The sequence below is a fragment of the Curtobacterium flaccumfaciens pv. betae genome (assembly GCF_026241855.1).
Classification (GTDB): domain Bacteria; phylum Actinomycetota; class Actinomycetes; order Actinomycetales; family Microbacteriaceae; genus Curtobacterium; species Curtobacterium flaccumfaciens.
Map to the genome: position 1 here is coordinate 1,421,466 of NZ_JAPJDC010000001.1, position 115,343 is coordinate 1,536,808.

The 115,343-nt window shown below is 71.3% G+C and carries 104 protein-coding genes, 1 pseudogene and 1 riboswitch (2 of these 106 cut by a window edge); of the genes and pseudogenes, 85 read left to right on the forward strand and 20 right to left on the reverse strand.

The window, feature by feature from the left end; all coding sequences use genetic code 11:
- A protein-coding gene (locus ORG17_RS06700) for an MFS transporter (protein WP_214526381.1) crosses the window boundary here: on the reverse strand, nucleotides 1–530 show its start. 793 nt of this gene lie to the left of the window's left edge; the window shows 530 of its 1,323 coding nt (coding positions 1–530); it begins with the start codon at nucleotides 528–530; the stop codon falls past the left edge of the window.
- Nucleotides 531–702: 172 nt separating this feature from the next.
- On the opposite strand from ORG17_RS06700, the gene ORG17_RS06705 reads away from it, so the two are divergent.
- Entirely contained in the window at nucleotides 703–1,560 is an 858-nt protein-coding gene (locus tag ORG17_RS06705; protein WP_214526380.1) for a LysR substrate-binding domain-containing protein, read from the forward strand.
- 143 nt (nucleotides 1,561–1,703) lie between these two features.
- Here ORG17_RS06705 and ORG17_RS06710 read toward each other — a convergent pair whose 3' ends face one another.
- Nucleotides 1,704–2,921: a hypothetical protein gene (locus tag ORG17_RS06710; RefSeq protein WP_214526379.1), complete on the reverse strand. Its 1,218-nt coding sequence runs from the start codon at nucleotides 2,919–2,921 to the stop codon at nucleotides 1,704–1,706.
- Nucleotides 2,922–3,018: 97 nt separating this feature from the next.
- Here ORG17_RS06710 and ORG17_RS06715 point away from each other — a divergent pair, with 97 nt between their 5' ends.
- Nucleotides 3,019–3,987 carry an aldo/keto reductase gene (locus ORG17_RS06715; RefSeq protein WP_214526378.1) on the forward strand — a complete coding sequence of 323 codons (969 nt, stop codon included), beginning with the start codon at nucleotides 3,019–3,021 and terminating at the stop codon, nucleotides 3,985–3,987.
- A gap of 135 nt (nucleotides 3,988–4,122) precedes the next feature.
- Here ORG17_RS06715 and ORG17_RS06720 read toward each other — a convergent pair whose 3' ends face one another.
- Nucleotides 4,123–4,758, reverse strand: coding sequence for an NADPH-dependent F420 reductase (locus ORG17_RS06720; protein ID WP_214526377.1), 636 nt, complete (start codon nucleotides 4,756–4,758; stop codon nucleotides 4,123–4,125).
- A gap of 77 nt (nucleotides 4,759–4,835) precedes the next feature.
- Here ORG17_RS06720 and ORG17_RS06725 point away from each other — a divergent pair, with 77 nt between their 5' ends.
- The 4 genes from ORG17_RS06725 (at nucleotide 4,836) to ORG17_RS06740 (ending at nucleotide 6,675) form a co-directional block, all read left to right on the forward strand.
- On the forward strand, nucleotides 4,836–5,132 hold the full coding sequence (locus ORG17_RS06725) for a GNAT family N-acetyltransferase (protein ID WP_214526376.1): 297 nt from the start codon (nucleotides 4,836–4,838) through the stop codon (nucleotides 5,130–5,132).
- Nucleotides 5,133–5,153: 21 nt separating this feature from the next.
- Entirely contained in the window at nucleotides 5,154–5,615 is a 462-nt protein-coding gene (locus tag ORG17_RS06730) for a VOC family protein (RefSeq protein ID WP_111233964.1), read from the forward strand.
- Nucleotides 5,616–5,698: 83 nt separating this feature from the next.
- Nucleotides 5,699–6,169 (forward strand): MarR family winged helix-turn-helix transcriptional regulator, encoded by a 471-nt coding sequence (locus ORG17_RS06735; protein ID WP_051596672.1) that lies wholly within the window; start codon nucleotides 5,699–5,701, stop codon nucleotides 6,167–6,169.
- A complete protein-coding gene (locus tag ORG17_RS06740) occupies nucleotides 6,166–6,675 on the forward strand; it encodes a metallophosphoesterase family protein (protein WP_214526375.1) in 510 nt (169 codons plus the stop codon). Before ORG17_RS06735 ends, ORG17_RS06740 begins: the two co-directional genes overlap by 4 nt.
- On the opposite strand, the gene thiD is transcribed toward ORG17_RS06740, so the two are convergent.
- The 3 genes from thiD to thiM all read right to left on the reverse strand — a co-directional run bounded on the left by thiD (nucleotide 6,620) and on the right by thiM (nucleotide 9,794).
- The gene (gene thiD, locus ORG17_RS06745; protein ID WP_214526374.1) at nucleotides 6,620–8,188 is read right to left on the reverse strand and encodes a bifunctional hydroxymethylpyrimidine kinase/phosphomethylpyrimidine kinase; all 1,569 of its coding nucleotides are present in this window, start codon (nucleotides 8,186–8,188) and stop codon (nucleotides 6,620–6,622) included. The genes ORG17_RS06740 and thiD overlap by 56 nt on opposite strands.
- Nucleotides 8,185–8,931, reverse strand: a complete 747-nt coding sequence (locus ORG17_RS06750) for a thiamine phosphate synthase (protein WP_301565248.1) — start codon at nucleotides 8,929–8,931, stop codon at nucleotides 8,185–8,187. The genes thiD and ORG17_RS06750 overlap by 4 nt, the downstream gene beginning before the upstream one ends.
- The gene (gene thiM / locus ORG17_RS06755) at nucleotides 8,928–9,794 is read right to left on the reverse strand and encodes a hydroxyethylthiazole kinase (protein WP_214526373.1); all 867 of its coding nucleotides are present in this window, start codon (nucleotides 9,792–9,794) and stop codon (nucleotides 8,928–8,930) included. The genes ORG17_RS06750 and thiM overlap by 4 nt, the downstream gene beginning before the upstream one ends.
- Nucleotides 9,783–9,878, reverse strand: a riboswitch (TPP riboswitch). (Overlaps the previous gene by 12 nt.)
- Nucleotides 9,879–9,946: 68 nt before the next feature.
- Between thiM and ORG17_RS06760 the strand changes: the two genes are divergently transcribed.
- From ORG17_RS06760 to ORG17_RS06775, 4 genes are all read left to right on the forward strand, one after another.
- Complete coding sequence (locus tag ORG17_RS06760) at nucleotides 9,947–10,843, forward strand: NUDIX domain-containing protein (RefSeq protein ID WP_214526372.1); 897 nt, start codon at nucleotides 9,947–9,949, stop codon at nucleotides 10,841–10,843.
- A gap of 106 nt (nucleotides 10,844–10,949) precedes the next feature.
- The gene (locus ORG17_RS06765) at nucleotides 10,950–11,696 is read left to right on the forward strand and encodes a phosphotransferase enzyme family protein (protein ID WP_027465222.1); all 747 of its coding nucleotides are present in this window, start codon (nucleotides 10,950–10,952) and stop codon (nucleotides 11,694–11,696) included.
- Nucleotides 11,693–12,769 (forward strand): winged helix DNA-binding domain-containing protein, encoded by a 1,077-nt coding sequence (locus ORG17_RS06770; RefSeq protein WP_214526371.1) that lies wholly within the window; start codon nucleotides 11,693–11,695, stop codon nucleotides 12,767–12,769. The genes ORG17_RS06765 and ORG17_RS06770 overlap by 4 nt, the downstream gene beginning before the upstream one ends.
- A gap of 173 nt (nucleotides 12,770–12,942) precedes the next feature.
- Nucleotides 12,943–13,878: a J domain-containing protein gene (locus ORG17_RS06775; RefSeq protein ID WP_214526370.1), complete on the forward strand. Its 936-nt coding sequence runs from the start codon at nucleotides 12,943–12,945 to the stop codon at nucleotides 13,876–13,878.
- A 9-nt stretch (nucleotides 13,879–13,887) separates the two neighbouring features.
- Here the strand turns inward: ORG17_RS06775 and ORG17_RS06780 are convergent, their stop codons facing one another.
- The gene (locus tag ORG17_RS06780) at nucleotides 13,888–14,250 is read right to left on the reverse strand and encodes an RNA-binding S4 domain-containing protein (protein WP_027465224.1); all 363 of its coding nucleotides are present in this window, start codon (nucleotides 14,248–14,250) and stop codon (nucleotides 13,888–13,890) included.
- 33 nt (nucleotides 14,251–14,283) lie between these two features.
- Here ORG17_RS06780 and ORG17_RS06785 point away from each other — a divergent pair, with 33 nt between their 5' ends.
- Both ORG17_RS06785 and ORG17_RS06790 read left to right on the forward strand, forming a co-directional pair.
- A complete protein-coding gene (locus ORG17_RS06785; protein WP_301565247.1) occupies nucleotides 14,284–14,541 on the forward strand; it encodes a hypothetical protein in 258 nt (85 codons plus the stop codon).
- A gap of 171 nt (nucleotides 14,542–14,712) precedes the next feature.
- Nucleotides 14,713–15,870, forward strand: coding sequence for a hypothetical protein (locus tag ORG17_RS06790; protein ID WP_214526369.1), 1,158 nt, complete (start codon nucleotides 14,713–14,715; stop codon nucleotides 15,868–15,870).
- Nucleotides 15,871–15,889: 19 nt separating this feature from the next.
- On the opposite strand, the gene ORG17_RS06795 is transcribed toward ORG17_RS06790, so the two are convergent.
- Nucleotides 15,890–17,374, reverse strand: coding sequence for a trypsin-like peptidase domain-containing protein (locus ORG17_RS06795; RefSeq protein ID WP_250892163.1), 1,485 nt, complete (start codon nucleotides 17,372–17,374; stop codon nucleotides 15,890–15,892).
- A gap of 159 nt (nucleotides 17,375–17,533) precedes the next feature.
- On the opposite strand from ORG17_RS06795, the gene ORG17_RS06800 reads away from it, so the two are divergent.
- From ORG17_RS06800 to ORG17_RS06820, 5 genes are all read left to right on the forward strand, one after another.
- Nucleotides 17,534–18,568, forward strand: a complete 1,035-nt coding sequence (locus ORG17_RS06800) for a FecCD family ABC transporter permease (protein WP_214526368.1) — start codon at nucleotides 17,534–17,536, stop codon at nucleotides 18,566–18,568.
- A complete protein-coding gene (locus ORG17_RS06805; RefSeq protein WP_214526367.1) occupies nucleotides 18,565–19,575 on the forward strand; it encodes a FecCD family ABC transporter permease in 1,011 nt (336 codons plus the stop codon). Before ORG17_RS06800 ends, ORG17_RS06805 begins: the two co-directional genes overlap by 4 nt.
- A 158-nt stretch (nucleotides 19,576–19,733) precedes the next feature.
- A complete protein-coding gene (locus ORG17_RS06810) occupies nucleotides 19,734–20,213 on the forward strand; it encodes an FHA domain-containing protein (protein ID WP_051596676.1) in 480 nt (159 codons plus the stop codon).
- Nucleotides 20,213–20,917: a transcriptional regulator FtsR gene (gene ftsR / locus ORG17_RS06815; protein ID WP_027465230.1), complete on the forward strand. Its 705-nt coding sequence runs from the start codon at nucleotides 20,213–20,215 to the stop codon at nucleotides 20,915–20,917. Before ORG17_RS06810 ends, ftsR begins: the two co-directional genes overlap by 1 nt.
- Nucleotides 20,918–21,101: 184 nt before the next feature.
- Complete coding sequence (locus tag ORG17_RS06820; RefSeq protein ID WP_027465231.1) at nucleotides 21,102–21,662, forward strand: MerR family transcriptional regulator; 561 nt, start codon at nucleotides 21,102–21,104, stop codon at nucleotides 21,660–21,662.
- Between the two features lie 762 nt (nucleotides 21,663–22,424).
- Here the strand turns inward: ORG17_RS06820 and ORG17_RS06825 are convergent.
- Entirely contained in the window at nucleotides 22,425–23,237 is an 813-nt protein-coding gene (locus ORG17_RS06825; protein WP_027465232.1) for a ParA family protein, read from the reverse strand.
- Nucleotides 23,238–23,297: 60 nt separating this feature from the next.
- Between ORG17_RS06825 and ORG17_RS06830 the strand changes: the two genes are divergently transcribed.
- From ORG17_RS06830 to ORG17_RS06840, 3 genes are all read left to right on the forward strand, one after another.
- The gene (locus tag ORG17_RS06830) at nucleotides 23,298–26,708 is read left to right on the forward strand and encodes a pyruvate carboxylase (protein WP_214526366.1); all 3,411 of its coding nucleotides are present in this window, start codon (nucleotides 23,298–23,300) and stop codon (nucleotides 26,706–26,708) included.
- 1 nt (nucleotide 26,709) lies between these two features.
- Nucleotides 26,710–27,213: a peptide deformylase gene (locus tag ORG17_RS06835; RefSeq protein WP_027465234.1), complete on the forward strand. Its 504-nt coding sequence runs from the start codon at nucleotides 26,710–26,712 to the stop codon at nucleotides 27,211–27,213.
- A 142-nt stretch (nucleotides 27,214–27,355) separates the two neighbouring features.
- Nucleotides 27,356–27,487 carry a hypothetical protein gene (locus ORG17_RS06840; protein ID WP_258366694.1) on the forward strand — a complete coding sequence of 44 codons (132 nt, stop codon included), beginning with the start codon at nucleotides 27,356–27,358 and terminating at the stop codon, nucleotides 27,485–27,487.
- Nucleotides 27,488–27,994: 507 nt separating this feature from the next.
- Here the strand turns inward: ORG17_RS06840 and ORG17_RS06845 are convergent.
- Nucleotides 27,995–29,836 carry an AMP-dependent synthetase/ligase gene (locus ORG17_RS06845; RefSeq protein WP_214526407.1) on the reverse strand — a complete coding sequence of 614 codons (1,842 nt, stop codon included), beginning with the start codon at nucleotides 29,834–29,836 and terminating at the stop codon, nucleotides 27,995–27,997.
- A gap of 328 nt (nucleotides 29,837–30,164) precedes the next feature.
- Between ORG17_RS06845 and ORG17_RS06850 the strand changes: the two genes are divergently transcribed.
- The 3 genes from ORG17_RS06850 to ORG17_RS06860 all read left to right on the forward strand — a co-directional run bounded on the left by ORG17_RS06850 (nucleotide 30,165) and on the right by ORG17_RS06860 (nucleotide 33,385).
- On the forward strand, nucleotides 30,165–31,118 hold the full coding sequence (locus tag ORG17_RS06850) for an ROK family glucokinase (RefSeq protein ID WP_017886608.1): 954 nt from the start codon (nucleotides 30,165–30,167) through the stop codon (nucleotides 31,116–31,118).
- A gap of 50 nt (nucleotides 31,119–31,168) precedes the next feature.
- Nucleotides 31,169–31,894, forward strand: a complete 726-nt coding sequence (locus tag ORG17_RS06855) for a lysophospholipid acyltransferase family protein (RefSeq protein ID WP_027465236.1) — start codon at nucleotides 31,169–31,171, stop codon at nucleotides 31,892–31,894.
- Between the two features lie 105 nt (nucleotides 31,895–31,999).
- Nucleotides 32,000–33,385 carry a class II 3-deoxy-7-phosphoheptulonate synthase gene (locus ORG17_RS06860; protein WP_051596677.1) on the forward strand — a complete coding sequence of 462 codons (1,386 nt, stop codon included), beginning with the start codon at nucleotides 32,000–32,002 and terminating at the stop codon, nucleotides 33,383–33,385.
- Nucleotides 33,386–33,616: 231 nt separating this feature from the next.
- On the opposite strand, the gene pknB is transcribed toward ORG17_RS06860, so the two are convergent.
- Together pknB and ORG17_RS06870 are read right to left on the reverse strand one after the other, a co-directional pair.
- The gene (gene pknB / locus ORG17_RS06865) at nucleotides 33,617–35,692 is read right to left on the reverse strand and encodes a Stk1 family PASTA domain-containing Ser/Thr kinase (protein ID WP_214526365.1); all 2,076 of its coding nucleotides are present in this window, start codon (nucleotides 35,690–35,692) and stop codon (nucleotides 33,617–33,619) included.
- Nucleotides 35,693–35,774: 82 nt separating this feature from the next.
- Complete coding sequence (locus ORG17_RS06870) at nucleotides 35,775–37,046, reverse strand: LysM peptidoglycan-binding domain-containing protein (RefSeq protein ID WP_301565244.1); 1,272 nt, start codon at nucleotides 37,044–37,046, stop codon at nucleotides 35,775–35,777.
- A 172-nt stretch (nucleotides 37,047–37,218) separates the two neighbouring features.
- Here ORG17_RS06870 and ORG17_RS06875 point away from each other — a divergent pair, with 172 nt between their 5' ends.
- Nucleotides 37,219–37,575 (forward strand): Rv2175c family DNA-binding protein, encoded by a 357-nt coding sequence (locus tag ORG17_RS06875; protein WP_173033316.1) that lies wholly within the window; start codon nucleotides 37,219–37,221, stop codon nucleotides 37,573–37,575.
- Between the two features lie 70 nt (nucleotides 37,576–37,645).
- On the opposite strand, the gene ORG17_RS06880 is transcribed toward ORG17_RS06875, so the two are convergent.
- Nucleotides 37,646–38,764 carry a polyprenyl synthetase family protein gene (locus ORG17_RS06880; protein WP_027465241.1) on the reverse strand — a complete coding sequence of 373 codons (1,119 nt, stop codon included), beginning with the start codon at nucleotides 38,762–38,764 and terminating at the stop codon, nucleotides 37,646–37,648.
- Nucleotides 38,765–38,860: 96 nt separating this feature from the next.
- On the opposite strand from ORG17_RS06880, the gene ORG17_RS06885 reads away from it, so the two are divergent.
- The 26 genes from ORG17_RS06885 to ORG17_RS07010 all read left to right on the forward strand — a co-directional run bounded on the left by ORG17_RS06885 (nucleotide 38,861) and on the right by ORG17_RS07010 (nucleotide 68,961).
- A complete protein-coding gene (locus tag ORG17_RS06885; RefSeq protein WP_214526364.1) occupies nucleotides 38,861–39,259 on the forward strand; it encodes a DUF3040 domain-containing protein in 399 nt (132 codons plus the stop codon).
- A gap of 752 nt (nucleotides 39,260–40,011) precedes the next feature.
- The gene (gene mraZ / locus ORG17_RS06890; protein WP_017886616.1) at nucleotides 40,012–40,443 is read left to right on the forward strand and encodes a division/cell wall cluster transcriptional repressor MraZ; all 432 of its coding nucleotides are present in this window, start codon (nucleotides 40,012–40,014) and stop codon (nucleotides 40,441–40,443) included.
- A gap of 106 nt (nucleotides 40,444–40,549) precedes the next feature.
- Complete coding sequence (gene rsmH / locus ORG17_RS06895) at nucleotides 40,550–41,515, forward strand: 16S rRNA (cytosine(1402)-N(4))-methyltransferase RsmH (protein ID WP_071405412.1); 966 nt, start codon at nucleotides 40,550–40,552, stop codon at nucleotides 41,513–41,515.
- A gap of 1 nt (nucleotide 41,516) precedes the next feature.
- Nucleotides 41,517–42,203, forward strand: a complete 687-nt coding sequence (locus tag ORG17_RS06900; protein ID WP_214526363.1) for a hypothetical protein — start codon at nucleotides 41,517–41,519, stop codon at nucleotides 42,201–42,203.
- 49 nt (nucleotides 42,204–42,252) lie between these two features.
- Nucleotides 42,253–44,022 (forward strand): peptidoglycan D,D-transpeptidase FtsI family protein, encoded by a 1,770-nt coding sequence (locus tag ORG17_RS06905; protein ID WP_214526362.1) that lies wholly within the window; start codon nucleotides 42,253–42,255, stop codon nucleotides 44,020–44,022.
- A 14-nt stretch (nucleotides 44,023–44,036) separates the two neighbouring features.
- Nucleotides 44,037–45,683, forward strand: a complete 1,647-nt coding sequence (locus tag ORG17_RS06910) for a Mur ligase family protein (RefSeq protein ID WP_214526361.1) — start codon at nucleotides 44,037–44,039, stop codon at nucleotides 45,681–45,683.
- A complete protein-coding gene (locus ORG17_RS06915) occupies nucleotides 45,680–47,155 on the forward strand; it encodes a UDP-N-acetylmuramoyl-tripeptide--D-alanyl-D-alanine ligase (protein ID WP_214526360.1) in 1,476 nt (491 codons plus the stop codon). Before ORG17_RS06910 ends, ORG17_RS06915 begins: the two co-directional genes overlap by 4 nt.
- On the forward strand, nucleotides 47,152–48,255 hold the full coding sequence (mraY, locus tag ORG17_RS06920) for a phospho-N-acetylmuramoyl-pentapeptide-transferase (RefSeq protein WP_027465246.1): 1,104 nt from the start codon (nucleotides 47,152–47,154) through the stop codon (nucleotides 48,253–48,255). The genes ORG17_RS06915 and mraY overlap by 4 nt, the downstream gene beginning before the upstream one ends.
- 4 nt (nucleotides 48,256–48,259) lie before the next feature.
- Nucleotides 48,260–49,795: a UDP-N-acetylmuramoyl-L-alanine--D-glutamate ligase gene (murD, locus tag ORG17_RS06925; protein WP_214526359.1), complete on the forward strand. Its 1,536-nt coding sequence runs from the start codon at nucleotides 48,260–48,262 to the stop codon at nucleotides 49,793–49,795.
- Entirely contained in the window at nucleotides 49,758–51,023 is a 1,266-nt protein-coding gene (gene ftsW / locus ORG17_RS06930) for a putative lipid II flippase FtsW (RefSeq protein ID WP_214526358.1), read from the forward strand. The genes murD and ftsW overlap by 38 nt, the downstream gene beginning before the upstream one ends.
- Nucleotides 51,020–52,117 (forward strand): UDP-N-acetylglucosamine--N-acetylmuramyl-(pentapeptide) pyrophosphoryl-undecaprenol N-acetylglucosamine transferase, encoded by a 1,098-nt coding sequence (locus ORG17_RS06935; RefSeq protein ID WP_214526357.1) that lies wholly within the window; start codon nucleotides 51,020–51,022, stop codon nucleotides 52,115–52,117. The genes ftsW and ORG17_RS06935 overlap by 4 nt, the downstream gene beginning before the upstream one ends.
- Nucleotides 52,114–53,535 (forward strand): UDP-N-acetylmuramate--L-alanine ligase, encoded by a 1,422-nt coding sequence (gene murC, locus ORG17_RS06940; protein ID WP_214521252.1) that lies wholly within the window; start codon nucleotides 52,114–52,116, stop codon nucleotides 53,533–53,535. Before ORG17_RS06935 ends, murC begins: the two co-directional genes overlap by 4 nt.
- A complete protein-coding gene (locus ORG17_RS18295) occupies nucleotides 53,532–54,806 on the forward strand; it encodes an FtsQ-type POTRA domain-containing protein (protein ID WP_214586007.1) in 1,275 nt (424 codons plus the stop codon). The genes murC and ORG17_RS18295 overlap by 4 nt, the downstream gene beginning before the upstream one ends.
- A 146-nt stretch (nucleotides 54,807–54,952) precedes the next feature.
- Nucleotides 54,953–56,113 carry a cell division protein FtsZ gene (gene ftsZ / locus ORG17_RS06950; RefSeq protein WP_027465251.1) on the forward strand — a complete coding sequence of 387 codons (1,161 nt, stop codon included), beginning with the start codon at nucleotides 54,953–54,955 and terminating at the stop codon, nucleotides 56,111–56,113.
- Nucleotides 56,114–56,120: 7 nt separating this feature from the next.
- Nucleotides 56,121–56,846 carry a YggS family pyridoxal phosphate-dependent enzyme gene (locus ORG17_RS06955; protein ID WP_214526355.1) on the forward strand — a complete coding sequence of 242 codons (726 nt, stop codon included), beginning with the start codon at nucleotides 56,121–56,123 and terminating at the stop codon, nucleotides 56,844–56,846.
- Between the two features lie 41 nt (nucleotides 56,847–56,887).
- The gene (locus ORG17_RS06960) at nucleotides 56,888–57,472 is read left to right on the forward strand and encodes a cell division protein SepF (RefSeq protein ID WP_027465253.1); all 585 of its coding nucleotides are present in this window, start codon (nucleotides 56,888–56,890) and stop codon (nucleotides 57,470–57,472) included.
- A 68-nt stretch (nucleotides 57,473–57,540) separates the two neighbouring features.
- Nucleotides 57,541–57,837, forward strand: coding sequence for a YggT family protein (locus ORG17_RS06965; RefSeq protein WP_017886631.1), 297 nt, complete (start codon nucleotides 57,541–57,543; stop codon nucleotides 57,835–57,837).
- Nucleotides 57,838–58,022: 185 nt separating this feature from the next.
- The gene (locus ORG17_RS06970) at nucleotides 58,023–58,700 is read left to right on the forward strand and encodes a DivIVA domain-containing protein (protein ID WP_214526354.1); all 678 of its coding nucleotides are present in this window, start codon (nucleotides 58,023–58,025) and stop codon (nucleotides 58,698–58,700) included.
- 2 nt (nucleotides 58,701–58,702) lie between these two features.
- Nucleotides 58,703–59,389, forward strand: coding sequence for a signal peptidase II (gene lspA / locus ORG17_RS06975; RefSeq protein ID WP_250892161.1), 687 nt, complete (start codon nucleotides 58,703–58,705; stop codon nucleotides 59,387–59,389).
- Nucleotides 59,386–60,315: an RluA family pseudouridine synthase gene (locus tag ORG17_RS06980; RefSeq protein WP_214526353.1), complete on the forward strand. Its 930-nt coding sequence runs from the start codon at nucleotides 59,386–59,388 to the stop codon at nucleotides 60,313–60,315. Before lspA ends, ORG17_RS06980 begins: the two co-directional genes overlap by 4 nt.
- A gap of 1,038 nt (nucleotides 60,316–61,353) precedes the next feature.
- Nucleotides 61,354–64,833 (forward strand): DNA polymerase III subunit alpha, encoded by a 3,480-nt coding sequence (gene dnaE / locus ORG17_RS06985; RefSeq protein WP_071245757.1) that lies wholly within the window; start codon nucleotides 61,354–61,356, stop codon nucleotides 64,831–64,833.
- Between the two features lie 11 nt (nucleotides 64,834–64,844).
- Nucleotides 64,845–65,195, forward strand: a complete 351-nt coding sequence (locus ORG17_RS06990) for a DUF2200 domain-containing protein (RefSeq protein WP_214526352.1) — start codon at nucleotides 64,845–64,847, stop codon at nucleotides 65,193–65,195.
- Entirely contained in the window at nucleotides 65,192–66,070 is an 879-nt protein-coding gene (locus ORG17_RS06995) for a hypothetical protein (protein ID WP_214526351.1), read from the forward strand. Before ORG17_RS06990 ends, ORG17_RS06995 begins: the two co-directional genes overlap by 4 nt.
- Nucleotides 66,067–67,374: a histidinol dehydrogenase gene (gene hisD, locus ORG17_RS07000; protein WP_214526350.1), complete on the forward strand. Its 1,308-nt coding sequence runs from the start codon at nucleotides 66,067–66,069 to the stop codon at nucleotides 67,372–67,374. Before ORG17_RS06995 ends, hisD begins: the two co-directional genes overlap by 4 nt.
- 13 nt (nucleotides 67,375–67,387) lie before the next feature.
- Nucleotides 67,388–67,888, forward strand: a complete 501-nt coding sequence (gene nrdR / locus ORG17_RS07005; RefSeq protein WP_027465260.1) for a transcriptional regulator NrdR — start codon at nucleotides 67,388–67,390, stop codon at nucleotides 67,886–67,888.
- On the forward strand, nucleotides 67,885–68,961 hold the full coding sequence (locus ORG17_RS07010) for a quinone-dependent dihydroorotate dehydrogenase (RefSeq protein ID WP_111057758.1): 1,077 nt from the start codon (nucleotides 67,885–67,887) through the stop codon (nucleotides 68,959–68,961). The genes nrdR and ORG17_RS07010 overlap by 4 nt, the downstream gene beginning before the upstream one ends.
- Nucleotides 68,962–69,122: 161 nt before the next feature.
- Here the strand turns inward: ORG17_RS07010 and ORG17_RS07015 are convergent, their stop codons facing one another.
- Nucleotides 69,123–69,698: a DUF3043 domain-containing protein gene (locus ORG17_RS07015; protein ID WP_173033354.1), complete on the reverse strand. Its 576-nt coding sequence runs from the start codon at nucleotides 69,696–69,698 to the stop codon at nucleotides 69,123–69,125.
- Nucleotides 69,699–69,750: 52 nt separating this feature from the next.
- Between ORG17_RS07015 and ORG17_RS07020 the strand changes: the two genes are divergently transcribed.
- From ORG17_RS07020 to ORG17_RS07045, 6 genes are all read left to right on the forward strand, one after another.
- Entirely contained in the window at nucleotides 69,751–71,202 is a 1,452-nt protein-coding gene (locus ORG17_RS07020) for a dipeptidase (protein ID WP_214526349.1), read from the forward strand.
- 58 nt (nucleotides 71,203–71,260) lie between these two features.
- Nucleotides 71,261–71,629, forward strand: coding sequence for a HesB/IscA family protein (locus ORG17_RS07025; protein ID WP_035808216.1), 369 nt, complete (start codon nucleotides 71,261–71,263; stop codon nucleotides 71,627–71,629).
- 293 nt (nucleotides 71,630–71,922) lie between these two features.
- Nucleotides 71,923–72,825 (forward strand): aa3-type cytochrome oxidase subunit II, encoded by a 903-nt coding sequence (gene ctaC, locus ORG17_RS07030; protein ID WP_027465265.1) that lies wholly within the window; start codon nucleotides 71,923–71,925, stop codon nucleotides 72,823–72,825.
- Between the two features lie 11 nt (nucleotides 72,826–72,836).
- Nucleotides 72,837–74,573, forward strand: coding sequence for an aa3-type cytochrome oxidase subunit I (gene ctaD / locus ORG17_RS07035; protein WP_027465266.1), 1,737 nt, complete (start codon nucleotides 72,837–72,839; stop codon nucleotides 74,571–74,573).
- Nucleotides 74,574–74,577: 4 nt separating this feature from the next.
- Nucleotides 74,578–74,994, forward strand: a complete 417-nt coding sequence (locus tag ORG17_RS07040) for a cytochrome c oxidase subunit 4 (RefSeq protein ID WP_071245740.1) — start codon at nucleotides 74,578–74,580, stop codon at nucleotides 74,992–74,994.
- Between the two features lie 158 nt (nucleotides 74,995–75,152).
- Nucleotides 75,153–76,526 carry a glucose-6-phosphate dehydrogenase gene (locus ORG17_RS07045; RefSeq protein WP_071245742.1) on the forward strand — a complete coding sequence of 458 codons (1,374 nt, stop codon included), beginning with the start codon at nucleotides 75,153–75,155 and terminating at the stop codon, nucleotides 76,524–76,526.
- Nucleotides 76,527–76,736: 210 nt separating this feature from the next.
- Here the strand turns inward: ORG17_RS07045 and ORG17_RS07050 are convergent, their stop codons facing one another.
- Nucleotides 76,737–78,695, reverse strand: a complete 1,959-nt coding sequence (locus tag ORG17_RS07050) for a glycoside hydrolase family 15 protein (RefSeq protein WP_250892160.1) — start codon at nucleotides 78,693–78,695, stop codon at nucleotides 76,737–76,739.
- Nucleotides 78,696–78,773: 78 nt separating this feature from the next.
- Nucleotides 78,774–79,838, reverse strand: coding sequence for an App1 family protein (locus tag ORG17_RS07055; protein ID WP_035808219.1), 1,065 nt, complete (start codon nucleotides 79,836–79,838; stop codon nucleotides 78,774–78,776).
- Nucleotides 79,839–79,976: 138 nt separating this feature from the next.
- On the opposite strand from ORG17_RS07055, the gene ORG17_RS07060 reads away from it, so the two are divergent.
- The 13 genes and pseudogenes from ORG17_RS07060 to holA all read left to right on the forward strand — a co-directional run bounded on the left by ORG17_RS07060 (nucleotide 79,977) and on the right by holA (nucleotide 97,198).
- Nucleotides 79,977–80,624 (forward strand): TetR/AcrR family transcriptional regulator, encoded by a 648-nt coding sequence (locus tag ORG17_RS07060; RefSeq protein ID WP_051596682.1) that lies wholly within the window; start codon nucleotides 79,977–79,979, stop codon nucleotides 80,622–80,624.
- A gap of 228 nt (nucleotides 80,625–80,852) precedes the next feature.
- A complete protein-coding gene (locus ORG17_RS07065) occupies nucleotides 80,853–81,779 on the forward strand; it encodes an ABC transporter ATP-binding protein (protein WP_071248155.1) in 927 nt (308 codons plus the stop codon).
- Nucleotides 81,776–82,492 carry an ABC transporter permease gene (locus tag ORG17_RS07070; protein WP_027465272.1) on the forward strand — a complete coding sequence of 239 codons (717 nt, stop codon included), beginning with the start codon at nucleotides 81,776–81,778 and terminating at the stop codon, nucleotides 82,490–82,492. Before ORG17_RS07065 ends, ORG17_RS07070 begins: the two co-directional genes overlap by 4 nt.
- Nucleotides 82,489–83,217, forward strand: a complete 729-nt coding sequence (locus tag ORG17_RS07075; protein WP_138803099.1) for an ABC transporter permease — start codon at nucleotides 82,489–82,491, stop codon at nucleotides 83,215–83,217. The genes ORG17_RS07070 and ORG17_RS07075 overlap by 4 nt, the downstream gene beginning before the upstream one ends.
- Nucleotides 83,214–84,137, forward strand: coding sequence for an ABC transporter substrate-binding protein (locus tag ORG17_RS07080; RefSeq protein WP_214526348.1), 924 nt, complete (start codon nucleotides 83,214–83,216; stop codon nucleotides 84,135–84,137). Before ORG17_RS07075 ends, ORG17_RS07080 begins: the two co-directional genes overlap by 4 nt.
- Nucleotides 84,138–84,412: 275 nt before the next feature.
- Nucleotides 84,413–85,825 (forward strand): cytochrome ubiquinol oxidase subunit I, encoded by a 1,413-nt coding sequence (locus ORG17_RS07085; RefSeq protein WP_027465275.1) that lies wholly within the window; start codon nucleotides 84,413–84,415, stop codon nucleotides 85,823–85,825.
- A gap of 16 nt (nucleotides 85,826–85,841) precedes the next feature.
- Nucleotides 85,842–86,846, forward strand: coding sequence for a cytochrome d ubiquinol oxidase subunit II (cydB, locus tag ORG17_RS07090; RefSeq protein ID WP_110864636.1), 1,005 nt, complete (start codon nucleotides 85,842–85,844; stop codon nucleotides 86,844–86,846).
- Between the two features lie 10 nt (nucleotides 86,847–86,856).
- Nucleotides 86,857–88,539, forward strand: coding sequence for a thiol reductant ABC exporter subunit CydD (cydD, locus tag ORG17_RS07095; RefSeq protein ID WP_214526347.1), 1,683 nt, complete (start codon nucleotides 86,857–86,859; stop codon nucleotides 88,537–88,539).
- The gene (gene cydC / locus ORG17_RS07100; RefSeq protein ID WP_214526346.1) at nucleotides 88,536–90,224 is read left to right on the forward strand and encodes a thiol reductant ABC exporter subunit CydC; all 1,689 of its coding nucleotides are present in this window, start codon (nucleotides 88,536–88,538) and stop codon (nucleotides 90,222–90,224) included. The genes cydD and cydC overlap by 4 nt, the downstream gene beginning before the upstream one ends.
- 50 nt (nucleotides 90,225–90,274) lie before the next feature.
- Nucleotides 90,275–92,836, forward strand: a complete 2,562-nt coding sequence (leuS, locus tag ORG17_RS07105) for a leucine--tRNA ligase (protein WP_173033368.1) — start codon at nucleotides 90,275–90,277, stop codon at nucleotides 92,834–92,836.
- Between the two features lie 152 nt (nucleotides 92,837–92,988).
- A complete protein-coding gene (locus ORG17_RS07110; RefSeq protein WP_250892159.1) occupies nucleotides 92,989–93,762 on the forward strand; it encodes a ComEA family DNA-binding protein in 774 nt (257 codons plus the stop codon).
- A gap of 720 nt (nucleotides 93,763–94,482) precedes the next feature.
- A pseudogene (locus ORG17_RS18495) lies at nucleotides 94,483–95,508 on the forward strand (ComEC/Rec2 family competence protein); the annotation flags it as partial.
- Nucleotides 95,509–96,178: 670 nt separating this feature from the next.
- On the forward strand, nucleotides 96,179–97,198 hold the full coding sequence (gene holA / locus ORG17_RS07120; protein WP_027465301.1) for a DNA polymerase III subunit delta: 1,020 nt from the start codon (nucleotides 96,179–96,181) through the stop codon (nucleotides 97,196–97,198).
- 207 nt (nucleotides 97,199–97,405) lie between these two features.
- Here the strand turns inward: holA and rpsT are convergent, their stop codons facing one another.
- Nucleotides 97,406–97,666: a 30S ribosomal protein S20 gene (gene rpsT / locus ORG17_RS07125; protein ID WP_017886662.1), complete on the reverse strand. Its 261-nt coding sequence runs from the start codon at nucleotides 97,664–97,666 to the stop codon at nucleotides 97,406–97,408.
- 222 nt (nucleotides 97,667–97,888) lie between these two features.
- Between rpsT and ORG17_RS07130 the strand changes: the two genes are divergently transcribed.
- Both ORG17_RS07130 and lepA read left to right on the forward strand, forming a co-directional pair.
- Complete coding sequence (locus ORG17_RS07130) at nucleotides 97,889–99,055, forward strand: pyridoxal phosphate-dependent aminotransferase (RefSeq protein WP_027465302.1); 1,167 nt, start codon at nucleotides 97,889–97,891, stop codon at nucleotides 99,053–99,055.
- A gap of 147 nt (nucleotides 99,056–99,202) precedes the next feature.
- Nucleotides 99,203–101,050, forward strand: a complete 1,848-nt coding sequence (gene lepA, locus ORG17_RS07135; RefSeq protein ID WP_017886664.1) for a translation elongation factor 4 — start codon at nucleotides 99,203–99,205, stop codon at nucleotides 101,048–101,050.
- Nucleotides 101,051–101,140: 90 nt separating this feature from the next.
- Here the strand turns inward: lepA and ORG17_RS07140 are convergent, their stop codons facing one another.
- Nucleotides 101,141–101,638: a hypothetical protein gene (locus tag ORG17_RS07140; RefSeq protein ID WP_214526344.1), complete on the reverse strand. Its 498-nt coding sequence runs from the start codon at nucleotides 101,636–101,638 to the stop codon at nucleotides 101,141–101,143.
- 131 nt (nucleotides 101,639–101,769) lie between these two features.
- Between ORG17_RS07140 and ORG17_RS07145 the strand changes: the two genes are divergently transcribed.
- Entirely contained in the window at nucleotides 101,770–102,417 is a 648-nt protein-coding gene (locus ORG17_RS07145) for a DUF1990 family protein (RefSeq protein ID WP_035808235.1), read from the forward strand.
- A gap of 81 nt (nucleotides 102,418–102,498) precedes the next feature.
- Here the strand turns inward: ORG17_RS07145 and ORG17_RS07150 are convergent, their stop codons facing one another.
- On the reverse strand, nucleotides 102,499–103,191 hold the full coding sequence (locus ORG17_RS07150; protein ID WP_214526343.1) for an HAD family hydrolase: 693 nt from the start codon (nucleotides 103,189–103,191) through the stop codon (nucleotides 102,499–102,501).
- Between the two features lie 28 nt (nucleotides 103,192–103,219).
- Between ORG17_RS07150 and hemW the strand changes: the two genes are divergently transcribed.
- Nucleotides 103,220–104,473 (forward strand): radical SAM family heme chaperone HemW, encoded by a 1,254-nt coding sequence (gene hemW, locus ORG17_RS07155; protein WP_214526342.1) that lies wholly within the window; start codon nucleotides 103,220–103,222, stop codon nucleotides 104,471–104,473.
- A gap of 37 nt (nucleotides 104,474–104,510) precedes the next feature.
- On the opposite strand, the gene ORG17_RS07160 is transcribed toward hemW, so the two are convergent.
- Nucleotides 104,511–104,942 (reverse strand): DUF4870 domain-containing protein, encoded by a 432-nt coding sequence (locus tag ORG17_RS07160; RefSeq protein ID WP_250892157.1) that lies wholly within the window; start codon nucleotides 104,940–104,942, stop codon nucleotides 104,511–104,513.
- A 110-nt stretch (nucleotides 104,943–105,052) separates the two neighbouring features.
- Between ORG17_RS07160 and hrcA the strand changes: the two genes are divergently transcribed.
- The 12 genes from hrcA to ORG17_RS18305 all read left to right on the forward strand — a co-directional run.
- Nucleotides 105,053–106,072 (forward strand): heat-inducible transcriptional repressor HrcA, encoded by a 1,020-nt coding sequence (hrcA, locus tag ORG17_RS07165; RefSeq protein WP_027465308.1) that lies wholly within the window; start codon nucleotides 105,053–105,055, stop codon nucleotides 106,070–106,072.
- Between the two features lie 33 nt (nucleotides 106,073–106,105).
- A complete protein-coding gene (gene dnaJ, locus ORG17_RS07170; protein WP_017886671.1) occupies nucleotides 106,106–107,218 on the forward strand; it encodes a molecular chaperone DnaJ in 1,113 nt (370 codons plus the stop codon).
- Nucleotides 107,218–107,955 (forward strand): 16S rRNA (uracil(1498)-N(3))-methyltransferase, encoded by a 738-nt coding sequence (locus tag ORG17_RS07175; RefSeq protein ID WP_111236433.1) that lies wholly within the window; start codon nucleotides 107,218–107,220, stop codon nucleotides 107,953–107,955. Before dnaJ ends, ORG17_RS07175 begins: the two co-directional genes overlap by 1 nt.
- A 38-nt stretch (nucleotides 107,956–107,993) precedes the next feature.
- A complete protein-coding gene (locus tag ORG17_RS07180) occupies nucleotides 107,994–108,347 on the forward strand; it encodes a histidine triad nucleotide-binding protein (RefSeq protein WP_027465310.1) in 354 nt (117 codons plus the stop codon).
- Nucleotides 108,337–109,479 carry a PhoH family protein gene (locus ORG17_RS07185; RefSeq protein WP_214526341.1) on the forward strand — a complete coding sequence of 381 codons (1,143 nt, stop codon included), beginning with the start codon at nucleotides 108,337–108,339 and terminating at the stop codon, nucleotides 109,477–109,479. Before ORG17_RS07180 ends, ORG17_RS07185 begins: the two co-directional genes overlap by 11 nt.
- Nucleotides 109,476–109,937 carry an rRNA maturation RNase YbeY gene (ybeY, locus tag ORG17_RS07190; RefSeq protein WP_017886675.1) on the forward strand — a complete coding sequence of 154 codons (462 nt, stop codon included), beginning with the start codon at nucleotides 109,476–109,478 and terminating at the stop codon, nucleotides 109,935–109,937. Before ORG17_RS07185 ends, ybeY begins: the two co-directional genes overlap by 4 nt.
- A 3-nt stretch (nucleotides 109,938–109,940) precedes the next feature.
- Nucleotides 109,941–111,263: a hemolysin family protein gene (locus tag ORG17_RS07195; RefSeq protein ID WP_138803112.1), complete on the forward strand. Its 1,323-nt coding sequence runs from the start codon at nucleotides 109,941–109,943 to the stop codon at nucleotides 111,261–111,263.
- Nucleotides 111,260–112,198 (forward strand): GTPase Era, encoded by a 939-nt coding sequence (gene era, locus ORG17_RS07200; RefSeq protein WP_027465313.1) that lies wholly within the window; start codon nucleotides 111,260–111,262, stop codon nucleotides 112,196–112,198. Before ORG17_RS07195 ends, era begins: the two co-directional genes overlap by 4 nt.
- 73 nt (nucleotides 112,199–112,271) lie before the next feature.
- Nucleotides 112,272–113,510 (forward strand): sensor histidine kinase, encoded by a 1,239-nt coding sequence (locus ORG17_RS18300; protein ID WP_214526340.1) that lies wholly within the window; start codon nucleotides 112,272–112,274, stop codon nucleotides 113,508–113,510.
- On the forward strand, nucleotides 113,507–114,196 hold the full coding sequence (locus ORG17_RS07210; RefSeq protein ID WP_035808237.1) for a response regulator: 690 nt from the start codon (nucleotides 113,507–113,509) through the stop codon (nucleotides 114,194–114,196). The genes ORG17_RS18300 and ORG17_RS07210 overlap by 4 nt, the downstream gene beginning before the upstream one ends.
- Nucleotides 114,197–114,308: 112 nt before the next feature.
- Nucleotides 114,309–115,061, forward strand: a complete 753-nt coding sequence (locus tag ORG17_RS07215) for an ABC transporter ATP-binding protein (protein ID WP_110860432.1) — start codon at nucleotides 114,309–114,311, stop codon at nucleotides 115,059–115,061.
- Nucleotides 115,058–115,343, forward strand: partial view of an ABC transporter permease gene (locus ORG17_RS18305; RefSeq protein ID WP_214521232.1) — the start only. 1,115 nt of this gene lie beyond the right edge of the window; 286 of the gene's 1,401 nt are visible here — the first part of the coding sequence; its start codon is at nucleotides 115,058–115,060; the stop codon falls past the right edge of the window. Before ORG17_RS07215 ends, ORG17_RS18305 begins: the two co-directional genes overlap by 4 nt.

Genomic DNA, 115,343 nt, shown 5'->3' on the forward strand with positions numbered 1-115,343 from the left:
ATGCCGCCCAGCTGGAACACCGACGAGTTCACGCTGATGGCGTTCCGCAGGTGCTTGTGCCCGACGATCTCGGTGACGAACACCTGCCGTGCCGGATTGTCGATCACGGTGACCATGCCGACCAGGAACGCGATCACCCAGATGTGCCACGCCTCGACGACGCCGGCCAGCGTCAGGACGGCGAGCAGCGCGGACAGCACCGCGAAGGCTCCCTGCGTGATCATCATGAGCGCGCGCTTCGAGAACCGGTCGACCAGGACGCCGCCGAGCAGCCCGAACAGCAGCATCGGTGCGAACTGACAGGCGACCGTGATGCCGACCTGCGCGACCGACCCGGTGAGCTGCAGCACGAGCCAGTCCTGGGCGATGCGCTGCATCCAGCCGGCGGTCATCGCCACCAGGTTCGTCGCCGTGAACAGCCGGAAGTTCGGCACGGACAGGGCGATGAGCGTGTGGCGCCACGGCGGTCGCGTGGCCTGGATCGGGAGCGGTTCGGTGGGCGGGGGGAGGGTCGTCGGTGACGCGCTCACGGTGCGGGGTTCTCCGGACGTCGGTGTGGATCTGGTACCCCAACGAAACTACGTGGCACCGGCCCATTCGATACCCCTATGGTGGCTATCACTCCATTGCGATGTCGAATGACCGCGCGAATGACCGCTCGAATGAGCGCTCGAACGGCCGCGCGAACGAACGAGGTGCCCCGTGCTCGATCCGGTCCTGTTGCAGACGTTCCTGGCCGTGGCGGAGACCGGCAGCTTCACGCAGGCCGGCACCCGGCTCGGCATCAGCCAGCCCACGGTGTCGCAGCACGTCCGGCGCCTGGAGACCGCGGTGGCGCGCACCCTGGTCGCCCGGGACACCCGCGGCGTCGCCCTGACCGACAACGGGGACGCGATGGCCGGGTTCGCGCGGACGATCCTCGCCGCGCACGCCACCGCCGACGCCTACTTCTCGGGCGCAGCCACCCGCGGACGGCTGCGGTTCGGGGCGGCGGACGACCTCGCCATCACGCAGCTGCCGCGGATCCTGCGGGACTTCCGACGACTGCACCCGCAGGTGAACCTCGAGCTCACGGTGAACCAGTCGTCACCGCTGCTCCGCCGGGTGCACGCCGGCCAGCTCGACCTGGTGTTCATCAAGCAGACGGCGGGGGAGTCCGCCGAGGGAACCCGGGTCGCCACCGACCAGATGGTGTGGATGGCGCAGGACGGCATCGCCCTGGAACCCGGCGAACCCGTCCCGCTCATCGCATACCAGGCGCCGAGCATCAGCCGGCAGATGGCGATCGACGCCCTCGAGGCCGCCGGCCGCACCTGGCGGATCACCTGCAACACCCGCGACGTCAACGGCATGCTCGCCGCGGTGCGCGCGGGCATCGGCGTTGCGGTGTTCCCGCACTCGCTGATCCCGGCCGACCTGGTGAAGGTGTCGCAGCGGCTCGGGTTGCCGGACCTGCCGGCGGTGGACTACGTCCTCATCGCCAACCCGACGGTGCAGCGGGAGCCGATCGACGCGCTGACGAACGCGATCCTGTCCCGCGGGGTCGTCCGCGCCGTCTGAGCGCGCGCATCGGCGCCGAGACGCCGTCGTGTTGTCCCGCCGCCGCCGAGCCGCCGAGACGCCTCGACTTTCGGGGGCGTCTCGACGTCGACGCGGCGTCCCTCCGAGACGCCGGCGTCTGAGCGCTCGCGGGCCGCGCGGCGCTATGGAGCGAGCGTCGGGGTCGTGCCGGTGCCGGTGACGTCCGGCAGCGTCACCCCCGCGAGCGGCAGCAGCGCCGCCGCGACGGCCCACAGCAGCACGACCGTGCCGACACCACCGAGCACGGCGCCGAGCAGCGCGACCGGCCGCTGCCACGTGGCCGTCCGGTCGCGCAGCGTCACGATCGAGAGCACCAGCGCGAGCAGTCCGAGCGCCACACCGACACCGTGCACGGTCGCGGGAGCGGTGAACCACCAGGCCGCCAGACCGATCGTCGCGATCCCGGCGACGGCACCGAGCACCGCACCGGCGGTCGCGCCGAGTGCACGGCGTGGCTCCGGCACGGCGGCCGCGGCCACGGGCTGGTCGAGCAGTTCGGTCGGGAGGCCCGCCCCGCCCCCGCCAGCACCCTGCGGCACCGGGGTGGGTGCGACCACGGCCGTGGTCGCGTCGACGTTCGGGGTCGCGACGGCGGGGCTGCCGGGAGCGGCGGCGGCCGGTGCCGCGTGCAGGACGGCGTCGAACGACCGTGCGGGTGCTGGTGCGGGTGCGGCCGACCGCGCGGCGGCCTGCTGGTGCGCGAAGCGTCGGGGCGTCCGGTAGCCGATCGGGCCGACGGGCTCGGGTTCGGTGCCCTCGACGACCACGTGTTCGAGGCCGGGCACCGAGAACCGGGGCTGTCCGGCGACGGGCACCGCGGGTGCGGCGGTCGGCGGTGCCGGGGCGGCCTCCGGCGACGGGGTGGTGAGCGGTGGGACGAGCGGTGCGGCGTCCGCCGAGGTGGGTGCGGCGGCGACCGGTGAGACCGGCACCACGAGCCCGGACGCGGGGACGACCGACGACGGCGGCACCGCGGGGGTCTCGAACGGCACGGTGTGCACGTTCGGCGACGTCGGGGCCGGGGGCAGCAGCTCTTGCTGCGGCGGGAAGTCCGGCACGGGGGCGTCGGCCTCGACCAGGGCGGCGATCGACGCGGGCTCGGCGGTCGGTGCGTGCGCGGCGGGCACGGTCCCGGCGGGGGCGACCGTGGTCGGTGGGACCGGCGCCGCGTGGGCGGCGCGTGACGAGGCGGGGGTGGGGCGGGCCTCCCGGCCGGAGGCGTTCACGTGACCGGCCGCGGCGACCCGCTCGGGCGCGACCTCGTCGACGGGCGGCGCGGTCACCCAGGCCGGGACGGGCCGACGGGGCCGGTCCGATTCGGGCATGCGATGCGCTGCCACTGCGGCGCTCCTTCCGTCGACTGATCCATGCTCAGTTGTAGCGGCAACCGCTGTGTGGATCGCAGCCCCAGTTCGGGGTCGCCGGTACGTTCGGGTGATGACCGGAATCGAACACCGTCCCCTGGGCCCCTCGGGGCTCGTCGTCTCCACCGTCGGCCTCGGCTGCAACAACTTCGGGCGGCGGGGAACCGCGTCCGAGACGCAGGAGGGCACCGACGCCGTCGTCGCTGCGGCCCTGGACGCCGGGGTGACGCTCTTCGACACCGCCGACATCTACGGCGGCGTGCCGGGCAAGTCCGAGGAGATGCTCGGACGCTCGATCCGCGGCCGCCGTGACGAGATCGTCCTCGCCACGAAGTTCGGCATGGACATGCAGGGCGCGAACGGGCCGGACTGGGGCGTCCGCGGGTCCCGCCGGTACGTGCGGCTCGCGGTCGAGTCGTCGTTGCGCCGCCTCGGCACGGACTGGATCGACCTCTACCAGATGCACCGGCCGGACGACGTGACGCCGATCGAGGAGACCCTGTCGGTCCTCGACGACCTGGTCCGCGAGGGCAAGATCCGCTACGTCGGCCACTCGAACTTCGCGGGGTGGCAGATCGCCGAGGCCGAGCTCACGGCGTCGATCGCGGGCACCACCGCGTTCGTGTCCGCGCAGAACGAGTACAGCCCGCTCGCCCGGGATGCCGAGGCCGAGGTCTTGCCGGCGGTGCGGGCGTACGCGCTCGGGTTCCTGCCGTTCTTCCCGCTGTACAACGGGCTGCTCACCGGCAAGTACACGAAGGCGGGCGGCCCGGCCGACGGGCGGCTGACGACCTCGAAGCCGCAGGTGCTCGAGGACGCCCCGTGGGACGTGCTCGACGACTACCAGCGGTTCTGCGACGACCGGGGCGTGACGATGCTGCAGGCGACGTTCGCGTGGCTCCTGGCGCAGCCGGGGCTGTCGAGCGTCATCGCGGGGGCGACGAAGCCGGAGCAGATCACCCAGAACGTCGAGGCCGGCACCACGTGGACGCCGACCGAGGACGACATCGCCAACATGACGACGATCTTCGACCGGGCCTGAGCGGGCTTTTCGCGCCGGCGTGTTTCGCGCCGGTTCGTTTCGCGCTGAGCGACAGGTCACGGGCTGCGGCGCCCGTGAGGTGTCGCTCAGCGCGAAACGGCGGCGAAACGGCGGCGGGCTGCGCGGAGCCGAGGACTAGCGCTTCGCGGCGGCCAGGGCGTCGCGCAGCTCGGCGGCGGTCATCCGCGGGCCGTAGCCGGGGGTGTCCCGCTGGATGCGCCAGCCCTCGGCGAGCGGCCCGGCGTCGACAACGTCGAAGCCGAACGCGTCGATGAACTCGGCGACGGTCTGCTTGGCGGAGTCGTCGTCGCCGGCGATGACGAGGGCACGACGGTCCGGGGTGCCGGCCGGCGTCGCGTGGCCGGTCAGGTCGTCGGCGCCGATGTGGTTGAACGCCTTCACGACACGGGCGCCGGGCAGGTGGTCCTGCAGCAGCTCGGCGGTGGTCGTGGACTGGTCGTCGAGGGCGGCGATGTGGCCGTCGCGCTCCCAGTAGTAGTTGTTCGTGTCGATGACGACCTTGCCGACGAGGGGCTCGACGGGGATCGTCTCGATCGCGGCGAGCGGCACCGTCACGACGACGATCTCACCCGCTGCGGCTGCCTCGTCACGGGTCGCTGCGCGTGCGCCGTCGCCGAGTTCCGTGACCAGGTCGGTCAGGGTCTCCGGGCCGCGGGAGTTCGCGATGACGACCTGGTGGCCGTTCCGTACCGCGAGTCGTGCGAGCTGGGATCCGATGTTGCCGGCGCCGATGATTCCGATGGTTGTCATGGTGTCCCTGCAACGCTGCCCGCCGTCGTGCATTCCCCGGGCGGCACGATCGCCCCGCCGGGAGCATGATGGCGGGCATGGACCACGAGTTCCGCGACGAGACCGACCAGGACCGCTACGCGATGTACGTCGACGGCGAGCTCGTGAGCGTGCTCGACTACCGGGTGAACGGTGACGCTGTCGCCTTCCCGCACACCTATACCATCCCGAAGCACCGCGGCCACGGCTACGCGGCGCAACTCGTCGAGTACGCCGTCGCCGACGTCGAGTCGTCGACCACGAAGCGCATCCTGCCGATGTGCTGGTTCGTCGGCAAGTGGTTCGACGAACACCCCGAGAAAGCCGACCTGCTCAGTCGCAGCGCCGCGGACTGAGCACCGAACAAAGGGGCTCCCGTGCCCACCATCACCCCGTTCCTCTGGTACGACGACCAGGCCGAACAGGCCGCCGAGTACTACGTCGGACTGTTCCCCGACAGCCGCGTCGACAGCGTCAGCCGGATGCCCGACGGCCGTGCCCTCGTCGTCGAGTTCACGTTGCTCGGCGCCCCGTACCGCGCGATGAACGGCGGCCCCGGGCACCCGCACACCGACGCGGTCTCGTTCCAGATCGACGTGGACACGCAGGACGAGCTCGACCGGCTGTGGGACGCCCTGCTCGCCGACGGCGGGAGCCCGACGGCGTGCGGGTGGTTGACCGACCGCTGGGGTCTGGCGTGGCAGGTGACCCCGTCGATGCTGGGGGAGCTGATGAGCGGATCGGGCGACCCGGAGGCCAACGCCCGCGTGTTCGAGGCCATGATGCAGATGGTCAAGTTGGACATCCCCGCACTGCAGGCTGCCGCGGCCGGTCGCTGACCCCACTCCACACGGACCCGCCGGTAGTGTGACCGGACCAGGAGACCGCCGGCAGGCGCCGGCACAGACAGGCTGGAGCCACCATGGACCACCCGAGTTCGAGGGTCCGGAACAGCGACATCAGCCGGGCGTACACCGAACTCGCCCGCATCACCCGTCGGGCGAGCATCCGAGCCCGCGGCTCGGACCAGGTGTTGAGCGTCGTCGACCAGTCCCTCGTCGACTTCGTCGTCCAGCACCCGGGCTGCATGGCCATCGACATCGCCCGCTACCTGCGGCTGAACCGTTCGACGATCTCGCGGCAACTGTCCGGGCTCCTCGCGACCGGGCTGGTGCGCACGACCGACGGCGGTAGCGGCAACGCGAAGCCGCTCGAGGCGACCGACGCCGGCCGTGCGGCGCTCGAGCGGTCGGTGCAGCTGCACCGGGACGCGCTCGACGAACGGCTCGCGGACTGGTCGGACGACGACATCGCGTTGCTCGCCGGGCTGCTGGAGCGCCTCGGCGCTTCGGACGAGGCCGGGCTCCCGATGCCGGCACCCACCGAGTCGTGACGACGTCGTTCGTCCTGCTGTCCGACACGCACCTGCCGAAGCGCGCGAGGGACCTGCCGCCCGGGCTGTGGGCCGACGTCGACGCGGCCGACCTCGTGGTGCACGCGGGGGACTGGGTCGACCTGGCGACCCTCGACGCCGTGCAGGCGCGGTCCCGCCGCTTCGAGGGCGTGCGGGGCAACAACGACGGTCCGGAGTTCGACGACCGGCTGCCGCTCGTCGCCCGGTTCGGCGTCGAGGACCTGCGCTTCGCCCTGGTGCACGAGACCGGGGCGTCGACCGGTCGGGAACGGCGGATGGACGCCGAGTACCCGGACACCGACGTGCTCGTCTTCGGTCACTCGCACATCCCGTGGGACACCGTGGCACCGTCGGGGATGCGCCTGCTGAACCCCGGTTCGCCGACCGACCGCCGTCGCCAGCCCGACCACACGTGGATGCGCGGCACGGTCACCGGCGCCGAGCTGTCCGTCGAACTGGTGCGGCTGCCGCCGGTCGCCCGCTAGCCCCGGTTGCCCGCTCGCCCCGGTCGCGTGCCTCCGTCGGCATCCGGAAGAACGCGAGCTCCCACTCCGTCGAACGCCGGAACGCCCGCGCCATCCGCCCTCGCTCGTCGGGAGTCGCGGCACGGGCCAGCTCCTCGACGAGCCGGGTCGCCTCGGCACTCGACGCCGCGAACCCCGGGTCCCCGTACGCCGTGATCCAGTCGGCGAAGGCGTGCCCGTCCGGAGCGACCCCGAGCTGCGACCCGACCCAGGCGTAGACCCGGAAGCAGGGCAGCACCGCGGCGGCGAGCACCGCCGCGGAGCCGGAGTCGGCAGCCTGCTGCAGGTGTGCGAGGTACCCGGCGCACGTGGGGTGCACGGGATCGTCGGCGTGTGAGCCGGCCAGCCGACGGTGGTGCAGGTCGCGGGCCTCGTCGGCACACCCCTGCGCAGCAGCCGCCCAGAACGCAGCAGCAGCGGCAGCACCCGCATCCGAACCGGCACCTGGTGCACCGACCCCGAGCGCCGCCAGGTGCCGCTCGTACGCCCGCAGGTAGTGGACGTCCTGCGCCAGGTAGCCCGCGAACACCTCCGGCTCGAGCGTCCCGTCCCGGAGCGCCACCAGGAACGCGCAGTCGATCGTCTCCTGCAGCATCGATGCCGCATCCGCCCACCACACGTCCGTGTACGACAGCGCCGGCAGGGCTGCCCGCGCCTGCGCCCCGTGGTCGACCGGGCCGTTGCCGCTCCCGACCGACAGCGCATCGGCCCCGCGGAGCGCCGCCGACAGCCACTCCTTCGCCGCCCCGACCGCGAGCTCCCAGTCGCCGTGCCGTGCGGCGAGCGTCGCGATCGCACTGGACAGCGAGCACCCGGTGCCGTGCGTGTTCGTCGTCGCGACCCTGGGGCCGGTGAACACCCGCACGGTGCCGTCCGGTGCCACGAGCACGTCGTCGGAGGTCGGACCCTCGTCGTGGCCGCCCTTCGCCAGCACCAGGACGTCCCACCGCGCCGCCACCGCACGCGCGGCATCCAGCGACGAAGCCGACGTCGATGCAGACGAACCGGAACCAGCCGCACCAGACTCCGCCAGCTCCGCCAGCACCACGAGCTCGGCCCGGTTCGGCGTCACCAGGTCGGCGAGCGCGAACAGCGCCCCCATGGCCGACGCCGCGTCCTCGTCGAGCAGCCGGTCCCCGCTCGTCGCCACCATCACCGGGTCGACGACGACCACCGCCGGCCGGTGCTCCCGCAGCCAGTCCGTCACGACCCGCACGACGTCGGCGGTGCCGAGCATCCCGATCTTCACCGCGTCGACCACGACGTCGTCCGACACCGCGACGAGCTGCTCCCGCAGGAACCCGACGTCCGGCACGTGCACCGACCGCACCCCGTGCGTGTTCTGCGCGACGAGCGCCGTCACGACCCCCATCCCGTACCCGTCGTGCGCGGCGATCGCCTTGAGGTCCGCCTGCATCCCGGCCCCGCCCGTCGGGTCGGTCCCGGCGATGCTCAGCACCCGTGGGACGCTCATGCGTCCGCCCCGTGGTGCGTGGAGGCCGGGAGGACCGGTGCACCTTCTGCGGGCCGCCCCGCCTCCGCCGCGTGGCCGGGTCCAGGGCCCCACGCGGCCACGTACGCCGCCGCGGCGGACCCGGGGTCGGCCGCGGCGCAGATGCCCGACACGATCGCGACGCCCGCGGCACCGGCTGCCCGGAGCGGCACGACGTCGTCGAGGGTCACCCCACCGATCGCCACGCACGGCAGGTCGGTGGCGGCGGCCAACCGGGCGAACCCGTCGTGGCCGAGGGCCGGCGGGTGGTCGGCCTTCGTCGCCGTGGGGTGCACGACCCCGACGCCGAGCAGGTCCACGGTGCCGCGGGGGAGTCGTTCGACGGCAGCCAGGTGCGCGAACGTGTTCGCCGTGAGGCCCACGTGGGCGTCCGCTCCGAGCAGGGCACGGGCGGCCGTGACGGGGACGTCGGACTGGCCGAGGTGCACGCCCGCGACCCGGTGTCCCGCGTGCCGTGCGGCGAGGACGACGTCGAGCCGGTCGTCGACCACCACCCTCGCGCGGTCCCCGACGGCGTCGGCGACCGCGGCGGTCAGGGCGAGCAGGTCACGCGCCGAGGCGTCCTTGTCCCGCACCTGCACGATCCGGACCCCGGCGTGCACGGCGGCGCGGACGACCCCGAGCACCCCGATGCCGTGCCGGTCGGCCAGGGCACCGTCGGTCACCAGGTAGACGCCGAACCCCGCAGACTGCAGCCCGCTCACGCCGACACCGCCCGGGCGTCGAGCGCAGGAGCGGCCTCGAGGGTGATCCGGGCCTCGCGGACGACGTCCTCCGGGGTCAGCGACGCCAGCCGGTCGAGGAACAGCGGCTGGAAGGTCCCCGGTCCGCCGGCCTCCCGTGCCGCGAGCTCGGCGGCGATCGTGTGCACCGCGGTGGCGGCGACGGCAGCGGCCCCCGCGTCCTCCGGCGCGACCGACGTGAAGGCGGCGACGACCGCGCCCAGCGCGCACCCGCCACCGGTGATCCGCGTCAGCAGGTCGGTCCCGTTCGCGACCCGGACCACACCGATGCCGGGCGCGACCAGCAGATCGACCGCACCCGACACGGCCACCGCAGCCACGAGCCTCCCGTCCGCAGCAGCGACGGACGCGACCCGGGCGTCCTCCGTGCCCATGGTGCTGTCGACCCCGCGGCCACCGGCCGAGTCGCCGAGCAGGGCGAGCACCTCGGACGCGTTGCCCCGCAGCACCGTCGGGCGCAGCGCGAGCAGGTCACGCGCCAGGGCGGTCCGCACCGGCAGCGAACCGACGGCCACCGGGTCCAGGACCCACGGGGTGCCCGCGTCACGGGCCGCGTGCACGGCCTCGAGCGCGGCGACCCGCGGTTCGGCGTGCGGGGTGCCGGTGTTCACCAGCAGGGCATCCGCGACGCGGGCGAACGGCCCCGCCTCGGTCGCCACGTCGACCATCGCGGGCGAGGCCCCGAGCGCGAGCAGCACGTTCGCCGTGACGTTCTGCACGACGGTGTTCGTGATGCACTGCACCAGCGGGGCCCGGGCACGCACGGCCTCGAGCAGTTCGGCGGTTCGGTGGGCCCAGGCAGGGGAGGGCGCAACGGTTTCCATGGACGATCCCTTCGCGAGTACGAGCTCGAGCAGGTTCGACGGGTGTGATCTCAGCCGCTGGATGCGGCACCCCGTGTCTCGAGCGACACCGTACACGACGCCCGGTGACCACTTCGAGGCCTGCTCCGGGCACCGTGTGCCAGGGTTGGACCGTGCCAGATGCAACGCCCCCCGGGCCCCCACCCGGCCCCCGCGACCCCGGCGACGCCTGGGCGGTCGGCCCCGACGGCACCAAGGCGTGGGGACGCTTCGGCGCCGCCGGCCTGCTCGTCGACGACGGCGCCGGCCGCGTGCTCCTGCAGCACCGCGTCGAGTGGAGCCACCACGGCGGCACCTGGGGCATCCCCGGCGGCGCACGGCACCAGGGCGAAGCAGCCGTGACCGCCGCCCTCCGCGAATCCGCCGAGGAAGCCGGTGTGCCCGACGACGCGATCGCCCTGCGCCACACGGCACTGCTCGACCTGGGGTTCTGGACCTACACGACCGTCGTGGGGCGCGCCTCCCGACCCTTCGAACCCGTCATCGCCGACCGCGAGAGCCTCGCCCTGTCGTGGATCCCGATCGACCAGGTCGACGACCTGCCCCTGCACCCCGGCTTCGGCAGGTCGTGGCCGGCGCTCCGCGCCACCGTCGCGACCACACCGCACGTCGTCGTCGACGCGGCGAACGTCGTCGGCAGCGTGCCCGACGGCTGGTGGAAGGACCGAGCCGGCGCCGCGTCACGCCTGCTCGCCCAGGTGTCGGCGCTCGCCGCGGGCGGGGTGTCCGCATCGTTGCTGGACCTGCCGTTCGCCCGGTGGTGGCCGCGGTGGACCGTGGTGCTCGAGGGGGAGGCCCGGGCCGCTGCGGACGTCGCCGCCACGGGCGCTGTCGACGTCGTCCGTGCTCCGGCCTCCGGCGACGACGCGATCGTCGAGTCCGCGCGGGCCGCGGTGCAGGCCGGCGACGGGCCGGTCGTCGTCGTGACGGCCGACCGCGAGCTCCGCGACCGCGTCGAGGCCCTCGGCGCGGTCGTCCACGGGCCGTCCTGGTTGCGCGACCAGCTGTAGCCGCCACTCGGACCGCCGTGTTCCGGATGGTCGCGGAGCGGCCGTCGGTCGCTGCCGGTACGCTGGCCCTCACGTCAACGGAGACGCAACACGCAGGAGGTTCCCCTTGGAGCGCATCACCAGGGCCGACGACCGAGTCCACCGCCCCGCCGGGCCGTGGACCCCCACGGTGCACCGGCTGCTCGCCCACCTGCACGAGCAGGGGTTCGTCGCAGCCCCCGAACCCATCGCCCTCGGTGACACCCTCGAGACGGTCTCGTTCGTCCCGGGCGTCGCGGGGGAGTACCCCTGGACCGAGGACATCGCCAGTGAGGCAGCCCTCGTCACCAGCGCCCGCCTGCTCCGCCAGTTCCACGACGCCGCCGCCAGCTTCCCGCGCAGCGCCACCGACGACCTCTGGTCGCAGGCCGACCGTGCTCCGGTCGAGACGATCGTGCACGGCGACTTCGCCCCGTACAACTGCGTCTACGACGGCATCGCCGCCGTCGGCCTGATCGACTTCGACACCGCGCACCCCGGGCCCCGAGTCTGGGACGTCGCGAGTGCCGTCTACCGGTTCGCGCCGTTCACCACCGGCGCCGTCGAGGGATCGACCGCCCCCGACCTCGACGAGCGGCTCGCACGGGCCGCCGAGTTCTGCCGCGCCTACGCCCTCGACGACCGCTCCCGGAGCGTCCTGGCCGAGACGATGATCGCGTCCCTCGTCGCGCTCGTCACGACGATCGAGCACGAGGCCGCCGCCGGCAACCCGAAGTTCGTCAGCGACCTGCAGCACGGCCACGCCGACCTGTACCGCGCCGACGTCGCCTACCTGGAGCAGCACGCCGACGCCGTCACCGCCGCCGTCGCGTGACCACCAGCCCCGCGCGGCTCCGGACGGCGCGGTTCGCGGCGCAGGGCATCGCGGCGCCCGGGCTGCGCCCCACCGAGGTCGTCGAGCGGATGCTGGCGGTGCAGGGGCAGGACCTCGGCCAGGTGCTCTGGGCCATCGGGGTCCGCGCTCCCGGATCGACGCGGGACGACGTCCGCGGTGCCTTCGACCGCGGGGAACTCGTCCGCTCGTGGCCGATGCGCGGCACCCTGCACGCCCTGCGCCCCGACGACCTGCGCCTGCTGCTCTCGCTCACCGCCGAGCGGACCCTCCGCACGATCGCCCGACGCGGCGCCGAGCTCGGCATCGACGACGCCCTGCTCGGTCGGGCCCGTGAGGCGACGATCGCGGCCCTCGAGGGCGGCCGTGCGCTGGTCCGGGACAACCTGTTCGCGGCGTACCGCGCTGCCGGCATCGACCCGGCCGGAGGTCGCGGCTACCACCTGGTCCTGCAGCTCGCGCAGGAACGCCTCGTCGCCTGGGGTCCCACCGCCCGCGTCGGGCAGGGGCTCGTGCTGCTCGACGAGTGGGCACCGGCCACCGCTGACCCGCCGGACCGCGACGAAGCCCTCCGCCGGGTCCTGCTCGGGTACCTGCGTGGCCGTGGCCCCGCGACCGAGGCCGACGCCGCGAGCTGGACGAAGCTGCCGCTCGGTGACCTCCGCCGGGCCCGGGCCGCGGCGGGGGACGCGGTCGAGGAGCTCGGCGACGGGCGCCTCGCCCTCGCCGACCGGCCGGCAGCCGGGCGCGTCCCCACCGGGCACCTGCTCCCCGGCTTCGACGAGTACCTGCTCGGGTACGCCGACCGGTCCGCGCAGCTCGACCCCGCCCACGCCGACCGGGTCGTCCCCGGGGCCAACGGCGTGTTCCTGCCGATGGCCGTCGTCCGGGGTCGCGTCGTCGGCACCTGGAAGCGCACCGAGCGCCGGGCCGAGCACCTCGTCACCGTCGCACCCTTCGGCACCCTCGACGCGTCGTCCGTCCGTGCACTCGATGCTGCGGCCGCGCGGTACGCGGCGTTCCTCGGAGCGCCGGTCGTGACCGCGGTGGTCTGACGCGACCACCTGCGGACCGTGTGCCGGCGGTCCGAGACTGCACCGGCCCTCTCCCCACCGGCACGGCCGCCCCGCCGCTGGCGCGTCGGTGCGGAACCGGCGGCGTGGGCCCAGACCGTACCCAGCAACGATGCGGCGGACTCCGACACTGCCTCCGGTAATGTCGCAGGGCCATGACGGACAGCCCGGCCGACGCCACCCCCTACGAAGTCCTCGGCGTCCCCGCGACGGCTGACGACGACGCGCTCCGCCGCGCCTACCGGCGGGCGGCCCGCGAGACGCACCCCGACCTCGGCGGCGACGCCCAGCGCTTCCGCCAGGTCCAGCTCGCATGGGAGCGCATCGGCACGCCGGAAGCCCGGCGTGCGTACGACATCGGGTCCCGGGCGTCGGCTTCGTTCGGTGCTGCCGGCTCGACCGGCCGGGGCGACACCGGTCGTGACGCCTACGCACCCCCGGCAGCGCGTCGCGACACCCGCCCACGGGCGCGGTCCCACGGACACCCCGGTGGTCGGTCGCGCGAGGTCTTCCTGCAGGCCGAGCGCGAGTGGGTCGGCCTCGGCGACCCCGTCGAGGACCCCTACGACCCCACGCTCATCCGCTCCGCACCCCGGCACATCCGACGGCTGCTCGCCGAGGCCCTGGCCGAAGAGGCGACCGCCCTGATCGTCTCCGACATGGGGATCGGCGTCACGGTGTGGCACGACCTCGACGCCGGGGCCGAGGGCAAGCTCGACCACGCCGTCCTGACCCCGAGCGGACTCTGGGCCGTCGAGTCCATCGACTGGGGCGCTCCGGTCCGCGTCGAGCACGGCGAGATCGTCGGCGAGACGCTCGCACCGGGGGAGCGACCCGTCAAGGAACTCGTCCGCGCCGCCCGCGCCGTGCAGAAGCAGACCCGGGTTCGGTTCTCCGGGCGGCTGCTCGTCGTGCCGGACGCCGCCGTCACCGAGGACGTGCAGCTCGTGGGCTCCCCGAAGAAGCCCACCGCGCTCGTCGTCCGTCGCAGTGCGCTCGCCCAGGTGCTGGGCGGCGTCTGGTCGCCGGCCGGTTCCGTCGACGTGTTCGAGATCCGCGACCGCCTGCAGCAGACCGTGCGCTTCGTCTGACCCGCTGACTCAGTAGCCGCGGAGCTTCTCGAGGTCGCGGCGCTCCCGCTTGCTCGGCCGTCCGGCCCCGCGGTCGCGCATCGGGACGAACCCGGCCTCTTCCTTCGACAGCCGCGGCGGGGTCTTGTCCTCGAAGTGCTTCGCGGCCTCGGGGGCGCTCGTCCGCTTCAGGATGATGCCGGTCACCACGACGATGCGGTCGAAGCCGTTCTGGCGCACCCGTACCTCGTCACCGGGGCCGATCGGCTGCGCCGGCTTCGCGCGCTCCCCGTTCACCCGGACGTGCCCGGCCTTGCACGCGGCAGTTGCGGCCGACCGGGTCTTGGTGATCCGGACGGCCCAGATCCAGCTGTCGACCCGGGCCTTCTCCATGCCGACACTCTAGGCGGCCCGTACCCTGGGGCGGTGCATGCGGACGAACAGGCGGCGATCGCCCGGGCCCGTGCGCTCGGGGTGCTGCACGACGCCGTGATCGGGGACCGCCTGGTGGTCCGGGCGCACCACGGGGAGGGTGCGCAGGACGCCCTCGGCGACCTGGTCGCCCGGACGCCCGCCGCCGTGACGATCGCGACCCGCCGCGGCCCGGTCGAGGTCCGGCTCGCCGACGTCGTCGCCGCGAAGCCCGTCCCGCCGCCCCCGCCCGCGCGGCCTGCGCGGCGCTGACGCGCTCGGCGCGTCTGGTGCGAGGTTCCGTCCTCCGTGCGACCACTCGTGGGTCGCACGGAGGACGGAACCCCGCACCACTCGCCCAGCACCTCGCACGGTGCGAGCCCGCCCGAGCCACCCCGGCGAGCCGCACGCCCCCGCGCCCCGCTCCCGACATACGCTCATCCCATGGCAGTCCCCGTCCCGCTCGGCACCGAGGACCGCACCGCCCGCCTCACCCTCCGCCGCCCGGACTCCTGGCGCCGCGAGGACACAGCCCAGGCGGACCTGCGCGTCACCGGCGACGACGTCGTCCTCACCGTCCGATCCCGACCCAGCGACCGCGCGATCGGCGACGAGAACACCGGCCTGCTCGCGCGGCTGCCCGGCTCGGTCGAGGGCCTGCTGCTCGTCGGCTGCGACCCGTGGACGACCGCCGGCGCCCCGGCCCGGCTGGTCGAGTACGTCCGGCCCGACGAACACGGCGACGTCGCCGGCACCCACCTGCTCTTCGTCACCGGCCGGCACCGCGTCGACCTGACGATCGAACGCCCGCTCGCCCGGCTGCTCGAGACCGACGACCTCGTGCTCGCCGTCCTCGAGAGCGTCCGCGCCACCGAGACGGTCCCGGTCCGCCCCGAGCGCGACCTCGAACCCCTGCCGGCCCCCGCCCCGACGACACCGCTCGAGGGTCCCCGGCTCAGCACGGACGCGATCGGCACCCTGCAGAGCCTCGCCGGACGCCGGTGGAACCCCACGCTCCTCCGCACCGCGGCGGGCCGCGAACTCATCGAGGCGGGCCTCGTCGGCCGGCTCGGCACGCTGCCGGAGTCGACCCAGACCCTGCTCGAACCCTGGCAGGGCGATGCCCAGCCGGTCACGCTGGAACAGCACCTGCCCGACGGTGGCGAGTCGCGCCTCCAGGCCTGGTCGCAGACCGTCGTCGACGGGACCGACGCGGCGGGCGCCGTGGTCGCGTCCGTCACGCCGGACCGGGCCGTCGCGCTGATGGCCGGGAGGCTCGGCATCGGTCCGACGTGGACCTTCCCGTTCCGCACGGGGTCGCTCCCAGGGCACCTGCTCGGCCGCAAGCTGGCCGGCGGTCCGGACGCACCGGACCTGCCGGAGGCCCTCGTCGAGGCGGACCCGCGCCTCGTGCGGTTCTGGGCTGCGCCGTGGACCGTCTCGTACCTGCGTCGACCGGGCAAGCCGAAGCCGATCACGATCGTGCGGGCCGAGGGACACGGTTTCGCGCGGGTGGGCACGACGAAGGCCGGGGAGACCGCCTTCCGGACGGACTCCCCGGCCAACGTCTACCGGTCGGTGGTGCGGGCGCTGCTGGGCTGAGCGCGCCTGGGTTCTCCCGCTACGCGGCGGGGCCGGCGGCCAGGGTGATCGTGACCGTCTTCGCGGCGCCGGTGCTGTCGGTGTAGCGGACACTCACCTTGTCGCCCACCGAGTGCGACTGGACGACCTTGGTCAGCTGGTCCGAGCTCGTCACGGCGGTGCCGTCGACGCTCGTGATCGTGTCCCCGGCGGTCAGGCCGGCGCTCGCGGCGCCGGAGCCCTCGACCGTGCCGGCGACGGTGACGCCGCCCGTGGTGCCGGTGGTGTTGCTGACCTGGACCCCGAGGAACGCGGGCAGCCCGATGGTGATCGTGCTCGACGACTCCCCGGCGAGGATCTTCTCGGCGATCGTCTTCGCGGTGGTGATCGGGATGGCGTAGCCGGTGACGTCGGCCGTGCCCGAGGACGCTGCCGTGGCCATGCCGACGACCTCGCCCTCGCTGTCCAGCACCGGTCCGCCGGAGTCACCGGAGACGATGTCCGCCGAGATCTCGATCAGCCCGGTCAGGGACTCGGTGCCGGTGCCGGACTCGCTCTGCACCTGGATGTCCTGGTCGGTCGCGGTGACGGTGCCCTCGGCGGCGACGAGGTTGCCGGTGCCCTCGGCGTTCCCGACGTCCTTGACGGTGTCGCCGGTGCTCGGCTCGCCGTCGTCGTCGAGCGTGACCGTGGACAGCCCGGAGGCGTTCTCGAGCTTCAGCACGGCGACGTCGTTGGTGGCGTCCGCCCCGACCACGTCGGCCTTGTACTCCTTGCCGGTGGTCTCGTCGGTGACGGTGATGCTCGTCGCACCCTGGATCACGTGGTTGTTCGTCAGGATCGTGCCGTCGGAGGTCAGGACCATGCCGGTGCCGGCCGCCTGCGACGACTCGTCGTAGTTCAGGACGGTGTTGATGGTCACGACGCCCTTCTTGTCGGCGGCCGTCGCCGCCGTGGCGGGGGACTGGGTCGTGCCGGTGCCGGTGTCGCTGCCGCTCCCGGTGCCGTCGCCGGGCACCGTGAAGCCGTTCGTGCCGTCGCTGCTGCCCGTGCCGCCGGTGCCGTCGGTGCCGGATCCGGTGCCGGGCAGCGTGGAGGTGCCCTGCGACTGGCTCGACGTCGTGGTCGTCCCCTGCGAGGACAGGCCGAGGGCGGTTCCACCGGCCGCACCGACGATGGCGAGCGCGGCGATGCCGGAGCCGATCACCAGCCCGAGCCGACGCGGTCGCTTCGTCGTACCGGGGTGGTTCGCGGTCGCCGCCGAGTACGCCCAGGCGTGGTTCGCGCCGGCGAGGGCCGGGCTGCCGATCAGGTAGGGGCCGCGGCCGTCCGGCGTGTAGGCGTAGGGGCCGGAGCCGTCGGGGCCGTAGAGGTAGGGACCGGAGCCGTCGAACGCGTACGCCGGGCGCAGGGAGGCCGGGTCGGCGTGCGGCGCCTCCCAGTGCATCCCGGGAGCCTGCTGCTGCGCGGCGGGGGTGCCGTTCTCGTCGTGGTCGGCGGCTGCGGGGTTCGGGGTCTCGTTCATCGGTGCTCTCCGGTCGTCCCTCGACGGCCCGGTCGGGCGTCGATGGAGACCAGTACAGAGCGCTTCCCCATGACGAGCCTATGAACGAACCCTGCGCATGCTCCGGGCTTGCTCGGGGGACGCCGAGTGGGGCTCCGGCGTTAGGGTGGCCTTACTTCCATGCCTCCGTCAACGTCCACGCCCCCGGCTCCCAGCTCCGTCCCCCGACTCGTCGGTGCGACCGTGCTGGCGGTCGTCGTCCTCGCCGTGGCGTGTGCGCTCTCGATCGCGTACGGCTCGCGGCCGATCCCGCTCGGCACCGTCCTCGACACGGTGATGCACCCCGGTCGGAGCGACGAGGTCGGGCTCATCGTGCTCGGCAACCGCGTGCCCCGCACCGTCGTCGGACTGCTCGCCGGGGCCGCGCTCGGGGTGGCCGGGGCGGTCATGCAGGGCGTGACGCGCAACCCGCTCGCCGACCCGAGCGTCCTCGGCATCAACTCCGGAGCGACCCTGGCCGTGGTGGCCGGGATCGCGCTCTTCGGCGTGAGCGGCACGGCGGCCTACCTGCCGTTCGCGTTCGTCGGGGCAGCCCTCGCCGCACTGCTCGTGTACGGGATCGCGACCGTCGCCCGTCGCGGCCTCTCACCCGTCGGACTCGCCCTCGCCGGAGCCGTGGTCGCCGCAGCGCTGTCGTCGGTCACCACCGCGGTGCTCGTGACCGACCAGAGCCTGCTCGACCAGCTGCGGTTCTGGCAGGTCGGTGCCCTCGCCGGCAAGGACCTCGGCACGGCGGGGATCATCACGGCGCCGGTGCTCGTCGGGCTGGCGATCGCGTTCGGCCTCGGTCGGTCGTTCAACACCCTCGCGCTCGGGGACGAACTCGCGGCGTCGCTCGGGCAGCGGGTCGTGCTCGTCCGCGCCGTCGGCGGTCTGGTCGCGGTGCTGCTGGCCGGGTCCGCGGTGGCCGCCGCCGGGCCGATCGCCTTCGTCGGGCTCGCCGTGCCGCACGCCGTCCGCCGGCTGAGCGGCCCCGACCACCGCTGGACCATCCTGCTGTCGGCGATCGTCGCCCCCGCACTGCTGCTCGTCGCCGACGTCATCGGTCGCGTCGTGGCGTACCCGGGGGAGCTGCAGGTCGGCATCGTCACGGCGCTCATCGGGGCGCCGGTGTTCATCGCGCTCGTGCGGTCGAGGGTGGTGCGGGGACTGTGAGGCGGCTGTTCGGTTCCGTCGGGCCGCGCTCGGGGCTTCGTCGTGAGGTCGCGGTGCTCGTCGCCGTGGTCGTGGTCGTCGTGGTGCTCGTCCTGGTCGGGCTCGGCGCCGGTTCGATCCCGCTCACCCCGGGCCAGGTGCTCGCCTCCCTGTTCGGCCAGGGGGACCGGATCTCGGACTTCGTCATCGGGCAGCTCCGCGGGCCGCGGGTGCTCGGTGCCGTCCTCGTCGGCGCCAGTCTCGGCATCGCGGGCGCGATCGTGCAGAGCGTCGTGCGGAACCCGATCGCGAGTCCCGACGTCATCGGGATCACCTCGGGGGCCAGTGCCGCCGGACTCACCGCCATCGTGCTGTTCGGTGCCAGCGGTGGAACGCTCTTCACGGTCGTGCTCGTCGGCGCGGTGGTGGTCTCGATCGTCATCGCCGGGCTCGCCTGGCGACGGGGGATCACCGGCAACCGGGTCGTCCTCGTCGGCATCGGTGTCGCGGCGATCTGCCTGAGCATCACCGGCTGGATGCTCACGAGCGGCACCGTCACCCAGGCCGGCACCGCGCTGCTCTGGCTCTCGGGCAGCCTGAACGCCGTCGACCGCGACCTGGTCGGGGTGCTCGCCATCGCGTTCGTCGTGCTCGGCGTGCCCGCACTGCTGCAGTCCGCACGCCTCCAGGTGCTGAGCCTCGGGGACGAGGTCGCCGCCGCGCTCGGACTCCGGCCGGACCGGGCGAAGGTGCTCCTGCTCCTCACCGCCGTGTGCCTGACCGCCGCAGCCGTCGCCACGGCCGGGCCGGTCTCGTTCGTGGCGCTGATGGCCGCGCCGATCGCCAGACGCCTGGTCGGCGGTGGACGGGTCGCACTCGCGCCGGCCGCAGCCGTCGGTGCCGCGGTCACGCTCGGCAGCGACCTGCTCGCCCAGTTCGTGATCCCCGGCAACGCGCTGCCGGTGGGGGTCGTGACGGGCGTCGTGGGGGCGCCGTACCTGCTCTGGTTGCTCGCGCGGGGCCGGTGACGACGGGTCGCACGAGTCGATGACTTCGGGTTCCACGGGTCGCTGACGCGGCTCGTGCGTTCGCGGATCGCGGAAGTCCCTCCACAGTCCCAGATCGGGGCTGCCGCTCGGGCCTTCGTTTCCGATACGCTGGTGGGCCAAGAGGAGGAGGTCCACCGATGCCAGATCCAGTGGTCCCGCAGCCGGGCGGTCAGAAGACCCCGGAGCAGCGGCTGGTCGACACCACGCTGACCTTCAGCATGGACATGGGCGCGGCGCTCACCGCCGAGTCCGGTGTCTCGACCGAAGAACGTGAAGCCGTCAACGCCCTGCCCTCCGGCTCGGCGTTGCTCGTGGTCCGTCGTGGCCCCAACGTGGGTGCGCGGTTCCTCCTCGACTCCGACGTCACGACGGCCGGTCGGCACCCCGACGCCGACATCTTCCTCGACGACGTCACCGTGTCGCGCAAGCACGCGCAGTTCCTGCGCCACGGCACGAGCTTCAGCGTCAAGGACAACGGTTCCCTGAACGGCACGTACTTCGACGGTGTCCGCATCGACGAAGCGCTGCTCACCGACGGGGCCGAGGTCCAGGTCGGCAAGTTCCGCCTGACGTTCTACGCATCTCGGGTCGACCTGGCGCGCCTGGCGAACGCGTAGTGGCCGCACGGTCCGCTGCGGCCCGGGCGGGGTCCGCGGCACCGGACCTGCTCACCATCGGGCAGGTCCTCGCTCGCCTCAAGCCCGAGTTCCCGGACCTGTCGAGCTCCAAGCTGCGGTTCCTCGAAGAGCGCGAGCTCGTCACCCCGATCCGCACGGCCAGTGGGTACCGCAAGTTCTCCGCTGCCGACCTCGAGCGGCTCCGGGTGATCCTCGGACTGCAGCGCGACCACTACCTGCCGCTCAAGGTCATCAAGGAGTACCTCGCCGACCTCGATGCCGGGCGCGAACCCGTGTTGCCCGGCGGAGGCGACGCGCCGAAGCCGTCGATCCTCGGACGTGAGCGTCGGTACACCCGCGACGAGACGGTCCGGGCAGCCGGAGCCTCCCCGATGCTCCTCGCCGACGCGGTCTCGGCTTCGCTGCTCCCAGCCACCGACACCTACGGCGACGACGGCGTCTCCGTGCTGAAGGCCCTGGTCGAACTGCAGCGCACGGGTATCGAACCGCGACACCTCCGCACGCTGCGCAGCACCGCCGAGCGCGAGGTCGGTCTCATCGAGTCCGCCCTCATGCCGGTCTCCCGCCGGGGCGACGCCACCTCGCGGGCCAAGGCCACCGAACTCGCGCGTGAGATCGCCGGGCACCTCGAGATCATCCGGTCGAACCTCATCCGCCAGGCCATCGGTCGTCTTGACGCATGACGCCGTCCGGTGCTCCGACAGGGCTTGTGTGTCAGTGGCCGAGGCGTATCCTCGACACGCCGGACGCGCCGGGTCGGATGTCCCGCGCGGGAGCGGTCGGAGTCGCTACCGTGGACCTCGGAACAACTCTCAACCCGTCGTTGAAGCTTCGGGTGGGAGCTCGATCGTCGTGGAAGGCAAGCTCATGAGTGGGAACGACACCCCTGGCACCGAGTCTGATGTGACCCGGTACGACCTCGGGCTGCTCTTCACCGATGGTCTGCCCGAGCACGACGAGCAGAACGGCTACCGCGGCACCGTCGCCGCACGGGCAGCCGGCATCTCGTACCGACAGCTCGACTACTGGGCCCGCACCGAACTCGTGCAGCCGACGATCCGCGGGGCCGCCGGCTCCGGGTCGCAGCGCCTGTACGGGTTCCGCGACATCCTCGTGCTCAAGCTCGTGAAGCGCCTCCTCGACACCGGCATCTCGCTGCAGCAGATCCGCACCGCGGTCAACCAGCTCCGTGAGTCCGGCGTCTCCGACCTGGCGCAGACCACGCTGATGTCCGACGGCGCCTCGGTGTACCTGTGCACCTCCGACGACGAGGTCATCGACCTCGTGTCCCGCGGCCAGGGTGTCTTCGGCATCGCGGTCGGCAAAGTCCTGCGCGAGGTCGAGAGCTCCCTGGTCGAGCTCGACGCCACCGCCGCGGCCGACCCCTCGGACGAGCTCGCCGCTCGTCGCGCTTCCCGCGCTTCCTGACCGTTCGCGTTCGGGCCCGGGTTCGGGCCCGGGTTCGGGCCCGGGTTCGGGTTCGGGTCCAACGGTCGCGAATCGCCGTGTGCGCGTCGCCGAGTGGTCACGAACCGTCGCTTGCGGCGCTCCCAACTGACAGTTGTTGACCGCTCGGGGGACAAGAGCGGTGTGTTGTGACCGCGCGGCGAGCCGGGGCCGGGCGTGTCTGCCGGAGCCGGGATGGGCCTCCCGGCGGTCTGCGCGTGGTCGCGCACCGTCGTGTGTGCCTCGCCGAGTGGTCACGAACTGTCGGCTGCGACGCTGCCGGGCGACAGTTGGTGACCGCTCGGCGGACGTAAGCGGTGTGTTGTGACCGCGCGGCGAGCCGAGGCCGGGCGTGTCTGCCGGAGCCGGGGTGGGCCTCCCGGAGTCTCCACGTTGTCACGAGCCGTCGTGTGTGCCGCGCCGAGTGGTCGCGAACCGTCGTGTGTGCCTCGCCGAGTGGTCACGAACTGTCGGCTGCGACGCTGCCGGGCGACAGTTGTTGACCGCTCGGCGGACGTGAGCGGTGTGTTGTGACCGCGCGGCGGGCCGGGGCCGGGCGTGTCTGCCGGAGTCGGGGCGGGCCTCCCGGCAGTCCGCGCGTGGTCACGAACCGTCGTGTGCGTGTCGTCGAGTGGTCACGAACCGTCGGCTGCGACGCTGTCGGCCGACAGGTGGTGACCGTTCGGCGGACGTGAGCGGCATGTCCCGCGACCGCGACCGCGACCGCAACCGCAGAGCACCGACCTACGCGGCGCCACCCTCGGCGTACGGACCGATCTTGCCGGTGCGCATGATGCGCTCGAGCAGCTGGTCGAAGTTCTTCGCCATCTCCTGCGCGGACTCGCCGGGCCAGACGTGCAGCGGCTTCGCGGCACCCTGCGCCTGCTGCAGCGACGTGCGCTCCGGCAGCTGCGGGGAGAGTACGAGCGGGCCGAACATGTCCCGGAGCTCCTTGATGCGGAACTGGTGCTCGAGCGACTGCACCCGGGCACGGTTCACGATGATGCCGAGCGGCTGCAGGCGCGGGGAGAGTCCGCGGCGGATCTCCTCGATGGCGCGCAGCGCACGGTCGGCGGCGGCGACGGAGAACAGGCCGGGCTCGGTGACGACGGTGACGCGGTCGGACGCGGCCCACGCGGTACGCGTGAGGGCGTTCAGTGACGGCGCGCAGTCGATGAGGACGAGTTCGTAGTCCTGCTCGACGTTGGCCAGGGCCTCTTCGAGCTTCCAGATGTCGCGGATCGACGGGTGCGGCCCGTCGAAGTTGATGGCCGAGGGCGATCCGACCATGACGTCGATCTTGCCCTGCGACCCCTTCGTCCAGCCCGAGGGGGCGATCGCCTGACGGACGATCTTCTCCTTCGGGTTCTCGAGGACGTCGGCGACGTTGAGGTGGCCGGCGAGGTTGATGTCGAGGCCCGTGGAGACGTCGGACTGCGGGTCCAGATCCACCACCAGCGTGCGCAGTCCCTTGGCGAACGCGGCCGAGGTCAGGCCGAGCGTCACCGTCGTCTTGCCGACACCACCCTTGAGGGAGCTCACGCTGAGTACATGCACGTTGAGCAACGTTACCGCCACTAGGGTTGTCTCACCTCAACCCGGGCTGAAAGGGACGTCGTGTTCACGAAGATCCTCGTTGCGAACCGTGGCGAGATCGCCATCCGCGCGTTCCGTGCCGCCTACGAGTTGGGGGCCCGTACGGTGGCCGTCTACCCGTACGAAGACCGGAACTCCCTGCACCGCCTCAAGGCCGACGAGGCCTACCTGATCGGGGAGCGGGGCCACCCCGTCCGGGCGTACCTGGACGTCTCCGAGATCATCCGCGTCGCCCGCGAGTCGGGGGCCGACGCGATCTACCCGGGGTACGGGTTCCTGTCCGAGAACCCCGAGCTCGCCGCGGCAGCAGCCGCGAACGGCATCACCTTCATCGGTCCGGGCGAGCACGTGCTCGAGATGGCCGGCAACAAGGTCACCGCGAAGGAGCACGCGATCGCGGCGGGGGTCCCGGTCCTCGCGAGCACCCCGGCGAGCCGCGACATCGACGAACTGATCGCCGGCGCCGACGCGATCGGGTTCCCGGTCTTCGCCAAGGCCGTCGCCGGTGGTGGTGGCCGTGGCATGCGCCGGGTGGAGACGAAGCCCGAGTTGCGCGACGCCCTCGAAGCAGCGATGCGCGAGGCCGACAGTGCCTTCGGCGACCCGACGATGTTCCTCGAGCAGGCCGTCATCCGTCCGCGCCACATCGAGGTGCAGATCCTCGCCGACGCGACCGGCACCGATGCGGGCACGATCCACCTGTTCGAGCGGGACTGCTCGGTGCAGCGGCGCAACCAGAAGGTCGTCGAGATCGCGCCGGCGCCGAACCTCGACCCCGCGATCGCGCAGGCGCTGCACCGCGACGCCGTGGCCTTCGCCCGGTCGATCGGGTACGTCAACGCCGGCACCGTGGAGTTCCTGCTCGACACCGAGGGCGAGCGCGAGGGGCAGCACGTCTTCATCGAGATGAACCCGCGCATCCAGGTCGAGCACACGGTCACCGAAGAGGTCACCGACGTCGACCTGGTGCAGTCGCAGATGCGCATCGCGGCGGGGGAGACCCTTGCCGACCTCGGCCTGTCCCAGGACACCGTCGCCGTGCACGGTGCCGCGCTGCAGACCCGCATCACGACCGAGGACCCGACGCAGGGCTTCCGTCCGGACACCGGCCGGATCAGCACCTACCGCAGCCCCGGCGGTGCCGGCGTCCGGCTCGACGGCGGCACGGTCGCCACCGGCGCACAGATCAGCCCGCACTTCGACTCGATGCTCGCGAAGATGACGTGCCGCGGCCGGGACTTCCCGGCGGCGGTGTCCCGGGCCAAGCGCGCCCTCGCCGAGTTCCGCATCCGCGGCGTCAGCACGAACATCCCGTTCCTGCAGGCCGTACTCGAGGACCCGGACTTCGCCCGCGGCGACGTCTCGACGAAGTTCATCGAGGAACGCCCGCAGCTCTTCGGCGGCCACGTCTCGAAGGACCGCGGCACGAAGGTGCTCACCTGGCTCGCCGACGTCACGGTGAACAAGCCGAACGGTGAGCGGTCGCCGCTCGTCACCGACCCGGCCGACAAGCTCCCGGCCACCGACCTGACGTCCCCGGTGCCCGAGGGGCAGCGCGACCGCCTGCTGGCGATGGGTCCGGCCGAGTGGTCGAAGGCACTGCGCGCCCAGACGGCCCTCGCCGTGACCGAGACGACGATGCGGGACGCCCACCAGTCGCTCCTCGCCACCCGGGTCCGCACGAAGGACCTCGTCGCCGTCGCACCGCACGTGGCGCGGCTCACCCCGCAGCTGCTCAGCGTCGAGGCCTGGGGTGGTGCCACGTACGACGTCGCACTCCGGTTCCTCGGTGAAGACCCCTGGGAGCGCCTGTCCTCGCTGCGCGAAGCGATGCCGAACATCCCGATCCAGATGCTGCTGCGCGGCCGCAACACCGTCGGGTACACGCCCTACCCGACCGAGGTGACCGACGCCTTCGTCGACGAGGCGGCTCGGTCCGGCGTCGACGTCTTCCGCGTGTTCGACGCGCTGAACGACGTCAGCCAGCTGCGTCCAGCCCTGGAGGCCGTGCTCGCGACCGGCACGGCCGTCGCCGAGGCGGCGCTCTGCTACACCGCCGACCTCCTCGACCCCGCCGAGGACCTCTACACGCTCGACTACTACCTCCGCCTCGCGGAGCAGATGGTCGAGGCCGGCGCGCACGTCATCGGCATCAAGGACATGGCGGGGCTCCTCCGTGCCGGTGCCGCCGAGAAGCTCGTCACCGCCCTGCGTGAGCGCTTCGACCAGCCCGTGCACGTGCACACCCACGACACCGCCGGCGGCCAGCTCGCGACCCTGCTCGCCGCCTCGCGCGCCGGGGCCGACGCCGTCGACGTGGCCGCAGCACCCATGGCCGGCACGACCAGCCAGCCGAGCATGTCCGCCCTGGTCGCCGCACTGGCCCACACCGAGCGCGACACCGGTCTGTCCCTCGACGCCGTCGGTGACCTCGAGCCGTACTGGGAGTCGGTCCGTCGCGTGTACGCCCCGTTCGAGTCCGGGCTCGCCGGTCCGACCGGGCGTGTCTACAAGCACGAGATCCCCGGCGGTCAGCTGTCGAACCTCCGGCAGCAGGCGATCGCCCTCGGGCTCGGCGACCGGTTCGAGCAGGTCGAGGACTGGTACGCCGAGGCGAACCGGATCCTCGGGCGCCCGACCAAGGTCACGCCGTCGTCGAAGGTCGTCGGCGACCTCGCCCTGCAGCTCGCCGCGGTCGGTGCCGACCCGGTCGACTTCGAGCAGAACCCCGACAAGTACGACATCCCGGACTCCGTGGTCGGGTTCATGGCCGGCGAGCTGGGCGACCTGCCCGGCGGCTGGCCCGAGCCGTTCCGCTCCAAGGTCCTGGCCGGTCGCGAGGTCCGACTCGAGATCACCCCCGTGCCCGCGGACGAGCGTGCGCACCTCGAGACCCCCGGACCCGCGCGCCAGCAGGCCCTCAACCGCCTGCTCTTCCCGCAGCCGACGCAGCAGTTCCAGCGCGTGCGGGAGCAGTACGGCGACCTGTCCGTCGTGCCGACCGTCGACTACCTGTACGGGTTGCGCCCCGGACAGGAGCACAGCGTCCCGCTCGGCAAGGGCGTCGACCTGTTCGTCGGGCTCGAGGCGATCGGCGAGGTGGACGCCAAGGGCATCCGCACGGTCATGGCGACGATGAACGGGCAGCTCCGCCCGGTCGCCGTCCGCGACCGTTCGGTCGAGGTCGAGACGAAGGCGGCCGAGAAGGCCGACGCGTCCGACCCCAAGCACGTGGCCGCGCCGTTCTCCGGCGTGGTGACGCTCAAGGTCGCCGTCGGTGACGTCGTCGAGGCCGGTACGCCGGTGGCGAGCATCGAGGCGATGAAGATGGAAGCGGCCATCACGGCGCCCGTGTCGGGCACCGTCGGCCGACTCGCGATCCCGGTGACCCAGCAGGTGGACGCCGGCGACCTCCTGGTGGTGCTGCAGTAAATTGACCGTTCGTCCCATCCGCCTGTTCGGCGACCCCGTCCTCCGCTCGCCGGCCGACCCGATCCGCCCCGAACTGCTCGGGAGCGCCGGGGTCCGTGACCTCGTGCAGGACCTCATCGACACCGTCAAGGAACCCGGACGTGCCGGAGTGGCCGCGCCCCAGATCGGCGTCGGACTCCGTGCGTTCTCGTACAACGTGGACGGCGAGGTCGGCTACGTCCTCAACCCCGAGATCGTCGAGGTGTCCGGGGAGCCTGAGCTCATGGAAGAAGGGTGCCTCTCCGTCCCGGGGCTCGGCTACCCGACGCGTCGCTCCCCGTACGCGAAGGTGCGGGGTGTCGACGTCGACGGCGACGAGGTCGTCCTCGAGGGCACGGGCCTGATGGCCGAGGCGCTCCAGCACGAGTGCGACCACCTTGACGGGACCGTCTACGTGATGACGCTCGACCCCGAGATCCGCCGTCAGGCGCTGCGCGACATCCGCGCGCAGGACTGGTTCCACTGAGTGCTCGCACAGGCCCGCGTTCGCCGGCTGTGAACAGTGGTGTGACACCCCCACGGGGGATTGTCGCTTTGTCCTGACGAGGGGGTACCGTGCTGCTGTCGGCCTCCCACCGACGACCATCCCATCCCCCCAGGACTCCCGCATGACCAGTCAGAACGACGAGCTCAGCTCGCACCGCACCCGCACCAACCGTCGACCAGCCGAGACCACCGTCACGACCGGTTCGACCGCCGTCCTCGACGCCCCCGCGACGGAGCAGTCGCAGGAGGCCTGAGCCCCGCAGGCGCCCCGGCGCCCGCTGTACGGCCTGGAGGCCCGGATCACGTCCGACGGACGTGATCCGGGCCTCCAGGCTGTTGCGTGCACACCCGCGCGTACCTGGCGGATTCGGGCGTACCTGGTCGAATGAACCGACCCGGTACGCCCGAATCGGCCCGGTACGCCCGAATCGACCCGGTACGCCCGGGACGACCCGGTACGCCCGAATGGACCCGGCACGCCCGCTGCTCGTCGGTCACGGGTCGGCTCCGCGTGTACCTGGCGATTCGGGCGTAGCTGGTCGGAAGAAACGACCCGGTACGCCCGAAACGACCCGGTACGCCCGAAAGCTGCCAGCCGACCGCGCGGTAACCGCCTGGAGGCCCGGCGCCAGTCCGGCGGACCGGCACCGGGCCTCCAGGCGGTCGCGTCTCCGACTTGCGCCCACCTAGCGGAATCGGGCGTTCCTGGTCGGAAGAAACGACCCGGTACGCCCGAAACGACCCGGTGCGCCCGACGGGCGCTACGCGCGGTTGCGCCGCCGACCCTCGATCACCGGGGTCGCCGTCGTCTGCACCTTCGACCCGGAGTAGATGTGGTCGATGTCGGCGGCGAAGTCCTTCAGGATGACCGACCGCTTGATCGTCAGCTTCGGCGTGAGGTGCCCGGAGGCCTCCGTCAGGTCCGTGTCGAGGATCGTGAACGACCGGACCGACTCGGCGCGGGAGACCCGGCCGTTGGCGGCGTCGATGGCCTCCTGGACGGCGGAGAGCACGCGCTCGTCGTACGCGGCCTCGTGCCCGCTCAGCGCCGGGGCGATCCCGCGGGACTCGCACCAGCCGGGCAGCATCTCGCGGTCGAGCGTCACGAGCGCGGCGACGAACGGCTTGCCCTCGCCGACGACCACGACCTGGCCGATGAGCGGGTGCTCGCGGATGCCGTCCTCGAGCGGTGCCGGGGCGACGTTCTTGCCGCTCGCGGTGACGATGAGCTCCTTGGCGCGTCCGGTGACCGTGAGGACCCCGTCGGCGTCGAGCCGGCCGAGGTCACCGGTCCGGAACCAGCCGTCGGCGAAGGCGTGCTCGGTCGCCTCGTCGTTCCGCCAGTACCGGTCGAAGACGTCGACGCCGCGGATCAGGATCTCGCCGTCGTCGGCGATCCGGACCTCGATGCCGGGCAGCGCGCGGCCGACGGTCCCGATGCGGAGTTCGAGGGCGCGGTTGACCGTGGCGGGTGCCGTGGTCTCGGTCAGGCCGTAGCCCTCGAGGATGAGCACCCCGATCGAGCGGAAGAAGTGCGAGAGCCGCGGGGAGAGGGGTGCCGACCCGCTGACGGCGTACCCGACCCGGCCGCCGAGGGCGTCGCGGAGCTTGGCGTACACGAGCCGGTCGAACAGCTTGAACTTCAGGCCGAGCAGGAACGGCACCCTGCCGGCTGCGAGGGCCTCGGAGTGGGCGACCGCGGTGTCGGCGGCCGCGCGGAAGATTCTGCCCTTGCCACCGAGGTCGGCCTTCTGCTCCGCTGAGTTGTAGATCTTCTCGAATACCCGGGGGACCGCGAGCAGGAACGTCGGCTTGAAGGTCGACACCGCGCGCATCAGGTCCTTGGTGTCCGGCTCGTGGCCGACGAGGACGCCGGCGGACACCGACATCGCGGCGATGAACCGGGCGAAGACGTGGGCGAGCGGGATGAACAGCAGGGTCGAGGCGCCGTCGGCGACGACCTCGGGCATCGCCTCGCTCGCGCCCTCGACCGTGGCGGTGAAGTTGTCGTGCCGCAGGACGCAGCCCTTCGGTCGGCCGGTGCTGCCCGAGGTGTAGATGATCGTGGCGTCGTCGTGGCCGTGCACGTTCGCGGTCCGGGCGTCGAGTTTGTCGTCGGTGACGTCCTCGCCGAGCCGGGTCAGGTCGTCGAGGCCGCCGCCGTCGATCGTCCAGTGCTGGCCCAGGGAGGGCAGGTCGGGTGCGATGGAGGCGACGCGGCGCGCGTGCTCCTCCTGCTCGACGACGATCGCGACCGACTCGGAGTCGGACAGGATCCAGCGCACCTGGTCGGGAGAGCTCGTCTCGTACACGGGCACGGACACGAGGCCGGCTGTCCACAGGGCGAAGTCGACCAGGGTCCACTCGAGCCGCGTCCGCGACAGGATCGCGACGTGCGCGCCCGGTTCGAGCCCAGCGGCGACGAAGCCCTTGGCGATGCCGCGCACCCGGGCGAGCGTCTCCGCCGCGGTGAAGGTCGTCCAGGTGTCACCGTGGCGCTGGGCCAGGATCGGACGGTCGGGCGTCAGGCGGACACGGTCGCCGAGCAGCCGTGCCGCCGAGCCGTGGTCCGGGGCGACGGGACCGCCGTGGGCCGCGGACACCGGGTGGTCCTGGGCCGGGGCGGTCGGTGCGGCCGGGGTGGCCGGTGCGGCCGGTGCGGCCGCGGTGGCCGGACCGGCGCCGGCACCGGCGCCGGCGCCGGGGGGTGTGGCGTGCCTGCCGGCCGACGGTGTGGTCCCGGTGGCGGCGCTGCCAGCGGTGGACGTGTCGGTGGAGGCGCTGCTGCGTGCAGGACGCTGATCGTTCACGGTGACTCCCTTGTCTGCCGGTTCGACTCGAGTGCGCCTCAACACCGAGGCGACACCGCCAGCATAGGACGCGTCGCCGGGCGTTCCGTGACTTCGCGGCGAACCGGTAGGCTCGTTGCTCGTGCACGCCATCGGAATCGACATCGGGGGCACCAAGATCGCGGGTGCGGTCGTGACGGAACTGGGCGAGATCGTCGCCGAGGACCGCGTGGCCACCAACGCTGCGGACCCGAACGCCATGCTCGACGACGTCGTCTCGATGGTCGAGCGACTCAGCTCGCTCCACCAGGTCGGCGCCGTGGGGGTCGCCGCCCCCGGGTTCATCGACGCCTCGCAGTCGATCGTCTACTACACGCCGAACATCCGGTGGCGGAACGAACCGCTCCGGCAGAAGCTGCAGCAGCGCCTCGGCGACCTGCACATCACGGTGGACAACGACGCGAACGCCGCCGGCTGGGCCGAGTTCCGGTTCGGCGCCGGTCGGCTCGTGTCCGACATGACGATGCTCACCATCGGCACGGGCGTCGGCGGCGCCATCGTGACCGAGGACCGTCTGTTCCGCGGGGGCTTCGGCACCGGCGGCGAGATCGGCCACCTGCGCATCGTCCCGAACGGGCTGCCCTGCGGCTGCGGTGCCCGCGGCTGCATCGAGCAGTACGGCTCGGGTCGTGCCCTGCAGCGCATGGCGAACGACGTCGCCGACGCCGGTGGCATCGGTTCGGCGCTGGCCGACGCCCGCGCCGACAACGGCGGCCAGCTCGACGGCAAGATCGTCGGCGACCTGATCCTGGCCGACGACCCGGGTGCCCTCGCGGCCCTCCGTCGGCTCGGTCGACACCTCGGCGAGGCGTGCGCGTCGCTGTCCGCGGTGCTCGACCCGCAGCTCTTCGTGTTCGGCGGCGGCGTCGCCAGCGCGGGGGACCGGCTGCTCGACCCGATCAAGCAGGCGTACCTCAACAACCTGCCGGCCCGCGGGTACCACCCGGAGCCGGACTTCGTGATCGCCGAACTCGTCAACGACGCCGGCGTCGTCGGTGCCGCCGACCTCGCCCGTATCCACGCCCGCACGGCGTAGGGTCGGGCCACCCACCCGGGCCACCACCTTCTCACCACCTGGAGTCGTCGATGACCTACTGGCTGCTGAAGAACTTCGTGCTCGGCCCGCTCATCCTCACCCTGTTCCGGCCGTGGGTGGTCGGGCGTGAGCACGTGCCCGCCAAGGGCCCGGTCATCTTCGCGTCGAACCACATCTCGTTCATCGACTCGGTGATCCTGCCGGCGGTGCTCGACCGCCGACTCTCGTTCCTGGCGAAGAGCGACTACTTCACCGGCCGCGGGTTGAAGGGCTGGGCGACGAAGACGTTCTTCAACGCCATCGGCCAGTTGCCGATCGACCGCTCCGGCGGCAAGGCGTCCGAGGCATCGCTGCGCACCGGCCTGCAGGTCCTGGCACGCGGTGAGCAGCTCGGCATCTACCCCGAGGGCACCCGCAGCCCCGACGGCAAGCTCTACCGCGGCCGCACCGGCATCGCCCGGATGATCCTCGAGGGGCGCGTGCTCGTCGTCCCCGTCGCCATGGTCGGCACGCGCGAGGTGCAGCAGATCGGTCAGCGCTTCCCGAAGATCAAGCGCGTCGGGGTCGTGTTCGGCAAGCCGCTCGACTTCTCGCGGTTCCAGGGGTTCGAGACCGACCGCTTCATCCTGCGCAGCGTCACGGACGAGGTCATGCACGAGCTCGCCGGCCTGAGCCGACAGGAGTACGTGGACGTCTACGCCACCAGCGTGAAGGAGCGAGCGAGCTCCGCGCGCGAGGCCGTCATGCGGGAACGGAAGTCGACGCCTGCACGTTAGGCTCTGATGGTCCCGGCACCCCGCCAGGACGCCCATCGACGACGCGCGGCCCGGTGCCGGTAGCGCGTCGTCGGGCCGCCCGCACAGAACACCGAGGTAACGCCCTTGTTCGAGTCGACCGACTTCGTCGCCCTGCAGGATCCGGACGTCATCGAGGGGCTCGACTATTGGCGGACGCTCCCGATCAAGCAGCAGCCGACCTGGCCGGACGCCGCCGCTGCCGAGGCCGCTTCGGCCGAGATCGCCACGCTCCCGCCGCTCGTGTTCGCGGGCGAGGTCGACAAGCTGCGCGAGCGGCTCGCCGCCGCCGCTCAGGGCAAGGCCTTCCTGCTGCAGGGCGGTGACTGCGCCGAGACCTTCGCCGGTGCCACCGCCGACTCCATCCGCGACCGGGTCAAGACGATCCTGCAGATGGCCGTCGTGCTGACCTACGGCGCCTCGATGCCCGTCATCAAGATGGGGCGCATGGCCGGGCAGTTCGCAAAGCCCCGCTCGAGCGACTTCGAGACCCGTGGCGACGTCACGCTGCCCGCCTACCGCGGCGACATCGTGAACGGCTACGACTTCACGCCGGAGAGCCGGACGGCCGACCCGCGCCGCCTGGTGCAGGGGTACCACACCGCTGCTTCGACGCTGAACCTCGTCCGTGCCTTCACGCAGGGGGGCTTCGCCGACCTGCGCCAGGTGCACTCGTGGAACAAGGGCTTCGCCTCGAACCCCGCGAACGCCCGCTACGAGCACCTCGCGAAGGAGATCGACCGCGCGATCCGCTTCATGGACGCCTGCGGCGCCGACTTCGAGGCGCTCAAGCACGTCGAGTTCTACGCCTCGCACGAGGGGCTGCTGATGGACTACGAGCGCCCGATGACCCGCATCGACTCGCGCTCCGGCCTGGCGTACGACACGTCCGGTCACTTCATCTGGATCGGTGAGCGCACGCGCGACCTCGACGGCGCCCACGTGGACTTCCTGTCGCGGGTGCGCAACCCGATCGGCGTGAAGCTCGGCCCGACGACGAGCGTCGACGACATGAAGGCGCTCGTCGACAAGCTCGACCCGAACCGTGAGCCGGGTCGCCTGACCTTCATCACGCGGATGGGTGCGGGCAAGATCCGCGACGAGCTGCCCAAGCTGCTCGAGGCGATCAAGGGCATGGACGCCAACCCGCTGTGGGTCACCGACCCGATGCACGGCAACGGCCTGACCACGCCGACGGGCTACAAGACCCGCCGGTTCGACGACGTCGTGGACGAGGTCCTCGGCTTCTTCGAGGCGCACCGCCAGGTCGGCACGTACCCGGGTGGCATGCACGTCGAGCTCACCGGTGACGACGTCACCGAGTGCCTCGGCGGCTCGGAGCACATCGACGAGGCCACCCTCGCCACGCGCTACGAGTCGCTGTGCGACCCGCGCCTGAACCACATGCAGTCCCTCGAGCTCGCCTTCCTGGTGGCCGAGGAACTCGGCGCGCACCAGCCCGACCGCTCGTAACGCAGGAACCGTCTCGCCAAAGCGACGGAACCCCGCGGCATGTTCGCGGGGTTCTGTCGCTTTCGTGTGTCGGACGGGAGGCCCGTGACGGCGCCGCCACGGGCCTCCCGTCCGTCCCGGGGTCGCGTCGACGGCCGAGGATGCGGAGCGTCAGCATCTGCTGCTCGCGAAAGCGACAGTGTGCTGCCGAACGGAGGCGGCACACTGTCGCTTTCGCGACGGTGTCTGCCCCTACTGGTCGTAGGACAGGGTGACCGTGTCGCCGCGGTAGACGGTGGCGCCGGCCCCCGGGTCGGTGCCGGTGACCGGCAGCTTCGACTTCCAGTCGTAGAAGCCGCAGAGGATGTTCGTGCAGTCGGGCACGGAGACCTTGAGGCCGAGGTCCTCGAGGGTCTTCGTCGCCTCGTTGATCGTCGCCCCGACGACGCCGTCCTCGGGCACGGTGATCGGCGTCGGACCCTTCGACACGACGACGTCCACGGCCGACCCGCGCACGGCGGGGGAACCCTGCACGGCGGCGGAGACGATCTGACCGGCTGGCACGGTCTCGCTGTACTCCTCGGTCCGGGCGCCGAGGAGCAGTCCGACGTCGTCGAGTGCGGCGGCGGCCTCGTCGACCGTCTTGCCGACCACATCGGGCACGGGGCCGAGCGAGACGGTCAGCGTGACCTGCCCGGTCTCGCCGTAGGCCTTCACCGTCGTGAGGTCGAGCGGCTTGCCGCCGGACGCGCGACCGGTCGCCGCGACCACGGTGTCCTTCGGGGCGTCGGCGGAGAACTCGTACCGGTCGTCCTGCAGCTCGAAGTCGTCGTCGAGTGCGGCCGTCACGGTGGAGAGCGGCTGCCCGACGATCGCCGGCAGCGGGATCATCCGGGGGCCGTTCGACACGACGATCTGCACCGCCGTGCCCTTCTGCACCTCGCGCTTCGGGGCCGGCTTCGTCGTGGAGACCTGCCCCTTCGCGACGACGGCGTCGAACCGTGTCCCGGTCTTCGACGCCGCCTGCAGGCCCTGTGCTTCGAGCAGCTGCCGGGCCTGCGAGACCGACTTGCCCGTGACTTCCGGGATCCGCACGTTGCCACCCGGCCCCGGGCCGAAGTACCAGCCGAAGCCGGCTCCGATCAGCGCGAGCACGACGACCACGGACAGCAGGATCCAGCCGCGCTTCCGACGCTTCGCCGACTGGTCGGCGAGGCGCTGTCCGGCGGGGGAGAGCACGCCCGGCTGGGCCCCGGTGCGACGGGGGCCCGGGGCGTTGCCGCGTGCACGGGCGGGTGCTCGACCGCGGTCGCCGGTGTCGCGGTCGCCGGAACGGTCGATGATGGCGGTCTCGTCCGCAGCTGCGGCTCCTGCGGCTCCTGCGGCCGCTGCGGCCGCTGCGGCGCCGAGCGTGCCGGCACCACCGGAGGGCAGGATCGCGGTGCCGTTCTCGGGCCGGAGCACGGCGGTGCGGTACTGGCCGGTCGCACGCTGCTGGTTGCCCGCCATGTGGTCGAGCATCTCGCGGGCGTCGCGTGGGCGGTCCTCGGGGTCGCGTGCGGTCGACCAGGCGACCAGCTCGTCGAGCTCCGGCGGCACCCCGGACACGGCGGCGCTCGGTGCCGGCACGGAGTCGTTGGCGTGCTGGTAAGCGATCTGCATCGGCTGCTCGCCCTTGTAGGGCTGCTCGCCGGTGAGCATCTCGTAGAGCATGATGCCGAGCGCGTAGATGTCGCTGCGCGAGTCGGCGGCGCCGCGGGTCACGAGCTCGGGGGACAGGTAGGCGATCGTGCCGAGCAGGGCCGCGCCGGTCGCCGTGTTCGCGGTCGTGGCCCGGGCCAGGCCGAAGTCGCCGAGCTTGATGCGGCCGTCGTCGGCGAGCAGGACGTTCTCGGGCTTCAGGTCGCGGTGCACGATCCCGGCGCGGTGGGCCGAGGCGAGGCCGGCCAGCACGGCGCGCAGGATGTCGGTCGCCTGCTCGGGCGTCAGGGCGTGGTGCTCCTGCAGCAGGTCCCGCAGCGTGATGCCGGGGATGTACTCCATGACGATGTAGGCGATCTCGCCCTCGGCGCCCTGGTCGTACACGCCCACCAGGTTCGGGTGCGACAGCCGGGCCGCCGATCGGGCCTCCTGGATGAAGCGCTCACGGAAGGCCTGGTCGTCGGCCAGGTGCCCGTGCATGGTCTTGATCGCGACGCGTCGCTCGAGGCGCACGTCGGTCGCGAGGTAGACGGTCGCCATGCCCCCGCGCGCGATGCGGGAGCGGACGCGGTACCGCTGATCGATCATGCGACCGATCATCGGATCCGTGGCGGCGTTGGTGGTCATCGGCGGCATTCTACGAATCGGAACCGCACTCGGACGCACCGGCGCACCGCCCGTGACCCAATCTCGATCTTCCGGATGAGGCTCAGAGCGTCGCCAGCCAGCCCTGGGCGGCGCTCGCCCAGGTGGCGTAGGCCTTCGGGTAGGCGGAGAGCTGCACGGCCTGGGCCGCGTCGGTGATGCTCATCGAGGACCAACCGGGCACGTCGAGCAGGCCGCGGGTCTTGCCGGCGTTCGGGTTGTGTCGCCCGCCGAAGAACAGCGCGGTGGCGTGCGCCGGGTCCTGCAGCTTCAGCGCGCTGCCCCAACCCTGGCTCGGACGCTGCTGGAACAGGCCGACCGAGTCGCGGTCGCCGTGCGGCAGGTTCCGGAGGCTCGACTCCTGCATCGCGGCGGCGAGGGCCACGACGATGCCCCGGTCCGGGACGCCCAGCGATCGACCGACGGCCACGATGGTCGCGGCGTTCTGGCGCTGCTCGGCGCTCAGGCCGACGGCACCGCTGACCGCCGCACTCGCGGAGACCGCGGGCGCGGCGGTGGCGTTCGACGACGGGATCACGAGCGTCTTGCCGGCGTAGATCGTGCTCGTGTACGACAACCCGTTCGCCGACAGGAGCGACTTGACGGAGACGTGGTGCGCGGCGGCGATCGAGGCCACGGTGTCTCCGGCGCTGATCTTCACGCTCGTCTTCGTCGACGGAGCCGAGGCGGTGGACGCCGACGGCGTCGATGACGTTCCGTGCGGCACCCGGAGCGTCTGCCCGGGGTAGATGACGCTGCGCTGCGACAGCTTGTTCGCGCTGAGGAGCGCAGTGGTCGACACGCCGACGCGGGACGCGATGCCGGAGACGGTGTCGCCCTGCTTCACGTGGTAGCTCGAGGTGTCCGAGCCGGAGCCGCCGGTCGACCCGGAGGTCCGCACCGATGCGGTGGTGACGGCGGGCGTCGATGCCAGGTGGAGCGTCTGCCCGGGGTGGATGATCGTGTTCCAGCCGAGGCCGTTGCGCACGAGGATCTCCTGCGCCGACAGGCCGAAGCGGGCGGCGATGCCCGAGACCGTGTCGCCGTGGTGGACGGTGTAGTTCGTGGGGGCCTTCGTGGTGGCGGCGACCGTCCGCACGACGGTCTGCGTCGGCCGGGCGACGGCGGTGCCGAACACGGGGCGGTCGGTCACGGCGCGGTCCTGGTCGACGTGGCGCTTGTGGTTCGCGTCGGCGTCGTCGTGCCGCGGCTCGGCGTGCGCGATCGGGCCGGTCAGGCCGGCGGTCACCGCGATCGTGCCCGCGAGGACGATGGGCATGGTGGCGAACCGGGCGGATCGTGCGCGCCGGGCGACTTCGTCTGCAGCGTGGTCCACGGGTTTCTCCTGATCTCGACTGAGCCGTGCGCACGCGTGCGCGCACTCACAGGTGCCACAACGCTGGCATGGCCTGATTCCCAAGTCAACCAGAGAGTCAGATGGGGTGGATGTGACGAATGTGACGAACGAGGCGGATTCACTCCGGCGGTCACTCTGGCACCATGGGCGTGTGAGTGCCGCACCCGCAGACGACCTGTCCCTCTCCGAACGCTGGCTGACCGTCCCCGAGCTGGTGGACATGTTCAGCACGAGCCCCGGACGGATCCACCGACTCTTCGAGCAGAAGACCCTGCTGGCAGCCCGCGTCGGCGGTGTGCTGCGCGTGCCGGTCGAGTTCCTCGAGGACGGGGAGCCGATGCCCGAGCTCCGCGGCACGCTGATCGTGCTCGGCGACAACGGCTTCACCGACGACGAGGCGGTGCGCTGGATGCTCACCGTCGACGACGCGATGGGCACCACGCCGATCGCGGCGCTCCGCGCCGGCCGCAAGGCCGAGGTGCGTCGCGTCGCCCAGTCGCTGCTCTAGACGCCATCCGGACGGACAGGAGGCCCGTGGCGGTGTCGCCACGGGCCTCCCTTCTGTCCTGGCCTCGCGCCTAGGACGACCGGCGGCTGACCGTGTCGGCCAGCGACGCGAGCTGCTCGCGCGCCGACGGCGTCAGCGGCGAGGCGTCGAGCGCCGCCTTGGCACGCTGGACGTGCCGCTCGATCGACCGCTCCACGGCGGCCACGGCGCCCGACTCGGTGAGGGTCGCGCGGAGCATCTGCACCTGCTCCTCGTCGAGGTCGGGGTCTCCGAGGAGCTCGTCCAGGAGCTGCCGCGGGCCGTTCGCCAGCGTCTTGCGCGCCGAGGCGATGAGGACGGTGCGCTTGCCCTCTCGTAGGTCGTCGCCGGCCGGCTTGCCGGTGACCTCGGGATCGCCGAAGACCCCGAGCATGTCGTCGCGGAGCTGGTACGCCACGCCGAGGGGGAGCCCGAAGGCGCGGAGGCCCTCGAGCTGGGAGTCGCTCGCGCCGGCCACGAGGGCACCGATGACCAGCGGGGCCTCGATCGAGTACTTCGCCGACTTGAAGACGATGACGCGCTGGGCGCGGAGCAGGTGCTCGGACTCGTCGATGACCGGCCAGGCGGTCTCCTCGTGCACGTCGAGGTACTGCCCCGCCGTGACGTCGAGGCGCATCGCGTGGAACTCCTGGCGGACGATGCGGGCCCGCACCGGGTCGAGGAGCGCGAGGCCCTCGTCGAAGACCGAGTCGCTCAGCGAGAGCAGCAGGTCGCCGAGGAGCAGCGCGGAGTTCGTGCCGTACTGCCCGCGGTCGCCGACGAAGCCGGACTCCTCGTGCAGGGACTCGAAGCGGCGGTGCGCGGCCGGACGCCCGCGGCGGGTGTCCGAGCGGTCCATGATGTCGTCGTGCACCAGGGCGGCGGCGTGGAAGACCTCGAGCGCGGCGGCGACCGTGACGACCGCCTCGGCCGTGGTCTGCCGGGACCCTTCGGCCAGCGGGTCGAACGAGCCCGAACGGCCCGCCACCGACTGCCATCCCCAGTAGCAGAACAGTGCCCGGAAGCGCTTGCCGCCGGACAACAGGTCTCGTGCGTACCGGTCGAACGGCGCGAGGTCGGGGCTGATCGCGAGGAGCCGTTCACGCTGCTCGTCGAGTGCCCGGTCGATACGCGCCGATACGAGGTCCACTAATCGCGTACTCTCAGCCACGATCCCTACCCTAGTGGAGTGGTCGAGGCATAGAATCGGTCCACTCAACCCGCGTTTTTCAACCCCGCGTCGATCCCAGGAACAGAGGGAACCAAGATGCCGCTCTCGGAACAGGAGCAGCGCCTTCTCGAAGAGATGGAGCGCAGCCTCTACCAGAACGATTCCGATTTCGTGGCTCGTGTCACACGTCGACAGGGTCGTCCGACGTACACAGCCATCACGCTCGGGGTCCTCGGCGCACTCGCCGGGGTCGCCATCGTCATCGTCGGCCTCGTCATCAAGGCGCCGCTGCTGGGCATCCTCGGCTTCGTCGTGATGCTCGCCGGTGTCCTGTTCGCGCTGCGCCCGGGCATGCGTGCCCCGAAGGCGAAGCCCGCTCGGCCGGGCAAGCCCGCGTCCGGTGGGTCTGCGCGTCCGTCCGGCGGTGGCGGTGGCGGTGGATCCTTCATGGACCGGATGAACGAGCGCTGGGACAAGCGCAACGACCAGAGCTAGTAAACGACCAGAGTCAGTAGCTGACAGGAGTCAGCAGGACTCCCTCCACACTCCTCCACGGGGTCGGCCTTCGGGTCGGCCCCGTTTCGTGTTTCCGGGGGTGGGATCGTGCCGCGCGAGTGGTCACGACACGCCGCGTGCGGGTTGCCGATGGCGCGGGAACTGTCGGCTGGGTCCCGCGCGAGCGACGGTTCGTGACCACTCGGTGTCGTGGCGGCGGCACGTCGTGACCGCGCGCTGACCGGAAGCCGGGCGTGGTGGGGCCGACCATGCGCCCGCGTGGGCAACGTGGCGAGGGTGGGGTGGGCCTCCAGGCCGGGGTGGACCGTCGCCGCGTGCGTGCGTGCGCGAGTGGTCACGACATGCCGCGTGCGGGTCGCCGAAGGTGCGGGAACTGTCGGCTGGGGCCAGCGCGGGCGACGGTTCGCGACCACTCGGTGTCGCGGCGGCGGCACGTCGTGACCGTGCGCTGACCGGAAGCCGGGCGTGGCGGAGCCGCCCCTGAACCCGCGGCGCGCCCCGGGGTGCTCCACCGGCTGCGAAAGTCCTCCACTTTCCTCCACGTCATCTCCGGTGCTGTCGAACCGCATGATTCCGGGCCTTGGAGGTCGTCGCTGCCTGGTCCATTCCGGTCTGCGTGCCCCCAGTAGGGGTGTCGAGGGCTGAAATGGGAGCGGAATCCTGGGCTTGGGGAGGGGAGTGGAGTAAAGTGGGGCTCGCAACGGTCCGGTGGAGCGGAGGGGAGGCCCGACGTGCTGCTCGGTACTCATGCCCCGAAGCTCGACGAGAAGGGTCGCGTGATCCTCCCCGCCAAGTTCCGGGACGAACTGTCCGGCGGGCTCGTGATGACCCGCGGCCAGGAACGCTGCGTCGTGGTCTTCAGTGCCCGGACGTTCGAGGAACTCCACGAGCGCATCCGGACCGCCCCGATGACGTCGAAGCGCACCAGGGACTACATGCGTCTGTTCCTCTCGGGGGCCAGCGCCGAACAGCCCGACAAGCAGAACCGCGTGACGATCCCGCAGAACCTCCGCGAGTACGCGGGGCTCGAGCGGGACCTCACGGTCATCGGCAGCGGTGACCGTGCCGAGATCTGGTCCACCCCCGCGTGGGAGGCCTACTACGCCGAAGCCGAAGAGGCATTCGCCGACAACGACGAGGAGGTGATCCCGGGGATCTTCTGATCCGCGGATCGGGACTCCCAGCCGTGAAGCCCTGACGCCACTTCCCCGGTGTCAGGTCGCATGGATGGGGATCCGGACCCACGGCCCAGGAGACGAGGGGCTGCACATGGCCGACAACGACAACGAGACGCCACGCTTCCCGCACACGCCGGTGATGCTCCAGCGCATCGTCGACCTGTTCACGCCGACGCTCGAGGGCCCGGGCAAGGTCGTCGTCGACGCCACGCTCGGCATGGGCGGCCACTCCGAGGGTCTGCTCGAGCGGTTCCCGGAGCTCACGCTCATCGGGCTCGACCGGGACACCGACGCACTCGGCATCGCGGGGGAGCGCCTGGCCCGCTTCGGTGACCGCGTCCGGCTCGTGCACACCGTGTACGACGGCATCGTCGACGCGATCGAGGGCGAGGGCTTCACGAAGGTCGACGGCGTGCTCTTCGACCTCGGCGTGAGCTCGCTGCAGCTCGACCGGGCCGAGCGCGGGTTCGCGTACAGCCAGGACGCCCCGCTCGACATGCGGATGGACCGGACCGAGGGGCAGACCGCCGCCGACGTCCTGGCCACCTACGACGAGGGCGAACTCCGCCGCATCTTCCAGCGCTACGGCGAGGAGAAGCTCGCCGGCCGCTACGCCCGAGCGATCGTCGAGCGGCGGGCGACGAAGCCGTTCGAGATGTCCGGCGACCTGGTCCAGGTGCTGCACGACGCGACCCCGGTCGCCATCCAGCGCCAGGGGCACCCGGCCAAGCGCGTCTTCCAGGCGCTCCGCATCGAGGTCAACGCCGAACTCAGCGTGCTCGAGCGGGCGATCCCGGCGGCGCTCGACGCCATCGCGGTCGGCGGTCGGATCGTCGTCGAGTCGTACCAGTCCCTCGAGGACCGCATCGTCAAGCGGGCACTGGTGGAGCGCACGAAGTCGAGCGCCCCCGCCGGCCTACCGGTGGAGCTGCCCGAGCACGCCCCCACCTTCTCCCTGATCGTCAAGGGCGCCGAGCTGGCCGACGAGGCCGAACGCGCCGCCAACCCCCGAGCAACCCCCGTGCGCCTGCGCGCGGCCGAGCGGATCCGGAACTGACATGAGCACGAACCTCGCACTCGTCGACCCTGCGGTCGTCCCGTCGCGGGCCCCGCGCCCCGACCGTCAGCGCCGCCCCGAGCTGGTCGAGGTCACCCCGACCGCGGCCCAGCGCCGGGCACGCCCCCGCATCGGGTACGCCGTGGTGGCCGTCGCCGCGCTCGGGATCCTGCTGCTGGCCCAGCTCGGCATCAGCATGGTGCTCAGCCAGGGCGCCTACACGCTCAACTCGCTGTCGACCGAGCAGACGAACCTGTCCCGCACGCAGCAGTCGCTGTCCGAGCAGCTCCGGGTCCTCGACTCGCCGCAGAACCTGGCCCGCAACGCCCAGTCGCTCGGCATGATCGCCAACTCGACGCCGGTGTACCTCGACCCGAAGACCGGTCGGGTGTACGGCACGCCGACCCCGGCGAAGCCCGACGAGGCCACGGCGTCCACCGAGAACCAGGTGCCGAACTCACTGCTGAGCGACGTGCCGCTGGCCACGAAGCCGGGGGACACCTCCACCAGCAAGGAGACCGGCACGACGGGCACGTCGAGCACGAAGGACACGGCGGGCGCCACAGGATCCGCGGACGGCACCGCCACGTCTGAGAAGACGAGCGGCGCCAGCGCGTCGGACCAGGGGACGGCGAAGTCGTCCGTAGAGTCCGACTCGAACCCGCTCCAGGCGCCCTCCACCCGGTGACCGGCGGGTCCGCCGCACCCTCAGCACCGCCCGGGAAGGACCGTACCGCGTGACGAAGACGATCCGCAACCGACGCCTGCGCTACAGCATCGTGATGCTCGCCGTGATCGCCCTCGTCGGGGCGTTCGTGGTGCGGCTCGTCGACATCCAGGTCGTCCAGGCGTCGGAGCTGAACAAGGCGTCGGCGCAGAAGCGCAGCATCCCCGTGACGATCTACGGCACGCGCGGGTCGATCGTGGACCGCAACGGCACCGAACTCGCCGACAGCGTCACCCGGTACAACATCACGACCTCGCCGCGCCTGGTGAAGGGCTTCAAGGGCAAGCTCGGCGGCACCCGCATCAAGGACGTCAGTGTCGGCACCGCCCTGAGTGCGCTGGCGAAGGCGTCCGGCGGTGACGTCGCGACCATGCGGAAGAACATCGCCGCGAACCCGAAGTCCGACTTCGCGTACCTGGTCAAGGGCCTGGACGTGCAGCACTACGAGGCCGTGCGCGCGCTCGGCATCCCCTGGCTGTACCCGGAGCCACAGGCGGCGCGGGTGTACCCGACGGGTGCGACGACGGGCAACCTCACCGGCTTCATGGGCACGGACGGCGCCCAGGCCGGCCTGGAGTACTCCTACAACCAGTGCCTGGCGGGCACGAACGGCTCCGAGACGTACGAGCGTGGCGAGGATGGCGTGCAGCTCCCGGGCAGCACCGTGACCACGAAGAAGGCCAAGGACGGCGGCACACTAGAAACGACCATCGACAGCGACCTGCAGTACATGGCGATGCAGACCATCGCGTCCGCCGCCAAGACCCTGCAGGCGGAGTCCGCGACGGCGACGGTCACGAGCGTCAAGACGGGTGAGCTGCTGGCGGTCGCCGACTACCCGACGGTGGACCCGAACGACGTCGACGCCACGACCGACAAGGGCGCCTTCGGTTCCCGCGCCCTGACCGCGTCGTACGAGCCGGGCTCCACGATCAAGGCCGCCATCGCCGCCGCGCTGCTCGACCAGGGCAAGTCGAGCCCCACCGACCAGGCCGTCGTGCCGTACTCGCGCACGTTCCCCTGGGGCGGCACGATCCACGACTCCGAGTTCCACGCCACCGAGAACCTCACGCTGACCGGCATCCTGCAGAACTCGTCGAACGTCGGCATCACCGAGCTCGGCGCACGGCTGACATCGCAGCAGCGCTTCGACTACATGAAGAAGTTCGGGCTGTTCGAGCCGGAGACGGCCATCGACTACCCGGGCCAGCCCTCGATGGACTACGGCACCACCCCGAACTGGGACCAGCAGACGAACATCAACTCGATGTTCGGCCAGGGCATCTCGACCACGGCGGTGCAGGTCGCGAGCGTGTTCCAGACCATCGCGAACGATGGTGTCCGGATCCCGCTGCACTTCGTCAAGGGCTGCACCACGGCGGACGGCAAGACGATCGACGCGCCCGACGTGCAGAAGCAGCGGGTCGTCTCCGCAGCCGCCGCCACGCAGGTCACCGGCATGCTGCAGAGCGTCGTCACGGGTGGCACGCTGGTGGGGATGAAGCCGATCTCCGGCTACAACATCGCCGCGAAGACGGGGACCGCCGAGGTGGCCGAGGGGTCGCAGGGCTACGGCGGTCAGCGCATCACGTCGGTGGCCGGAATGGCACCCGCCGAAGACCCCCAGTATGTTGTCACGGTGACGTTCACGAAGCCGCAGACCAACAAGTGGTCCAGCGGAGCGGCTCCGGCGTTCCGCACACTCATGTCCCAGGTGCTCGAGAAGTACCGAGTAGCCCCCTCCGCGTCCGAGGCGAAGCTCTACCCGTCCACGTGGTGAGGAAGAAGGAACACTTGTCCGCACGGATCCCCCCGGTCCTCCGACCCGAACACCCGACCCCGAGGGCCGTCTCCGAACTCGCCAACGCGTTCGGTCTGCGAGTCGTCGGCTCGGTCGACAGCATCGAGATCACCGGTGTCACCCTGAGCGCCACCGAGGTGCAGCCGGGTGACCTGTTCGTCGGCGTGCACGGTGCCAACCGGCACGGCGCACAGTTCGCGACGGAGGCCGCCGAGCGCGGCGCCGTCGCCGTCCTGACCGACCAGGACGGCGTCGCACTGGTCGAGCCGTCCGGGCTGCCGGTGCTCGTCGTCGACGACCCCCGCGCCGCCCTCGGCGACGTCGCGGCGTGGGTCTACCGCACCCACCCCGACGAGGCCACCGACCTGCCGCAGCTGTTCGCCGTCACCGGCACGAACGGCAAGACGAGCACGTCGTACATCCTCGAGGGCATCCTCAAGCAGCTCGGCCTGGTCACCGGCCTGAGCTCGACCGCGGAGCGCCACATCGGTTCGCTCAGCGTGACGAGCCGCCTGACCACGCCCGAGGCCAGCGAGATGCACGCGCTCCTCGCCCGCATGCGTGAGAGCGAGGTCCGTGCGGTCGCCGTCGAGGTCAGCGCGCAGGCCCTCAGCCGGCACCGCGTCGACGGCATCGTCTTCGACGTCGCAGCCTTCACGAACCTGTCGCACGACCACCTCGACGACTACGCCGACATGGAGGAGTACTACCAGGCGAAGCTCCCGCTGTTCCAGCCCGAGCACGCCCGTCGCGGCGTCGTCTCGCTGGACACCGACTGGGGCCACCGCGTGGTGCAGGACTCCCGCATCCCCGTGACCACGATCACGGTGCACCCCGACGTCGAGGCCGAGTGGCACGTCGACATCGTCGAGGCGCACGCCGCCTACACCGAGTTCCGCCTGACCGGCCCCGAGGGTCGCGAGCTGACGACCCGTGTGCCGCTGATCGGCTGGCACATGGCGGCGAACGCGGCACTCGCGATCGTGATGCTCGTCGAGGGCGGGTTCGAGCTCGGTGCCATCGCGCACGCGCTCGAGTCGGGCCACCGCCGCTACCCGGACGAGGACGACGCGAGCGAGCGCGACGGCGAGCCGCACCGCGTCTCCGCAATCGAGTGCTACCTGCCCGGCCGCACCGAGCGCGTCTCCGGCGAGCACGGCCCGAGCGTCTACGTCGACTTCGGCCACAGCGCCGACGCGTTCGAGAACACCCTCGCCGCGGTCCGGCAGTTCACCTCCGGCAAGGTCCTCATGCTGTTCGGCGCCGACGGCGACCGCGACACCACGAAGCGCGGCGACATGGCCCGCGTGGCCGCGGCCGGCAGCGACATCCTGGTCGTCACCGACCACCACCCGCGCTTCGAGGACGCCGCGTCGATCCGGAAGACCCTGGTCGACGCAGCACGTGCCGCCTACCCGGACCACGAGATCCACGAGGTCAGCCCGCCCGAGGCGGCGATCCGCACGGCGGTGAGCCTGGTCGGCGAGGGCGACTCGATCCTCTGGGCCGGCCCGGGTCACCAGGACTACCGCGACATCCAGGGCGTCCGCACCCCCTACTCCGCCCGTGACGAGGCCCGCGCGGCCCTGCGCGAGGCCGGCTGGGAACCGAACTCCGGTCCGGCGGAGGACGTCCGATGATCGCCATGACCCTCGCCGAGATCGCCACCGCGGTCGGCGGCGAGCTGATCGGCGGCGCGCAGGCGACCGACGTCGCCGAGCCCGGCGACCTGGTCGTCGAGGGCTCGGTCGAGACCGACTCGCGCCTGGTCCGCCCCGGCAGTGTCTTCTTCGCCCTGCCCGGTGAGGTCACCGACGGCCGACGCTTCGTGGCTTCGGCCGTCGACGCCGGTGCCGCCCTGGTGATCACGCCCGAGCGCGTGGACACGACCGCGCCGCAGATCGTCGTCACCGACGGGTACGAGGCCCTCGCCGCGCTCGCGCACGAGGTCGTCACGCGCGTCCGGATGAGCACCGCGGACCGCGTCGACGCCGACGGTCGTCCGGCACCCCTGCGGGTCGTCGGCATCACCGGCTCGAACGGCAAGACGAGCACGAAGAACATGCTCCGCACGATCCTCGAGCAGCACGGCGCGACCGTCGCGCCCGAGGGCTCGTTCAACAACCACGTCGGCGCACCGATCTCGATGCTCCGCATCACCTACGACACTCGGTACCTGGTGGTCGAGATGGGCGCGAGCGGCGTCGGCCACATCGCCAAGCTCGTGTCGATCGCCGAGCCCGACCTCGGCGTCGTCCTCAAGGTGGGCCTCGCGCACGCCGGCGAGTTCGGCGGCATCGAGGCGACGCAGCGCGCGAAGTCCGAGATGGTCACCGACCTGCCCGAGACCGCCACGGCCCTGCTCAACGTCGACGACGACCGCGTCGCGTCGATGCGCGACCTGACGGCCGCGCGCGTGGTCGGCTTCGGCACGTCGGCGGAGGCCGACTACCGCATCACCGGCATCGAGACGGACCGCAGCGGCACCCGCTTCACCCTCGACGCGCCTCCAGGACAGCCTGGAGGCCCGGATCACGTCGACGTGCGCCTCGCGATCCTGGGTGAGCACCACGCGATGAACGCGTCTGCCGCGCTCACGGTCGCCCACCTGTGGGGCGTCCCGCTCGCCGACGGCGCCGCGGCGCTCGCGTCGATGACGCGCGCCGAGCGCTGGCGCATGGAGCTGCTCCAGGGCGGCCCCGAGGGCGTCACCGTCATCAACGACGCGTACAACGCGTCGCCCGACTCCACCGCGGCAGCGCTGCGGACCCTGGCGCAGATCGTGCGCCCGGGGGAGCGGACCGTCGCCGTGCTCGGTGAGATGGCCGAGCTCGGTGAGTTCTCCGTCGAGGAGCACGACCGCATCGGTCGGCTCGTCGTCCGCCTCGGCATCGGACAGCTCGTGGTCGTCGGCCGCGGCGCGATGCCCATCCACCAGGCCGCCACCCTCGAGGGATCGTGGGACGGCGAGTCCGTGTACATCGAGGACGTCGACGACGCCGTCCGTGCCATGCAGGAGATGCTCCGCCCCGGCGACGTCGTCCTCGTCAAGTCCTCGAAGTCTGCCGAACTGCGATTCCTCGGCGACCGCCTCGGAGGTGTCACCGAATGATCGCGCTCCTCGTCGCCGGCGCCACGTCGCTGGTGTTCACGTTGCTGCTCACCCCGTTCTTCATCAAGCTCTTCCACCGTCTCGGGTGGGGGCAGTTCATCCGTGACGACGGTCCGCAGTCCCACCACACCAAGCGCGGGACCGCCACCATGGGCGGCATCGTCCTGATCATCGGTGCGGTGATCGGGTACTTCGTCGGCCACCTGATCGGGCGTGACTCGATCACGCTGTCCGGCCTGCTCGTGCTGTTCCTGATGGTCGGGCTCGGGTTCGTCGGCTTCATCGACGACTTCCTCAAGGTGCGGCGTCAGCGGAGCCTCGGGCTCGGCGGCTGGGCCAAGATCCTCGGTCAGGTCATCGTCGGCGTCATCTTCGCCACGATCGCCCTGGTCGTGCCGACGTCGAACGGCAAGCCGCCGGCATCGACGATGATCTCGGCGATCCGCGACGTGCCGTGGCTCGACTTCATGGCGCTCGGCACCGTCATCGGCACCGTGCTGTTCCTCGCCTGGATCGTCCTGCTGACGGTGTCGACGTCGAACGGCGTGAACGTGGCCGACGGGCTCGACGGCCTGGCCACCGGGTCGAGCATCCTGGCGATCGGCTCGTACGTCATCATCGGTTTCTGGCAGTCGAACCAGATCTGCGGCGGCGCCCGCCTCGACTCGAACACCGCACACGCCTGCTACACCGTGTCGAACCCGCTCGACCTCGCCGTGGTCGCGGCCGCGGTCTGCGGTGGGCTCATCGGGTTCCTCTGGTACAACACCTCGCCGGCGCAGATCTTCCTCGGTGACACCGGTTCGCTCGGCCTCGGCGGCGCCCTGGCCGGCCTCGCGATCCTCAGCCGCACCGAGCTGCTGCTCATCCTCATCGGTGGCCTGTTCTTCATCGTCACCGGCTCCGTCATCCTGCAGCGGGCCTACTTCAAGATCACCCACGGCAAGCGCATCTTCCTGATGAGTCCGCTGCACCACCACTTCGAACTGAAGGGGTGGGCCGAGGTGACCGTCGTCGTCCGCTTCTGGATCATCGCCGGGCTCTTCGTCGCGGCGGGGGTCGGACTCTTCTACCTCGAATGGATCGCACGCGTTGGTTGACCCGGTGTCCTCGCCGTCCCGCCTCCAGTCCCTCGACAGCTGGTACTCCGAGGGGTGGAAGGGGCTGAACGTCGCCGTCCTCGGCCTCGGAGCCACCGGGTTCTCGGTCGCCGACACACTCGTGGAGCTCGGCAGCGAGGTGACGGTCTACTCCTCCGACGCCCCCGCCGACAGCGTCGAGCTGCTCGACGTGATCGGTGCCCGGTTCCTGCAGACGCCGCTCGACACCGTGCCGGACGCGCTCGTGCAGCAGGCACCCGACGTCGTCATCGTGTCGCCGGGACTGCCCCCGCACAACGCCACCGTGCGGTGGTCGGTGACGAACAGCACCGTCTGGGGCGACATCGAGCTCGCCTGGCGCGTGCGCGACAAGGTCGTCCGCGGCCCGGTCGCCGCCCCCTGGATCACGATCACGGGCACGAACGGCAAGACCACGACGACACAGCTCACGACCGCGATGTACGAGGCCGGCGGCCTGCGTGCCGTCGCGTGCGGGAACATCGGCGTGCCGGTGCTCGACGTCGTCCGCGACCCGGCCGGCTACGACGTGCTCGTCGTCGAGCTCTCGAGCCACCAGCTGCACTACGCGGCGTCGTCCGGCGACGGTGCCGTGGTGCCGCTCGCGAGCGCCTGCCTGAACATCGCCGACGACCACCTGGAGTGGCACGGCTCCGCCGAGGCCTACCGCGCGGCGAAGGCCAAGGTCTACGAGCGCACCGTGATGGCGTGTGTCTACAACACCTCGGACGACGCCACCCGGCGGATGGTGCAGGAGGCCGACGTGGTGGAGGGCTGCCGTGCGGTCGGCTTCACCCCCGGCGTCCCCGCTCCCGGCGACGTCGGCATCGTCGAGGACGTCCTGTGCGACCGGGCCTTCAACGAGGACCGTCGCAACAGTGCGCTCGAGCTGTCGACCATCGCCGACCTCGAGGCCGCCGGGCTCGCCAGCCCGCACATGACCATGAACGTCCTGGCCGCCGCTGCACTGGCCCGTGCCGGCACCGTCCAGCCGAGCGCCATCCAGTCGGCCGTCCGGGCGTTCCGCGCCGACCACCACCGCACCGAGCTCGTGGCCCAGGCGGACGGCATCACCTGGGTCGACGACTCCAAGGCCACGAACCCGCACGCCGCCACCGCGTCGCTCGCGTCGTTCGACACCGTCGTGTGGATCGTCGGTGGCCTGTTCAAGGGCGTCGACGTCGACGGTCTGGTCGAGCGCTTCGGCCCCGGCGTCCGCGCCGTCGTGGTGATCGGCACCGACCGGACCCCGGTCCTCGAGGCATTCGCGCGACACGCGTCCACGGTCCCGGTGCTCCAGGTGGAGACGACGGACACTGATCAGGTCATGCGCGAGGCGGTCCGGCATGCCGCATCGGTCGCGAGGCCGGGCGACACCGTCCTCCTCGCCCCGGCGGCGGCGTCGTTCGACCAGTTCGGCTCCTACGCCGACCGGGGGCAGCGTTTCGCGGCCGCGGTCAACGAGCACCTGGGAGGAGAAGTCGATGGCGACGACACCGACGGATCTTCCGAACAGCCGTAACGGCCGGACCGCGTCGACCCCACGACGGACCAACGGCGCGATCGTCGCCGTCAAGAACGTCTTCGTCGCGGAGTCCAGCACCTTCTACACGATCCTCGGCGTCACGCTGTTCCTCGTCGTCTTCGGCGTCGTGATGGTGCTGTCCTCGTCGAGCGTCGAGGAGTACGCGGCGACCCACGACTTCTTCGGGGCGGCGTCCCGCCAGGGCCTGTACGCCGTGCTCGGCGTGCCGCTCATGCTCATCGCCAGCCGGGTCCCGACCCGGATCTGGCGGAAGTGGGCGATGCGGCTGCTCGGTGCGGCGCTCGTGCTGCAGCTGCTCGTGTTCACCCCGCTCGGCATCGACATCCAGGGCAACCGGAACTGGATCGAGCTCGGGTCGTTCACCGCGCAGCCGTCCGAGGTCGTGAAGCTCGGCCTGGTGCTCGGCATCGGCGCCATCATCTACGTCAAGCGGGACAAGCTCGACGACTGGAAAGAGGTGTTCATCCCGATCGGGATCGCCTCGATGCTCTCGCTCGGGCTCGTCGTCCTCGGCGGTGACCAGGGCACCGCGATGGTCATGCTCATCCTGGTGTTCGGCGCGCTGTACATCGGCGGCGTCCGCGCCCGGCACCTGCTCGTCGGCCTCGGTGCGTTCGCCGTGATGCTGCCCTTCGTGACGATGGCCTCGGCCTCGCGCTCGACCCGCATCAGCGCCTGGCTGTCCGGGTGCACCGACACCAGCCAGTACCAGGACATCTGCTGGCAGCCCGTGCACGGGATGTGGGCGCTCGCGTCCGGCGGCGTGTTCGGCGTCGGCCTCGGCAACTCGAAGGCGAAGTGGTCGTGGCTGCCCGAGGCGGACAACGACTACATCTTCGCGATCATCGGCGAGGAGCTCGGCCTGATCGGCGCCGTCGTGGTGCTCAGCCTGTTCGTGGTGCTCGCCGTCGGCATGATCAAGATCATCCGGCAGTCCCGCGACCCCTTCGTGAAGACGGTCACCGGTGGCATCCTCGCGTGGATCATCGGCCAGGCGCTCATCAACATCGCCGTCGTGCTCGGCCTGCTGCCCGTGCTCGGTGTGCCCCTGCCACTCATCTCGGCCGGTGGTTCGGCCCTCATCATGACCCTGGTGGCGATCGGCGTCGTGCTCTCCTTCGCCCGCGACCTGCCCGGCAAGAACGACCCCGGCCTGACGAGCGCCCCACTCGGCCGGACCTCCACGAACGGATCACTGCGGTGAGCAAGTACCTCTTCGCCGGCGGCGGCACCGCCGGCCACGTCAACCCCCTGCTCGCCGTCGCCGACCGGCTGACCGAGCGGGAGCCCGGCGCCGAGGTGCTCGTGCTGGGCACCGCCGAGGGCCTGGAAGCCCGCCTCGTCCCGATGCGCGGCTACGAGCTGCTGACGATCCCGCGCCTGCCGTTCCCCCGGAAGCTGAACGGCGCGGCCCTGCGCTTCCCGCAGCGCTTCGCGGCGGCGGTCAAGCGGACCGAGCAGATCATCCGCGACCACGACATCGAGGTGGTCCTCGGCGTCGGTGGCTACGCGGCCGCTCCGGCGTACATCGCCGCGCGCCGCACCGGCACCCCGATCGTCGTGCACGAGCAGAACGCCAAGCCCGGACTCGCGAACCGCCTCGCCGCCTTCCTCACCGAGCACGTCGGCCTGACCTTCTCGAACACCCGCCTGCGCCACGGCCGCGTCGTCGGCATGCCGCTCCGTCGCGAGATCGAGTCGCTCGACCGCCGTGCCGTCCGGGCCGAGGGGCTCGCCGAGTTCGGGCTCGACCCGGAGCGGCCCGTGCTGCTCGTGACCGGTGGCTCCTCGGGTGCGCGGAGCATCAACTGGACGATCAACAAGTCCGCCGCCACGATCGTGGGCGCCGGCTGGCAGGTCCTGCACGTCGTGGGTGCCGCGTCGGACATCGGCCCGAGCGACCTCGAGGGCTACCACGTGCTGCCCTACTGCGACCGGATGGACCTGGCGTACGCGGCGAGCGACTTCGTCGTGTCGCGTTCGGGTGCCGGCATGGTGTGCGAGCTGACCGCGGTCGGGCTGCCGAGCGTGCTCGTGCCGTACCCGGTGGGCAACGGCGAGCAGCGCCACAACGCGAAGGACGTCGTCGACGCCGGGGGAGCGGTCCTGGTGGCCGACGGGGAATTCGACCAGGACTGGGTGACGTTCCAGCTGCTGAGCATCCTGCAGGACCGCTCCCGCATCGCGGACATGACCGTGCGGGCGGGCAGCGTCGGCCACCGCGACGGCGCCGACCGGATGACCGACCTGGTCCTCGACGCCGCGAAGCAGGCCCCCAGCACCACGGAGGAACGATGACCATCAAGCCGGACCTGACCCAGCCGATCCCGGACGACCTGGGCACGGTGCACTTCGTCGGCATCGGCGGCGCGGGCATGAGCGGGATCGCCCGGATGTTCCTCGCCGCCGGGCACCGCGTGACGGGCAGCGACTCCCGCGAGACGGAGACGACCGGCACGATGCGCGACCTCGGTGCGACCGTGCACATCGGTCACGACGCGGCGAACGTCGGCCAGGCCGACACCATCGTCGTCACGAGCGCCCTCTGGCCCGACAACCCCGAGCTCCTCGAGGCGCAGCGCCGCGGTCTGCCGGTGCTCCACCGCTCGCAGGCCCTCGCCGCCCTGATCGCCGAGCACCGCCTCGTCGCGGTCGCCGGTGCGCACGGCAAGACCACCTCGACCGGCATGATCGTCACGGCGATGGTCGAGCTCGGCCTCGACCCGAGCTTCGTCAACGGCGGCGTCATCCAGTCCCTCGGCACGAGTTCGGCCCCGGGATCCAGCGACCTGTTCGTGGTCGAGGCCGACGAGTCCGACGGCTCGTTCCTGCTCTACGACGTCGCCGTGGCCCTGGTCACCAACGTCGACGCCGACCACCTGGACCACTACGGCAGCGAGGAGGCCTTCACCGAGGCCTTCGTCGAGTTCGCCGCGAAGGCGAGCGAGCGCGTCGTCATCTCGAGCGACGACGCCGGTGCGAAGACGGTCACGGCCGGCATCCGCCAGCGCGCCGACGCCCCCGAGATCGTCACGTTCGGCGAGGCCGTCGACGCGGACGTCCGCATCGAGGGCATCACCGAGTCGGCCGGCGTCGAGGTCGACTTCCGCGCCGGTGGCGAGGCGTACCACCTGACCCTCCGCGTGCCCGGCCGACACAACGCGATCAACGCCGTCGGCGCCTTCGCGGTCCTGACCGGTCTCGGCGTCGCCCCGGCCGACGCGATCCGCGGGCTCGAGGCGTTCGGCGGCACCCAGCGCCGCTTCGAGCTGCACGGCGTCGAGCGCGGGGTCTCGGTCTACGACGACTACGCCCACCACCCGACCGAGGTCGCCGCGGCGCTCAAGGCCGCCCGCAACGTCGTCGGTGACGGCCGCATCATCGCGATCCACCAGCCGCACCTGTACTCGCGCACCCGCCTGATGGCCGGCGACTTCGCCAAGGTGTACGAGGAGCTCGCCGACCACACGGTCGTGCTCGACGTCTACGGCGCCCGCGAGGACCCGGAGCCCGGCGTGACCGGGGCCCTGGTGCAGGAGCGTTTCGCCGACCAGTCGCGCGTCGAGTTCCTGCCCGATTGGGACGAGGCGGCGGCACGCGCGGCCGCGGTCGCCCGTGACGGCGACATCATCATGACGCTCAGCTGCGGCGACGTGTACCGGATCATCCCGCAGGTGCTCGGCGCCCTGGGCACCGACGGAGCGTCGGCCCGGTGAAGCGCCCCGAGGGGTTCGACGAGGGGGACGCCCGCAGGGACGCCCCGGCCGAGGCCGCGGAAGCGCCCCGGCAGCGTCGTGGTCCCTCGAAGCCGCGGCTCCCGTTCCGCGGACGCGTCGCCGACGACCGGGAGGCCCGCCCCGCGTCCGCCCCGGAACCCCCGGTCGACGAGACGGTCGACCCCACCCCCGCGGTCCAGCCCGACGCCGACACCTCCGGTCCCCAGCGGGACCGCGTCGGCGCCTTCGCCGGTGCGGCCGGGCGCCGCTTCGGCGCCGGACTCTCCACCGTGGCGGACCGCCTGCGCGAGTACACGCCGAACGAGGACCACCGGGACCCGGAGGCCGACCGCCGCGACGCGGAACGCCGAGCCGCCACGAGCGGTGGAGCCGACCACGACGCGACCGTGACCGACGTGCTCGACGCGACCGGTGCCTCCCGGACCGACCAGCACGCCGAGGCGCCCATCGGGGCGCGGGTGCGCGCTGCCGAGACCGCGCGTGAGGCACGCATCGCGAAGCGTCGACGCCGGTTGCTCGAGCGTGCCGAGGTCCGCCGGTTCACCCGGCGCAGCCGGCACCGTCGCGCCGCGTGGATCACGGCGGCGAGCGTCGTCCTCGTGCTCGGGGTCTCGATCCTCGTCGCGGTGTTCTCACCGCTGATGGCGCTCCGCACGATCGAGATCAAGGGCACCGACCGCGTCGACGAGTCCGCGCTGCGCCAGGCGCTGTCCGACCAGATCGGCACGCCCCTGGCCCGGCTCGACTTCGACGCGATCAAGCGGGACGTCGCCGGCTTCCCGCTCATCGAGAGCTACGTGACCGAGGAGGCTCCGCCGCACACGCTCGTCGTCACGGTGACCGAGCGCACGCCGGTGGTCGCGGTGCAGTCCGGCAGCACGTTCGACCTCGTCGACCCCGCGGGCATCGTCGTGCAGTCGTCGCCGAAGCGTCCCGCCACGATGCCGCTCGCTGACATCGGTCGGGCGCGCCTCGGTTCCGCGAGCTTCCGCACCATGACCGAGGTCGTGCTGGCACTGCCGTCGACCGTCCGTACCCAGGTGACGCGCGTCGCCGGGTCGACGGCCGACGACGTCACCCTGACCCTCAAGGACGGCTCGACCGTCGTGTGGGGGAGCCCGGACGACTCGGTGGCGAAGGCCGAACTGCTCGCCGCGCTGGTCAAGGACCACGCGGCGCGGAACCCCGGCGTCGTCGTCGAGTACGACGTCTCGGCACCGGACAACGGCGTGATCCGCGCCAAGGACTGAATTGCCGGACCTGATCGGCGACACGCGGCGTGGCGGGGCGACACTGCGCCGAACGCACCCGTAGCGTCGAAGCCAGCACCACATCTACCAGCATTGCCCCTGAACTTCAAGTAGAGGTTGAGGGTTCGACCGGAGGCCTGACTGACGTGACCACGAACCACAACTACCTCGCCGTCATCAAGGTCGTCGGTGTCGGCGGCGGCGGCGTCAACGCCGTCAACCGCATGATCGAGCTCGGTCTCCGTGGCGTCGAGTTCATCGCGATCAACACCGACGCCCAGGCCCTGCTGCTCAGCGACGCCGACGTCAAGCTCGACGTCGGCCGCGAGATCACCCGCGGCCTCGGTGCCGGCGCGGACCCCGAGGTCGGCCGTCGTGCCGCCGAGGACCACGCCGAGGAGATCGAAGAGGCCCTGGCCGGCGCCGACATGGTGTTCGTCACCGCGGGCGAGGGCGGCGGCACCGGCACCGGTGGCGCACCGGTCGTCGCACGCATCGCGAAGTCCATCGGTGCACTGACCATCGGCGTCGTCACGAAGCCCTTCAGCTTCGAGGGCAAGCGTCGCCAGTCGCAGGCCGAGAACGGCGTCGCGGGCCTCAAGGACGAGGTCGACACGCTCATCGTCGTCCCGAACGACCGCCTGCTCGAGATCAGCGACCGTGGCATCTCCATGGTCGAGGCCTTCGCCACGGCCGACCAGGTGCTCCTCGCCGGTGTGCAGGGCATCACCGACCTCATCACCACCCCGGGTCTGATCAACCTCGACTTCGCCGACGTCAAGAGCGTCATGCAGGGTGCGGGTTCCGCACTCATGGGCATCGGCTCGTCCCGCGGTGCCGACCGTGCGATCAAGGCGGCCGAGCTCGCCGTCGCGTCGCCGCTGCTCGAGGCCTCGATCGACGGTGCGCACGGCGTGCTGCTGTCGATCCAGGGTGGCTCGAACCTCGGCATCTTCGAGATCAACGACGCCGCGCGTCTGGTGCAGGAAGCCGTGCACCCCGAGGCGAACATCATCTTCGGTGCGGTCATCGACGACACCCTGGGTGACGAGGTCCGCGTGACCGTCATCGCCGCGGGCTTCGACGGCGGCGAGCCGGCGCAGCAGCAGAAGGAACGCCGCTCGAGCTACGTCGACCCGGAGTCGAGTGCAGCGGCGCCCGTCGCCGCCTCGACCGGCGCGATCGAGGACTCGACCACGTCGAGCCCGTCCTGGGCCTCGCAGGAGCACCAGCCGCCGGTGCAGCGCGCCGCCGACCCGGCGTTCGACGACGACGACGAGCTCGACGTCCCCGACTTCCTGAAGTAACCCACCCTTGGTAGCCGACACGCGCCTCCCGTCCGCCTCGTCACCCGACGACGGACCGGAGGCGCGTCTCGCGTCCGTCAGGAGCGGCATCGCCGACGCGGCGCGCGCCGCAGGGCGCTCGCCCGACGAGCTGACGCTCGTCGTCGTCACGAAGTACCACCCGGCGTCGCTCGTCCGCGAGCTCGCCGCACTCGGCGTGACGGACGTGGGGGAGAACCGCCACCAGGAGGCGCAGGCGAAGGCCGCCGAGCTGGCGGACCTCGGCCTGACCTGGCACTTCGTCGGGCAGCTGCAGTCGAAGAAGGCCCGGCAGGCCCGGCGGTACGCCCACGTGGTGCAGTCGCTCGACCGTGGGTCCGTCGTCGACGCGTTCGCCCCGACCGAGGCCGAGCCGGAACCCCGGGTCATCGACGGGTTCGTGCAGGTGAACCTCACCGACGACCCCGGCCGTGGCGGGGTGCAGCCGGACGACGTCGAGGCCATGGTGTCGCGCGTGCTGGCCACCGGGACGATCAGACTGCGTGGTGTCATGGCGGTCGCGCCCCTGGACGATGAGCCCCGAGCCGCCTTCGCCCGACTCCGCTCGATCTCCGAGCGGGTCGTGGCGCTCGAGCCCGCCGCGACCGACATCTCGGCCGGCATGAGCGGGGACTACGCCGAGGCGATCCTCGAGGGCGCGACACACCTGCGGATCGGCACCGCAATCACGGGAAACCGGCCGCCCGCACCCTAGCCTCGTTGCAGGGCACCACGAGCACGAACCCCGGAGGAACCATGGCCAACCCGCTGAAGAAGACGATGGTCTACCTCGGCCTCGCCGATGAGGAACTCGACTACGAGGACGAGCAGCAGGCCGAGCCCGCGCGCCAGCAGGCAGCCCCTGCACGCCAGGCCGCAGCGGCTGCTCCGGCGCCCGCCGAGCCGCAGGAGACCCCCGCGGCGGCAGCAGCCCCCGCCGCCGCTCCCGCAGCCGTCCCGGCTCCCACCAAGACGCACACCCACCAGCGCGGCGCCCAGGTCACTCCGCTCCGCCGCTCGCACACGACCGCACAGAAGGCGACCCCGGTCCAGGAAATGAACGAGATCCTCACCGTCCACCCGCGCGAGTACAAGGACGCCCAGTCCATCGCCGAGAGCTTCCGCGACGGCATCCCCGTCATCATCAACCTCTCGCAGATGACCGAGGGTGACGCTCGACGCATGATCGACTTCGCCTCCGGGCTGTCGCTCGGTCTGTTCGGCAAGATCGAGCGCGTCACGAACAAGGTCTTCCTCCTGTCGCCGGCGCACGTCGCAGTGAGCGGTGAGCCTGCTGAGGTAGAGTCCGACATCGAGGCGAACTTCTTCGCCCAGTCCTGAGCCGTACCCGGCACACCCGCCCCTGAGCGTCGTCTGACGACGCTCGCCCGAGACGAGCGAGCCCCATCGTGTCCGTGATCCTAGGGATCATCTCCCTCGCGTTGCTCCTGTACTTCTTCGTGATGTGGGGGCGTTTCGCGCTCGACCTCGTGCAGAGCTTCAACCGTTCCTGGCGTCCGCGCGGGGGCATGCTCGTGGTGTCCGAGTTCGTCTACACGATCACGGATCCGCCCATCCGAGCGGTGCGACGGGTCCTCCCGCCGCTCCGCCTGGGGCCGGTGGCGCTCGACTTCGGCTGGACGATCGTGATGCTCGTCGTCATCATCGCCCGGTTCGTGGTCGCCGCCCTGGCACGCGGTATCTGAGCGGACTCCCGTCCGCGACACGCGCCACGCCAGGCGCGCGGCACGGTTCCTCCCCATCGTCGGTGTACGGTGGTCGGGATCGATGCCCGCTCCGGCGGCGCATCCGCACCGCACGGTACGACTGGTACATTCGGTCGCACCGCACGCGGTTCCACACGTTCAGCAGTTCTATTGAGGTGACGGCAATGGCTTTGACGCCGGAAGACGTAGTCAACAAGCGGTTCCAGCCGACGAAGTTCCGCGAGGGCTACGACCAGGACGAGGTCGACGACTTCCTCGACGAGGTCGTGGTCGAGCTCCGTCGCCTGACCGCGGAGAACGACGAGCTCCGCCAGCGCCTGCAGGCGGCCGAATCGGCCCCGCAGTCGGCGCAGGCCGAGCAGCCCGCTCCCGCAGCCGAGTCGGAGCCCACCCCGGCCCCGGTCGAGGCAGCACCGGAGCCCGCTCCGGTCGCCGCGGCGGCACCGACCACCACGGTCCCCGCCGACGAGGACACCGAGGGCACCACGAACCTCCTGACCCTGGCGCGTCGTCTCCACGAGGAGCACGTCCGCGAGGGCATCGAGAAGCGCGACGCGCTCATCGCCGAGGGCACGGCCCAGGCCGCTCGCCTGGTCTCCGAGGCCGAGGCGAAGCAGCGTCAGATCATCGCCGACACCGAGAACACGAACCGTCAGCGTGTCGCGGTGCTCGAGCAGGAGCAGCGCCAGCTCGAGGGCAAGATCGACGAGCTCCGGACCTTCGAGCGCGACTACCGTGCGCAGCTCAAGAGCTACATCCAGGGGCAGCTCTCCGAGCTCGACTCGGGCGAGCAGTCCGGTCTCACCCCGGCGCCGGCGTCGGCGCAGGGCTTCGGCAACTGACGTTGTCGCGACCAGCATCACGAGCGAAGGTCAGTGTCCGCGCAATCGCGGCACTGGCCTTCGCCGCTGTCGTGGTGGTGGCGTTCGACCAGGTCGCCAAGACGCTGGTCGTCGCGAACCTGCCGTACGGCACCCCCGTCCCGGTCCTCGGCGGGGCGTTGCAGTTCCTGTACGTCCGGAACCCGGGGGCCGCGTTCTCGTTCGCGGTGAACATGACCTGGGTGTTCTCGGTCATCTCGGCCGCGGTCGTCGTCGCGATCATCGTGTACTCGCGTCGCATCCGGTCGATGTGGTGGGCCATCGTGCTCGGCATGCTGCTCGGCGGCGCGCTGGGCAACCTGCTCGACCGGCTCTTCCGTGAGCCCGGCTTCGGCCGTGGTCACGTCGTCGACTTCATCTCGACGCCGTGGATGATGCCGGCGATCTACAACGTCGCCGACTCCTTCATCTGCATCAGCATGGTGGTCTTCGTGCTGCTGGTGATCCTCGGGGTGAACCTCGACGGCACCCGCACGCTCTCGGCCAAGCGCCAGGCGCAGCTCGACGCGGCGCAGCCGGTCGACGCGGCTCAGCCGCTCGACGGTGGGGCCGCGTTCTCGTCGGCTGATGCGGCGCTCGACGAGCCGACCCGCGCCTCCAGGCCGGAGGAACGCGACCGTCGCGACACGCTGGGCCACGACGCCACGTGAGCGAATCGCGTTCTCTTCCCGTGCCCGACGGGCTCGCCGGTGAGCGCGTCGACGCCGCCATCGCGAAGCTCCTCGGCTTCAGCCGGTCGTTCGCGGCCGACGTCGTCGCCGCCGGGGGCGTCCGCGTCGACGGGGTTCCCGTCGACAAGTCGGACCGGCTCCATGCGGACTCCTGGCTCGAGATCGAGTGGACCCCGAAGGAGCCGCCGCGCATCGTTCCGGCGGCCGTGCCGGGCATGACGATCGTGCACGACGACGAGGACATCGTCGTCGTGGACAAGCCCGTCGGCGTCGCTGCGCACCCCTCGCCGGGGTGGGACGGGCCGACCGTGCCCGGGGGCCTCGCCGCCGCCGGCTTCACGATCGCGACGTCCGGTGCCGCCGAACGTGCCGGGATCGTGCACCGCCTCGACGTCGGGACCTCGGGCCTGATGGTGGTCGCGAAGACCGAGCTGGCGTACACGCACCTGAAGCGGGCGTTCAAGGAGCGCACGGTCGAGAAGGTCTACCACGCGCTCGCGCAGGGCCACCCCGACCCCACGTCGGGCACGATCGATGCTCCGATCGGCCGGCACCCGTCGAGTGACTGGAAGTTCGCGGTCACGTCCGAGGGCAAGCCGAGCGTCACCCACTACGAGACGCTCGAGGCCTTCCGCGCCGCCACCCTGCTCGAGGTGCACCTGGAGACCGGGCGCACCCACCAGATCCGGGTGCACATGGCGGCGACACGCCACCCGCTCGTCGGGGACACGATGTACGGCGCCGACCCGGTGCTGGCGGCCGAGCTCGGGCTGACCCGCCAGTGGCTCGACGCCGTCCGGCTGGGCTTCGACCACCCCCGCACGGGCGAGTGGGTGTCGTTCGAGGCGCAGTACCCGGACGACCTGCAGGCCGCGCTGGAGCAGATCCGGAGCGCGTCGCTCTGACGCGCCCGGCCGTTTGCGCCGAGTGGTCACGAACTGTCGGCTGGGGCGCCGCCGGGCGACGGGTTCCCGTACCTGCCGCGGCCCGCGTGCGGTGTGTCTCGCCCGCTCGGCGCCGCGCCCCGCGCGTGTCGCGACCCGAGGCCGGCGCCCGGCCTCTCGCGCCGAGGGGTCACGAACTGTCGGTTGGGAGGCAGCCAGGCGACACTTTCCGCGCCCGCCGCGGCTCGCGTGCGGCATGTCCTGACCGCTCGGCGGCGCGCCCCGCGCGCGTCCCGACCCGCTGCCGGTCTGGAGGCACGGTGCGGCCACGCCCCGCGCCTCCAGTCCGAAGCGGCCCGCCGTTTGCGCCGAGGGGTCACGAACTGTCGGCGGGGAGGCCGCCAGGCGACGCTTTCCGCACCCGCCGCGGCTCGCGGGCGGCGTGTCCCGGCCGCTGGGCGGCGCGCCCCGCGCGTGCCGCGACCTGCTGTCGGCCTGGAGGCGCGGTTCGGCCCCGCCACGCGCCTCCAGGCCGACGCGCCCGGCCTCTCTCGCTGAGGGGTCACGAACTGTCGGCTGGGAGGCCGCCGGGCGACGGGTTCTGTACCCGCGGCGGCCCGCGTGCGGCGTGTCCTGACCGCTCGGCGGCGCGCCCCGCGCGTGCCGCGACCTGCTGCCGGCCTGGAGGCGCGGTTCGGCCTCGCCACGCGCCTCCAGGCCGACGCGCCCCGACGCGCCCGACGACGCGCCCGGCCGCACTCGCCGAGAGGTCACGAACTGTCGGCTGAGAGGCCGCCAGGCGACACTTTCCCCGCCCGCCGCGGCTCGCGGGCGGCGTGTCCTGACCGCTCGGCGCCGCGCCCCGCGCGTGTCGCGACCCGCTGCCGGCCTGGAGGCACAGTGCGGCCCCGCAACGCGCCTCCAGACCGCCCCGACGCGCGCGGGAATGTGGGCGGCCGCGGTTAGGCTGTTCCCACCCCGCAGCACACCGTACGAACCGGAGGTTCCGTGTCGGATTCCGACTCCTTCGTCCACCTGCACGTGCACAGCGAGTACTCGATGCTCGACGGTGCCGCCAGGCTCTCCGACCTCGTGGCGGAGACCGCCGCGCAGGGGATGCCCGCCGTGGCGGTGACCGACCACGGCAACATGTTCGGTGCCTTCGAGTTCTGGAAGGCCGCAAAGGCCGGTGGCGTCAAACCGATCATCGGGACCGAGGCGTACATCACGCCGCGCACGCACCGCTCGGACAAGACCCGTGTGCGCTGGGGTGACGGTGGTGGCGACGACGTGTCCGGCGCCGGTTCGTACACGCACATGACGATGTTCGCCGAGAACACGACGGGCATGCACAACCTGTTCCGGCTGTCGTCCAAGGCGTCGCTCGAGGGGTACTACTTCAAGCCCCGCATGGACATCGAGCTCCTGCAGGAGTACCACGAGGGCATCATCGCCACCACGGGCTGCCCCTCGGGGGAGATCCAGACGCGCCTGCGTCTCGGCCAGTACGACGAAGCAGTGCAGGCGGCCGCCGACTACCGCGACATCTTCGGCAAGGAGAACTACTTCGCCGAGGTCATGGACCACGGCCTCGAGATCGAACGCCGGATCATGAGCGACCTGATCCGCCTGGCGAAGGACCTCGACATCCCGCTGGTCGGCACGAACGACCTGCACTACACGCACGCCCACGACGCCAAGTCGCACGCGGCACTGCTCTGCGTGCAGTCCGGCTCGACCCTGAACGACCCGAACCGCTTCAAGTTCGACGCCGACGAGTTCTACCTGAAGACCCCGGCGCAGATGCGGCACGTCTTCCGCGACAACCTCGAGGCCTGCGACAACACGCTGCTCATCGCAGAACGCTGCAACGTCGAGTTCGACACCTCGGCCAACTACATGCCGAAGTTCCCGGTGCCCGAGGGCGAGACCGAGCACTCCTGGTTCGAGAAAGAGGTCGCGAAGGGGCTGGACTACCGGTACCCGGACGGCATCTCGAAAGAGGTCCAGGACCGCGCCGACTACGAGGTCGGCATCATCAACCAGATGGGCTTCCCCGGCTACTTCCTGGTGGTCGCGGACTTCATCAACTGGTCCAAGAACAACGGCATCCGCGTCGGCCCGGGGCGTGGCTCCGGTGCCGGCTCGATGGTCGCGTACGCGATGCGCATCACCGACCTCGACCCCATCCGGCACGGCCTGATCTTCGAGCGGTTCCTCAACCCGGACCGCGTCTCGATGCCCGACTTCGACGTCGACTTCGACGACCGGCGCCGCGGTGAGGCGATCAAGTACGTCACCGAGAAGTACGGGTCGGAGCGCGTCGCGCAGATCGTCACGTACGGCACGATCAAGGCGAAGCAGGCGCTCAAGGACTCCTCGCGCGTCCTCGGTTTCCCGTTCGGCATGGGCGAGAAGCTCACGAAGGCGATGCCGCCGCCCGTGATGGGCAAGGACATCCCGCTCACCGGGATCTTCGACAAGGACCACCCGCGCTACAAGGAAGCCGTCGACGTCCGCACCGTGGTCGAGACCGACCCCGAGGCGAAGACCGTCTTCGACACCGCACTCGGGCTCGAGGGGCTGAAGCGCCAGTGGGGCGTGCACGCGGCCGGCGTCATCATGTCGAGCGACCCGCTCATCGACATCATCCCGATCATGAAGCGGGAGCAGGACGGCCAGATCGTCACGCAGTTCGACTACCCGGCAGCGGAGTCGCTCGGCCTGATCAAGATGGACTTCCTGGGGCTCCGCAACCTCACGATCATCAGTGACGCCCTCGACAACATCAAGACGAACCGCGGGACCGAGCTCGACCTCGAGAACATGGGTCTCGAAGACCCCGAGGCGTACGCGCTCCTGCAGCGCGGCGACACCCTCGGCGTGTTCCAGCTCGACGGTGGGCCGATGCGTGGCCTGCTGCGGCTGATGAAGCCCGACAACTTCGAGGACATCTCCGCGCTCATCGCCCTGTACCGCCCGGGGCCCATGGGTGCGAACTCGCACACGAACTACGCGCTCCGCAAGAACGGCGAGCAGCCGATCACGCCGATCCACCCGGAGCTCGAAGAGCCCCTCAAGGACATCATCGGCACGACCTACGGCCTGATCATCTACCAGGAGCAGGTCATGGCCATCGCGCAGAAGGTCGCGGGGTTCTCCCTCGGCCAGGCGGACATCCTCCGCCGCGCGATGGGCAAGAAGAAGAAGTCCGAGCTCGACAAGCAGTACGCGGGCTTCCAGCAGGGCATGAAGGACAACGGGTACTCCGACGCGGCGATCAAGACGCTGTGGGACATCCTGCTGCCCTTCTCCGACTACGCGTTCAACAAGGCGCACTCGGCGGCCTACGGTGTGGTGTCCTTCTGGACCGCGTACCTCAAGGCGCACTACCCGGCCGAGTACATGGCGGCGCTGCTGACGAGCGTCGGCGACGCCCGCGACAAGCTCGCGCTCTACCTGAACGAGTGCCGCCGGATGGGCATCAAGGTGATGCCGCCGGACGTCAACGAGTCGATCGGCTTCTTCGCCGCCGTCGGCGACGACATCCGGTTCGGCATGGGTGCCATCCGCAACGTCGGGTTCAACGTCGTCGACGACATCGTCAAGGCCCGGACCGAGAAGGGCGCCTTCGAGTCGTTCCACGACTTCCTGCGCAAGATCCCGATCTCGTCGGCGAACAAGCGCACGGTCGAGTCGCTCATCAAGGCCGGTGCCTTCGACGAGTTCGGCGACACCCGGCGTGCCCTGGTGGAGATCCACGAGGGCGCGGTCGAAGGTGCGGTGAAGGTCAAGCGCGACGAGGCCCACGGCAACGTCGGGTTCGACTTCGACTCGCTCTTCGCCGAGGCAGCGGAGGACGCCCCGAGCGCCGCGGTGTCGCAGGTGCCGGACCGTCCGGAGTGGTCCAAGCGCGACAAGCTCGCGTTCGAGCGGGACATGCTCGGGCTCTACGTGTCCGACCACCCGCTCGCCGGGCTCGAGATCGAGCTCGCGAAGCACCAGTCGATCACCATCGCCGACCTGCTGACCGCCGACGACTCGATCGAGGGCGAGACGGTCACCGTCGCCGGCCTGCTGACGAGCGTGCAGCACCGGGTGGCGAAGACGAGCGGCAACCCGTACGGCATCGTCGACATCGAGGACTTCGGCGGCCAGATCGGCGTGATGTTCCTGGGCAAGACCTACCAGGAGTTCGGCCCGTCCCTGGTGCCCGACTCGATCGTCGTCCTGCGCGGCCGAGTCAACGTCCGCGACGACGGCAAGGCCCTGCACGCGGTGAGCATGTTCCAGCCGAACGTCGGTGACGCGATGGGCTCCGGCCCGCTCACCCTGTCGCTGCCGGAACGACAGGCCACGACGACCACGGTGACGGAACTCGCCGCCGTGCTCGGCCGCCACCAGGGTGACACCGAGGTCCGGCTGAAGCTGCTCAAGGACGACGTCGCGCGCACCTTCGAGCTGCCGTTCCCGGTGAACCTGACCCCCGACCTGTTCGGCGAGCTGAAGAGCCTGCTCGGACCCCGCTGCCTGGTGTAGGAGCGTCGACCATGGCCGGTCACCGGATCTTCGGGACGCCCGTCGCGGACGTCTACGGGCACTACCTGGCGAAGGTGGAGCGGAAGGGCCACACGAAGGCGGAGCTCGACACCGTCATCGAGTGGTTGACCGGCTTCGACGACCTGGCGCTCGCGCAGCACCTGGCCGACCGGACCACGTTCGAGGACTTCTTCGCCAGCGCGCACCTCAACCCGAACGCCCCGCTCATCACCGGGGTGATCTGCGGGGTGCGGATCGAGGAGCTCGACGACCCGCTCATGCTGCAGATCCGGTACCTCGACAAGCTCGTCGACGAGGTCGCCAAGGGTCGGCCGATGGTGAAGATCCTGCGGACCGCGTGACCGACGGGCAGCCCGCACCGCACGTCCTGCGGGCGTTCGGCGTGCACGACCGGCTGCTCGAGCGCCTCGCCGGCGGGCGCGGACTCACGTGGCGCGCCGGGGACGTCGTCCTCCGCCCGTCCGGTGACCGCCTGGAGGCCCGGTGGCGGTCCGCCACGCTGGCGCGGCTCGTCCACACGGCCGGGTTCCGGACGCCGCGCCCGGTCGCCGCCGCGTCCGGGGACTGGGTCGTGGACGCCAGCCCCAGCGCCGGCGACGCCGCCGGCGCTGGGGCCGGCACCGGCGTCAGCACCGGCGACGACGGTTGGGAGGCCTGGCGGTGGGTCGACGGTCGGACCGACCCGACTCGCGTGGACGACGTGATCGCCGCGGGCGCAGCGTTCCACCGGGCGATCGCCCGTCTGCCACGCCCGGACTTCCTCGACGACCGCGACGAGCCCTGGAGCCGGGCGGACCGCACGGCCTGGGGCGGAGCAGCCCTTCCCGACGACCCGACGCTGGACCGCCTGGCCGCGACGTTCCGGCCGGTGACGTCCCCGTCGCAGCTCGTCCACGGCGACCTGCTCGGCAACGTGCTCTTCACGCCGGGGGAGCCGCCCACGGTGTTCGACTGGGCACCGTACTGGCGCCCGGCGGGCCTCGGCGCCGCGATCGCCGCGGTCGACGCCGTGTGCTGGCACGGGGTCGCCGTCGGTCGGCTCGGCGTGCTCGGCACCGGCGTCCCCGAGTGGCCGCAGCTGCTCGTCCGTGCCCTGGCGTTCCGGATCGCCACGCTGCACCTGCTCGACGCGTGGGACGCCGACCAGACGGTCCGCCACCGGCCCGTGGTCGACGCCGTCGTGCAGCACGCCGCCGGTACGCTGGAGGCCTCATGATGCAGCGAATCGACCTCCGCGGCGGCCTCCCCGCCCGTGCCGAACTCCTCCGACTCATGCCCCGTGCCGCGGGTGACGTGTCGCACGCGGTCGACGCCGCGCGCGAGTTGATCGAGGACGTCCGGCACCGTGGCGCCGCGGCCCTGCACGACCAGGCCGAGCGCTTCGACGGCGGGGCCCCCGCGAACGTCCGGGTCCCCGCTGCCGAGATCACCGCCGCCGTGGCGGGGCTCACCCCCGAGGTCCGAGCAGCCCTCGACGAGGCCATCCGCCGGGTCCGGGCCGCGAGTGCCGCGCAGATCCCCGCCCCGTCCGTGACGACCCTGGCCGACGGCGCCGAGGTCCACCAGCGCTGGCAGCCGATGCGCCGCGTGGGGCTCTACGTGCCCGGTGGCAAGGCCGTCTACCCGTCCAGCGTCGTGATGAACGTCGTCGCGGCCCAGGTCGCGGGCGTGCCCTCGATCGCCCTCGTGTCGCCGCCGCAGCGCGACCACGGCGGCGCGGTGCACCCGACGATCCTCGCGGCGGCGGGGCTGCTCGGCGTCGACGAGGTCTACGCGATGGGCGGTGCCGGAGCCGTCGGCGCGCTGACGTACGGCGTCGCCGAGATCGACCTCGAGCCGGTCGACCTGGTCACCGGTCCGGGCAACAACTACGTCGCCGCGGCCAAGCGTCTGGTGCGCGGGGTGGTGGGCATCGACTCCGAGGCCGGGGCGACCGAGATCCTCGTGATCGCGGACGACACCGCCGACGCCGGGTTCGTGGCCGCCGACCTCATCAGCCAGGCCGAGCACGACGAGCAGGCCGGCAGTGTGCTGGTGACGACGTCCGCGGCGTTCGCCGACGCGGTCGAGGCCGCCATCCCGGAACGCACGGCGGTGCTCGGGACGGCTGCGCGCCTCCAGGCCGCCCTGGACGGACCGCAGTCCGCGATCGTCCTGGTGGACTCCCTGACCGACGCGGCGACCGTGAGCAACGCGTACGGGCCGGAGCACCTCGAGATCCAGACGGTCAACGACGACGCGGTGCTGGCCGACATCGACGCCGCCGGTGCGGTGTTCGTCGGGCCGAGCACGCCGGTGAGCCTGGGGGACTACCTGGCCGGGTCGAACCACGTGCTGCCGACCGGCGGCCAGGCCCGGTTCGGGTCCGGGCTGTCAGCGTCGACGTTCCTGCGGCCCCAGCAGATCGTGCGGTACACGCCCGAGGCCCTGGCCGAGGTCGCGCCGCACATCGTCGCGCTGTCCACCGAGGAGCAGCTCCCCGCGCACGGGGCCGCCGTGACGGAGCGCACGAACCGATAGCCTGGGGAACGACATGTTCTGCCCCTTCTGCCGCCACCCGGACTCCCGCGTCGTCGACTCACGGACGAGCGACGACGGAACCTCCATCCGCCGCCGTCGTCAGTGCCCCAACTGCGGTCGACGGTTCTCGACCACCGAGACCGCATCGCTCAACGTCGTGAAGCGCAACGGTGTCACCGAGCCGTTCAGCCGCGACAAGATCGTCTCCGGCGTGCGCAAGGCGTGCCAGGGGCGCCCGGTCACCGACGGTGACCTGGCCGTGCTCGCGCAGCGCGTCGAGGAGACCGTCCGGTCCTCCGGATCCAGCCAGATCGACGCGAACGACATCGGCCTCGCGATCCTCGCGCCCCTTCGTGAGCTCGACGAGGTCGCCTACCTGCGGTTCGCGAGCGTCTACCAGGCGTTCGACTCGCTCGAGGACTTCGAGGACGCCATCGGCCAGCTCCGCCGCGACCACCACGGGGCGTCCGACACGGCCGCCGGGTCGTCCGCACCGTCCGGCACGCGCGCGTGAGCGGCATCGCCGAACGGATCGTGCGCGGTGGCTACCGCGTCGTGTTCCGTTCCGTGTTCGCGAACATGGACCCGGAGCGCGCCCACCACCTGGCGTTCGCCGTCATCGCGGGGCTGCCCCGCGTGCCGTTCCTGAGCGGCGTCGTCGAGCGGTACTGCCGTCCCGCGGCGGCCGACGGCGTCACCACGATGGGCATCCACTTCCCGTCGCGCTTCGGCCTGGCCGCCGGGTTCGACAAGGACGCCCGCGGCATCGCCGGTCTCGGCCTGCTCGGCTTCGGCCACGTCGAGGTCGGCACCATCACCGCCAAGCCGCAGCCCGGCAACGAGCGCCCGCGCCTGTTCCGGCTGATCGGCGACCGCGCCCTGATCAACCGCATGGGCTTCAACAACCACGGCGCCGCTGCGGCCGCCCGACGCCTCGAGCGCGCCCGCCGCAACCCCGGCCGACCGGTCATCGGCGTGAACATCGGCAAGAGCCGGGTCGTCTCCGTCGAGGACGCCATCGACGACTACCTCGAGTCCACCCGTCGGCTCGCGACGTTCGCGGACTACCTGGCGGTCAACGTCAGCTCGCCGAACACGCCCGGCCTGCGCGGGCTGCAGGAACTGGACCAGCTCCGACCGCTGCTGTCCGCGGTGCGTGACGCCGCCGGCCGGACGCCGGTGCTCGTCAAGATCGCACCGGACCTGACCGACGAGCAGATCGACGCGATCGCGGGCCTCGCGGTCGAGCTCGGACTGTCCGGGGTGATCGCCAACAACACGACGATCTCCCGTGAGGGCCTGACGGCCGATCCGTCCGACGTCGAGGCGATGGGTGCCGGGGGCCTCTCCGGTGCGCCGGTCGCCGCCCGCTCGCTCGAGGTCCTGCGTCGCGTCCGCGCCGCGGTGCCCGCCGACTTCTGCGTCATCGCCGTCGGTGGTGTGACCACCGAGCAGGACGTGCAGGATCGCATCGACGCCGGGGCCACGCTCGTGCAGGGCTACACGGCGTTCCTCTACGAGGGACCGACCTGGGCCGCGCGCATCAACCGGCTGCGCCGACGGCGGCTGCGTCGCGCCGCGCGGTAGACGCGACCACCTGACGGACCGGAGGCCCGTGGCGACACCGCCACGGGCCTCCGGTCCGTCGTGTGGGTGCGCTCACGGCCGCTTCGTGAGCAGGAATGGGGGAGCGGGAACGACGAAGCGCCGCCCGGCAGGCCGGGCGGCGCTTCGTCGTGTGCGTGTGGCTAGAGGGTGGGGTACTGCCCACGCCGGACCTGGGGCTTCGGCAGCCGCAGGAAGCGCAGCTGCCACGCCCGCGTGAGGATGTAGAGGAACGTGCCGCGCTGGAGCTCGCCGAACTTGGCGGTGAGCTTGCGGCGGAGCGACAGCCACAGCACCACGCAGTCGATGATGAACAGCGCCACGAACGCCCACACCAGCAGGAGCGAGTAGGACGCGATCACGGTCTGCGCGGCCGCGAACCCGACGATCAGGAACAGCACGAGCACGGGCATCATGACCTCGCCGACGTTCCAGCGGGCGTCGATCCAGTCGCGGACGAAGCGTCGCTGCTCACCGCGGTCCTTCGCCGGCAGGTAGCGCTCCTCGCCGTTGGCCATGCCGACCCGGGCACGCTCGCGCTCCGAGTTGAGACGTGCGCGCGCAGCCTTCTTGTCGACCGGCGTGTTGCCGACGAGGGGGCGGCGGTTCGCTGCCTCTCGCTCGCGGCGGGACGGCGTGGGGCGGCCCTTGCCCTGCTCGAGGAGCTCGGCCTCGGTCGGGTTGACGGTCGTGTTGGTCTTGGGGGCTGCCTTCGCCACGGTGCGTTCCTAACGGCGGTGTGCGTGCGGGATCTCCTCTAGATTACCGGGCATGACCGACAGCGAACAGCACAGCCCCGCGACCGACCCCGCGCTCCTCGACGCCCTGCGCGAACACGTGCAGGGGGCACTGCCCACGACGATCGCCGACCTGTCCGCGCTGGTGCGCCTGCCGTCGGTGTCCTGGTCGGCCTTCGACCCGGCGAACGTGCGCGCGAGTGCCGAGGCCGTCGCGGACCTCGCCCGGTCCACCGGGGTGTTCGGCGCGGACGACGTCCGGATCGTGCGGTCGGCGGTGTCCGGCTCGACGGCCGACGTCGCCGAGGCCGACGCCGAGACCGAGCTCGGCCAGCCCGCGGTGCTCGCGGTGCGCCCGGCGCGGAACGGCAAGCCGACGGTGATGCTCTACGCCCACCACGACGTGCAGCCGCAGGGCGACGAGGCCCTGTGGGAGACGCCGCCGTTCGAGCCGACCCTGCGCGGTGACCGCCTGTACGGCCGCGGCGCCTCGGACGACAAGGCCGGCGTGATGACGCACATCGCGTCGCTCCGCGCGGTGCACGCCCAGTTCGGCGACGACCTCGACCTGGGGATCGTGCTGTTCGTCGAGGGCGAGGAGGAGTTCGGCTCCCGCTCGTTCCGCACGTTCCTGCGCGAGCAGAAGGAGCACCTCGCCGCCGACGTCATCGTCGTGGCGGACAGCGACAACTGGTCGACCGAGGTGCCGTCGATCACGGTCTCCCTGCGCGGCAACGTCACCTTCAAGCTCACCCTGACCACGCTCGAGCACGCCAGCCACAGCGGCATGTTCGGGGGAGCGGCCCCGGACGCGATGATCCCGATGGTGCGGCTGCTCGCCTCGCTGCACGACGCCGACGGCTCGGTCGCCGTCGACGGGCTGACCTCGTACGAGGCCGACGTGCCGGAGCGCACCGAGGACGAACTCGCCGTCGACGCCGCGCTCGTGTCCGGTGTGCGCCCGATCGGCACCGGCGCCGTGCTGTCCCGCATGTGGTTCCAGCCGTCGATCACGGTGACCGGCATGGACGTGCCGAGCGTCGCGAACGCCTCGAACACCCTGCTGCCCACGGTCTCGGCACGGGTGTCGGTCCGCGTCGCCCCCGGCCAGGACGCCCGGCAGGCGTCCGCGGCCGTCGAGCGCCACCTGCGCGAGCACGTCCCGTTCGGTGCACGGATGGAGATCACCGAGCCGGACAGCGGCGACGGGTTCCTCGTCGACACCGCTGGCTGGGCCGTCCAGGAGGCCCGCACGGCGATGCGCGAGGGGTGGGGCGCCGAGGCGGTCGAGCAGGGAATCGGCGGGTCGATCCCGTTCGTGTCCGACCTCGCCGCGGAGTTCCCGGACGCGCAGATCCTGGTCACCGGCGTCGAGGACCCGGACACCCGTGCGCACAGCCCGAACGAGTCACAGCACCTCGGTGTCCTGCACCGTGCCATCGCGTCGGAGACGATCCTGCTCGCCAGGCTCGCGACGCGCAGCTGAGGGTGCTTACAATCGACGCCAGGCGCGGTGACCAGCACCGCCCGGAGGGAGACGCGCGATGAGCGACACCATCACCGAAGCACCGGCGACCGAAACGCAGTCGCACGGCGTCCTCCTGAGCGACGCCGCTGCCGGCAAGGTGGCGAGCCTGCTCGAGCAGGAGGGCCGCGACGACCTGCGCCTGCGCCTCGCCGTCCAGCCCGGTGGCTGCTCGGGCCTGATCTACCAGCTGTACTTCGACGAGCGTCTGCTCGACGGTGACGTCACCGCCGAGTTCGACGGGGTCGAGGTCGTCGTCGACAAGATGAGCGTCCCGTACCTCGACGGCGCGACGATCGACTTCGAGGACACGATCCAGAAGCAGGGCTTCACGATCGACAACCCGAACGCGCAGGGCAGCTGCGCCTGTGGTGACAGCTTCCACTGATCACCAGCGATCCGACACGCGAGCGGGGAGCGACCGGAACGGTCGCTCCCCGCTCGCGTTCGTGTGGCCGGACGTGGCGCGCCGGGGCGCGGCGTGACCGGGCGAAATGGTGCCCGCCGACGTGCGGATCGAGGCCAGAACCGTGTCGTGTGTGCGCGAGCGGTACCGAGCTGCGAGTAAGCTAGGAGTGTTCCAATCAAGCTGGGAGCCAGCCATGCGCCGCCTTCGTGCGGCTCGCCGTCGGACTCGACGGGCTGACCTCCTGAAGCTCACGTCTTTTGCGAGAGGTAACAGTGCGTTCGAATCGCCGTATACGTTGGGCGGCCGTCCCGGTGGCCGTCGGTCTGGTCATCGCACTGGCTGGCTGCACGCAGCAGCAGATGAACGGATGGCTCCCCGGCACGGAGGAGACGAAGAACGTCACCAACCACACGAGCCGCATCGTCGGCCTGTGGACCACCAGCTGGGTCGTTCTGCTCGCCGTCGGTCTCATCGTGTGGGGCCTGATCATCTGGGCAGCGATCGTCTACCGCCGCCGGAAGGGCCAGACCGGCCTGCCCGTGCAGATGCGGTACAACATGCCGCTCGAGATCTTCTACACGATCGTGCCGCTGATCCTGGTGCTGGGCTTCTTCGCCTTCACCGCGAAGGACCAGGCCGCGATCGAGAAGCCCTTCGCCGACCCCGACGCCACCGTGCACGTGTACGGCAAGCGCTGGGCGTGGGACTTCAACTACATCAACAAGGACAACCCCGAAGAGAGCGTCTACTACCAGGGCATCCAGGCCCAGGAAGAAGAGAACGCCAACGGGGCGATCGACGAGTCGCAGCTGCCGACCCTCTACCTGCCGAAGGGCAAGAAGGTCGCGATCGAGCTCTCCTCGCGCGACGTCGACCACTCCTTCTGGGTCATCGACTTCCTCTACAAGAAGGACATGCTCCCGGGCAAGACCAACTGGGAGTACTTCATCCCGGAGAAGCTCGGCACGTACCAGGGCAAGTGCGCGGAGCTCTGCGGTGAGTACCACTCGCTGATGCTCTTCCAGGTGAAGGTCGTCACGCCGGCGCAGTACCAGGACTACCTCGACACCCTGAAGGACCAGGGCAAGGTCGGTCTGCTCGGTGACGAGTACAACACCAACACCAACGAACCGAACAACAAGGCGCCGGTCGAGGCGTCCAGCGAGAACAAGTAGGGGCTCGTCAGATGACAACGTCACTCGTCGGCCAACCGACCCAGACCTCGTCGCCGGACTTCCAGGCGTCGAAGGTGGGTCGGAAGGGCAACATCGTCGTTCGGTGGATCACCTCCACCGACCACAAGACCATCGGGTACATGTACCTGATCGCGTCGTTCATCTTCTTCCTGCTCGCAGGTGTGATGGCGCTCGTGATCCGTGCCCAGCTCTTCGAACCCGGCCTGCACGTGGTCGCGACGAAGGAGCAGTACAACCAGCTGTTCACGATGCACGGCACGATCATGCTGCTGATGTTCGCGACGCCGCTGTTCTCGGGCTTCGCGAACGCGATCATGCCGCTCCAGATCGGCGCGCCGGACGTCGCCTTCCCGCGACTCAACGGCTTCGCCTTCTGGCTCTACCTGTTCGGCTCGCTCATCGCGGTCGGCGGCTTCCTCACCCCGCAGGGCGCTGCCTCGTTCGGGTGGTTCGCCTACGCGCCACTGAGTGACACGACGTTCACACCAGGGCTCGGCGGCACACTCTGGGTCTTCGGGCTCGGCATGACCGGCTTCTCGACGATCCTCGGCGCGGTGAACTTCATCACCACGATCATCACGATGCGTGCCCCGGGTCTGACCATGTTCCGCATGTCGATCTTCACGTGGAACACCCTCGTGACGGCGCTCCTCGTCCTGATGGCCTTCCCGGTCCTCGCGACGGCGCTCTTCGGCCTCGGGCTCGACCGCGTGTTCGACGCACAGATCTTCAACCCGGCCAACGGCGGGGCTCTGCTCTGGCAGCACCTGTTCTGGTTCTTCGGGCACCCCGAGGTCTACATCATCGCGCTGCCGTTCTTCGGCATCGTCTCCGAGGTCTTCCCGGTGTTCAGCCGCAAGCCGATCTTCGGGTACAAGACCCTGGTCTACGCGACGATCTCCATCGCGGCCCTCTCGGTCACGGTGTGGGCGCACCACATGTACGTCACCGGTGGCGTCCTGCTCCCGTGGTTCTCGCTCATGACGATGCTCATCGCGGTCCCGACCGGCGTGAAGATCTTCAACTGGGTCGGCACCATGTGGCGCGGTTCGGTCACGTTCGAGACCCCGCTCCTCTGGGCCCTCGGCTTCCTCATCACGTTCACCTTCGGTGGTCTCACCGGCGTGATCCTGGCGTCGCCGCCGCTCGACTTCCACGTGTCCGACTCGTACTTCGTCGTGGCGCACTTCCACTACGTGGTCTTCGGCACCGTCGTCTTCGCGATGTTCTCCGGCTTCTACTTCTGGTGGCCGAAGTGGACCGGCAAGATGCTCAACGAGCGTCTCGGCAAGATCCACTTCTGGCTCCTGTTCATCGGGTTCCACACGACGTTCCTCATCCAGCACTGGCTGGGCGTCATCGGCATGCCGCGTCGGTACGCGACGTACCTGCCGAACGACGGCTTCACCTGGATGAACCAGCTGTCGACGATCGGCTCGATGATCCTCGCGATCTCGTTCCTGCCGTTCATCTTCAACGTCTACGTGACCGCCCGGAACGCACCGAAGGTCGCCGTGAACGACCCGTGGGGCTACGGCCGCTCGCTCGAGTGGGCGACCTCCTGCCCGCCGCCGCGCCACAACTTCACGTCGATCCCGCGTATCCGTTCGGAGTCCCCGGCCTTCGACCTGAACCACCCCGAGGCCGGTGTGCCGATCGGTGTGGGTCCCGCGAAGGACGCCCCCGATGCCCCGACCTACGACGCCGCGAAGGGCGAGGTGAAGTAACGCCATGCGCGCGAACACCAACCTGTTCTGGATCCTCTTCGGGTTCTTCATCCTGGCGGACGCCGCCTACACCATCTGGGCGCTGATCTACTACGGCGAGCCCGAGTGGGTGGGCACCGTGGCGATCGGCCTGACCGGCCTGATGTCGGCGTTCATCGCCTTCTACCTTGGCAAGGTCATGTCGTCCCAGGGCGGGGTCCTGCCCGAGGACCGTCCCGACGCCAACATCGAGGACGGCGACGCCGAGCTCGGGCACTTCAGCCCGTGGTCGTGGTGGCCCATCCTGCTGGCCGCCGCGGTCGCCGTCTGCTTCCTCGGCGTGGCCGCCGGCCTGTGGATCGTCCCGATCGGGCTCGTCCTCGTGGCGATCACCCTGGTCGGCTGGGTCTACGAGTACTACCGCGGCAACTTCGGGCACTGACCCGGCGCTGCAGCGCACCTGACACTTCGGGCGGCACCAGAACGGTGCCGCCCGAAGTGCGTCCAGGAGACGAACTCCGGTCCCGATCCGGAACAAACGGGCCCGCCCGCGACTTGACTGGAGCGGACCTCCCACCACAGCGAAAGGAGTCACCTCAGGTGACCGACAAGCGCACCCTCATCATCTTCGGCGCAACGGGCGACCTCGCCTCCCGCCTGCTCCTGCCGGGCCTCGGCACGTTCCTGCAGAGCGGCCGTGCCGTTCCCGTGCAGCTGATCGGCACGGGCCGCAGCGAGCGCAGCCCCGAGAAGTGGAAGGACATCGTCACGCAGTCCTTCGCGTCGCAGGACGTCAAGGGGCCGGAGGTCGACGCGACCATCGAGTCGACGCAGTTCATCCAGGGCGACCCCACCGACCCGAAGCACCTCGAGGCGCTCCTGGCCGCGGCCGACTCCGAGCCGATCCTGTACTTCGCCCTCCCGCCGCAGATCGCCTCCGACATCTGCGAGGCGCTCGAGCACGTCGAGCTCCCCGAGGGCACGACCCTGGCCTTCGAGAAGCCCTTCGGCACCGACGTCGCCAGCGCCCAGGCCCTCAACGAGACGGTGCTCAAGCTCGTCCCCGAGGACCGCGTGCACCGCACCGACCACTTCCTCGGCCGCACCACGGTGCTGAACATCATCGGTCTGCGCTTCGCGAACCGCCTGTTCGAGCCCATCTGGAACGCCGAGAACATCGAGAAGGTCGACATCTTCTACGACGAGACCCTCGGTCTCGAGAACCGCGCCCAGTACTACGACGAGGCCGGTGCGATGGTCGACATGATCCAGTCGCACCTGCTGCAGATCCTCGGCCTGGTCACGATGGACGCCCCGGCCGCGATCGACGCGGTCGAGTTCCGCTCGTCGCTCGCCCGGGTCCTGCGCTCCACCCGCCTCAAGGGCGACGACGCGAAGATCGCCTCGCGCCGCGCGGTCTACACCGCCGGCACCATCGACGGCAAGGAACTGCCGTCGTACCAGGAAGAGGACGGCGTCGACCCGTCGCGCCAGACGGAGACCCTCGCCGAGATCTCGGTCGAGGTGGACACCGCCCGCTGGGCAGGCGTCCCCTTCACGCTGCGCTCCGGCAAGGCCCTCGGCGCCAGCCGCAAGGAGGTGCTGATCACGTTCAAGCCGGTCACGCGCCTCCCCTCCGGTCTGAGCGGTCGCCCGAAGACCGACACGCTGCGCATCGTCCTGAACCCGGACGAGATCGAGCTGTCGGTGTCGGCCAACGGCGGTGGCAACCCGTTCGAGATGGGACAGGTCACCCTGTCGTCGTCGTTCAGCGACGGCGAGCTCACCCCGTACGGCGAGGTCCTGAACGGCATCTTCCACGACGACCCGCTGCTCTCCATCCGCGGCGACGTGGCCGAGCGCTGCTGGGAGATCGTGGAGCCGGTCGTCGCCGCCTGGAAGGCCGACGAGGTCCCGCTCGAGGAGTACCGCGCCGGTTCGCGCGGCCCGGCGGACTGGGAGTCGTCGTCCTGACGGACGCGCTGCCGACGTCCTGAACGGACGCCCTGACGGACGGGAGGCCCGGTGCCAGCTGGCACCGGGCCTCCCGTCCGTCGTGGAGTCACCATCAGGGCACCGCAAGACGCCGTCGTGTCTTCGAGACGCCGCCGGATCCTGCGGCGTCTCGGCGGCTTCGAGGTGTCGCGCGAAGACGACGGCGTCTCCCGGGGGCTGAGCCGGACGTCAGGCGGGGGAGCCGGCGCGCTCACCCTCGCCGGTCCACGACCGCGTGCCGCCGTCGTGGACGGGCAACCGCGTGCGGTGCCCGACGGCCGCGCCACGTGCACGCTCGATGGCGTCCGCTGCCGACACGAGCGTCAGGTGCGACAGCACCTGCGGGGTGTTGCCGATGTGGTGTCCGGTGGCGACGTCGATCTCCTCGGAGAGCATGCCGACGTCGTTCGCGTACCCGACGAGCACGTCCATCAGGCGCTCGGCGTCCTCGACCCGTCCCGAGGCCGCGTACTGCTCCACCAGCCAGAACGAGCACGCCAGGAACGGGTGCTCGGCGCCGGACAGCCCGTCGAAGCCGGCCGTCGTGCGGTAGCGGAGCACGAGGCCCTCGTCCCCGACGCGCAGGTCCTCCTCGATGGCGCGGACGGTGCCCGTCATCCGGGGGTCGTCGGCGCGGCAGAACCCGACCTGCGGCAGGACGAGCAGGCTCGCGTCGACCTCGTCGGTGTCGTAGTGCTGGCGGAACGAACCGCGCTCGGCGTTCCAGCCGTGCTCCTCGATCTCGGCGCGGACGGTGTCGCGCAGGGTGCGCCAGCGGTCGACGGGGCCCTCGAGGCCGAACTCCTCGACTGCGGCGACCCCGCGGTCGAACGCGGCCCAGATCATCACCCGCGAGTGCGTGAAGCTGCGCCGCGGGCCGCGCATCTCCCAGATGCCGTTGTCCGGCTCCTGCCAGTGCTCCTCGACGTAGCCGAGCAGTGCCCGTTGCAGCGCCCAGGAGTCGGCGTTCTCCTCGACCCCGAGCTCGCGCGCGTCGTGCAGTGCCGCGAGCACCTCGCCGAAGACGTCGCCCTGGTACTGCGTCGAGGCGCCGTTGCCGACGCGCACGGGAGTCGACCCGAGGTACCCCGGCAGTTCGGGCAGCTCCCGTTCGGGCAGCTCGCGTTCGCCGGCGATGCCGTACATGATCTGCACGTCGGCGGGGTCGCCCGCGATCGCGCGCAGCAGCCAGCCGCGCCAGTGCGTCGCCTCGTCGCGGTAGCCGTGGGCGATGAGCGACGCGAGCGCGAGGGAGGCGTCGCGCAGCCACACGTAGCGGTAGTCCCAGTTGCGTTCGCCGCCGGGGTCCTCCGGCAGGCCCGTGGTCGCGGCCGCGACGACGCCACCGGTCTCACCGTGGGTCATCGCGCGGAGGAACACCAGCGACCGTCGTGCGGCGTCGGCGTACCGACCGGTGGTCTGCGCCGGGGCGGTCCACGCCGTCCACCACGAGACGGTGTGGGCGAGGGCCGCGTCGACGTCGAGCGGCTCCGGCGGCTCGCGGTGCGACGGGTACCAGGTGAGCACCGTGTCGAGCACGTCGCCGTCGTGGATCGTCGTGACGGCGGTGTGCCGGTGGTCGTCGGCGCGGAACCGCGGCCCCCGGACGATCACCGAGCCGGGGCCCGCCGTCGCGAGCAGCGCCGGTTCGTCGTCGTCCCCGATCTGCCGGATCCAGGGCAGGGCGCGCGAGTAGTCGAAGCGGATCCGGAGCGTCTGCCGGAGCTCGACGGTGCCGCGGAGCCCGCGTACCCGGCGGACGATCGAGGGGCGGTGCGCGCCGACGGGCATGAACTCGGTGACCTCGACCACGCCGGCACGGGTGGTCCACACGGTCGAGAGCACCAGGGTGTCGCCGTGGTACCGCCACTCGGCGGTGGCGTCGTCGTCGACGGGTCGGAGTGTCCAGTGCCCGTGGTCCTCGGTGCCGAGCAGCGAGGCGAAGGTGGACGAGCTGTCGAAGCGCGGCAGGCACGCCCAGTCGATGGTCCCGTCGCGGCCGACCAGGGCAGCGGTGCCGGTGCCGCCGATCAGGGCGTGGTCCTCGATGCGGTTCGGCGGCGTGTTCGGCGCTGGGTGCGGCGCGGCTGGGTGCGGTGCGGCTGGGTGTGGTGCGGCTTCGGGCGGTGCGGCCGGCTCGGTGCTCATGGACCGATCGAACACCCGATGCCCGAGCGCCGCGGTCGGCGACGGGGGCTCCGGGCCGAGATCGTGATGAAGGGTCGCTCAGGCCGGGTCGGAACCGTCGGACTCGATGATGCCGACCCGCGCGAGCTCGCTCCACAGGCCGGCGCCGTCCGGTGCGTACACCCAGGGCGCCGACGAGTCACGGGAGCGTTCCTGCGCCCGCGAGCGACCACCGGCCAGCACCGCTTCGCTCGTGGACAGCTGCCGGATGGCGACGCCCGCGACGTTGTCCGGGTGTTCCCGCGAGAAGTCCCCGTAGAGGCTCTCGTCGTGCTGTCCGTCGTCGCCGACCAGGAGCCAGCGGATGTCCGGGAAGTCCTTGGCGAGCCGCCGCAGGTTCTCCTGCTTGTGCAGCTGGCCGCTTCGGAAGAACCGGTCGTGGGTGGGACCCCAGTCGGTGAGCAGGAGCGTGCCGGACGGGTACATGTTGCGCGACAGGAAGCGCTGCAGCGTCGGGGCGACGTTCCACGCCCCGGTCGACAGGTAGACCGTCGGGGAACCGGGGTGCTGCGCGAGGATCCGCTCGTACAGCACGGACATGCCCGGCACCGGGCGGCGGGCGTGCTCGGTCAGCACGAACGAGTTCCAGGCGGCGAGCATGGGGCGGGGGAGCGAGGTCACCATGACGGTGTCGTCGATGTCGGACAGCAGCCCGAAGCGGGTGTCCGGGTGCACGACGAACACGTCGGCCTCGACGTCGCGCCCGCCGCCTGCCGACAGCCGCACCGTGCGCCAGCCGGGCTCGAGGTCGATCGGGACGATGGTGTCGACGACGCCGCCACGGTCGGTCTTCACCACGTGGGAGACACCGCCGGCGGTGACGGTGACCTCGGCGTGGTCGACGGCCACGCTCGTGAAGCTCTTCCAGCCGCGGACCCCCGCGTAGGAGACGTCGGAAGCGAGACCGCGGCGCGTCAGCAGCACACGGCACAGGATGCGCACCCAACCGGGCGCGCCGTAGCCGGTGTACGGGACCACCGTCGGCACCAGTCCGCGACGGCGTGCACGGTGCTCGCGGAACTCCTGGACGGCGTCCTCGATGCGGGCCGCGCGGTGCAGGAGCGGCTCGGCCAACGACGGCTCGTGGGACGTCGGGTCGGGCATGGCGCCATCATCCCATGTACGGCTGACGAAACCGCGCGCTGGGCGGAACTGGTGAGTCGCAGCCATGTTCCAGGCGCGTTCTGCGAAAGTTGTCCCCGTCACACCAACCAACCGCGCTGGAGCGCAAGAGGAGAACACGTGCTCGTCACCGAGGTAACGAACGCTCTGCCGGGGGGATCATCACTGCTCAGGAACGAGCCGGTCCAAGCCCGCAGTTCGGCGCGCCTCGCCGGCCTCCTCGACGCCGCAGCCGCGGTGATCGACGAGATCGGGTTCGAACGGCTCACGACCGCCATGGTCGCCGAGCGCGCGGGGGCGTCGATCGGCACCGTCTACCGGTACTTCCCGGACCGCATCGCCGTGGTCGAGGCACTCGCGATCCGCTGCACCCAGCGGCTCGCCTCCCGCTTCGTCGAGGCCCTCGACGCCAGCGGTGCCGAGACCTGGCAGGACGCGAACGACGCGCTCATCGACATGACCGCCGAGATGTACCGCACCGAACCCGGCTTCCGGGCCATCCGCTTCGGTGACCCGGCGGACACCGGCACCGGTGACGCCGAGGACCGCATGGGCGCACTCGGAGCGACCGTGGGCCAGATCATGCGCGACCGCTTCGGCCTGCCGGACGACGAGCACATCACCCGCGCCTGGGTCGTCCTCGCCGAGTCCGGTCACGCGGTGCTGGCGCGGGCGCACCGCGACCGCGAGCACCCCGACACGGAGCTGATCGAGGAGTACCGCCGGATGAACCGTGCGCACCTGGAATCGGTGATCGCGCCGTCCTGACCACCCACTCAGCCGGCGCGACACGCCGGTGACCGATCCGATCCGCCCGCGCCTCCGAACACCAAGGCGCGGGCGTCGTCGTCCCCGCCGATCCCGTCGTGCCCGTCGGCATCCCCACCGACCGGTGCACCGCCGCGGGGCCGTCACGGATCGTCACAGCGAACCGATGTCGGCACCCCCGGGTACTCTCATCCGGAGTCGGGCTACCTCCGAACAGAAGGGCACCCCATGATCGAGTTCCGCTCGGTGCGCAAGACCTACCCGGACGGCACGACTGCGGTCGAGCACTTCGATCTGGTCATCCCGTCCCGGACCACCACCGTCTTCGTCGGATCCAGCGGCTGTGGCAAGACCACGCTGCTCCGCATGATCAACCGCATGGTCGACCCCACCTCCGGCACCGTCGAGATCGACGGCTCGGACGTCGCCGGGATCAACCCCGTCGAGCTCCGTCGCCACATCGGGTACGTCATGCAGAACTCCGGACTGCTGCCGCACCGCAAGGTCGTCGACAACATCGCGACCGTCCCGCTGCTGACCGGCGTCTCCAAGGCCGACGCACGCAAGCGCGCCCTCGAGCTCATGGACACCGTCGGACTCGACCGTGCCTTCGCCGACCGCTACCCGTCGCAGCTGTCCGGCGGCCAGCAGCAGCGCGTCGGTGTGGCCCGCGGGCTGGCCGTCGACCCGAACATCCTGCTCATGGACGAGCCGTTCGGTGCTGTCGACCCCCTGGTGCGCAACGACCTGCAGGACGAGCTCATCCGCCTGCAGCGCGAACTCGGCAAGACCGTCGTGTTCGTGACGCACGACATCGACGAGGCGTTCAAGCTCGGCGACCAGGTCGTCATCCTCAAGAAGGGCGGGGAGATCGCCCAGCAGGGGACGCCGGCCGAGATCCTCGCCGCACCCGCCGACGACTTCGTCGCCACGTTCATCGGCGCCGGCCGCGGGCGCCGCGCGCTCCGCGTCGAGCAGACCCCGACCGGTCCGATCGTCGTCGACGGTGAAGGCCGCGCGGCCGGCGTGCTGACGGGCCCCGTCGGGGTCGTCGACGCCGCCGAGGCCGTGCCGCAGTCCGACGCCCGAGCAGCAGAGGCCGGAGCGTCGCACGACGCACCGGGTGCTCCGGCGCAGGGTGGGGGCACCCGGTGAAGTGGGTGCTGGCGAACCTCGACACGATCTGGGACAACACCCTCTCCCACCTCGCGATCGCGATCCCGCCGATCATCGTCGCGTTCCTGCTGTCGATCCCGATCGGGTGGCTGGTGGTCCGGCTGCAGCGCCCCGGTGGGTCGCGCTTCGCGTCGGGAGTGGGCAGCAGCATCGTGACCCTCGCCGGTCTGCTCTACGCCATCCCGTCGCTCGCCCTGTTCGTCGCGCTGCCGAGCATCATCGGCACCGGCCTGCAGAGCCCGATCAACGTCGTCATCGGCCTGACGCTGTACGGCCTCGCACTGATGGTCCGGTCCACGGTCGACGGGCTGACCTCGGTCGACTCCGAGACCAAGTCCGCATCGACCGCGATGGGCTACTCACCGGCGCAGCGGTTCTTCCGTGTGGAGCTCCCGCTCGCCGGTCCCGTCCTGCTGGCCGGGCTCCGGGTGGTCTCGGTCTCCACGATCTCGCTGACCACGGTCGGCGCGGTCCTCGGCATCCCGAGTCTCGGCCTCCTGTTCACCGACGGCCTGGGGCGCGGGATCTACGAGGAGATCCTCTCCGGCATCGTGATGGTGCTCGTGCTCGCCTTCGCCCTCGACGGCCTCCTCGTGCTGCTCGGGCGCCTGGTCATGCCGTGGACCCGGACGAACTCGGTGTCACGGCGACAGGCCCGCCGGGTCCTGCAAGCAGCGGAGGTCTCCTCGTGATCATCGGACAGGCCTTCGCATGGGTGTTCGACCCCACGAACTACGGCGGCTACAACGGCATCCCCCAGCGCCTCTGGGAGCACGTCTGGATCACCCTGCTCGCGGTGCTCATCGCCGCCGTCATCGCCGTGCCGGTCGGGTACGCGATCGGCCACACGCGCCGTGCTCGTGGCTTCTCGATCGCGGTGTCCGGCGGGGTGCGGGCACTCCCGACACTCGGCGTGCTCTCGCTGTTCGGGCTGCTGCTCGGCATCGGGCTGCAGGCTCCCTTGCTCGCCCTCGTCATCCTGGCGATCCCGTCGGTGCTCGCCGGGGCGTACTCCGGCATCGAGTCCGTCGACCCGGGGGTCGTCGACGCCGCGAAGGCCCAGGGCATGACCGGCTGGCAGATCCTGTGGAAGGTCGAGATCCCGCTCGGGCTCCCGCTCCTGATCGGTGGCATCCGTGCCGCGGTGCTGCAGGTCGTCGCGACGGCCACGCTCGCCGCGTACGTCGGGGCCGGTGGTCTCGGCGGGTACTTCTTCCTCGGCCTGAAGACCCAGGACTACGCCGAGATGCTCGGTGCCTCCATCCTCGTGATCGCCCTCGCGATCGCGTTCGAGATCGTGTTCGCCGTGCTGCAGCGGGCGGCGGTGCCGAAGGGCACCGCGGACCCGTCGGCTCGACAGCGTCAGGGGTCGCGTGAGCGAGCCCGCAATCCACTCCCGGAAGGAAATCCCTCGTGATCACAGCACCCAAGATCCGCGCCGGTGTCGCCGCCGCGATGGCGGTGGGCGTCGTCGCCGCCCTCGCCGGCTGCGCGCCGAGCGACCCGCTCGACAGCGGCTCCAGCGACTCGTCCGACTCGAAGACGATCGTCGTCGGCTCGCAGCAGTACTACTCGAACGAGATCATCGCCGAGCTCTACGCCCAGGTCCTCGAGAAGGACGGCTTCGACGTGAAGCGCAACTTCAACATCGGGCAGCGTGAGGTCTACATCCCGCAGCTCGAGAAGGGCGCCATCGACGTCATGCCCGAGTACAGCGGCAACCTGCTGCAGTACTTCGACAAGGGCTCGGACGCGAAGACCGCCGACCAGATCGACGACGGGCTCGACAAGGCCCTGCCGAAGGGCCTCCGGGTCCTCGACGAGGCCGACGCCACCGACCAGGACAGCTACACCGTCACGAAGAAGTTCTCCGAGGACAACGACGTCACGAGCCTGGCCGACCTGAAGAACGTCGACGAGAAGCTCACCGTGGGCGCCAACTCCGAGAACCAGACGCGGCCGTACGGCCCGAAGGGGCTCAAGTCGGTCTACGGCGTCGACGTCGACTTCAAGGCGATCGAGGACGGCGGCGGCGCCCTGACCGTCAAGGCGCTCAAGGACGACACCGTCCAGCTGGCCGACATCTACACGGCCGACCCGAGCATCAAGGCGAACGGCTTCGTCACGCTGAAGGACCCGGAGAACCTGATCCTGCCGCAGAACGTCGTGCCGGTCGTCTCGAAGAAGGTCAACGAGAAGGCTGCGGACGCGATCGACTCGGTCAACGAGAAGCTCACGACCGAGGCCCTGATCGAGCTCAACACCAAGAGCACGGCCGACAAGGAGAAGGCGTCCACCATCGCCGAGGACTGGCTCAAGGCCGAGGGTCTGCTGTAGCCACAGCTCCACGAAAGAAAAGCGACAGGCGTCGGGTATCTACCCGGCGCCTGTCGTCGTTCGCGCACGGGGCAGCGCGAACATCCGTGCCGCACGGTTGTGCCGTGCAGAGGCTGTGCACGTTTGTGCACGGGGAGGTTCTACAAGTTGTCGAACCGGGGTGTGGCGCGATAGCGTTGGGGTGTCCCAAGGGCTGTGACACCTGATGTATCCGTTCCACAGGAAGCAACTGACGTGCACGAACAGCGCGCGGCCACCCGTCTCGGAATCGCCGCATGAACGACCTCCTCGATCCGCTCCTCCTGTCGCGGTGGCAGTTCGGTCTGACGACCATCTACCACTTCCTCTTCGTCCCGCTGACGATCGGCATGGCAGCCGTGGTGGCCGTGTTCCAGACCGCCTGGTACCGGACCGGCCGCGCGCACTACCTGCAGCTGACGCGGTTCTTCGGGCGGATCTTCCTGATCAACTTCGCGATGGGTGTCGTGACGGGCATCGTCCAGGAGTTCCAGTTCGGCATGAACTGGTCGAACTACTCGCGCTTCGTCGGTGACGTCTTCGGCGCACCGCTCGCGCTCGAGGGGATCCTGGCGTTCTTCTTCGAGGCGGCGTTCATCGGCATCTGGATCTTCGGCTGGGACCGCCTGCCCAAGGGGCTGCACCTGGCGAGCATCTGGTGCGTCAGCGCCGGCACGATCATGTCGGCGTACTTCATCATCGCCGCGAACGCGTTCATGCAGCACCCGGTCGGCTTCGCGATGAACGAGGCCAAGGGCCGTGCGGAACTCACCGACATCTGGGCGGTGCTCGGCAACAAGGTCGCCCTGGCCGCGTTCCCGCACACGCTCTTCGCCTGCTTCATGGTCGCCGCGGCGGTCATCATCTCGGTCGCGGCCTACCACCTGGCGCGCAACCAGAACCTCGAGACGATGATGCCGGCGCTCAAGTTCGGCATGTGGACCATGCTCGCGGCCGGCGCGCTGACCGTCCTGACCGGCGACCAGCTCGGACTGACGATGGTCGACACGCAGCCGATGAAGATGGCGGCGGCCGAGGCGCTGTACAACACCGCGACCGGCAAGGACGCCTCGTTCTCGATCTTCACGCTCGGCACCCCGGACGGCGTGCACGAGCTGTTCTCGATCCGGGTGCCGTACCTGTTGTCGTTCCTGTCGACGCACACGTTCAACGGCACGGTCGAGGGCATCAACGACCTGCAGGCGCAGTACACGCAGGTGTACGGCCCCGGCGACTACAAGCCGATCATCTGGGTCACCTACTGGTCGTTCCGCTGGATGATCGCCCTCGGCGTCGGCGCGGTCATGGTCTCGCTGGTCGGCCTGTGGCTGACCCGCAAGGGCCGGTTCCCGACGCAGCGCTGGGTGTGGCGCATCGCCACCTGGACGGTGCCGCTGCCGATGGCCGCGATGATCGTCGGTTGGGTCTTCACCGAGATGGGTCGCCAGCCGTGGCTCGTGTTCGGGCTGCTCCAGACGAAGGACGGTGTGTCGCCGAACGTGACCGGACTCGAGGTCCTCATCTCGCTGCTGGTCTTCACCCTGATCTACGGCTCGCTGGCCGTCGTCGAGTTCAAGCTCATCAAGAAGGTCGCGCAAGAGGGGCCCGCCGACCCGGACGAGGTCGACGAGGAGACCGGCGAGGTCAAGCACGAAGTGACGGTCTACTAGATATGGACGCTGCCTGATGGATCTCCCCGTTCTCTGGTTCGCGATCGTCGGCGTCTTCTTCGTCGGCTACTTCGTCCTCGACGGATTCGACTTCGGTGTCGGCATGTCCCTGCCGTTCCTCGGCAAGGACGACACCGACCGTCGGGTCCTGATCAACACCATCGGCCCGGTGTGGGACCTCAACGAGACCTGGGTCATCGTCGCCGGGGCGTGCCTGTTCGCGGCGTTCCCGGAGTGGTACGCCACGATGTTCTCCGGCTTCTACCTGGCGCTGCTGCTCATCCTCGCTGCCCTCATCCTGCGAGGGGTGTCGTTCGAGTACCGGCACCAGAACAAGCACCTCGAGTGGAAGCGCCGCTTCGACCTGATGATCATCGTCGGCAGTGCCGTGCCGTCGTTCCTGTGGGGCGTCGCGTTCGGCAACGTGGTCCGTGGCATCCCGATGGACGCCGGGCACAACTACACCGGCACGATCTTCGACCTGCTCAACCCGTTCGCGCTGCTGACCGGTGCCGCGACGCTGCTGGTGTTCTTCACCCACGGGGTCGTCTTCGTCGCGCTGAAGACCGAGGGCGACATCCGCGTCCGCGCCAAGCGCCTGGCGACCCGGGCCGGCATCGTCACGATCGTCGTCGGCGCCGCGTTCCTGGTGTCGATGGCCTTCGTCCGGGCCACCCCGGCCTCGCTGGTGCTCTCCGTGGTCGCCGCCCTGGCCCTGGTGCTCGCCGTGCTCTGCAACGCCTGGGGCAAGGAGGGGCGCGCCTTCACGCTGATGGCGGTCACCATCGCCGCTATCGTGCTCGCGATGTTCACGGCGATCTTCCCCGACGTCATGCCGGCCTCGAACGACGTCGCGAACAGCCTGAACGTGTACAACGCCTCGTCCGGGTCGTACACGCTGACCGTGATGAGCTGGGTCGCGCTGATCTTCGTGCCCCTGGTCTTCGCGTACCAGGCCTGGACCTACTGGGTGTTCCGCAAGCGCGTCTCCCGCGCCCACGTCACCGCGGCCGCGCACTAGGCGGACGACGATGAAGCCCCTCGACCCCCGACTCCTGCGGTTGTCCCGGACGGCACGCGGTTTCATCGTCGCCGCCGCCGGCACCGGTGTCCTCCGCACGCTCGCGACCATCGCGATCGCGTGGGGGATCGCCGCGGCCGTCACCGTCGGGGTCGACGCCGTCGGCGACGGCACGGTCCCCGCGGCGTTCGGGCAGGCGCTCGCGCTGCTCGGCGGGGCGTTCGTCCTGCGTGCGGTGGCCGCGTGGGCGACCGACGACCTGGCGGCACGCGCTGCGGCGAAGGTGAAGAGCGAGATGCGCACGACGGTGCTCGCCCGCGCCGCCGAGCGCGGTCCGTCGTGGCTCGCCGGCCGGTCGAGCGCCGGCTTCGCCACCACGCTCGGTCCCGGGCTCGACGCACTCGACGCCTACTTCGGCCGGTACCTGCCGCAGCTCGCGCTCACCGCGATCGCGACGCCGATGCTCCTGGTCGCGATCGGCCTGGGCGACCTGACGAGCGGGCTGATCATCCTCCTCGCCCTGCCGGTGATCCCGGTCTTCATGATCCTGATCGGCCTGGCGACGCAGTCGTTGCAGCGGAAGCAGTCGGACGCCCTCGCGAAGCTCGGTGGCGCCTTCACCGAAGCCGTCGAGGGGCTCGCCACGCTCAAGGTCTTCGGCCGTGCGCGGCGCCAGGTCGGTCGCATCGGGGCGGTCACCGACGAGTACCGCCGCGGCACGATCGGCGTGCTCCGGCTGTCGTTCGTGAGCGGCTTCGCGCTCGAGCTCGCCGCGAGCCTGTCCGTCGCGCTGGTCGCCGTCTCGATCGGCATCCGCCTGGTCGACGGCTCGCTCGGCCTCGGGGCCGCGATGTTCGTGCTCGTCCTGGCCCCGGAGGCCTTCGCCCCCATCCGCCAGGTCGGCGCCGACTTCCACGCCGCCCAGGACGGCGTCGAGGCCTCGGCCGCGGTGCTCGACGTGCTGGCCGACGACGAGACCGCATCGTCGTCCGCGACCGGCAGCAGCGGGACCGACACGGACACCGCAGCACCCGCCACCGCCGTGGACGTCCGGGGGCTCGACGTCCGCGGGCTCACCGTCCGCCGACCCGACGTCGTGATCGGACCGTTCGATCTGCACGCCGAGCCCGGCACCGTCGTCGTGCTGGCCGGCCCGAGCGGTTCCGGCAAGTCGAGCATCATCGCCGCACTCCGCGGTGTCCTGCCGCACGACGGTGCCGTCACCGTGCCCGGCCCGGCCGGCGCGTCGGTCGCCGAGCGCACCACGTGGGCCGACCAGCGCCCGCGTCTCGTCCGCGGGACGATCGCCGAGAACGTCGCGCTCAGCGCGACCCCCGCCGACGCCGACGTGCGCACCGCCCTGGGCGACGCGGGGCTGGGACTCGACCCGGGCCTCCCGGTCGGCGCCGGAGGCAGCGGACTGTCCGGCGGCCAGGCACAGCGTGTCGCCGTCGCCCGCGCGCTGTACCGCGCACGCCGCGCCGCCACGCCCCTCGTGCTGCTCGACGAGCCGACGTCAGCGCTGGACGCCGAGGCCGAGGAACGCGTCATCGCGGCAGCCCGAGGGCTGGCGGCCGACGGCGCCGTCGTCGTGGTCGCCAGCCACCGACCCGCGGTCGTCGCCGCGGCGGACGTCCGCGTGGACGTCCGCGCGGGCGGGTCCGTGACGGTCCGCAGGGGGGTGCGCGCATGAGCCGGGAGGCCCGTGGCGGCTCCGTCCTGCGGCTCGCGATGCCGCACGGGTCGGGTTGGGCGAAGGCGGTCGCCGCCGGAGCGCTCAGCGCGCTCTGCGCCGTCGCGCTCCTCGCCGCGAGCGGCTACCTGATCACCCGTGCCGCCGAGCACCCGCCGATCCTGTACCTGACGCTCGTGATGGTCGGCGTGCGTGCCTTCGCGCTGGGGCGTGCGGTGCTGCGCTACGTCGACCGGCTCGCCGGGCACGACGCGTCCTTCCGGCAACTGGCCGTGGTGCGGACGGAGATGTACCGACGGCTGGCGTCGATCGCGCCCGCCGGACTCGGCCGGACCGGACGCGGCGACCTCATGACGCGCCTGGTGACCGACACCGACCGGCTGCAGGACCTGCCGATCCGCGTCGTCGGCCCGCTCGTCTCCGCCGGGGTCGTCGCGGTGCTGTCGGTCGTCGCCGTGGCGCTCGTGTCGGTGCCGGCGGCGCTCGTGCTCGTCCTCGCGCTGGCGGTCGCGGCCCTGGTCGGCACGATCGTCACCCGCTCGATCGCCGAGCGCTCGGACCGCGAGACCGCCGCCGACCGCGGTCGCGTCGCGGACCTCGTGCTCGACACCGTCCGGACGCTCGACGTCTTCGCCGCGTACGGCACCCTCGACGAGCGGCTCGCGCACATCGCCCGGCTCGACGCCGGCGTCACCCGGGCCGTCCGGCGCCGTGGCACGGTCGAGTCGCTCGTCGGTGCACTCGTCGGCCTGGTCGGTGGCGGTGCCGTGATCGGTATCCTCGCCGTCGGTGCCCCCGCCGTGGTGTCCGGTGCGCTCCACGGTCCGCTCTGGGCACTGGCGGTCTTCGTGCCGCTCGCGCTCTTCGAGGTCGTCGGGACCGTCCCGCTCGCCGTCCTGACGCTCCGCCGGGTGCGTGCTGCGGCCGATCGGGTCGAGCAGGTCGTGCCCGCCGAGGTTCCCGTCGGCATCGTCCCCGAGCCCGACGAGGACGCCGACCCGGCGTCGCTCGTGGTCGAGGGGCCGGTCACACTCGCCGTCCACGACCTCACGGTCCGCTGGCCGGGGGCTGCCGAGCCCGCGGTCGACGGGGTCTCGTTCACGCTCACCCCCGGCGAGGTCGTCGTGCTCGAGGGGCCGAGCGGCGCCGGCAAGTCGACCCTGGTCGACGCGCTCGTCCGGTTCGTGGAGCACGAGGGCTCCTACACGCTCGACGGCGTCGAGGCGAAGGCGATGCACCCCGACGCGGTGCGGGCCCGGGTCGGCCTGATCGAACAGGACCCGTTCGTGTTCGACCAGTCGGTGCGGCAGAACCTGCTCTTCGCCCGTGAGACCGCGACCGACGACGAACTGCTCGCCGTGCTCGACCGGGTCGGCCTGGGGGACTGGGTCGTCCGGCGGGGCGGGCTGGACGCCTCGGTCGGGGAACGCGGCGTGCTCGTGTCCGGCGGCCAGGCGCACCGGCTCGCGCTCGCCCGCGCACTGCTGCACGCGTTCCCGGTGCTGGTGCTCGACGAACCGACCGCCGACGTCGACCCGGACCTCGGCGACACGGTGCTGCGTGACCTCGTCACCACGGCCCGCGCAGCGGGCCGGACGGTCGTCATCGTCTCGCACGTCCCGGTGGCGCCGGACCTGGTCGACCGCACCCTGCGGATGCGGGACGGACGCCTGCTCGCCGGGTGAGCCGACAGGCGGACGCGGGACGGGCCTCCCGGCTTGTATCGTTGACGACCGTGACCACCGAGCAGCACGCCGAGGACCCGAACGCCTACGACTTCCGTCGTATCCAGGAGAAGTGGCAGCCCCGCTGGGAAGAGCTCGGGCTCTTCACCACCGACCTCGACGACACCCGTCCGCGCAAGTACATCCTCGAGATGTTCCCGTACCCGTCCGGCGACCTGCACATGGGGCACGCCGAGAACTGGGCCCTCGGGGACTTCGTCGCGCGCTACTGGCGTCAGCAGGGCTTCAACGTGCTGCACCCGATCGGCTGGGACTCGTTCGGGCTGCCCGCCGAGAACGCGGCGATCAAGCGCGGGGTGGACCCGAAGGACTGGACCTACGCGAACATCGAGCAGCAGAAGGCGTCCTTCAAGCGCTACGCGCCGTCGTTCGACTGGACCACCGAGATCCACACCTCGGACCCCGAGTACTACAAGTGGAACCAGTGGCTGTTCCTGAAGATGTACGAGAAGGGCCTGGCGTACCGCAAGGACAGCTGGGTCAACTGGGACCCGGTGGACCAGACCGTGCTCGCGAACGAGCAGGTCCTGCCCGACGGCACCTCGGACCGCTCCGGCGCCGTCGTCGTGAAGAAGAAGCTCACGCAGTGGTACTTCAAGATCACCGAGTACGCCGACCGGCTGCTCGACGACCTGAACCAGCTCGAGGGGCGGTGGCCGGCGAAGGTCATCGCGCAGCAGCGCAACTGGATCGGCCGCTCGGTCGGTGCCGACGTCGACTTCGTGATCGAGGGCCGCGACGAGCCCGTCACGGTCTTCACCACCCGTCCGGACACGATCCACGGGGCGACGTTCCTGGTCGTCGCGCCGGACTCCGACCTGGCTGCCTCGCTGGTCGCCGACCCGTCGGTGCCGTCCTCCGTCCGTGACGACTTCGACGCCTACCTGACGGCAACGCAGAAGACGTCCGAGATCGACCGGCAGAACGCCGACCGCCCGAAGACCGGCGTGCCGCTCGGCCGGTCCGCGATCCACCCGCTCACGGGGGAGCGCCTGCCCATCTGGGCCGCCGACTACGTGCTCGCCGACTACGGCCACGGCGCCGTGATGGCCGTGCCCGCGCACGACCAGCGCGACCTCGACTTCGCCCGGGCGTTCGACCTGCCCGTCAAGGTGGTCGTCGACACGAACGCTGCCGTCACCGGGGCGATCCCGGTCATCCCCGAGGGCGCGACGCTCGACGACTTCGACGTGCCGACCCTCGACCCGGTCGCCACCGGCGAAGCGCTGACCGGCCAGGGCCGGATGATCAACTCCGGGCCGCTCGACGGCATGTCGAAGCAGCACGCCATCACCGCGGCGATCGCGCTGCTCGAGGAACGCGGGACCGGCCGTGCCGCCAAGACCTACCGCCTGCGCGACTGGCTCATCTCGCGCCAGCGCTTCTGGGGCACCCCGATCCCGATCATCCACGGCGCCGACGGCACCGAGCACCCGGTGCCCGAGGACCAGCTGCCGATCGTGCTGCCCGACACCGAGGGGCTCGACCTCAAGCCGAAGGGCACGTCCCCGCTCGGTGGCGCGACCGACTGGGTGAACGTCCCGAACCCCGTCGACGGCACCCCGGCGCTCCGCGACACCGACACGATGGACACCTTCGTCGACTCGTCGTGGTACTTCCTGCGGTTCCTGTCGGCGAACGACGACACCCAGGCGTTCGACCCGGCAGCCGCGCGCCGCTGGGCTCCCGTCGACCAGTACATCGGCGGCATCGAGCACGCGATCCTGCACCTGCTCTACGCCCGCTTCGTCACGAAGGTGCTGTTCGACCTCGGGTACCTCGACTTCACCGAGCCGTTCTCGGCACTGCTCAACCAGGGCATGGTGCTGTCCGGTGGGTCGAAGATGTCGAAGTCGAAGGGCGGCGTCTCGCTCGGTGACGAGCTCGACGCGAACGGCGTCGACGCCATCCGCCTGGTCATGGGCTTCGCCGGCCCGCCCGAGGACGACATCAACTGGGAGGACGTCTCGCCGTCCGCCTCGGCTCGGTTCCTGGCGCGGGCGTACCGCCTGGCGCTCGACGTCACGTCCGCACGCGACGTCGTCTGGGCCGACGGCGACCGGGCTCTCCGCCAGGTCACGCACCGGTTCCTCGCCGACGCCCCCGGGATGATGGAGTCGTTCAAGTTCAACGTCGTGATCGCGCGACTGATGGACCTGGTCAACGTCACCCGCAAGGCGATCGACAGCGGCCCCGGCGCCGGTGACCCCGCCGTGCGCGAGGCCGTCGAGACCATCGCGCTCGGGCTGAGCGTCTTCGCGCCGTACACCGGCGAGGAGATGTGGGAGAAGCTGGGCTACGAGGCCACCGTCGCCACGTACGGCTGGCGGAAGGCCGACCCGACGCTGCTCGTGCAGGAGACCCTGACGGCCGTCGTGCAGGTCAACGGCAAGGTGCGTGACTCGTTCGAGGTGTCGAAGTCGATCGAGGCGGACGAGCTCGAGCAGCTCGCACGGTCGTCGGCGAACGTGCAGCGGTACATCGGTGACCGCGAGATCGTGAAGGTGATCGTCCGGGCGCCGAAGCTCGTGAACATCGCCATCAAGGGGTAGCGACCGTCGCTGGCGTCGTCCCTCACAGCAGGGGCGTTCGCGGCACCCCTCCACGGGTGTGACCTCCGGAGTCCGGCCGATCGGCCGGGCTCCGTAGCGTTCGGGGCATGTCGTCGCCGTCGTCTCCCGGACCCTGGTGGTCCCGTCTCGCATTGTCACCGCGGGCAGCCGTGGTGCTGGCGGCGGTCGTGGTGGTGGTCGCCGTCGTGGTGGTCCTCGTCGGGGCGCTGGTGTCGGGTGGTGGCGAGGATGCCGGGGGAACGGGTGGGGTCGTCGTGCGTGGGGCGCCGACGGCCGATGCGGGGCAGGCTTCGGTCCGGCCGTCGCCGTCAGCCTCTGCTGGTGCTGGTGCTGGTGCTGGTGCTGGTGCTGGCGCCGGTTTCGGGGCTTCGTCTGCTCCGGGCGTCGGCGCGGCCACGGGTGCGGGGCGCGTCGTGGTGCACGTGCTCGGGGCGGTGCGGCGGAGCGGTGTGGTCGAGTTGCCGGCATCGAGCCGGGTGGGTGACGCGCTCGAACGTGCCGGTGGGGCCACGGACGACGCCGACCTCGACCGCCTGAACCTGGCCAGGGTGCTGACGGACGGCGAGCGGTTGTACGTGCCGCGAGTCGGGCAGCAGGAGGTGCCCGAGGCGCTCGGACCGATGGCAGACGGTGCTGCCGCCGGGCCGACTGCCGCCGCCGGGGCCGGGGCCGGGAGCGGCGGTGGCTCGGCGGGCACCGGGGGCGAGGAGTCCGCCGTCGTCGACCTGAACACCGCCGACCAGACCGCGCTCGAGACCCTGCCCGGGATCGGACCCGGGCTGGCCGGGCGGATCATCGCCTGGCGGGACGAGCACGGCCGGTTCACCGCGGTGGAGGACCTGCTCGACGTCAGCGGCATCGGCGACGTGCGGTTCGCCGAGCTCCGCGATCGTGTGCGGGTCTGAGGGGCGACGGTGCAGCTCGCTCCGAGTGCGATCGACCTGCGGGTCGCGGTGCCGGTGGCCGTCGCCTGGATCACGACCGCCCTGCTCGTCGGCGTGCCCGACGTGGCACCCGTGGTCGGTGGGGCCGCGGCGCTCCTGACCGGCGCCAGCGGCAGCGTGCTCCGGTGGCGTCGGGGCGCCGGGGTGGTGCCGGCCGTCGCCGGGCTGCTGCTCGTCGCGGGGGCCCTGACGACGCTGCTCGCGGTGTCGGTCTCCGTGGGGGATTCCCGGCGGGCCCCGGAACCGCTCCGTGCACTCGTCGCCGGCCCGGGAGCGGGGCACGTGGAGGTCGAGGCCGTGCTGACCCGCGACCTCGTGCCGGGGGACCGCTCCGTCACCGCGACGCTGGTGCGGGCGGACGACCTCGACGGGCTCCGGGTGCCGGTCCGGCTCGTCCCCGATCAGCACGGCGACGCACCGGGCGCCGTGCTGGCAGCCGGTGCCCGGGTCACCGTGACCGCCACCCTGCAGCCGGACGAACCCGGTTCCGCGACCGCGTTCGTCGCGTTCCTGCGCGGGACGCCGTCATCGGTGCCGCCCGACGGGCTCCTCGGTGCCACCGACACCGCGCGGCAGGCCTTCGTACGGGCCACGGCCGACCTGCCGCAGCCCGGAGCGGCGCTGCTGCGCGGGCTCGCGATCGGGGACCGCTCCGGCCTCGACCCGACGACCGAGGCGGCGATGGAAACCTCGGCGCTGACGCACCTGACGGCGGTGTCCGGGGCGAACTGCGCGGTGGTGGTCGGGCTCGTCGTGGTCCTCGGTCGAGCCTGTGGTCTGCCGAGAGGCCCCCGGGCCGCGGCGGCAGTCGGCGTGCTCCTGGTGTTCGTCGTGCTCGTGCGCCCCGACCCGTCGATCGTCCGGGCCACGGTGATGGCGATCGTGGTGCTCGTCGTGCACCTGGCCGGTCGACCGGTGCGGGGCGTCCCGCTCATCGCCCTCGCCGCGGTCGGCATGCTCGTGGTCGACCCGTGGTTCGCGCGGTCGTTCGCGTTCGCCCTGTCCGTGCTCGCCACGAGCGGGATCGTGGTGCTCGGCCCGCCGCTCACCGAGCTCCTGGCACGTCGTGTGTGGCCGCCGGTCGCCGCCGCACTCGCGATCCCGGTCGCCGCGCAGGTGGCCTGCTGGCCGGTGACGATCCCGCTGTCGGCGGCGCTCCCGACCTACGCGGTGCCCGCGAACCTGCTGGCGGAGCCGTTCGCGCCGGTCGTCACGGTGATCGGGCTCGCCGCGTGTGGCCTCGCTCCGGTGTGGCCGGTCGGCGCGCAGGGACTCGCGGCCGTCGCGTGGGTCCCGGCCGCCGCAGTCGGGGGCATCGCGCACGGTGCGGCGGCCCTGCCCTACGCCTCGGCACCCTGGCCGGCCGGGGTGCTCGGTGTAGCCGCCGCGGTGCTGGTGTGCGGCTGCATCGCGGTCGCCGTGCTGGTCCGGGGGCGGCTCGGCTCCCGGTTGCTGCTCGCAGCAGGGGTGGTGGTCGTGGTCGGTGTCGCAGCCGTCACCGTCCCGGTGCTCGTCGTCCGGGGCTCGGTGCCGGGCGACTGGTCGGTCGCCGCGTGTGACGTCGGGCAGGGGGACGCCGTGCTGCTCCGTGGCGACGACGCCGTCGCGCTGGTGGACACCGGCGACGACGAGGAACGGCTCCGGGCCTGCCTGGACCTGCTCGGGGTCACCCGGATCGACCTGCTCGTCCTGACGCACTTCGACCGCGACCACGTCGGCGCGGTGCCCGCCGTGGCGGACACGGTCGAGACCGCCCTGGTCGGACCCGTGGGCCGTGCGTCGGACGAGCGGGTGGTCGACGACCTCCGGCGTGCCGGTGTCGACGTCCGGACGGCGGACGACCGCGTGTCCGGCACCCTCGGGCCGCTCGCCTGGCGCGTGGTGTGGCCGCCGGGCGGGGACCGTGCCGCCGGCAACGACGCGAGCATCGTGCTGGTCACGGGGCCGGCGGACGGAGACTCCTGTCCGGCATGCCTGACCGGGGTCTTCCTCGGCGACCTGGGGGAGTCGTCGCAACGTCGGCTGCGCAACGCCGGTGGTCTGCCGGCAGGGCCGATCGACGTGGTGAAGGTGGCGCACCACGGCTCCGCGGACCAGGACCCGCAGCTCTACCGAGGGCTCGCCGCGCGGGTCGGACTCATCGGGGTCGGTGCGGACAACACCTACGGGCATCCGACGCCGTCCGCGCTCGGCATGCTCGAGGCTGCTGACACGCTGCCGCTCCGCACCGACGAACGCGGGACCGTGGTGCTCGCCCGCTCCGGCAGCGACGAGGTGCGGGTGTGGACGGAGCGCTCGTCGTCGGCGGCCGCCCGTAGGATCGTCGGTGCACCACTCGACCCGGCACCGTCCGGGCCGGCACCACCGGAAGGACCACATGGCCGCCAAGAAGCCCGCGCGCGCCGCAGCGAAGATCGACCAGGTGCCCTGGTCGGGGATCCGTCCGGCACCCGTCGTGCTCATCACCGGGCCCGAGGCGTTCCTCGCCGACCGCGCCCGCGGTGTGCTGAAGGACCTGCTGCAGGGCGAGGACCCCGCGCTCGAGGTACACGACCTCGAAGCCGACCAGTACGCCCCCGGGCTCCTCGCGACCCTCGCCAGCCCATCGCTGTTCGGCGAGCCGCGACTCGTGCAGGTCACGAACGTCGAGAAGTGCACCGACGCCTTCATCACCGAGACGATCTCGTACCTGCAGGCCCCCGCCGACGACGTCACCCTGGTGCTCCGGCACGGGGGTGGCGTGCGCGGCAAGAAGCTCCTCGACACGATCCGCAGCGGTGTCGGCGGCGGGGTCGAAGTGCTGTGCGACGAGCTCAAGCGCGAGACCGACCGCATCGACTTCGTGAACGCCGAGTTCCGCGCAGCACGACGCCGGATCGCACCCTCCGCCGTCCGGACCCTGGTGACCGCGTTCGCCGACGACCTCGCCGAACTCGCCGCCGCGTGCCGACAGCTCCTGGCGGACGAGGCCGAGGAGATCACCGACAAGGTCGTCGACAAGTACTACGGCGGTCGCGTCGAGACGAACGCGTTCAAGGTCGCCGACATCGCACTCGCGGGTCGGTCGGCACCGGCGATCGTCGAGCTGCGGCACGCCCTGGCCACCGGCGAGGCACCGGTGCCGATCGTCGCCGCGTTCGCGAGCAAGATCCGCACGATGGCGAAGGTCAGCGCCTTCCGGGGGCCGAGCGGGCAGGCGGCCTCGGCGCTCGGCATGGCGCCGTGGCAGGTGCAGCGCGCGCAGCGTGACGTCGCCGGCTGGAGCGAGTCCGGGCTGGCGAACGCGATCATCAGCATCGCCGAGGCGGACACCGCGGTGAAGGGTGGCTCGCGCGACGCGCACTACGCGCTCGAGGTCATGGTCCGCACCATCGCCCGACGCGGCGAGCCCCGCTGAGGCGAGTCGGGCCTCCCGGCCTTCTCGCGCGCCGGTCGGCCGGCGCTTCGTGAGCAGAAATGGTCGGGTGTTCCATCACGACCCGACCCTTTCTGCTCACGAAGCGAACCAAACGCACCCCACGCCGCACGCACGCCGCCCGCCCCCACACACGACGAAGGCCCCGCACCAACGGTGCGGGGCCTTCTGACCAGAAGGGTCAGGACGTCAGAGCGACGAGACCTTCTTCGCGATGGCCGACTTGCGGTTCGCGGCCTGGTTCTTGTGGATGACACCCTTGCTCACGGCCTTGTCGAGCTTCTTCGACGCGAGGGCCAGGGCGGCAACGGCCTTGTCCTTGTCACCGGCGGCGACGGCGTCGTTGGCACGACGGATGTGCGTCTTGAGCTCCGACTTGTAGGCCTTGTTGCGCTCGGTGGCCTTGAGGTTGGTCTTGATGCGCTTGATCTGCGACTTGATGTTCGCCATGAATTGCTCCTGCTCGTCTCGTACGGGTGGGCGCGACCGCAGGGTAGAGGGGCCCTTGGTCGCATCGCGTTCCACCCGTGGGCGGGGAACGCGGAAGCCAGCCACCAACACTACCAGGCAAGCGGGCTGCCACCAAAGCACGAAACACCGCCGCATCGGCACAAGCCCGCGGCCGACCGCGCCGAAACCCCACGGCAACACGCACCGGATACCGTGACGGACATGCCCTCCCTCGCACCGCGCATCGACACCGTGCCCGCCTCCGGCATCCGGAGGGTCTTCGAGCAGGCGGCCCTGCTGCAGTCGAGCGGCACGGACGTCACGATGCTCGTGATCGGCGAGCCGGACGTCCCGGTGGCGCCGCACATCGGCGAGGCGGCCCGTCGCGCCTGGACCGAGGACCGCACCGGGTACACGCCGAACGGCGGGATCGCGCCGCTCCGCGAAGCCGTCCGCGACAAGCTCCGCCGTGAGAACCGGATCGAGGCCGACCTCGAGCAGATCTGGATGACGATCGGTGCGACCCAGGCGCTCTTCCAGGCGATGACGCTGACCCTGAGCCCGGGCGACGAGGTGCTCGTGCCGGACCCCGGCTACACGACCTTCACGATGAACGCCCACATCATCGGGGCGACCCCCGTGCCGTACCGGCTGGAGCCGCAGCACGGGTTCGAACCCGATCTGCAGGCCCTCGAGGCGAGCGTCACCGAACGCACGCGGGTGCTCATCGTCAACTCGCCGTCGAACCCGCTCGGCTCGGTCTTCGGCGAGGAGACCCTGCGTGCGCTCCTGGCCTTCGCGAAGCGGCACGACCTCTGGGTGATCAGCGACGAGGTCTACGAGTACTTCACCTACGGCACCCGGCACGTCAGCCTGGCGGCGCTCGACGAGGACGACCGCGTGTTCTCGGCGTTCTCGCTGAGCAAGACGTACGCGATGACCGGCGTGCGCGTGGGCTACCTCGTCACGCCGAAGGGACTCGGCGCGACGATGCGGACCACGCAGGAGGCCATGATCAGCTGCGTCGCCGAACCCGACCAGTACGCGGCCCTCGCGGCGATCGTGGGGGACCACTCCGCGGTGCGCGACGCTCGGGAGCACTACCGCGCGAACCTCGAGGTCGCGAAGGAGACGCTCGACGCCGCCGGCATCCGGTACCTCGACCCGCGCGGGGCGTTCTACCTGTGGATCGACATGTCGCACGCGTCCGACGGGGACATCGCCGAGTGGGCGCTCGGGTTCCTGCAGCGTGAGCGGGTCGCCGTCGCGCCGGGCAGCGCCTTCGGACGCACCGGCGAAGGGTGGATCCGCGTGTGCCTCGCAGCCACCGCGGACGATCTCCGACGTGGCCTGGGCGCGCTGCCGGCTCCGGCGCACGCGACCGTCTGACCGGCGGCCGACGCCCGCCTCGACGACCGCATCACCGCTTCGGAGGCGCGCCCCGCGTCCGTCACGCACGTGGCGGACGCGCGCCGTGCCTCCAGGGCGGGTGAAGCGTGGGAGACTGTTGCGACCGTCCGACCCACCTGAGGAACCGTGAGCCCACAAGCATCCGCTCCGCTGGAGCCCGCAGCGACCCCGGCCGACGCGATCCGCAACTTCTGCATCATCGCGCACATCGACCACGGCAAGTCGACGCTGGCCGACCGCATGCTGTCGATCACCGGCATCGTCGAGGACCGTGCGATGCGTGCGCAGTACCTCGACCGCATGGACATCGAGCGCGAGCGCGGCATCACGATCAAGTCGCAGGCCGTGCGCATGCCGTGGGAACTCGACGGTGAGACCTTCGCGCTGAACATGATCGACACCCCCGGGCACGTCGACTTCTCGTACGAGGTCTCGCGCTCCCTGGCCGCGTGCGAGGGCGCGATCCTGCTCGTCGACGCCGCCCAGGGCATCGAGGCGCAGACGCTCGCGAACCTGTACCTGGCGCTCGAGAACGACCTCGAGATCATCCCCGTCCTCAACAAGATCGACCTCCCGGCGGCCGAACCGGACAAGTACGCGGCCGAGCTCGCGCAGCTCATCGGTGGCAAGCCCGAGGACGTCCTCCGGGTGTCCGGCAAGACCGGTGTCGGGGTGCCGGAGCTCCTCGACCTGGTCGTCCGTCGCGTGCCGGCCCCCGTCGGCGACGCCGAGGCAGCGCCCCGCGCGATGATCTTCGACTCGGTCTACGACAGCTACCGCGGCGTCGTCACCTACGTCCGCATGATCGACGGCACCATCTCGCCCCGCGAGAAGGTCCAGATGATGTCGACGAAGTCGACGCACGAGATCCTGGAGATCGGGGTCTCGAGCCCGGAGCCGAAGCCCACGAAGGGGCTGTCCGTCGGCGAGGTCGGCTACCTGATCACCGGTGTGAAGGACGTCCGCCAGTCCAAGGTCGGCGACACCGTCACGAGCGCACAGAAGCCCGCGACGCAGGCGCTGCCCGGCTACACGGACCCGAAGCCGATGGTGTTCTCGGGCCTGTACCCGATCGACGGCAGCGACTACCCGGTGCTCCGCGAAGCGCTCGACAAGCTCAAGCTCTCCGATGCCGCACTGGTCTACGAGCCGGAGACCTCGGTGGCGCTCGGCTTCGGGTTCCGCTGCGGGTTCCTCGGGCTGCTGCACCTCGAGATCATCACCGAGCGGCTGTCCCGCGAGTTCGGTCTCGACCTCATCACCACGGCCCCGAGCGTGATCTACGAGGTCACGACCGAGGACAACGCCGTGACCGAGGTCACGAACCCCTCGGAGTTCCCGACCGGGCGCATCGTCGAGGTCCGCGAGCCGATGGTCCGCGCCGCGATCCTGGCCCCGAAGGACTACGTCGGCGCGATCATGGAACTGTGCCAGCAGCGCCGCGGCTCCCTGCTCGGCATGGAGTACCTCGGCGAGGACCGCGTCGAGATCCGCTACGAGATGCCCCTCGGCGAGATCGTCTTCGACTTCTTCGACCAGCTGAAGAGCAAGACCCAGGGCTACGCGTCGCTCGACTACGAGCCCACCGGCGACCAGGCCGCCGACCTCGTCAAGGTCGACATCCTGCTGCAGGGCGACCAGGTCGACGCCTTCAGCGCGATCGTGCACCGTGACAAGGCGTACGCCTACGGCACGCTCATGACCGAGCGGCTGCGCAAGCTCATCCCGCGCCAGCAGTTCGAGGTGCCGATCCAGGCTGCCATCGGCGCCCGCATCATCGCCCGCGAGAGCATCCGCGCGATGCGCAAGGACGTCCTGGCGAAGTGCTACGGCGGTGACATCACCCGCAAGCGCAAGCTCCTCGAGAAGCAGAAGGAGGGCAAGAAGCGCATGAAGACCATCGGTCGGGTCGAGGTCCCGCAGGAAGCCTTCATCGCGGCGCTCTCCGGCGACGTCGAAGAGAAGAAGAAGTAGCGCGTAGCGCGCGGCGCGTTTCGCGCTGAGCGACAGCTCACGCACTGCGACCGCCGAGATCTGTCGGTGAGCGCGAAAGCTCGGCGCGGGTCAGCCGGTCCGGCGGGCGCGCGCCCGCAGGGCGGCCAGGCAGAGGGCCGGGAGGCTCGCAGCGGCCAGTCCCGCCAGTGCGGTCCGCAGGATGGCCCAGTGGGCAGCCGCGTCGAAGTCGGTCTGCTCGCCGGAGGCCACCCCGGCGACCACGGCGCCGACGACCATCGCGAGCGTCACGACCGCGAGGACCAGCGGCAGCCGACGGCCGCGCTGACGCCGCACCGCCGACACCAGTGCTGCACCGAACAGCAGCACCCCGGCGCCGGCGCAGCTCGCCCCGACGGCGGCGATGACGTTCGCGGTGTCGAAGCCGTTCCACGCCTCGGGAGCGAGCGCGACGGTGGCGTACCGGGCGGGTGACGCCGCGGCCGACGTGGTCACGTCCACCAGCACCCGGGCGGTCGCCGCCACGCCGAACGCGACGATCGCGAGCGCGGCGAGGACGGCGGTCCGGCGGTTGACGGACCGCGGACGGACGGGGGTGGGGCGGGGCACCTGCTGACGATAGCCCCGGGGCGGGCGGTTGTCGGGCCTCCAGTTCGGGGTGCACGGCGGGCGGGCCGATCCGACGGAGGTGAGCGTGGATCGGTTCGATCCGGGGCGGCCCGCCCAAGTAACATGGCGGCATGAGCATCCGCGGGAGCTACCGGACCGCCCTGACGTACGGCGCGGTGGGGGCGACCCAGGCGTCGGACCTCATGACCTACCCGCCGGACGGCTTCACGCCGGCCGAGTCGCGCGCGCGGATCGGACACGGCGACCAGCGGTTCGAGACCGCCGTGGTGCAGGCGCTCACGTGGCAGATCCAGGAGCGCAGCGGGGTCCGTGTGCGCGTCGAGGAGCAGCCCGACGACGACGAGGTCCGGTACAACCCGGTCACCTTCGACGACGACGGTGTGCCGATCGCGCCGGCGTCCATCGGCACGCCCCGGGTCGAGAAGTTCGCGCCCGACGGCACCCCGCTGCTGACGGCGGGCACCAGTGCGACGCTGACGATCCACGCGTTCGGGCAGACCGTGCTGGCACCGGTGCGCGTCGTGTCGATCATCGACGAGCACGACCGCAAGGGGTTCGCCTACGGCACGCTCGAGGGGCACCCGCTCTCCGGCGAGGAGTCGTTCGTCGTCGAGCGCACCCCGGACGGCTCGGTGTGGCTGCAGGTCCGGCAGTTCTCGCAGCCGGCGAGCCGGAAGTGGCGCTTCGTCGCGCCGTTCGTGCGGCGGCAGCAGAAGGTCATGGCGGAGAAGTACCTGGCGGCGCTGCGGGGCGACTAGGCGTCTGGTCGCGGTCTCGCGGTCACGCGGTCGCGCTCGCGGTCTCGCGACTGCGCCCGCGCCTGCGCCCGCTGCCGCTCCTCAGCGGAGCGGCGGGAGTGCGGCGATCGCATCCTCGATGAGGGCGGCGTCCTGCTGGCAGTCGCGTGCGACCGTCACGGCGTTCGTGTGCCGCAACGCGTCCACGTCGTAGACACCCGTCGCCACGGCCAGGAAGGGGATGCCCGCGGCGTCCGCGGCCTCACCGTCGCGCGGGGTGTCGCCGACGATGACCGCCCGGGTGCCCACCAGTGCGGCGGCGGCGCGCAGGGTGACCCCGGCCCGCTCGACCTCGGTGTCGCCGAAGTACGAGTGCTCCCAGTCGAAGACGTCGGCGTCGAACCCGGCGCCGGTGAGCTTCACCCGGGCGCGGTACTCGGAGTTGCCGGTGAGCAGGCCGTTGCGCCACCCGAGTTCGGCGAAGCGGGTCAGGAGTGCCTTCGCCCCGGGGACGGGGCTGCGGTGGTCGCCGGAGGCGTGCCGTTCGGCGGTCAGGTCGTGCAGGTGCCGGCTGACCGTGGGGATCAGGGTGTCCTCGAACGCGTGGGCGTGCACGTGCTCGGCGATGAGCCCGGCGTCGGTCCGGCCGTGCTGGTGCCCGACCCGCAGGGTGAGGTCGCGGCCCACCGCCCGCTCGAGGGCGAGGTGGTAGAGGTTGCCCGGGGACGACGCGTTCATCACGAGGGTGCCGTCGATGTCCCACAGGACCGTGGTGGGGACGGGATGGTGCTCCATGGCTCCATCATGACGGAGAATGGAGCCCATGCCGAGTGCTCTCCCGATCGCCGATCCAGCACCAGCAGACGGCCTGATCACCCCGTGGGCGGCAGCGGGCTCCGCTGCCGGGCCGGGGGCTGGTCCCACCGCCGGTGACGTGCCCTTCGGCGTGTACGTGCACGTGCCGTTCTGCCGCGTGCGCTGTGGCTACTGCGACTTCAACACCTACACGGCGTCGGAGCTCCGCGGCGTCCGTCGCGACGACTACGCCGGGCACGCCGTGCGCGAGATCGAGTGGGCCGCGACCGTGCTCGACCGCTCCGGTGTGCCGCGGCGGCCGGTGTCGACCGTCTTCTTCGGTGGCGGCACCCCGACCATGCTCCCGGCGTCCGACCTGGCGATGATCCTCCGTGCGATCGACGACACCTGGGGCATCCTGCCCGGGGCGGAGGTCACCACCGAGGCGAACCCGGACTCCGTCGACGCGGCGTCGCTCGAGACGCTGCGGGCCGGCGGCTTCAACCGGATCAGCTACGGCATGCAGTCCGCCGTGCCGCACGTGCTCGCCACGCTCGACCGCACGCACGACCCGCTCCGGGTCCCCGTCGTCGTCGACCTCGCGAAGCAGCAGGGGCTCGACGTCTCGCTCGACCTCATCTACTCGACGCCGGGGGAGTCCCTCGCCGACTGGCGGACCTCGCTCGACGCCGCGATCGCCTGCGAGCCCGACCACGTGTCGGCGTACTCGCTCATCGTCGAGGACGGCACCGCGATGGGCCGCATGGTCGCCCGCGGCGAGCTCCCAGCCCCCGACGACGACCTGGCCGCCGACATGTACGAGCTCGCCGACCAGGTGCTCGGCGACGCCGGCTACTCCTGGTACGAGGTGTCGAACTGGGCGCGCGGCGACGAGCACGCGAGTCGCCACAACCTGTCCTACTGGAAGGGCCACGACTGGTGGGGCGTCGGCCCCGGCGCACACTCCGCCGTCGCCGGCACGCGCTGGTGGAACGTCAAGCACCCGGCCGCGTACGCGAACCGGGTGCTGTCGGGGGAGTCGCCGGCCGCCGGCCGCGAGACCATCGACGACGAGACGCGGTACGTCGAGCGCCTGCTGCTGGCGGCGCGGGTCCGCGGGGAGCTCGCGACGAGCGAGATCCGCCAGGAGGCCCGTGGCCGGGTCGCCGGCCTCATCGCACGCGGACTCGTGGACGGGTCGGCCGCGGTGCGGGGACAGATCGACCTGACCCTGCAGGGTCGCCTGCTCGCCGACGCGGTGGTGCGGGAGCTGCTCGACTGAGGGGCCGGCTCACTGCCCGCTGCGCAGTGCTTGCCGCTTACTGCTTGATGAACTCGATCGAGAGCGGGTAGCGGTAGAACTGGCCCTGGTTCGCGGCGATCGCGGCCATGATGCTGAAGATCAGCGACACGATGCCCGCTGCCAGCACGATCAGGACCCCGACGCCGAACACCGACGTGAGCGAACCGACCACGTAGGCGATGCCCATCGTGATGTGGAAGTTCAGCGCGACGCGGGTGTGCTCGCGGACGAAGCCGCCGCGGTCGCGGAGGACCAGGTAGGCGACCAACGGTGCGATGAAGTTGAAGAAGATGCCGCCGATGTGCGTCAGCGTGGCCCACAGGCGCTGGTCCTCCGGGCTCATCGGCCGGGGCGGGGTGTAGCCGGCGGGGTACTGCGGTCCGCCGGGGTACTGCGGTCCGCCGGGCTGCTCGGGTCCGGGGCCGTCGGGCTGCTGTCCGTAGGTCATGGCGGAAGCGTATCGGCCGACCGCCCGGAAGTCCCGGGCCGTCAGCCGTCGGGCGTAGGATCAGCAGTCGACACGTCCGAGTGCCAGGTCGATCGGGAAAGGAGGCGCTCGTGGTCAGTGAACGCAGCCTCGAGGTCCTCAAGGCCATCGTGCGCGACTACGTGGCGTCGCGTGAGCCCGTCGGGTCGAAGACCATCGTCGAGCGGCACGCCTTCGGGGTCAGCGCCGCGACGATCCGCAACGACATGGCCCTGCTCGAGGACGAGCAGCTGATCGCCGCGCCGCACACCTCGTCCGGCCGGGTGCCGACCGACAAGGGGTACCGCGTCTTCGTGGACCACCTGGCGGGTGCCCGTCCGCTCTCCAGCGCGCAGCGCCACGCCATCGAGACCTTCCTCGGCGCCCCGAACGACCTCGACGAGGTCCTCGGGCGCACCGTCCGGCTGCTCAGCCAGCTCACCAACCAGGTCGCCCTGGTGCAGTACCCCTCGATGGTGCGCGCCCGGGTGCAGCACGTCGAGCTCGTCCGGCTCGGTGACGCCCGGTTGATGGTGGTGCTCATCACCGACACCGCCCGCGTCGAACAGCGCGTGGTCGAGACCGACGTCCCGCTCGACGAAGACTCGCTGGGTGAACTCCGCACCGTGGTGAACGGCGCGACGGTGGGGCTCCTGCTGCAGGACGTCCCGACCGCGCTCCGAGCCGTGCCGCAGCAGCTCCGCCCCGACGCCCAGACGCTCGGCGGGGTCGTCGTCGCCACGCTCATCGAGCAGGTCGCGGCGAACCGGCAGGACCGCCTGCTGATGGCCGGTGCGGCCAACCTGGCGAAGAGCGAGCAGGACTTCTCCGGCGGGCTCTTCCCGGTGCTCGAAGCGATCGAGGAACAAGTCACCCTGCTCCGGTTGTTCGGGGAGATGCAGGTGGACGACATCGCGGTGGCGGCCAGCATCGGCGTCGAGAACGCCGAGTACGGGCTCGACGCCACGAGCATCGTCGCCGGCGGCTACCTGGCCGGTGGCGAGGTGGCCCGCCTGGGCGTCCTCGGACCGACCCGCATGGACTACGGCACGAACATGGCGGCCGTCCGCGCCGTCGCCCGCTACCTGTCCAAGCTCCTGGGCGAACACTGACCAACCGACCGAACCCAACCGACTGAGGGATACGTGGCAGACCACTACGACGTCCTCGGCGTCCAGCGAGACGCCTCCGATGCCGACATCAAGAAGGCCTACCGCCGCCTGGCGCGTGAGCTCCACCCGGACGTGAACCCGGCACCCGACGCCGCCGAGCGCTTCAAGGACGTGACGCACGCGTACGACGTGCTGAGCGATCCCGAGCAGCGGCGCCGGTACGACGCCGGGCCCCAGGCCGACAGCCCCTTCGGTGGTGGCGCCGGTGGCTTCAGCGACATCTTCGACGCCTTCTTCGGTGGCGGCGGTGGCGGCGGCCGTGGGTCGGGCCCGCGTAGCCGTGCCGAGCGCGGCCAGGACGCCCTGCTCCGCATCGAGGTCGACCTCGACGAGGTCGTCTTCGGCACCCACAAGGACGTCGAGGTCGACACGGCGGTGCTGTGCGAGACCTGCCACGGCTCCTGCTGCGCACCGGGCACCAGCCCGCGCACGTGCGACATCTGCGGCGGCTCCGGGCACATCCAGCGGCAGGTCCGTTCGCTCCTGGGCAACGTGGTGACGAGCGCCCCGTGCGGCACGTGCCGCGGGTACGGCACCGTCATCCCGAGCCCCTGCCCGACCTGCCAGGGTCAGGGCCGCGTCCGCGCGCGTCGCACCGTGCCGGTGGACGTCCCCGCCGGCGTCGACTCCGGACTCCGCCTGCAGATGCCCGGCCAGGGCGAGGTCGGTCCGGCCGGCGGCCCGTCCGGCGACCTGTACCTCGAGATCCGCGTGCGCCACGACGACGTCTTCAGCCGTGACGGCGACGACCTGCTCGCGACGCTCGAGGTCGGCATGACCGACGCCGTCCTCGGCACGACCACCACGATCGACGGCCTCGACGGTCCGGTCGAGCTCGAGATCCGTCCCGGTGTGCAGAGTGCCGACGTGCTCGTCATCAAGGACCGCGGCATCACGAAGCTGCGCGGGAACGGCCGCGGTGACCTGCGGGTCGGCGTGCAGGTCGTCACGCCGACCAAGCTGTCCCACAAGGAACGGCAGCTGGTCGAGCAGCTCGCGAAGTCGCACAAGACCACCGCCCCGCAGCTCGCCCGGTTCCAGCAGGGCATGTTCGGCAAGCTCCGCGACCGGTTCTTCAACCACTGATGGCGTCGCTGTACCTCGTCGACTCGCTGGACGGCGTCGCCGTCGGTGACCCGGTGTCGCTCGACGGCGCCGAGGGCCGGCACGCGGTCTCCGTCGCGCGCGTCCGGGTCGGCGAGGTCCTGCGGATCGCCGACGGCCGGGGCACCGTGGTTTCCGGTCCGGTGACGGCACTCGGCAAGGACACCCTGGAGCTCGCGGTCGAGACCGTCGAGCACCAGGATGCACCGCGCCCGTCGCTGACGCTCGTGCAGGCCCTGGCCAAGGGCGGTCGCGACGAGATGGCCGTGCAGGCGGCGACCGAGATCGGCGTCGACCGGGTGGTGCCGTGGTCGGCCGCGCGCAGCGTCTCCCGGTGGGACGGCGCGAAGGTCGAGAAGGGCCGTGCCCGATGGGCCGCGATCGCGCACGAGGCCGCGAAGCAGGCGATCCGTCCGCGCGTGCCCGTCGTCGCGCCGCTGGTGACGACCGGACAGCTCGTGTCCGCGCTCGGGGACGGGACCACCCTCGTCCTGCTCGACCCGACCGCGACCGTGCGGCTCGCCACCTGGGAGCCCCCGACGGACGCCGAGGACATCGCCCTCGTCGTCGGCCCCGAAGGAGGCATCGACGGCGCGGAGCTCGACCGGCTCGAGGCCGCGGGCGCCGTACGGGTCCGACTCGGCGACAGCGTGCTCCGCACGTCCACCGCCGGACCGGCGGCACTCGCTGTCCTGCAGGCGCGACTGGGTCGCTGGTGAGCCGGACCGCGCCGTCGGGCGCGTCCTACGATGGAGCCATGAGCAGCAGCACGCCCAGCGTCTTCTCCAAGATCATCGCGCGCGAGATCCCGGCGACCATCGTCGCCGAGGACGACCGTGTGATCGCGATCGAGGACATCGCCCCGAAGGCTCCCGTCCACGTGCTCGTCGTCCCCAAGACCGAGCAGTACGCGAACGTCGGCGAACTCGCAGCGGGCGACCCCGACCTGCTGGCCCACGTGGTCGCCACCGCCCAGCGCATCGCCGACGAGCGCGCCGACGGCCAGTTCCGACTCGTCTTCAACACCGGCGAAGCCGCCGGTCAGACCGTGTTCCACGTGCACGCGCACGTACTCGCAGGTGAACTGCAGGAAGGCACCCTTGCCGGTTAACGAACCAGTACAGCCCACCGCCGCCGACGACGAGTCCGTCTCGGTCTCGCTCCAGGTCGACGGCATCGCCATGGTGCAGCTGCTCGGTCCCCAGGACCGTCTGCTCAAGACGGTCGAGCGCCAGTACCCGGGCGTCCGGGTCGTCGTCCGTGGCAACGAGGTCACGCTGACCGGGCCCGAGCGCGACGTCGCACGCGCGAAGGCGCTCGTCGACGAGCTCGTCGGCATGGTCAGGCGCGGGCAGGAGATCGGCCCGGCCGACATCCCGATGTCCGCACGCATCCTCGACGACGACCGCAAGCCGTCCGACACCTTCGGCACCCCGATCGTGTCGAGCCGCGGCAAGTCCGTCCGTCCGAAGACCGACGGGCAGCGTGCCTACGTCGACGCCATCGACGAGCACACCATCACGTTCGGCATCGGTCCGGCCGGTACCGGCAAGACGTACCTGGCGATGGCCAAGGCCGTGCAGGCGCTGCAGCGGCGCGAGGTCAACCGGATCATCCTCACCCGTCCCGCGGTCGAGGCCGGCGAGCGGCTCGGCTTCCTGCCGGGCACGCTCACCGACAAGATCGACCCGTACCTGCGCCCGCTGTACGACGCCCTCAACGAGATGATGGACCCGGAGCTGGTCCCGAAGCTCCTGGCGGCCGGCACCGTCGAGGTCGCCCCGCTGGCGTACATGCGTGGCCGGACCCTCAACGACTCCTTCGTGGTGCTCGACGAGGCGCAGAACACCACGCCCGAGCAGATGAAGATGTTCCTGACCCGGCTCGGGTTCGGTTCGAAGATGGTCATCACGGGTGACATCACCCAGGTCGACCTGCCGGGCAACGTCTCCGGTCTCCGGCTCGTGACGCGCATCCTCGACCAGGTCGAGGACATCCACTTCGCCCGTCTCGGCAGCGAGGACGTGGTCCGCCACACCCTCGTCGGCCGGATCGTCGACGCGTACACGGTCTACGACGAGGAGCGCCTCGCCGAGCAGGCCGGGCAGCGCCCCGGTGGCCGCGGCACCGCCCCGGTCGGCAACCCCGACGGAGCGAACCGCGCCGAACGCCGTGGGCGCCCGCCGCAGGACCGCGCACGACCCCCGTACCCCCAGCACGACGCCCGAGGAGGCACCCGGTGAGCATCGAGCTCAACAACGAGTCCGGCGTCGAGGTGGACGAGGCCGCGATCCAGCGGCTCGCCGCGTTCGCCCTGGACGCGATGCACGTCCACGCCGATGCCGAGCTCGCGATCGTGCTGGTCGACGAGGGTGCGATGGAGCAGCTGCACGTCCGGTGGATGGACGAGCCCGGACCGACGGACGTCCTGAGCTTCCCGATGGACGAACTGCGCCCCGGCACCGAGGACGACCCCACGCCGGCCGGGCTGCTGGGCGACATCGTGCTCTGCCCGCAGGTGGCCGAGGAGCAGGCGAAGACCGCCGGGCACTCGAGCACCGACGAGATGCTGCTGCTCACCTGCCACGGCATCCTGCACCTGCTCGGCTTCGACCACGCCGAGCCCGACGAGAAGGCCGAGATGTTCGGCATCCAGGGCGAGATCCTGACCGCCTTCGCCGCCCAGCACCGAGGGCGGTAGCCGGTGGTCGTCGTCGCCGGACTCCTCGCGGTGGCGCTGGGGCTCGTCGTGCTCGGCGGGCTCCTCGCCGCGAGCGATGCCGCGCTCTCGGTGGTCTCCCGTGCCGACCTCGAGGAGATCGCCAGGGGCAACAAGCGCCGCCGCGCCATCGAGGCGATCGCTGACGACGTCGGGGCGCACGTCAACGCGCTGAACTTCTTCCGGGTCCTCGCCGAGACCGCCGCTGCGGTGCTCGTGACGATCGCCCTCGTGCGCGCCTTCGACAGCTGGTGGATCGCCCTCGTCGTCTCCGCCGCGATCATGACCGCGGTGTCGTTCGTGCTGGTCGGGTCGAGCCCGCGCAGCGTCGGACGCGCCCACGCCGAGCGGCTGATCGGTGCGACCGGCGGCATCGTCCGTGGGGTCCGCATCGTGCTCGGTCCGCTGGCCGGGCTGCTCGTCCGGATCGGCGACCGCGTCACCCCTGGCCGCGGCCGGAGCGCCTCCACCGTGTCGAGCGAGGAGCAGCTGCTCTCGCTCGTCGACGAGGCCACCGAGAGCAACGTGCTCGAGGACGAGGACCGTGAGCTCATCCACTCGGTGTTCGAGTTCAGCGACACCCTGGTGCGCGAGGTCATGGTGCCACGCACGGACATGCTCACCGTCGACGGTGCGGAGACGCTGGCCGCGGCCATGGAGCAGTTCCTGGCCGCCGGGGTGTCCCGGATGCCGGTGACGGGCAAGGACAGCGACGACGTGCGGGGTGTGCTCTACTTGCGCGACGTCGCGCGGTCGCTGTACGAACGGCCGGCGTCCCGCAGTGAGCGGGTCAGCCGCCTGCTGCGGCCCGCCGAGTTCGTGCCGGAGTCGAAGCACGCCGACGACACCCTGCGGCACATGCAGGTCGCCAAGAACCACCTGGTGCTGGTGGTCGACGAGTACGGCGGTGTCGCCGGGCTCGTGACCATGGAGGACCTCATCGAAGAGCTCGTCGGCGACATCTCCGACGAGTACGACCGCGCCGTCGTCGACCGGACCGAGGTCGAACCGGGCATCTGGCGGATCTCCGCCCGACTGCCGATCGACGAACTCGGCGACCTGTTCGGCATCGAGCTCGACGACGACGACGTCGACACCGCCGGTGGCCTGCTCACCAAGGAGCTCGGACACCTCGCCGTCTCCGGCGACACCGTCACCGTGTCCGGGGTCGTCCTGACCGCCGACCGGGTGGAGGGCAAGCGCCGCCACCTCATCACCGTGCTCGCCGAGCGCACCCACGCCCTGGCCGACGTCGAGGACGCCTTCGACGACGCCGAACCCACCACGACGGGAACCACGCACGCATGACCGACCCCGACACCACCCAGGCCGGCTCGGAGAAGCCCTACCGCGCGGGCTTCGTCTCGTTCGTCGGCCGTCCGAACGTCGGCAAGTCGACGCTGACCAACGCCCTGGTGGGCGAGAAGGTCGCCATCACCTCGTCGAAGCCGCAGACCACCAGGCGCGCCATCCGGGGGATCGTGCACCGGCCCGACGGCCAGGTGATCATCGTCGACACCCCGGGCGTGCACCGTCCGCGCACCCTGCTCGGCGAACGGCTCAACGACCTCGTGCAGTCCACGCTCGGCGACGTCGACGTGATCGGGTTCTGCGTGCCGGCGAACGAGCCCGTCGGTCCCGGCGACCGGTTCATCAACGACACGCTCGACCAGTACCCTCGCGCCAAGAAGATCGCGATCGTCACGAAGATCGACAGCACCTCCAAGGACCGCGTCGGTGAGCAGCTGCTGGCCGTCTCGAAGCTCCGCGACTGGGATGCCGTGGTGCCGACCTCGGGCACCAGGGGCATGCAGCTCGAAGACCTGCTCGGCGTGATCACCGCCCTGCTCCCCGAGTCGCCGCAGCTGTACGACTCGAGCGCGGTGACCGAGGAGACCGACGAGGAGCGCATCGGCGAGCTCATCCGCGAGGCTGCGCTCGAGGGTGTCCGTGACGAGCTGCCGCACTCGCTCGCCGTGGTCATCGAGGACATCGTCGAGCCCGACGCCGACGACGACGCCGACGGCCCCCTGCGCATCTTCGCGAACCTGTTCGTCGAGCGGGACAGCCAGAAGGCGATCGTCATCGGACACAAGGGCGAGCGCCTGAAGGACGTCGGTTCCCGGGCCCGCGTCGAGATCGAGTCGCTGCTCGGCGGCCGGCACGTCTACCTGAACATCCGCGTGAAGGTGGCCAAGGAGTGGCAGCGTGACCCGAAGCAGCTCGGACGCCTCGGCTTCTGACCGTCGGCCGCTCGCACCCCGGGTCATCCGGGCGAGGGACGCGGGGACGAGCGACCCGCCGTACCGTGGACGGGTGTTCCGTCCCATGCTGCGCGCGCAGGTCATCACCGACCTGCTGATCGCCGTGCTGCTCGGCGGCCTCGTGCTGGTCGCCAGCGGGCGCGGGCTCGACGGGCCGCTGTCCGTGGTCACCGTCGTCGGGATGACCGGCGCCCTGGCGATCCGGCGTCTGTCACCCGGGCTCGCCCTGGCCGTGGCGTGGGTGTTCGCGGTCTTCGAGATGGTCACCCTGCAGGTTCCGGACGTGTCGAACGCGTTCATCGCCGGCGTCATGTACACGACGAGTGCGTACGGCAGCCGCCGTGTGCGGCTCGCCGGGCTCGTGTCGGCGATCCTCGGGTCCGTTGCGGCGGCGGCGTACATGGGCTTCGACGACTACCGGAACCGCCTCACCTACGAGACCACCTCGACGTCGTTGCCGGAGTCGCTGCAGGTCACCCTGTCGTTCTTCGCCGTCGTCCTGCTCCTGCTGCTGCTGCCGTGGCTCGCCGGACTGGTGATCCGCACCCGTCGCTCGGCGAGCATGAGTCGCGAGGCCCAGCTGCTGGCCGAGCGTGACGCCGCGCGGGCCGACCGGGCCGTCGCGGTCGAGCAGGAGCGCGTGCGGATCGCCCGCGACATGCACGACATCGTCGCGCACTCGCTCGCGGTCGTCATCGCGCAGTCCGACGGTGCCCGGTACGCCCTGAAGGCCGACCCCGCGGTGGCCGACCAGGCCCTCAGCACCATCTCGGCCACGGCCCGTCGAGCCCTCGGCGACGTGCGCGAGCTCCTCGGCGCGCTCCGGCACGAGCAGGGGACTGCGCCGACGCCCGAGATCGACGACATCGACCGGCTCGTCGACGAGATGCGGCAGCTCGGGCTCGACGTACGGGTGGAACGCGAGGGCGACCCCGCCGGGCTGCCCACCACCACGCAGCTCGCCGTCTACCGGATCGTGCAGGAGAGCCTGACGAACGCGTACAAGCACGGTGAGCCCGGCAGCCCGGTGCGTGCCGCCCTGACCTACCGGCCGGACACGGTCGAGATCGCCGTCGTGAACCGACGCGCGGACGACGGGGTCCGCGGCCCCGGTACGGGCCACGGCCTGGTCGGCATGCGCGAGCGCGCCGTCATGACCGGCGGCACCATGACCGCCGGGGCCCGAGGGGACGACTTCGCGGTCGCCGTCCGGATGCCGACCGTCCCGGCCAGCGGGCAGATGCCCCGCGGCCGGATCACCCCGACCGAGCAGGAGCGCACCGCCCGATGACCACGATCCCGACCGACGAGCACTCGATCCGTGTTGCCCTCGTCGACGACCAGGCGCTGTTCCGCACCGGCATCCGGATGCTCATCGACTCACAGCCCGACCTGCGGTTCGTCGGCGAGGCGGGCGACGGTGCCGAGGGGGTCGAACTCGTCCGACGGACCCGTCCCGACGTGGTGCTGATGGACGTCCGGATGCCCGTGATGGACGGCATCACGGCGACCGGCCACATCGTCGAGCAGTCCGGCACCGACGGTGCGAAGGTGCTCGTGCTGACCACGTTCGACTTCGACGAGGCCGCCGCCAAGGCCATCCGCGCCGGTGCGAGCGGCTTCGTGCTCAAGGACGCCGACCCCGAGTTCCTGCTCGCGGCGGTCCGGACCGTGCACGCCGGCACCGCGGTGTTCGCCGCGTCGGCCACGCGGGAGCTCCTGCGGCGGTACGACGACTCGGTCGGACGCGCTGCCGCCGTCCCCGCGGCGTTCGCCGACCTCACGCCGCGTGAGCGCGAGATCTTCGACCTGGCCGCCCGGGGGTTCAGCAACAGCGAGATCGCCCAGCACGAGTACGTCAGCGAGGCGACCGTGAAGACGCACATCTCGCGGGTCCTGACGAAGCTCGAGCTCCGGGACCGGGTGCGCCTCGTCGTCTTCGCCCACGAACACGGGCTCGTCACCAAGGCCGACTGATGCCGGGTCATCCGCGGGGATGACCCCTCCACAGGCAACCGAGCCGAGCGGACGATCCACAGGAGCCGAGCGGGCGACGCGGGACGGGACCCCTGACCGCCATCGTGGATGCATGACCACGAGCCACGCCCCGATCATCCGCCTCGACCACGTGTCCAAGCACTACGGCGACGACGCCCGACGTGTGACCGCGCTCGACGACGTCAGCGTCGACATCGGCGCGGGGGAGTTCACCGCGGTGATGGGCCCGTCCGGGTCCGGCAAGTCGACCCTCATGCACGTCGCGGCCGGCCTCGATGCCGTGTCCGCCGGCCGGATCCAGATCGACGGCGTCGACATCACGGCCCTGGGCGACAAGGACCTCACCGAGCTGCGTCGTCGTCGGCTGGGCTTCGTGTTCCAGTCGTTCAACCTCGTCCCGACGCTCGACGTCAGCGAGAACATCCGCCTGCCGTTCCTGCTCGGCGGGCACAAGCCCTCGCACGAGGAGACCGCCTGGATCGACCGGCTGGTCGAGATGCTCGGGCTCGGCAACCGGCTGACGCACCGGCCGCACCAGCTCTCCGGCGGGCAGCAGCAGCGCGTCGCCATCGCACGGGCGCTCGCTTCGCGGCCGGCGGTGGTCGTCGCCGACGAACCGACCGGCGCGCTCGACTCCCGCACCGGGCGCGACGTGCTCGCGATCCTCCGCGGCGCCGTCCAGGAATGGGGCCAGAGCGTCGTCATGGTCACGCACGACCCGGTGGCGGCCGCGAACGCCGACCGGATCCTGTTCCTGGCCGACGGCCGGATCGTCGCCGACCGCCCCGCGATGGACGCCGGCGCGATCTCCACGACGATGCTCGGGATGGAGGCAGCAGCGTGAACGGCATCCGATCCTTCGCCCCCACCGTCCTGGTCGCCGCCCTCGGCACCACGTTCGGTTCCGCCCTGGTCATCGCACCGGGGATCGTGACCGAGGCGCTCCGAGCCGCCGGGGTCGCCGACCTCGGACCGATCAAGGCGATCCTGTCGGTGGTCGGGTGGCTGTTCCTCGGCATCGCGCTCTACGTCGGCGCGATCGTCACCGCGAACACCTGCGCCACCCTGATCGCCGGGCAGACCCGGATCATCGCGTTGCAACGGCTCGTCGGAGCGACCGGTGCGA

Excerpts from the sequence above, each read along its gene's own strand:
- ORG17_RS06715 (WP_214526378.1), top strand. The coding sequence starts at position 3,019 with ATGACCGGAATCGAACACCGTCCCCTGGGCCCCTCGGGGCTCGTCGTC.
- ORG17_RS06720 (WP_214526377.1), bottom strand. The coding sequence starts at position 4,758 with ATGACAACCATCGGAATCATCGGCGCCGGCAACATCGGATCCCAGCTC.
- ORG17_RS06725 (WP_214526376.1), top strand. The coding sequence starts at position 4,836 with ATGGACCACGAGTTCCGCGACGAGACCGACCAGGACCGCTACGCGATG.
- ORG17_RS06735 (WP_051596672.1), top strand. The coding sequence starts at position 5,699 with ATGGACCACCCGAGTTCGAGGGTCCGGAACAGCGACATCAGCCGGGCG.
- thiD (WP_214526374.1), bottom strand. The coding sequence starts at position 8,188 with ATGAGCGTCCCACGGGTGCTGAGCATCGCCGGGACCGACCCGACGGGC.
- thiM (WP_214526373.1), bottom strand. The coding sequence starts at position 9,794 with ATGGAAACCGTTGCGCCCTCCCCTGCCTGGGCCCACCGAACCGCCGAA.
- ORG17_RS06775 (WP_214526370.1), top strand. The coding sequence starts at position 12,943 with ATGACGGACAGCCCGGCCGACGCCACCCCCTACGAAGTCCTCGGCGTC.
- ORG17_RS06780 (WP_027465224.1), bottom strand. The coding sequence starts at position 14,250 with ATGGAGAAGGCCCGGGTCGACAGCTGGATCTGGGCCGTCCGGATCACC.
- ORG17_RS06790 (WP_214526369.1), top strand. The coding sequence starts at position 14,713 with ATGGCAGTCCCCGTCCCGCTCGGCACCGAGGACCGCACCGCCCGCCTC.
- ORG17_RS06795 (WP_250892163.1), bottom strand. The coding sequence starts at position 17,374 with ATGAACGAGACCCCGAACCCCGCAGCCGCCGACCACGACGAGAACGGC.
- ORG17_RS06800 (WP_214526368.1), top strand. The coding sequence starts at position 17,534 with ATGCCTCCGTCAACGTCCACGCCCCCGGCTCCCAGCTCCGTCCCCCGA.
- ORG17_RS06810 (WP_051596676.1), top strand. The coding sequence starts at position 19,734 with ATGCCAGATCCAGTGGTCCCGCAGCCGGGCGGTCAGAAGACCCCGGAG.
- ORG17_RS06820 (WP_027465231.1), top strand. The coding sequence starts at position 21,102 with ATGAGTGGGAACGACACCCCTGGCACCGAGTCTGATGTGACCCGGTAC.
- ORG17_RS06840 (WP_258366694.1), top strand. The coding sequence starts at position 27,356 with ATGACCAGTCAGAACGACGAGCTCAGCTCGCACCGCACCCGCACCAAC.
- ORG17_RS06855 (WP_027465236.1), top strand. The coding sequence starts at position 31,169 with ATGACCTACTGGCTGCTGAAGAACTTCGTGCTCGGCCCGCTCATCCTC.
- pknB (WP_214526365.1), bottom strand. The coding sequence starts at position 35,692 with ATGACCACCAACGCCGCCACGGATCCGATGATCGGTCGCATGATCGAT.
- ORG17_RS06885 (WP_214526364.1), top strand. The coding sequence starts at position 38,861 with ATGCCGCTCTCGGAACAGGAGCAGCGCCTTCTCGAAGAGATGGAGCGC.
- rsmH (WP_071405412.1), top strand. The coding sequence starts at position 40,550 with ATGGCCGACAACGACAACGAGACGCCACGCTTCCCGCACACGCCGGTG.
- ORG17_RS06900 (WP_214526363.1), top strand. The coding sequence starts at position 41,517 with ATGAGCACGAACCTCGCACTCGTCGACCCTGCGGTCGTCCCGTCGCGG.
- ORG17_RS06915 (WP_214526360.1), top strand. The coding sequence starts at position 45,680 with ATGATCGCCATGACCCTCGCCGAGATCGCCACCGCGGTCGGCGGCGAG.
- mraY (WP_027465246.1), top strand. The coding sequence starts at position 47,152 with ATGATCGCGCTCCTCGTCGCCGGCGCCACGTCGCTGGTGTTCACGTTG.
- ftsW (WP_214526358.1), top strand. The coding sequence starts at position 49,758 with ATGGCGACGACACCGACGGATCTTCCGAACAGCCGTAACGGCCGGACC.
- murC (WP_214521252.1), top strand. The coding sequence starts at position 52,114 with ATGACCATCAAGCCGGACCTGACCCAGCCGATCCCGGACGACCTGGGC.
- ORG17_RS06960 (WP_027465253.1), top strand. The coding sequence starts at position 56,888 with ATGGCCAACCCGCTGAAGAAGACGATGGTCTACCTCGGCCTCGCCGAT.
- ORG17_RS06970 (WP_214526354.1), top strand. The coding sequence starts at position 58,023 with ATGGCTTTGACGCCGGAAGACGTAGTCAACAAGCGGTTCCAGCCGACG.
- dnaE (WP_071245757.1), top strand. The coding sequence starts at position 61,354 with ATGCTCGACGGTGCCGCCAGGCTCTCCGACCTCGTGGCGGAGACCGCC.
- ORG17_RS06990 (WP_214526352.1), top strand. The coding sequence starts at position 64,845 with ATGGCCGGTCACCGGATCTTCGGGACGCCCGTCGCGGACGTCTACGGG.
- hisD (WP_214526350.1), top strand. The coding sequence starts at position 66,067 with ATGATGCAGCGAATCGACCTCCGCGGCGGCCTCCCCGCCCGTGCCGAA.
- nrdR (WP_027465260.1), top strand. The coding sequence starts at position 67,388 with ATGTTCTGCCCCTTCTGCCGCCACCCGGACTCCCGCGTCGTCGACTCA.
- ORG17_RS07020 (WP_214526349.1), top strand. The coding sequence starts at position 69,751 with ATGACCGACAGCGAACAGCACAGCCCCGCGACCGACCCCGCGCTCCTC.
- ORG17_RS07025 (WP_035808216.1), top strand. The coding sequence starts at position 71,261 with ATGAGCGACACCATCACCGAAGCACCGGCGACCGAAACGCAGTCGCAC.
- ctaD (WP_027465266.1), top strand. The coding sequence starts at position 72,837 with ATGACAACGTCACTCGTCGGCCAACCGACCCAGACCTCGTCGCCGGAC.
- ORG17_RS07040 (WP_071245740.1), top strand. The coding sequence starts at position 74,578 with ATGCGCGCGAACACCAACCTGTTCTGGATCCTCTTCGGGTTCTTCATC.
- ORG17_RS07050 (WP_250892160.1), bottom strand. The coding sequence starts at position 78,695 with ATGAGCACCGAGCCGGCCGCACCGCCCGAAGCCGCACCACACCCAGCC.
- ORG17_RS07055 (WP_035808219.1), bottom strand. The coding sequence starts at position 79,838 with ATGCCCGACCCGACGTCCCACGAGCCGTCGTTGGCCGAGCCGCTCCTG.
- ORG17_RS07065 (WP_071248155.1), top strand. The coding sequence starts at position 80,853 with ATGATCGAGTTCCGCTCGGTGCGCAAGACCTACCCGGACGGCACGACT.
- ORG17_RS07085 (WP_027465275.1), top strand. The coding sequence starts at position 84,413 with ATGAACGACCTCCTCGATCCGCTCCTCCTGTCGCGGTGGCAGTTCGGT.
- cydB (WP_110864636.1), top strand. The coding sequence starts at position 85,842 with ATGGATCTCCCCGTTCTCTGGTTCGCGATCGTCGGCGTCTTCTTCGTC.
- cydD (WP_214526347.1), top strand. The coding sequence starts at position 86,857 with ATGAAGCCCCTCGACCCCCGACTCCTGCGGTTGTCCCGGACGGCACGC.
- cydC (WP_214526346.1), top strand. The coding sequence starts at position 88,536 with ATGAGCCGGGAGGCCCGTGGCGGCTCCGTCCTGCGGCTCGCGATGCCG.
- holA (WP_027465301.1), top strand. The coding sequence starts at position 96,179 with ATGGCCGCCAAGAAGCCCGCGCGCGCCGCAGCGAAGATCGACCAGGTG.
- rpsT (WP_017886662.1), bottom strand. The coding sequence starts at position 97,666 with ATGGCGAACATCAAGTCGCAGATCAAGCGCATCAAGACCAACCTCAAG.
- ORG17_RS07130 (WP_027465302.1), top strand. The coding sequence starts at position 97,889 with ATGCCCTCCCTCGCACCGCGCATCGACACCGTGCCCGCCTCCGGCATC.
- ORG17_RS07145 (WP_035808235.1), top strand. The coding sequence starts at position 101,770 with ATGAGCATCCGCGGGAGCTACCGGACCGCCCTGACGTACGGCGCGGTG.
- ORG17_RS07150 (WP_214526343.1), bottom strand. The coding sequence starts at position 103,191 with ATGGAGCACCATCCCGTCCCCACCACGGTCCTGTGGGACATCGACGGC.
- hemW (WP_214526342.1), top strand. The coding sequence starts at position 103,220 with ATGCCGAGTGCTCTCCCGATCGCCGATCCAGCACCAGCAGACGGCCTG.
- ORG17_RS07160 (WP_250892157.1), bottom strand. The coding sequence starts at position 104,942 with ATGACCTACGGACAGCAGCCCGACGGCCCCGGACCCGAGCAGCCCGGC.
- ORG17_RS07175 (WP_111236433.1), top strand. The coding sequence starts at position 107,218 with ATGGCGTCGCTGTACCTCGTCGACTCGCTGGACGGCGTCGCCGTCGGT.
- ORG17_RS07180 (WP_027465310.1), top strand. The coding sequence starts at position 107,994 with ATGAGCAGCAGCACGCCCAGCGTCTTCTCCAAGATCATCGCGCGCGAG.
- era (WP_027465313.1), top strand. The coding sequence starts at position 111,260 with ATGACCGACCCCGACACCACCCAGGCCGGCTCGGAGAAGCCCTACCGC.
- ORG17_RS07210 (WP_035808237.1), top strand. The coding sequence starts at position 113,507 with ATGACCACGATCCCGACCGACGAGCACTCGATCCGTGTTGCCCTCGTC.
- ORG17_RS07215 (WP_110860432.1), top strand. The coding sequence starts at position 114,309 with ATGACCACGAGCCACGCCCCGATCATCCGCCTCGACCACGTGTCCAAG.